This window comes from Amycolatopsis nivea (assembly GCF_004522235.1).
Lineage (GTDB): Bacteria > Actinomycetota > Actinomycetes > Mycobacteriales > Pseudonocardiaceae > Amycolatopsis > Amycolatopsis nivea.
The window spans coordinates 57,672-143,303 of record NZ_SDLT01000026.1; the positions used below are offsets into that span (position 1 = coordinate 57,672).

Here is an 85,632-nt window from a genome sequence, read left to right on the forward strand (position 1 = left end):
CCGGAGCCGTCCGAAGATTCCACTGTGGACGGCCCCGGGGGAGGAGCCGAACGACATGCTCACATTCATCGTCAAACGCCTGGTGTCCGGGATCCTGCTGCTCGTGCTGGTCACGAGCGGCACGTTCTTCCTGGCGCACACGGCGGTGGGGGACCCGACCGCCGGGCTGCTCGGCAACAGCGCGACCCCCGCGCAGCAGGCGGCGCTGCGCGCCCAGATCGGGTACGACCGGCCGCTGCTCGTCCAGTTCTGGGATTGGCTGTCGCACGCGGCCACCGGCGATTTCGGGACTTCCTGGCGGAATTTCCAGCCGGTCGGCGAACAGATCGCGCTGCGCGTGCCGGTGACGCTGTCGGTCGTCGTCGCCGCGACGCTGCTCGCGGCGATCCTCGGCGTGCTCGTGGGGGTCATCTGCGGCCTGCGTCCCGGCGGAGTGGTCGACCGCGTGCTGAAGCTCGCGTCGGTGGTGCTGTTCGCGCTGCCCGGGTTCTGGGTCAGCCTCGTGCTCGTCACCTGGTTCGCGATCCAGCTCCAGTGGTTCCCCGCGGTCGGCTACGTGTCGCCGGACCAGTCGTTCGTCGGCTGGCTGCGGTCGATCGCGCTGCCGTCGATCTCGCTGTCGCTCGGGGCGATCGTGATGATCGCCGAACAGCTGCGCAACGGCTTCCTCCAGGTCGCCAACCAGGATTTCGTCCGCACGCTGCGGGCGCGCGGCCTGTCGTCGCGGCGGGTCACGACGCATGTGCTGCGCAACGCCTCGCCGTCCGCGCTGACCGTGCTGGCGCTGATGTTCGTCGGGCTGCTCGGCGGCGCGGTGGTCGTGGAGATCGTGTTCAACCTGCCGGGGATCGGCAGCCTGACGCAGTCGGCGTCGCAGATCGGGGACATCCCGGTGCTGCTCGGCCTGACCGCGGTGACCGTCGTGTTCGTCGTGATCGTCAACTTCCTGCTCGACCTCGTGCTCGGGTGGGTCAACCCGAAGGTGCGCGACCGATGACCGCTGCCCCGTTCCCCGCCACGCTCGCCCCGGTGAAGCGGATTTCCCTGCTGCGCCGGTACTTCCGCCGTCCGGTCGGCGTCGTCGCGCTGGTCGTGTTCGCGCTCGTCGTGCTCGCCGCGGTGTTCGCGCCGTGGCTGGCCCCCTACGACCCGAACCACGTCGACTTCGCGCTCACCCACGCCGAACCCGGCAACGGGCACCTGCTCGGCGGCGACTCCGCCGGACGCGACCTCTTCAGCCGGCTGCTCTACGGCGCGCGGACCACGCTGTACGGCGGCGTGATCACCTGCGTCACCGGCGTCGTGCTCGGCGTCCCGACCGGGGTGGTCGCCGGGTCCTTCGGCGGCGCGACCGACCGGATCTGCTCGTGGATCAGCGACGCGCTGCAGTCGGTGCCCGGGATGATCGTGCTGCTGGTCGTCGCGGCGGGCACCGGCCAGGACTTCACCGTGCTGATGATCGCGCTCGGCGTGTTCCTCTCGCCCGGTTACTACCGGATCACCCGCGCCCGCGCTCTCACCGTGCGCCGGGAGCCGTACATCGACGCCGCCCGTGTGGCCGGCGTCGGCACGCTGCGCATCCTGCGCACGCACCTGCTGCGCGCGGTGTACGCGCCGATCATCGTGCAGACCGCGCTCACCGCCGGGCTCGCCATCGGCATGCAGGCCGGTCTGCAGTTCCTCGGCATCGGCTCGGCGTCGACGCCCAGCTGGGGCCAGACGATGAACGACGGCTTCCTGAACATGCTGACGTACCCGCTGATCCTGCTGTGGCCGTCGATCGCGCTGGGCGTGACGATCGCCGCGCTGGCGTTCATGGGCTCGACGCTCGCCGACCTGGTCAGCGTCCGCGGGGAACAGCCGACCCGCCGGGGCCGGGCGCGGGTGCGGGAAGCCCTCGCGGCGCCGGCTCCGGACGCGCTGGGCGAGGTCGCGGCTTCCGGCGCTCACGAACACGCGGCCGCGGATTGCGCGTTGCGGATCGAGAACCTGCGGGTCGGGTACGCGACCGACAAGGGCGTCAAGGAGGTCGTGCGCGGGGTGTCGCTGGACGCGGCGCCCGGCGAGGTGCTGGGGATCGTCGGCGAATCCGGGTCCGGCAAGACGCAGACGGTGTTCTCCGTGCTCGACCTCCTGCCGCCCGGCGGGACCGCGGTCGCCGACGGGATCTGGGTCGGCGGGCGCGAGGTCGGGAACGCGGCCGAACGGGCGAAACTGCTCGGCCGCGAGATCGGGTACGTGCCGCAGGAACCGATGACGAACCTCGACCCGTGCTATCGGATCGGGCACCAGCTCGTCGAGCCGCTGCGTCGCGTGCACGGGCTCGACAAGGCCGCGGCGAAGAAGCGGGCACGCGAGGTGCTGGAGCGGGTCGGCCTCACCGACCCGGATCGCGTCATGGCGAGCTATCCGCACCAGATCTCCGGCGGCATGGCGCAGCGCGTGCTGATCGCCGGCGCGGTGGCCGGGCGGCCGTCGCTGCTGGTGGCGGACGAGCCGACGACCGCGCTGGACGTGACGGTGCAGGCCGAGGTGCTGGAGCTGCTGCGCGAACTGCAGGCCGAGACAGGGATGGCGCTGGTGATCGTCACGCACAACTTCGGCGTCGTCGCGGACATCTGCGACCGCGTCGTGGTGATGAAGGACGGCCGGATCGTGGAAACCGGGCCGGTGGAACGGATCTTCCGCGCGCCGGAGGACCCCTACACCGCCGAGCTGATCAGCGCGTCGCTGGACGACACCGAAGGACGGGACGAGTTGGACGAAGCCTGGGAACGGCGCGGTCTTGCCCACGCGGCCGGAGAGGAGGCCGGGCGATGACCGCTCCGCTGCTCGCGATCGAGGACCTCGTCGTCGACTACCGGCTCAGCCGCCGGGTCCGATTCCGGGCGCTCAAAGGGATTTCGCTGGACGTGCGGCCGGGCGAATGCGTCGGGCTGGTCGGCGAAAGCGGGTCGGGAAAGTCCACTTTGGGCAAAGCCGTGCTGGGCCTCGCCGCGCCGGAGTCCGGCCGGATCACCTTCGACGGCGAGGACATCACCCACGCCCGGGGCGCGACGCGACGCCGGCTGGCCAGCGACATCCAGGTGGTGTTCCAGGACCCGTACGGCTCGCTGGACCCCACCATGACCGTCGGCGAAGTGCTTGCCGAACCGCTAGTGGTGGCCGGGACTTCGCGTGCGGACGCCCGGACGGTGGTCGCGGACATGCTCGACCGCGTGCGCCTGCCCGCCGACGCGGTGCACCGGTATCCGGGCGAGTTCTCCGGCGGCCAGCGGCAGCGCATCGCGATCGCGCGGGCACTGGTCCGCCGGCCGCGGCTGATCGTGTGCGACGAGCCGGTGAGCGCGCTCGACCTGACCACCCAGGCGACGATCCTCGACCTGTTCCTGGAACTGCAGCGCGAGACCGGCGTGTCGTACCTGTTCGTGTCGCACGACCTGGGCGTGGTGCACCGGATCTGTCACCGGGTTTCGGTGCTGTACCAGGGAGAGATCGTGGAATCGGGCCCGACGGCGACGGTGACGCGGGCTCCCGAGCATCCCTACACCCAGCGGCTGCTGCTGGCCGCTCCGGTGGCGGACCCGGCACGGCAGGCGCAGAGACGAGCGGCCCGGCTGGGACTCGGGTGAACGATTTTCGGGCCATGGCTTGTGCGTCCGCATTCCCGGGCTCGCCGCTCCCGCGGACGGTCGAGCAGGGTCACATCCGTCGCGGGAGAATACGGGTTAGAGTCTGTAACCATGCCGAAGGTCATCGATCACGATCAGCGACGACGGGAGATCGTCGAGGTCGCCAAAAAGCTGATCATCGAGGGCGGGTTCGAGGCTGCCACGATGCGCAGCATCGTGACCGCGGCCGGGTTCGCGAACGGTGCCCTCAAGCATTACTTCCCCAGCAAGGACAGCATCATCGCGGCTACGTTCGAGAGCGTGCTGCAGGAGACTTCGCAGCGGATGTCCGAACTGGATCCTTCGCTCGGGCCCATGGAGTCGCTGCGGGGGTTTGTCGAGGCGGCGATTCCGTTCGACGAGCATCAGATCGCGTCGGCTCGGGTTTTGCTGGTGTTGTGGGAGCATTCCGTGGCTAATCCGGAGCTTGCTCGGCAGTATCGGGATTTGCTCAATAGCTGGCGGGGGGAGTTGACGGTTCGGATCGCTGCTGCTCGGGGGAAGGGGGAGGCTTCGGAGGCTCCGGTTATCGGGGTGCTGGCGGATGAGATTATCGCGGTTTCCATCGGGGCTAATGTGACTAGTTTGATGCATCCGGTGGGGGAGGTTGCGGAGCGGTATCGGGGGTATGTGGACGGGTTGATGGCTCGGATTGGGGATTGAGTTCTCCTTTTCTTTGGCTCGTCGCCTGGCGGTGACATTGCGTGCTTTGGTTGCGTGGGGCACCCCGAAGCTTGATTGTGATGACGGTCCGGGGGTGCTTGTCAAGGCTGGAAAGATGCCTTGACAAGCACCCCCGGACCGCATTGTGGCTTCGTATCGGGGTGCGGGGGAGGTGTGGGTGCCTCGATTGTTGGGTGTATTGGCTGCGGTTTTCGAGGGCTGGGTGCCTCGATGCGTTGGGTGCATTGGCTGCGGTTTCGGGCGCGCGGGGTGGGTGCGTGGCTGGGTTGGATTCGGCGGGCGGCGGTTGGGGTGGGGTTAGCGCCCCAATGTGGCATTGGGTGCGTCAGATGCACCCAATGTGGCGTTCGGTGCGTCGCATGCAACCAATGCCGCATTGGGGGCGCATCCTGGCGGGCGGTGCGGGGCGGGCCGTGAAGGGCTCCTTGAGGGAATCTAGGTCCGTGAAGGGGTCCCTCACGTACGGCGGCGGGCGGGTCGTGAGGGGAACCCTGAGGGAATCAGAGTCAATGAGGGTGGCCCTCACGCAAAGCTGGACCAGCTGACGGGTTTTGTCTACGATTGTAGAATGACTTCCGCGTTTCCGGTCACCCGTACGCTTTCCCGTCGTCCTGTCACCGGGCCTCCGGTTGTGTTGATTCATGGGTTCGCATCTTCGGCCGCGTGTGATTGGCCTGCGGAGTACTGGGCCGATCCGCTGGCGGCTGCCGGGCGGGAGACGGTTGTGGTGCATTTGCCGGGGCATCCTGGCGGGCCCAAGGTCGCGGAGGCCGAGGAGGTGACCTCGAGCCGGGTGGTCGACGCGTTGGCGGAATGTGCTGGTGCGGAAGAGGTCGACGTCGTCGGGTATTCGCTCGGGGCGCGGCTTGCGTGGGATCTCGCGGCGCATCCCAAGGTGTCCGTGCGGCGGTTGGTGCTGGGCGGGTTGAGTCCGCAGGAACCGTTCGCAGCGGTTGATCTCGGGGCGGCGCGGCTGGCCGTCCAGGGCGGGCCAGTGCCGGACGATCCGCTTACTGGGGCGATCACGGCGATGGCGGCGGCGGGGGACGCGGAGTCGCTGCTGAATCTCGTCGAGGGGTTGGCGAGCGAACCGTTCGATCCGGGGGCGGGGGTTCCGCAGGTGCCGACGTTGTTCCTCGCCGGGTGGCAGGACTTCATGGCGCACGGGATCGAGCAGCTCGTGGCGCGGGTGCCGGGTGCGCGGCTGCGGCAGGTCGCGGGGGATCACCGCGGTGCGTTGGTGGGGGTCGAGCTGCGGGAGGCGGTGTTCGACTTCCTCGGGGCCGAGGCCGGCTGAGGCGCCGAAATGGCCTGAGCGGCCCAGTCGTGCCAGCCTGGGGCCATGACGACACCGGCGCAGCTCCGCAGAACCGCCCTGTCCTACCCGGAAACGGCCGAGCTGGCCGTTGACGGCACGGTCGCGTTCACGGTGCAGGGCAAGGAATTCGCCGCCCTGCGACCGGATCGGCAGGTCGTGCTCCGGATGACCCCGTCCGATGTGGACGAACTGCGCGCCGCCCACCCGACCGCCCGCCGCGTCGCCAGGGCGGGGGCCCGGTTGCCGATCGCGGACCTCAACGGGCAGCAGCTCAACCACTGGGTCCGCCGCGCGTGGCTGGCCCGGGCGCCGAAGCGCCTGGCGGCCCCGGTGGCTGCGGCCGGGACGGCCGTGGCGGGGCAGGTGGGGGACTTGCCGAAGGCGATCGGCAGCCCGGCCACCCGGGCACTGCACGGTGCGGGGATCACGACGCTGGCACAGACCGCCGAGTGGACCGACGCGGAGTTGCTCGCCCTGCACGGCGTGGGTCCGAAGGCGGTGCGGCTCCTTCGCGAGGAGGCGCAACACTAGAACTGGGCGCTCGCGGATGCGGTCAGCGGCGCAGTCGGACGGCCGCGGCCATAAGCGGTGTCAGAACGGCGGTTGCTGCGGCCCCGAGCGGGGTGTTCGTGGCGAGGATCCCTTTGACCGTCTTCATCGCCAGGGTCAGCACCTCGCTGCCGCGTTGGCGCATCTCGGCTTCGAACCGTTCGACGGCGGTGCTGCAGTCGGTCTCGGACAGGTGCTTCACTAGGCTCGCGGCGTCGCGAATCGCCGCGCCCGCGCCCATTCCCGCGGTGGGCGGGGTGGCGTGGACGGCGTCGCCAAGGGCGGTGATCCGGCCTGCGGGCCAGGGCGCGAGATCGGCGGCCCGGGTGGAGGCGGCGTTGAACCGGAAGGCGGCGACGCTGTCCGGGCCGGCCTTGGCGATGACCTCCAGGCTCCGCTCGGCCCAGCGTCGCTCGCGGAAGGTATCCAGGAGTGCGGTCTGCAGTTCGCGGCCGCGCAGGGTGCGCAGGGAGTCGGCGGGGTCGGGGAGCATCGCGCCCCAGATGTAGGTCGGTCCGGTGGTGACGGACATCCGGAGTTCGGGAGCGTCAAGCGCGGCATTGCCTACTGGGTCGAGGAAACCGACGTAGAGAGCAGCCCCGTGCGGTGCGATGGCGGTGCCGGAACGCGAGCGCAAGCGTTGCTGTTCGGCAGGGCTCAGGTCGGCGCGGCGGGTGCGGCCGGAGAATCCGATGATGCCTGCCGGACTGTTCGTCGGGCCGCCCGCCAAGTGCCGGGCGACCACCGAATGGGCGCCGTCCGCGCCTACCACCAGGTCTGCTGAGACGGGTGCGGCATCGGCGAACAACACTCGGGGACCTTCCTGGCTGACGCCGGACACCGTGCGGCCCAAGTGCAAGTCGTCGCCGACGGCTTCGGCCAGCAGCGCGCGCAAGGTGATCCGGTCGATGTCCACGCCGCCGCTGTCGCTCAGATCCGGACCCTGCCAGAGAAGCCGGCCGCGGCGGTCCCAGAACGCGTCGCGCTCGCGCAGCCGCAGCGCCGAGCCGGACGCGAGCAACCGCTGCATGATCTTCGGTTCCACCAATTCCGTCAGCGCGGATTGCGCCCGGTCGTCCAGCGTGAGGTGGTAACCGCCGGTCGCGGTCACGTCGGTGTGGCGGTCGAACACCGTCACCTCGAATCCCCGGCGGCGCAAGCCCGCGCCCAATGCCAGTCCGCCGATTCCGCCGCCGACTACCGCTACTCGCATGTCTGTCCTTCCGCTCTTCCTGGAACGGAACCGACCTTGCCCGGGGTACTGGACACCGAGTGGCCAGTACATGATGAGGCGATGGCGAACACCTCGCACCGCGCGCTCCGGTTGCTGTCCCTGCTCGGCTCCGGACGGGTGTGGCCGCTGCGCGAACTCGCAGCGCGGCTCGAGGCGAGCGAACGCACCGTCCGCCGTGACATCGAAACCCTGCGCGGACTTGACTACTCGATCGCGACCGTGCACGGTCCCGACGGCGGCTACCGTCTCGGCAGCGGAAACACGTTGCCGCCGTTGCTGTTCGACCACGACCAGGCCCTCGCGGTGGCGGTAGCGCTGCAGACCGCGCCCAGCACGATGTTCGGGCTGGGCGACGACGCTTCCCGCGCCCTTTCGACGCTGCACCAGGTCATGCCGCCTGCGCTCCGGGCCTCGATGGAATCCCTGCGCCTGACCCGGCTGCGCAACTACTGGGAGTTTCCCGGACCGCCGATCGATCCGGAGGCGCTCACCGCCGTCGGAACCGCGGTGCGCCGCCGTCGCGTGCTCACCGCCGAAATCCTGCGCCCGGACGGCAGCCGACCCCATCCCGGCGACGCCGACTTCCAGCCTGCCCACCGGATCGAGCCGCACCACTTGGTCGTCTGGGCCGCGCGGTGGTACCTGGTCGCGTACGACCGCACCGACAGCCAATGGCGAGTGCACCGGGTCGACCGGCTGCGTCCCCGGCCGACCACGGCGCGGTTCGCCGCCCGCGAGTTCCCGGTCGACGATCTGGCCCAGTTCGTGATGGGCACGCACGACCGCGGCGACAGCCCGGAGGAGTGGCCGTGCACCGGCTCCGCCCGGCTCAACCTCCCGGCGGAGGTGGTGGCCCGCTGGGCGCCGGGCGGGTCGGTCGTCGAACACCTCGACGGCCAGCATTCGCGGCTCACGCTCGGCGCTTGGTCGTGGGCCGGGATCGCCGGGATTCTGGCCACTTTCGATGCCGAAATGACGGACGTCCGGCCGGTGGAACTCGGGGAAGCTTGCCGTCGGCTTGCCCAACGGTGGGTCAAAATCGAGGCCGAGTAAGCGTTAGTGCTCCGCTGAATCCGCCCCCGTAGGCGCGGGATCCGGCGGGTCTCCCTCAAAGCCGTTCGCCCAGTAACGGCCGCGCAGCGAAAGGTTCTGCAGCATCCCGGTGGCCTCTTCCGCCGACATCGGCGCCGGGTCCGTTTCCAGCCACCAACGCAGGACGGCCAGCTGTTCCCCGACCCACGCCCTGGCCAGCACGCCGAGGTCGATGCGGGGCTTGACATCGTGGTGGTCGGCCCGGGACTTGAATACCGAGCACACCGCGTCGATGCGCGCGTCGGTGAACTGCCGCAGTGCCCGGCCGTCGCCCTCGCCGCGCAGGATGAGCAGGTACAGGTCCCGGTTCTCGCGGGCGTGGCGGAACAGTTCCAGCGCCGGTTTGCCGGTGAAGCCCACTGAGGACGCCGGGACCAGCGGGCGCAGCCGTTCGTCCAGTTCCTCCTGGAGTTCGGTGACGACGTGCCGCAGCAGGGCGTCCTTGTCCGGGTAGTGGCTGTAGAACGTCGCGCGGCCCAGGTCGGCCCGTTCGGTGATGTCCTCCACCGTCACGTTGGCGTATCCGCGTTCGAGCACCAGCGACACCAGCGCGTCGCGGAGCAGCCCGCGGGTGCGGCGGGTCCGTCGGTCAGTCGTCGGCAAGGGGCCCCCTTCGGTCGTTGCCGGCCCGAGTGTAGCGAACTGTTGACACCGCGACTGTTAATAGACACAGTGTTCAGCATTGGTCAATCTGACGGAAAACAGGGAGTCGGCGTGAACCTGGGCAGCTATGTCACCCGTGCCAGCACGTTCTGGCCCGATCAGCAGGCGCTGGTGTGCGGGGAGCGGCGGTGGTCCTACCGCGAGCTGGAGGAGCGGACGAACCGGCTGGCGTCCGCGCTGCTCGCGTCCGGCGTCGAGCCCGGGCAGGCGGTCGCCACCTTCTCCGGCAACAGCGCGGAGCTGGTCGAGACCGAGATCGCTTGCTACAAGGGCGGTTTCCTGCGCGTGCCGATCAGCGCGCGGCTGTCCGCGGGCGAGGTCGAGCACATCCTGGCGGACGCGGACGTGCGGGTGCTGCTGGTCGACGCCGAGCACGCCGAAGCGGCGCAGAAGGCGGCTGCCGGGACGGCGTGCGCGCTGATCGACTACGACGGCCGCACGCCGGATGCCCGCTCCTATGCCGACGTGCTGGCGGCGGGGTCGCCGGAGCCGGTCGCGGTCGAGGTGAGCGCGGACGACCCGTCGGTTCTGCACTTCACTTCCGGGTCCACCGGGAAGCTCAAGGCCGCCGTGCAGACGAACGGGAACCGGCTGGCGAACATGCGCAAGCGGCTGATGAGCCCGGAAGGCGCGCCGTCCGCGGCGGAGCGGTATCTCGCGGCCGGTCCGATCACGCACGCCACCGGAATGGGCTTGCTGGCCGCTTTCTCCCGCGGGGCGACCGCGGTGGTGCTGCCGCGGTTCGGTGCGGTGGAGTTTCTGGAAGCGGTCGAGAAGGAGCGGATCACCTCGACGTTCCTGGTGCCGGTGATGCTGAACATGGTGCTGTCGCATCCCGGCCTGGGCGACTTCGACCTCTCCTCGCTCCGCTGCCTGCGAGTGGGCGGCGCGCCGGTGTCGCCGCAGCGGTTGCGCGACGCGGTCGCGGCGTTCGGCCCGGTCGTGATGCAGGGGTACGGCCAGGGCGAGACCACCAGCGGCGTCACGGTGCTGACCTGCGCCGACGTGATGCGCGGGATCGAGGAGGACCCGGAGCTGCTGTCCTCGGCCGGGCGGCCGTTGTTCGACTCCGAGGTCCGGGTAGTCGACGACGAGGGCAGTCCGGTGCCCGCCGGCGAGCTCGGCGAGGTGGTGGTGCGCGGGCCGGACTGCGTGACCGAGTACTGGCACGAACCGGACCTGTCCGCGGAGACGTTCCGCGACGGCTGGGTCTACACCGGCGATATCGGCTACCTGCGTGCCGACGGATATCTGTTCATTGTGGACCGCAAGAAGGACATGATCATTTCCGGCGGCTACAACATCTTCTGCACCGAAGTGGAATCCGTGCTCTACGAACATCCTGCGGTTTCCGAGGCGTGCGTGGTGGGCGTGCCCGACGAGAAGTGGGGCGAAGCGGTGAAGGCGGTTGTCGTCCGCCGTTCCGACGCGACCGCCGAGGAACTGATCGAGTTCTGCGCGGAACGGTTGGCACGCATCAAAAAACCCCGCTCGGTGGATTTCGCCGACGAACTCCCGGTGAACCGCAACGGCAAGATCGACCGGCGCGCGGTGCGGGACCGGTATTGGGCGGGCGAAGCCCGGAAAGTCCACTGAGGAGGCCCCGCATGTCCTTCACCCTCACCCCGGCCTACGACGACAACCCGCGGCTCGCGGAACTCGTCGGCCGGCTGCGCGAATACCTGGCGGGCGAACTCGCCGACTACGAGGCCACGCTCGGGCTGACCCCGGAGACCCCGCTGACCCGGGCCATGATCGAACCGGTGTGGAAACGCTGTCGCGAACTGGGTTTCTACGGCGTCCACCTGCCCAGCGAGTACGGCGGCCTCGACCTGAGCTACACCGAACTCGCTGCGCTCAAGGAGGAGGTCGGCGCGTCCGGCCGGATCCTCTACCACTGCGTCCTCGGCGACTTCGGCGGCCCGCTGCGCGCCGGCGCGATCTTCACGACGGCCACCGAGGAACAGCGCGAGCGGTATCTGCTGCCGGTGGTCCGCGGGGAACGCGCGTGCTGTTTCTCGCTCACCGAAACCAATGCCGGGTCGGACGTGCGGGCCATGCGCACCGCGGCGACCCCGGACGGCGACGGCTGGCGGATCAGCGGCCACAAGGTGTTCTCCTCGGCGGGACCGATCGCGGACTTCTCCGTGCTGGTCGCCCGGATGGCGGGGGAGGACGAGAGCTACTCGGCCTTCCTGGTCGACCTGGATTCGCCGGGCTGCACGGTCGCCGACGGCGAGGTTCCGATGTCCGGCCAGCACGTCGAGTCCGACATCATCCTCGACAACTGCTACGTCGGCCCGCAGCAGCTGCTCGGCCGCGTGGGGGACGGGCTGCGCATCGGGCTCGGCCGGGTCACCACCAACCGGCTGCTGCACTGCCCGACGGTGCTCGGCCACGCCCGTCGCGCGCTGGAACTCACCATCGAATTCGCCCGCACCCGCCAGGTGTTCGGCGGCCCGCTGGCGGCGCTGCAGTCGATCCAGCACAAGATCGCCGACATGGCCACCGCGTACTACGCGGCCCGCGCGATGACGTACGACGCACTGTCCGAATTGGACTCCGGGAGCAAGCCGAGCACGGAGGCGTTCATGTGCAAACTGTTCGTGGCGGAGAACGCCTTCCGCATCGCGGACGAAGCGGTGCAGATCCACGGCAAGGCCGGGCTCGTGCGCGGGGCCGAGGTGGAGTGGCTGTTCCGGCGGCTGCGGATGTTCCGCGTGCTGACCGGATCGTCGGAGATCCAGAAGAACGGCATCGCCAAAGCCCTGCTCCAGCCGTCCGGGACGCAGCGGTGAAGCCCGCCGGGACCAGGCCGCGTCCGGCCGCGCCGGCGGACGGGGCCGCGGGGAGCACTTGGCTGCGCCGCTGGTCGGTGGTGGGCATGCTGCTGCTGTTCATGCTGATCAACTACGGCGACAAGACCGTCCTCGGGCTGGCCGCGCGTCCGATCATGCACGAGTTCGGGCTGAGCCCGTCGCAGTACGGGTTGCTGTCCAGTTCGTTCTTCTTCTTGTTCAGCGTGTGCGCGCTGGCGGTCGGCCTCGCGTCGAGCCGGATTTCGACCCGGTGGATCCTGCTGGTGCTCGCGCTGGTCTGGGCGGTCACGCAGGTTTCGGTTGTCGCCGCGAGCGGGATCGGGCTGTTGCTGGTGAGCCGGATCGCGCTCGGCGCCGCCGAAGGACCGGCGCAGCCGATGGCGCTGCACGCCGCGCACAGCTGGTTCCCCAACGCCAAACGCAACATCCCGAGCGCGCTGATCGTCGGCGGCGGCGCGCTGGGCGGGGCGATCGCGACCCCGCTGCTCACCGTGGTGATCGTGCACTTCGGCTGGCGGGCCGCGTTCCTGGCGATGTTCCTGGTCGGCTGCGTGTGGTGCGTGCTGTGGCTGGTGATCGGCCGCGACGGCCCGGTCGACCGCGCCCCGGCCGGCGCGGCACCGGTCCCGGCCGCCCGCGTCCCGTACCGGCGGATCCTGCTCTCCGGGACGTGGCTCGGCGGGTTCACCGGAGCGTTCGGCGCGTACTGGACCTCCACGCTGATGGTCGCCTGGCTGCCCACCTACCTGGAAACCGCGCTCGGCTACAGCACCGGCGAGGCGGCCGCGATCGCGACGATTCCGTGGCTGGCCGGGCTGATCCTGACCTTCGCGCACGGCGCGATCACCCAGTGGCTGCTGCACCTCGGCGTGCCCAGCCGGATCGCCCGCGGCATTCTCGGCGGGTGCGTGCTGATCCTGGCGGGCTTGGCGATGGTGCTGCTGCCGACGGTCACGCAGCCCGCGCTGCGGATCGTCCTCATCGCGGTCGCGTTCAGCTTCCACGGCGTCACCTTCGCCAACGGCCAGACGGTCAACAGCGAAATCAGCCCGCCGGCCCAGCGCGGCGCGGTGCTGTCGGTCAGCGTCGCGCTGGTCACCATCGCCGGACTGCTCGCGCCCTACGTCACCGGCCGGCTGGTCGAGGCCGCAAACGGGCCGGCTGCCGGATTCGCGACCGCCTTCGCCATTCCCGGAGTCCTGATGATGGCGGGCGGGCTGGCCGCCCTGTTCTTCGTCCGTCCGGAACGCGACGCCCGGCGCATCGCGGCACTCGCCGTAGCCAAGGAGAAACCGTGACCAACCCGTACACAGTGGACAACGCGTACTGGAGCCGCGGTTACGTCGACCCGGCGTTCGTCCGCCTCGGCATGACCCGCGCCAGGGAAACCGGCCCGACCCGGCGGGTGTGGCGCGGCGCGGGCCCGCGCTGGGACCTGCGCGAGGACCACGAAGACCTGGACAACCTGCTAGTCACCCCGCGGACCGGGGACCCGGCCGTCAAGCTCACCGAATTCCTCGCCGCCGCGGAGACCGACGCGATCCTGGTGGCGCACCGGGGAAAGATCGTCTATGAGCGGTACTTCCACGGCATGCGGCCCCACGACGTGCACCTGTCCGCGTCGGTGGCGAAGTCGTGGACCGGGCTGCTCGCCGCGCTGCTCATCGACGAAGGCGTGCTTGACGCCGATCAGCCGTTGTCCCACTACGCGCCCGAGCTCGGCGGCACGGCGTTCGGCGACGCCACGATCCACCACCTGCTGCACATGGGCACCGTGATGGACTATGGCGGTCGGCCATTCTGCAAACCCCTTGAAGCGCAACGGTATTTCGCCGCGGTCGGCATCGTGCCTCGTCCGGCCGGGTTCACCGGACCCACGAGCGTCAAGGAACATCTCGCTACCGCGCGGGCCGTCGCACCGCCGGGAACCGAATTCCGCTACGACAACGGCAACACCGAGGCCGTCGCCGAAGCCCTTCGCCGCGTCACCGGGGTCAGCCTCGCCGATCTCTGGAGCGAACGGGTCTGGGCCCGGCTGGGCGCGGACGAGGACGGCGCGTACTGCCTGGACTCCACCGGGACGGAGATCGCTTGCGGCCGCTACAGCGCTACCTTGCGCGATCTGGCCCGGCTAGGGGAGATGCTGCGCCGCGGCGGGACGGTCGGTGATCGGCAGCTCGTGCCGGAACACATCGTCGCCGACCTGACCAACGTGCCGCCGGGCCCCGCTCAGCGCGCTCTGCCGACCGGTGGCGCGCGGCCGATCGGGTACCACAATTTCTGGTGGGTCCCCGGCGACGGCCACGGCACGTTCGGCGCGCGCGGCATCCACGGGCAGCGGCTGCAGGTCAGCCCGGGGCGGGAACTGGTGATCGCCCACTACGGATCGCACGTGATGTCGCCGTCCGTTCCGGTGCCGGCGCTGGAAGCGGTGTTCGCCCAGATCGGCGACCATCTGACCGGATAAGATAGACCGTTCTCTCTGCTAGCGTGGGTTTGTGGTGCAGAAGATCCGGGTGTCCGAAGCGAGGTCGAGGCTGCTCGCGACGGCCACCCGGATCTTTTACGCCGAGGGCCTCCACTCGGTGGGCGTCGACCGGATCGTGGCGGAGGCGAAGGTCACCCGGGCCACGATGTACCGGCATTTCCCGGGAAAAGAAGACCTCGTCGTCGCGTATCTCCAGGGCGTGTCCGAGATGGAGCGCGAGGGGATCGGCAAGATCCTCGCGGGCAATCCGCCACCGGCCGACGCCCTGCGCGCCGTCGCCGAGTGGATCGCCGAGAGCATCCAGTCGGCGCACTTCCGGGGCTGCGCGTTCCTCAACGCCGCGGCGGAGTATCCGGACCCCGAACATGCCGTGCACCAGGCTGTCCTGGCGCACCGAGAGTGGTTCCTCCGCACAGTCACGGACCTGCTCGCGGAGATCGGCACGTCCGCGCCGGAGCCCGCGGCACGGCATTTCGTGATGCTGCGCGACGGTGCGATGGCCTCGGGCTGCCTGACGGACTCGGCCGAGGTCGGCGACACATTCCTCCAGGGCGTCGACGGCATCCTGCGACATCGCCTCGGCGCCGCGAAGCGCCCGTAACACTTCTGAAAGACCGGTGGGCGTTGACGCCGCCACTCGGTTGCCGACAAGCTCAGAGAGAACGAACGTTCTATCTCTCTGGGCTCTCGGAAGGATCATCGTGACCATCGTTGACTCGCCCGCCGGAACCGCTCCGGCGTTGCGCCGCCTGTACTTCGTGCGGTTCGCCTTCGCCGTCGTCTGGGCCGCGCTCCTGTTCCTCACGTCCAAGACGGCTGTCGGCCCGATTGGGGTGGTCCTGGTCGTCGCGTATCCGCTGTTCGACGTCGCCGCCGCGGTCGTGGACGCACGCTCGTCCCGTGCCGCCGGGCTGTACGTGAACATCGCGATCAGCCTGCTGGCGGGGATCGGCCTCGCGATCGCCAGCGCGTCCGGCGTCCCGGCGGTGCTGCGGGTCTGGGGCGCCTGGGCGGTGGTGGCCGGTCTTGTCCAGCTGATCGTGGCCGTCGGCAGGCGCGGGATGGGCGGTCAGTGGCCGATGATCCTCAGCGGCGGCATCTCGGTGCTGGCCGGGGCGAACTTCATCCTCAGCGCGGGCGCGCCGAACCCGTCGCTGGCCACCGTGGCCGGGTACGCGGTGCTGGGCGGGATCTTCTTCCTGGTCTCGGCGATCCGGATCAGGCGAGCGTGAGGAAGAGCTTCTCCAGCTGTTCCTCGGTCATGGCGGCCTCGTTGCCTTCGCTGTCGGCGGAGACGCAGTCGCGCAGGCCGCTCGCGATGATCTTGAACCCGGCCCGGTCGAGCGCGCGGGAAACCGCGGCGAGCTGGGTGACCACGTCCTTGCAGTCACGGCCCTCGTCGATCATCGCGATGACCCCGGCGAGCTGGCCCTGCGCGCGGCGGAGCCGGTTGCGGACCTGGGTGACGGTGTCCTGGTCGCCGATCATGGCTGGTCTCTCCCTGGTTGGCCGGTGGAAGTCACGAGTGGTCAGGAACGGTTCTTGCGCCATGGCCACGACCGGCGCGGACGCGGTTCGGCGGGATGCCCCGGGCACCACTGTCCGGCCGGGACGGTCGCCTTGACCTGGTCGACGTGCTGGCCGCATCCGGCCCACGTGGTTTTGCCGCAGGTGAGGCACGCGACGGGACGGCACATGGTCATCCTTCCGGGATCGTCGGGGCGCCGGTGCGCGGACGGCGGAATTCGGCGAACGCCGGGACCGCGGCGGTCGTGCGCAGGGCGTCGAGCAAGCTGCGCCCCTCGGCCGGGGCGGGCAGTTCGGTGAGCACCGGGCCGAAGAACGCCCGGCCGTCGATCGCGGTGATCGGGCTTCCGCCGGTTTCGCCGAGCGCGTCCTGGCTCTCCTGGTGCGCACGGCGGACGGACGGGTCCGCGTCGGTGGAATTCGCTTGCTGGGCAAGGTCTTCCGGCAATTCCGCGTCGCGCAAGGCCGCGCGAAGCAGCGCGTTGTCCAGCGGCTGCCGCTGCTCGTGAATCCGGCGGCCGAGCGCGACGTGGAACCGGGCGGCGGCGGCCGGGTCCGCGATCGCGGCGCGGACCCGGCCCGCGTGCAGCGAGTCCTCGACCCGCTGACGGTGGCCTTCCTCGACGGTGTTGCCCTCGTTGAGCACGGCGAGGCTCATCGGCCGCACGGAGAATTCCGCGCCCGTGTCGGCGAGCCAGCGGTAGGCGAGCCAGGCGAACGGGCAGACCGGGTCGCCGTAGAGCACCACGTCGGTCATGTCAGCTCCCGATCGAGCGCGTCGAGTGCGGATTCGAGCCGCGCGGCAGCCTCCGCGGCAACGTCGGCGACGCCTGCCTCCGGCGCGACCTCGGCCATGACAGCGGGGTTGATCGCCTCGACGACCGTGCCCTCGGCCCCGTTCTCGCGGACCACCACGTTGCAGGGCAACAGCAATCCGATCTCGCGGGTCGCGGTCAGCGCGCGGTGGGCGAGCGGGGGATTGCACGCGCCGAGGATGGTGTAGCGCTCCATCCGCTCGTCCAGCTTCTCGCGCATCGTCGCCTGCACGTCGATCTCGGTCAGCACGCCGAAACCGGCGTCCGCGAGCGCGGTTCGCGTCTTGGTCATCACGTCGTCGAAACCCGCGTCTCGGTAGGTACGGGACAAACCCAGCTCCATGGCGGCTCCTTTCCTCGGTCCCCACCATACCCCCGGGGGCATTGGCTATGCCCCCGGGGGTATCGGTCGCTGGGGCGCTGTCCGATGTGCGGCAGCTTGTAGCCGCTTGCCCGGCCCGCACTGTGACCGCCTCGCCCACGCGGGGACAAGCCGGGATTCTTGGCTTAGCCTCACCGTCGTGCCGCTGGGTGTTCAGCGCGCACTCTCGAACCCGCACCACGTTAAGGACGCCATGACGACCGTCAACGGCCTGCCGGCCCACATCCTGCTCGTGCACGCGATCGTCGTGCTGCTGCCGTTGAGCGCACTGCTGCTGGTGCTGAGCAGCGTCTGGCCGAAAGCACGCGGCAAGCTCGCCGGTCCGAACGCCGTGCTGGCCGTGGTCGTGGTGATTCTGGTCCCGATCACCACGAACGCCGGGGAATGGCTCGAACGCCGGGTTGCGCAGACACCGTTGCTGCGCGACCACACCGAACTGGGCGACACGGCGCTCTGGGTCGCGATCCCGGTCGCTGTGCTCGCGCTTGTGGTGTGGTGGCGGGAGCGGGAAAACACCCGTTTGTCGGCGGATACCGACGATTCGCCCGTCGCGGGTCGCCGGACTTATCTCGCACCCGCGTCGACGAAAGTCACGGCAGCCGTCGCGGTGGTCGCGGTCTTGGCGGCCGGTGCGGCCGTCTACGACATGTACCGCATCGGCGATTCCGGTGCGCGGGCCAGCTGGCAAGGGAACTTCAGCGAGAACGCCGCTCCGCGCCACGCGCGTTAGCGGGCCGGGTTTTCCTGCCGGTAGCCGAGAAGAAGGGCGATCAAGTCGGCCCGCCCTTGGCTGAGGTCTGGCGGCGCGGGCGGCGGCGTGTGCTGAGTCCGGGCGCGGACCGCGCGGACGAATTCCCGGACTCGGGCCGGAGAGGGGACTAGCTCCCCGCCGAGGCAAGCCACGAGGATCAGGTCCTCGCCGGAATGGGTTTCGATGGCGAACGACCAGCCGTGCCGTTCGTCCCACAGCAGCGCGGTGTCGCGTCCGGGATGGACGGAGAGGTGACCGTCGAGCGCGAGATAGGCCGACATCGGCGAATCGAGATCGATGGTGCAGGATTCCGGGCCGACGCCCGCCGCGGCGCTCACCGCGTCGAGATAGGCGGTCAGTCCGCAGATCAGACGGTATTCGTGGTCGGTGGTCAAGGGCTGGACGGTCATCGGTGCTCGTTTCCGCCGCCGCGTCGAACGGCGGTCCGCTTCAGGCTGCGCGCCGGGCGAATGGCGGACTAGGGCCGAAGGTCACCTGGCCAGGCGCCGCCGGAAGCAACCGGTGACGTTGGTCCCTGCGCTCGGTGGCTTGCGGCCGGTGCGCGAAGAGCGGCAGCCGGGGTTGGCTCGGGTCGTTCGCCATGACAGGAGTGGCCGCCATGGAAAAGACAGCGACCGGGGAGTGGACGCTCGCCGAGGCGGAGGTGCTGGGCCGTTCTGTCTTGCGTTTCCCCTCGGCGCACGACACGCAGCCCTGGCGAGTCGAGCTGATCGACGGTGCGGTGCTGCTGCGTGAGCGCGTCGACGTCACGCTGCCCCGGCGCGATCAGGCGATGTCCTGCGGGACGGCGCTCGCGAACTTGGAGCTGGCGGTCCGGGTGCTCGGCAGGCGCGCGGAAATCACCGTGCTGCCGGACCCGGAGCAGACCGACATCGTCGCGCGGGTCGAGGCGGCGGAGCCATTGCCGCCGACGGACCAGGAACTTCGGCGGTACGGCGCGATCATGGTGCGGCGGAGTCACCGCGGGGCGTTCACCGGGCTGCCGGTCAGGGCGGAGCAGACCGCCCGAGTCGCGGCGGCCGCGGCGACGACCGGGGCGGAGGCGATCCGGCTCGACGGGGTGGAGCGGCTCGCGAGGTTCTTCGGCCACGCCGCCCGGGCGCTCCGGGGCGATGCGGCGGGAACGTGGTTTGCCGCGCTGCCGCCCGTCGCCCCGGAGCTGTTCCTGCTGCGGGAACGGCTCGAGGCCGAAACGGTGCTGCTTTTCACGACGCCCGGCGACGCGCGCATCGACCACATCCGGGCCGGTTACGCACTGGAGCGCTGCTGGCTCGAAGGGGTGACCCTCGGCCTCGCTGGCGCGGTTCTGACCCAGCCGCTGCGGGTGCCGGGGGTCCGGTCAGCGCTGTGCGAGGACTATCGGCTCGCTGGGTTTCCGCAGGCTCTGCTGCGGTTGGGCCGTTCGACGCGGGTGGCTCCGGCGAGTCTGCGGCGCGGGGTCGCTGAGGTGTTGGGCGAGCGGTGGGTGCGTCAAAGCCGCAGGCCGGTTCCGTGAACGCCGATGGTCCCTCGAATTCGGGACGACCCGACGAGCTGCCGACCCGCGCGACGGTGGTCGCCGTGTTGTCAGGCGCCAGGCGAGGGCGATGATGTTGCCGGGTGCCCGCGCTGGACGGGCACCCGGCAGGCTCAGTCGAAGTCGGCGTACCGGCGGTCCCGCCACGCGAGGGCCGCGCCGAGTCCGCGGGTCGCGACGAGTTCGGTGAACTCTGCCCGCTCCGGTGTCGAGGCCGAGTTCAGCACCGCCGCGATGTCGTGGTTCGCGGCGACGGCGTCGCGCAGTCCCATCGCCTCGTACGCTCGGGTCAGCGCGCGTTTGGTGTAGCGCAGAATGGACAGCGGGGTCAGGGCGATCTTCCGCGCTAGCTTGTCCACAGTGGACTCCAGCTCGGCGGCGGGTACGACGCGGTTCACCATGCCGAGTTCGAGCGCGCGCCGGGCGTCCACCACATCGCCGGTGTACAGCAGTTCGTTGGTCGCCTTCTGGCCGAGCAGGAACGGCATCAGCAACGTCACCGGGCCGGACCCGAAGCGGATCTCGGGCTCGCCGAAGTGCGCGTCCTCGGCGGCGACGAGCAGGTCGCACGCCATCGCGAGCTCGCAGCCGCCGGCGAGGCACCAGCCCGACACCGCGCCGACGACCGGCTTTCCGAGCCCCCACACCTTCATGGTCAGCCCGATGTTGTTCTCCAGGCCAGCGTGCCATTGCTCGGCCGTCGAGATCCCCGCTTCGACCTCCTGCGAGATGTCGTAGCCGACGCTGAACGCCCGCTCGCCGCCGCGCAGGACGACGACCTTCACCGTGTCGTCCTGTTCGGCCTCGTCCAGCGCCTCGGTCAGTTCCTGCATGAGCTCGACGGACAGGGCGTTGAGCTTTTTCGGCCGGTCGATGGAGATCCAGGCGGTTTCGCCGCGGAGTTCGGTTCGGATGAAGCTGGTCATCGGGCGCCTCCAGGGGTGTCGGGGGAGAGGACAGTTCCGTCGGCGTGGCGGGCGCGCAGGGCGCGTTTGTCCACTTTGCCCACGGGAGTCAGCGGCAGGCGCTCGACGCAGGTGAACGCGTCGGGCACCCAGAACGCCGGGAATCGTTCGGCGACATGGGCTCGCAGCTCGGTTTCGTCGACCAGGCGGCCTTGCCGGGGCACCAGCACGGCTACCGGGCGCTCCGTCCACTTGGGATCGGCGCGCGCCACGACGGCCGCGGCGGACACCGAAGGGTGGGTGCAGAGGTGTTGTTCGAGCTGCGCGGACACGATCCATTCGCCGCCGGACTTGATGAGGTCCTTGGCGCGGTCGTGCACCGCCAGCCGCCCTTCTTCGTCGAGCGACGCGACATCGCCGGTGTCGAACCAGCCGTCCCGGTCGCCGACGACGAACGGTCCGCGTACCTGGAGCGCCCCTTGTTCGCCAGGCGACCCGGAAACTCCGTCGATCCGTGCCTCCAGCAGCGGGACGAACCTTCCGGCGCGGACGCTCGGGTCGGTGCGTTCGTAGGTGCTGACCGCGAGCGTCTCGGTCATGCCCCAGGCGGTCGCGACTCCGGCGCCGAGGACGTTCCGGACCAGGTCGACGACCGAACGCGGGACCGCGCTGCCGCCGGTGAGGACTTCGCGCAGCGCGGCCGGCGGCGCGGTGCCCAGTTCGGCGAGGTGGCGGCAGACGTCGAACCACACGGCCGGCACCGCCGCGGCCACCGTGACTCGTTCGGCACTCAGCATCGCGGCGATTCGCGCCGGTGCGAGGTCGTGGCCGGGGAGCACCAGCGACGCCCCGGTGAGCGCGGCGACGAACGGCAGGCCCCACCCGTTGACGTGGCAGAACGGCACCAGCGGCAGCACCCGGTCCCCGGCCCGCAGCCCGGAGGCGTCGGCCGCGCTCTGGCTGAGCGCGTGCAGTACGACGTCCCGGTGCGTCACCTCGTAGCTCTTGGCCGGACCGGTCGTCCCGCTGGTGTGGAAGCGGAACGCGGTGGCGTCCTCGCGCAGACGCGGCAGTTCGGTTTCGACATCCGCGGCGAGTTCTGCTGCGGCGGCGACCGTGATCCCGTGCTCGGCGAGCTCGGCGGCTGCTGCCCGGACCGCCGGTCCGACCGAGCGGTGGTCGAGCGCTTCCTGGCCGACCACCAGCAGATCGGTCCGCGAACGATCGGCCCGCGCGACCATCGCCGCGCTGTCGAGCCGGAGGTTCAGGCTGGTGAGCGTCGCGCCGAGGAGCGGGACCGCGTACATCAGCTGGAGGTGTTCGAGGGTGTTGAACGCCAGCACCGCGACGCGGTCGCCCTCGCGGATTCCGTACCGCCGGTGCAGGCCCGCCGCCGTCCGGGCAATCGCGTCGGCGAGCTCGGCGAACCGGAGCCGGGTGCCGTCGGCGACGACCTCGGATCCGGGGTGGATGTGCTTCATCCGCCAGACGAGATGGGCGAGGGTGAGCGGGACGCTCATGATTCCGCCAGCGTCGTGGTGACCTCCACCGGGCCGGCGAGGGTGTCGCGGATCGGCGACCGGCGCTGTACCGCGGCGGTCAATTCGGCGAGTTCCTCCCGGGTCGCGGTGGGCGAGGCGGCGTGCACGGTCACGCGGATCTGGCGTGCACCCGGCCGGGCGTCGTCGTCGAGGCCGAGGAACGCCTGGAGGTCGAAGTCCGCCTCCAGTTCCAGACGCAGCGAGGACAGCTCGATGCCGCGGGCGGTCGCGTTGGCGGCGAAGGTGACCGAGTAACACCCGGCCAGCGCCTGGAGGATGTACTCGGCGGGGCTGGCCGCGCGGTCGGTGCCGAGCAGCGCGGCGGGCTCGTCGGATTCCAGGACGTAGCGGGCGGTCCGGCCCGGAACCGCGGCTCCGGCCTGGCGGAGGTCGCCGGTGGTGGCGCGCTGGTGGCAGCCGTGCTGCCAGTCCGCGTCGAGGGTGAAGGTGACCTGGGCGAGTTCGGGCTGCTGCCGGACGGCCTCGATGGTGGCGGCGAGCGCGTCGCGGTCGATTCCGTTGGGGGCGGGGGCGGTCTGAGTCATCGGAGTTCTCCCATTTCGCTCGTGCGGTCGCGGGGTCCAGCAGCGACAGCCGGGTGTTCCGTGCTGGTGCGGAAGGTTTCGGGGGCGAGGTAGGCGCAGACGCCGGTGATGACGCTGAGCACCAGGCAGTAGCCGACGACGAGCCACGGCCTGCCGTTGTTCGCGACGAGCAGGCTGCTGGCGATTAGCGGGGCGAGGCCGCCGGACAGCACGGAGCCGAACTGGTAGCCCATCGACGCGCCGCTGTAGCGCACGCCCGCCGGGAACATCTCGGCGAAGAACGCGGCCTGCGGCCCGTACATGGCGTCGTGGAACAGATTGATCCCGACGACCATGCCGACGGTGACCAACAGCGGATTCCCGGTGTCCGCCAAGAGAAAGAACGGTGCGATGAACACCGCGCTCGTGACGGTGCCGAAGAGGTACAGCGGGCGGCGGCCGTAGCGGTCGGACAGCCACGCCCAGGCCGGGACGGTGACGAGGCTGAGCGCCGACGCCACCAGCACCGCCCGAAGGCCGACCTCGTCGTCGGCGGAGCGGGCGATGTAGGCGATGCCGAAGGTCGTGTACAGGTAATAGAGCGCGTTCTGGGACAGCCGCATGCCCGCGGTGAGCCAAACCGGACGACGCTGCGTCCGCATCAGCTCGGCGAGCGGGCGCTCGGGAAGCCGGTTTTCCTGTTTCATCCGGACGAACGACTCGGGTTCGGCGAGTTTCGCGCGGATCAGCAGGCCGACCGCGACGAGCGCGCCGCTGGCGAGGAACGGGACGCGCCAGCCCCACGAGAGGAACTGCTCGGCGGTGAGCAGCGTCCGGCCGAGGGTGAACGCGCCGGCCGCCATGAGCATGCCCGCGGAGACGCCGATCTGGGTGAAGCTGCCGTAGAACCCGCGCCGTCCGGAGGGCGCGCTTTCGACCGAGACCAGCGCCGCGCCACCCCATTCGCCGCCGACGCCGAAGCCCTGGGCGAGCCGCAGGAACACGAGCAGCACCGGCGCGGCGACGCCGATCGAGGCGTACGTCGGAAGCAGCCCGACCAGCGCGGTGGCGCAGCCCATGATCAGCAGCGAGGCGACGAGCATCGCCTTGCGCCCGATCCGGTCGCCGACGTGCCCGCCCACGAGCGCGCCGAGCGGCCGGGCCAGGAACCCGACCGCGTAGGTGCCGAACGCGGCGATCAGCCCGAGCGAAGGGTCGGCGCCGGGGTAGAAGAGCGGGCCGAATACGAGCGCCGCGGCGCTGCCGTAGAGGAAGAAGTCGTACCACTCGATGGTGGTTCCGATGAAACTGCCGAGCGCGACCATGCGTGCCGAGGGGGTGCGCCGCGTCGTTGCCTGCGCCATGGTTCTCACCGTTCTGTGGTCGGTGGAAGTGCGGTGACACCAGGAAAACAGCGGGTCCGGCGGCGATCAACGACCAGTTTTCCGCAGTGCTGTGCAGATTCGCACAGGGTTGGTCGTCGGTCCATTGTGGACGGTGGAGGAGGGCGCGTTGGCGGGGGAGGAGGAGCGAGCAGCTGTTACCCCCCGCCGGTTCATCATGGACAGTCGAGAAGGGCGCGTTCCCGGACCAGCCCGTCGATGGCCGCCGCCATGGCGCGCACGCGGGCCAGCCGGGCGAGCGCGTGCGGAACAAGCAGCCAATAGCTGTGCGGCACCGCATGCGGAAAGGTCTCGACCGGCCGCAGCCCGGCGGTGCGGTCGCCGATCCACGACGGCAGAAAAGCGAATCCCAGCCCCTGGCGGGCGGCGCAGATCTGGCCGGAGATGGTGTCGGCCCGGTATTTCGGGCGGGCCGAGGGCACGGCCCGGAACAGCGTTTCGAGCGTTGGGGCGCAGAGCGCGTCCTCGGTGTACCAAAGGAAAGGCGCGTCGGCGAGGTCGTCGGCGGACGCGATCGGCGCGTAGTTTTCCAGCAACGCCGGAGCGGCGTACAGGCGCAGTTCGTAGTTCGCCAGCAGCCGCGCGTCGACGGCGCGGGTGCTGGGGCGTTCGATGGCGATCGCGAGGTCGAACTCCCGCGTGCTGAGCGACGCGTGGACGTTCGCGATCACGAATTCCAGCGACAGCGACGGAAACTCGCGCGCCAGCCGGTGCAGGCCGGGGATCAGCAGGAAGGTGCCGAAGCCGTCGGGGGCGGTCACGCGGACGGTTCCGGTCAGGTGGTGGCCGGTTTGCAGGCAGTCCTCGCGCGCGGCGAGCACCGCGGCTTCGACCGCTTCGGCGTGCTCGAGCAGTCGCGTGCCTGCCGTCGTGAGCACCCAGCCGCCGGGTTCGCGGTGGAACAGCCGTTGTTCCGCCGTGCGTTCGAGGTGCGCGATGTGCCTGCCCACCGTCGTGTGGTTGAGGCCGAGGTGTTTCGCCGCTTCGGTGAGCCGGCCGCGGCGGGCTACCTCGAGGAAGATGCCCAGGTCGTCGGCGGAGATCATCGGAGTCCTCCCGGCGCGCGGGCCCGGGGGCGGGCGGGCCGCCCCCGGGCGCTGGGTTCAGGCGCGGCCCTGTCCCGGCGCGGCGGCGCCGATCAGCACCGAGACGTTGCCGAACACGTCCTCGCCGCGGCCCATCGCGGCGTGCGCGACCGGCACTTCGGCGAACGGGACCGTCCGGCCGAGCACCGGGTCGATCGTGCCCGCGCGGACCAGGTCGTTGTACGCGACGGCCTGCTCGTCGTTCGTGCCGTGCGAACCTTGCAGCCGCTTCTGCCGCGTCCAGTGGTAGCGCAGGTCCACCATCGCGTCGAAGCCGGTCGTGCCCGCGCAGATCACCACCATCCCGCCGGGGCGGCACAGGAAGATGCTGGTCGGGATCGTCGCCCCGCCGGGGTGCTCGAACACGATCGCCGGGTCCTCGCGGGAACCGGCGATCTCCCACAGCTTCTTCCCGAACGCCCGCGCGCCCTTCGTCCATTCCTTCTGGCCGGCGGCGTCGTCGACCAGCGGCGGCACGCCCCAGTGGCCGAACTCGCGGCGGTTGAGGTAGCCGATCGCGCCGTGCTTCATCGCGAACGCGCCGCGCTCGTCGTCGGAGACGACCGCCACGGCGCGGCCGCCGGCGGCGCGCACCATCTGGCAGGCCTGCGTGCCGAGCCCGCCGGAACCGCCCCAGACCAGCACGAGATCCCCGTCCTGCAGGGTGTTTCCGGCCCAGCCGTAGAGCATCCGGTACGCCGTCGTCCCGACCAGCGTCGGCGCCGCCGCCTCCTCCCACGACAGGTGCTCGGCCTTCGGCAGCACCTGGTGCGCCTGCACCCGGGCGAACTGACCGAACGCGCCGTAGTTCGTGTCGTAGCCCCAGATTTTCGCGCTGGGCGCGATCATCGGGTCCCGGCCCGCCGCGATCCACGGGTCCTGCTCGTCCCACACCCCGGGGTGCACGATGACGTGCTGCCCGATCTCGACGCCGGTCACCCCGGCGCCGACCGCGTAGACGATGCCCGAGGCGTCCGACCCGCCGATGTGGAAGTCTTCCGGCTCCCCGCGCTTCTGCCGCGTCGCGATCTGGTCGACCGGATAGCCGCGCGCGGCCCACACGTTGTTGTAGTTGATCCCGGCTGCCATCACGCCGATCAGCACCTCGCCCGGTCCGAGCCGCGGGGTGTCGACCAGTTCGGGACGGAACGCGTCGGCCGGGTCGCCGAAGCGGTCCTGGCGCACGACCTGCGCGTGCATCCGGGCCGGCACCACGCCCAGCGGCGGCAGCTGGCCGATCGGGACCGGCTCCGCTCCCGGGGTCGCGACGCTCGTGCGTTCTTCGTCGTTCATCAGTGCACTCCTTCGTGAACGGACCGGCGCGCCGCTCGGTCCCGGCCGCGGGTGGTGCGCCGAGGCAAAGGGGATCCGGGGAATTCGCGCCGGTGCGGCTGTCTGCGCGCCGGGGATGACGCAGGCGACGCTAGAGGGGCCGGGCGGCGCGAGTCATGAGAAGAAACGATAAGTTTGACGGCGAAGCCTCGGAAAAACTGCGAACGGCGGTGCGGAATGGCGACGGACGCTTCGCGGCGGCAGGCAGTGCTGGACAAGGTTTTCGCGCGCCGCCACGAGCTGGCCGAGCAGCTGGTGGCCGAGTACCGCCGCGAGATCCCCGAGTACGGCGAGCTGCCCGAACCGGTGCTCGTGCGCGACGTCACCGAGGCGGCCGTCCTCAACATCGAATTCCTCGTGCGCAGCCTCGCCGACGACGATGCCGACCGGAGTCTCAGCGACTCGCACGAATGGCTCCGGCGCAGTGCCGCGCGCCGGGTGCACCAGCGGGTCAGCCTGCCGTCCCTGCTGCGCAGCTTCCGGCTGTGGGGCATCCGGCTGTGGCAGGCCATGGACGAGCTGGCCGGGGCGGGCAAGGCGGGCAGGCTGCTGTCGATCGAGCTGGCCGAGGCGACGATGGTGCACGTCGACCGGGTCTCGACCGCGGTCACCTCGGCGTACGTGCGGGAATCCGCCACGATCTCCGCCGACCGCACCGCGCTGCGCACCGACGTCCTGGAAACCCTCCTGACTGGCGAAGCGGTGAGCGAGCAGGCCCGCAGGCAGAGCGCGGTGCTGCGGATGACGCTGCGCGGGCCGGTGCTGGTCGCGGTCGTGCAGCTGCCCGCCGGGGTCGACTCGACGATCGGCGTGCAGTCGGCGATCCGCGCGGTGCGCAACCAGCTCGCTCCGCTGGCGAAGGAATTCCTGGTGGGCGCGCGGGAGTCCGAGGTCGTCGGCATCTGCTGCCTGGACGCGGCCGAGGACGCCCGCGAGATCGAGCCCGCGTGCGACCGGCTCGCCGACCCGGAACGCGGCTGGGCTGTTGGCGTCGGCCGCGTCGCCGAGGGCCTGCCGGGCGTGCGCCGGTCCTACGGCGAGGCGCGCGAAGCGGCCGACCTCGGCGGTCCGGCCGGCGGGCGGACCCGGGCCGTCCGGTTCGGCGACGTGCTGCTCGACCGGCTCCTGCGCGCGCCGGGGCACACCGACGCCCTGCTGGAGGAGACCGTGCAGCCGCTGCTGGACTACGACGCCCGCAAGGGCGCGCCGCTCCTGCCGACGCTGCGCGCGTACGTGGGCGCGAACTTCAGCCTGACCAAGGCCGCGGCGGAACTGTCGGTCAACCCGAACACCGTGGTCTACCGGCTGCGGCGCATCCACACGCTCACCCGGCGCGACCCGCTGCAGGTGGACGACCTGCTGCTGTTGTCGCTGGGGCTGCGGCTGTACGACTCGGGTGCCGCCGGGCTGCCGGACCTCTCGTAAAAACCGAGACGAATACCCGCGGAACTTCTCTGTTCCTCTCATGACGTGGGTTACTCGCGCCGCTTAGCGTCTGTCCCCGACGGCACCGGTCAGGTCCCCACCCCAGCTGCGCGCCGTCAGCCCACCCGCCTCGGCTCAAAGGAGAGTCCAAGATGGGCGATACCGTCGCGCCGTCCTCACGGCGTCCGCTGCGCGTTGTCCTCTCCGCCTTCCTGATCCTCGCCCCGGTCACCGCGGGCCTCGCCGTGCCGCTCTACCAGCGGACCGGCCCCGCACTGGGCGGGATCCCGTTCTTCTACTGGTTCCAGATGGCCGCGGCCGTGCTCACCGCCTTGTGCACGAGCGCCGTCTACCGGCTGCTGTTCGCCGGCGAGAAAGACGCGGAGGGCGAGGAATGACCTTCAACCCCGTCACCTTCACCGTTTTCCTCGTCCTGATCGGCGTCGTCACCGTCATGGGCTTCGCCGCCAGCCGCTGGCGGCGCGCCAAACAGGCCGAGCAGCTCGACGAATGGGCGCTCGGCGGCCGCACGTTCGGGCCGTTCGTCACGTGGTTCCTGCTCGGCGGCGACCTGTACAGCGCCTACACCCTGATCGCCGTCCCGGCCGCGATCTTCAGCATGGGCGCCTTCGGCTTCTACGCCGTGCCGAACGCGATCGTGTTGTACGCGCTGGGTTTCCTGTTCCTGCCCAAGCTCGTTTCGCTGGCGCACAAGAAGGGCTACGTCACCCTCACCGACTTCGTCAACGACCGGTTCGGGTCGAAGGCGCTGGGGCTCGCCGTCACGATCACCGGGCTGCTCGCGACCCTGCCGTACCTGGCGTTGCAGCTGGTCGGGCTCGAGGTCGTGTTCGGCGCGCTCGGGCTCGGCGGCTCGGGCTCGTGGTTCGTTCGCGACCTGCCGCTGCTGATCGCCTTCGGCGTGCTCGCCACCTACACCTACTCCGCCGGGCTGCGCGCGCCCGCACTGATCGCCTTCGTCAAGGACGGCCTCACCTACCTCGTGGTCATCGCGGCGGTGATCTGGGCCCCGATCAAGCTCGGCGGATTCGGCGAGATCTTCCGCAAGGGCGGGGAGGCGCTCGCGGGCAAGGCCCCGGCCGGCCCCGATCCCACGATCGCGGTGAACCCGAGCGTCTACCTGACTCTCGCGCTCGGGTCCGGGATGGCCTTCTTCCTGTACCCGCACGCGATCACCGGCGTGTTCGCGTCGCGAGGCGCGAAGACCGTGCGGCGCAACATGTCCGTGCTGCCGGTCTACACCGTGCTGCTCGGGTTCGTCGCGCTGCTGGGCATGATGGCGCTCGCGATGGGCGTCAAGCCGCACGACGGCAACCCGCAGTACGCGGTCCCGCAGCTGCTGTCGGCGCTCTTCCCGCCGTGGTTCACCGGGATCGCCTACGCCGCGATCGCGATGAGCGCGCTGGTCCCGGCGGCGATCATGGCGATCGCCGCGGGCAACCTGGTGAGCCGCAACCTTTACCGCCAGTTCCGCACGCGGCCGGTCAGCGCGAAATCGGAGACGCTGGTGTCGAAGGTCGTGTCGGTGCTGGTGAAGGTCGGCGCGCTGGTGTTCGTGCTGACTCTCGACGCGAAGTTCGCGCTGAACTTCCAGCTGCTGGGCGGGATCTGGATCCTGCAGACCCTTCCCACCGTCCTTTTCGGACTGTTCACGAAGCGGTTCGCCGACCGGCGGGCGCTGCTCGCCGGACTGCTGGTGTCGGTCGCCTACGGCACCTGGGCCGCTTACGAGGTCAAATCCGCGACCGGCGGCCCGTTCGGCGGGTCGACCGCGAAGCCGTTCTTCTTCGACAGCCCGATCTACATCGCGATCTCCGCGCTGGCGCTGAACTTCGCGGTGGTCGTGCTGGGCAGCGTCCTCGTCCGTGCGCTCGGCGCGAGCCCGCGCGGCGCGGTCGCGGCCGAAGAGCCGGTCCCGGCCCCGAACTGATCCCGTTCCCGTTCTCCCGGAGGAGGAGTTTTCCCGATGACACCCGGCATTCGCGTGTCCGACCGGGGCGCCGTGCGCGTCCTGACCATTCACAACCCCGCCAAGCGCGGAGCGTTCTCCGGCGACATGGCGCCGGCCCTGCTGAGCGAACTGGACCGGGCGGACGCCGACCCGGCGGTGCGAGCCGTCGTCGTCACCGGCGCGGGCGGATGCTTCTCCTCCGGGCACGACCTGCAGGAGGTGCTGGAGAAGCCGGAAACCGCGGGCGATCCGGCGGCGAACGCTGCTTTCGGCAGGCCCGCCGAAATCCTTACGCCGGTCATCGCCGCGGTCGACGGCCCGGCGTACGCGGCCGGGTTCATCCTGGCGCTCAACTGCGACCTGCGGGTCGCGAGCCGGGACGCCCGGTTCTGCGCGGTGGGCGCGGCGATCGGCCTGGTGCCGGTCGGCGGTCAGCTGAGCAGGCTGCTCGACCTGGTCGGTTACCCGGTCGCCTACCGCTGGCTCGCCACCGCCGCGCCGTTCGGCGCCGACGAAGCGCTTCGGCACGGCTTCGTCACCCACGTTCACGACGGCCCGGAAGCCCTCGAAGGAGCACTGGAACTGGCCGACACCATCGCCGCCGTCTCGCCCGCCGTGGTCGCCGCGGTGAAGGCCGGGCTCCGGCACAGCCTGCGTCACGGCACGGACGCCGGGCTGGCGGCGGAACCCGCTCTCGCGGCGCTGGTCCGGGAGTTGCCCGACGGCGGCGAGGGCGTCTCCGCGTTCCTGGAACGCCGTCCGCCCGCTTACCCGGACCACCCCGGCGACCACCACGACCGCATTGCCGAGGTGCTGTCGTGACGACGGTTTCGCTGTCCGGCGAGCGGCTGCGCGAGGACGAGATCCGCGACCTGGCGATCCGGTACGGCGTGCCGGCCAACCCGGTGACGTTCGCCGCGACAGCCATGGAAGCCGGAGCCGCCGCCGCGCGGATCGCTCGCTCGGTCGCGGTCAAACTCGTCGCCGACGGCGTGGTGCACAAGAGCAAGGCGGGCGGCGTGCTGCTCGGTGTCGACCCGCTCGACGTCGTCGACGCGGTCGAGAAATTGTTCGCCGCTCAGACGGGACAGGGCGTCGCGGTGCGCGGCGTGACGGTCGAGCCGATGGTCGAACCCGGCCTGGAGGCGGTGGTCGGCGCGTTGCACGACCCGGGGTTCGGCCCGGTGGTGATGGTCGGGTCCGGGGGAGTGGACGTCGAGACGCTCGGGGACGTCGCGTTCGCGCTCGCTCCGCTCGATCTCACCGGAGCGGTCGCGCTGATCGACCGGACCCGTCTCGGCGCGGTGCTGCGCCGCCGGTTCCCGGACGCGCACGCGGCGCTGGCGGACCTGCTCGTGCGGGTCGGCGGCGCGGACGGGCTGCTGCTGTCCGAGCCGGTAGACCAGGTCGATTTCAACCCGGTCGTCGTCGGGCCGGACGGGATCGTCGCCGTCGACGCCCGCGCGGTGACCAGGTCCCCGGCACCTCCCTCGGCACCGCCGGTCCCTGCAGAGGCTTACGCGCAACTCCGGCCCGCCATCTATCCGGACAGCATCGCAGTGCTGGGAGCCTCGGCCGACCCGGCGAAGATGGGGCACCGAGCTGTGCGCACCCTCGTCGACCAGGGCTTCGCCGGAGCGGTGCACCCGGTGAGCCGGTCGGCGACCGAGATCCTCGGCCACCCTGCTGTGCGGGAAGTCGGTCAGTTGCCCGACGGCCTGGACCGGGCCGTGGTCGCGCTACCCGCCGCCGCGGTGCCGGACGCGTTGCGCGCACTCGCCGCGAAGGGCACGAAAACCGCGCACGTCTACACCGCCGACACCGCCGATCTCGCCGCGGCAGTCGCCGGAACCCAGCTCCGCGTGCTGGGACCCAACTGCATCGGCCACTACACGCCCTACTCGCGGATCACGATGATCGACCGGTCGGCTTCCTCGGACGAAACGGGCGGCATCGCGTTCGTGTCGCAGTCGGGCACCTACGCCGGCGATGTCGTGCGCCGCGGCAAGGAATTGGGGCTGCGGTTCAGTTTCGTCAGCTCGGTCGGCAACTGCGACGACGTTTCCCCGTCGGAGTTCCTGGCGTTCTGCGAGGCGGATCCGCGTACGTCGCTGGCCGCGTTCTATCTGGAAGACGACAGCGACGCGGAGCGGTTCTTCACGCTCGCCGCGCAGGTGTCGATCCCGGTGGTGCTGTTCAAGGGCGGCCGGAGCGCGGCGGGCGGCGCGGCGGCCGCTTCGCACACCGGCGCGCTGGCTAGCGATCCCCGGCTGTTGCGCGACGCGGCGTCGGCCGCCGGGGTCGTCCTCGCCGGGAATCTGGACGAACTCCTCGACACCCTGCTGGTCGCGCAGTACGCGCCCGGCCTGACCGGCATCGGCCTCGGCCTGGTCGGCAGCGGCGGCGGGGTCGCGGTCGTCGGTTCGGACATCGCCCACGACCACGGCCTCGTCCTGCCCTCGGTTTCGGCCGAGACAGCGGAATCCCTCGCCCCGTACGACGCTCCCGGCAGCAGTCTGCACAACCCGGTCGACATCCCGATCTGGTCGCTGTTCGACGGTGACCGCTGCTTCACCGGCGCGCTGGCCGCCGCGCTCGCGCGAGATCCGGGCGTTGACAGCCTGTGCGCGTACCTCGATCTCGGGACCGTCTACGACCTGAAGGAGAGCGCGGAAGCCGCCGACCTCGTCACCGCGCTCACCCGCGATCTGCTGACCGCCGATCGCGGCGACGTCCCGCTCGTTTTGGTGCTGCGGAACAGTTTCAGCGCGGAGCAGGACGCGCTGGCCCGCCGCTTGCGCACGATGGCGAGCGAGCACGGCGTAGCCATGCTGGACTCGGTCGAACGCGCGGTGGCCGCGCTGGGGCGGGTCCGCGCGGCCACCGCGTTCCGGAGGAGGTGACCGCATGGCAAGGTTGACCGCGGACCGGCGGGCGCTGGCGTTGATCGCCGTCGCGACGTTCGCTTCGATGAGCGTCTGGTTCTCGGCGTCGTTCGTGGTGCCGCAGCTGCAGCAGCTGTGGCACCTGACGAGCGGAGAATCCTCGCTGCTGACCATCGCGGTGCAGCTCGGGTTCGTGGCGGGAGCGCTCGCGTCCGCCGCGAGCGGCCTCGCCGACGCGGTCGCGCCCCGGAAGCTGATGTGCGCCGGGGCGCTCTGCGCGGCGGTGACGAACCTGCTTCTGTTGTGGGCCCCCGGTTTCGGCACCGCCTTGGTGCTGCGGGCGCTCACCGGAGCGTGCCTCGCCGCGGTCTATCCGCCCGCGCTGAAAGAAGTTTCGTCCTGGTTCCGCAAGGGCCGCGGCACCGCGCTCGGCGTCATCATCGGCGCGCTGACGCTCGGTTCGGCCGCGCCGCAGCTGGTGAAGGCGTCGGGCGGGCTCGGCTGGCAGTCGGTGATCGCGGCGACGTCGGCGCTCACCGCGTGCGGCGGGCTGCTGGTGCTGACCGTGCGCGGCACCGGGCCGTACCCGTTCCCGCGCTCGACGTTCCGGCTCCGGTCCGCGCTCCGGGCAGTCCGCAGCCGCCCGGTGATGCTGGCCAACCTCGGCTACGCCGGGCACATGTGGGAGCTGTACGCGATGTGGGCCTGGATCGGCACATTTCTGGCCGGGCTGCAGGGCTTCTCCGGCGGACCGGACGGCGCCCGGCACGCCGCGCTCGCGGCCTTCGTCTGCATCGGAGCCGGCGCGATCGGATGCCTCGTCGGCGGCTGGATCGGCGACCGGGCGGGGCGCGCGCCGTCGGCGTTGATCAGCCTCGTGCTGTCCGGATCCACCGCGGTGGCGCTCGCCCTGCTGCGTGACATGCCGACGCCGGTCGTGGTGGTGCTGAGCGCGTTCTGGGGATTCTGGGTGATCGCCGACTCCGCCCAGTTTTCCGCGCTGGTCACCGAAACCGCCGACCCGCGTTACGTCGGCAGCGCGGTGTCGCTGCAACTGGCGCTGGGCTACGTCACCACCGCGGTGACGATCTACCTGGTGCCGGTGCTGGCCGAATCCGCGTCCTGGAGCGTTGCGCTGCTGGTGCTCGCGGCCGGACCACTGGTGGGTGTGGTGGCGTTGCTGGCCTTCCGGCGCACCGCTGTTTCGTGAGGACTTGGCGGGAGAGACCACGCGGCAGACAGCAGTGCGGGATCCGCGCTGCGGGCGCGAGCCGCACGGAGCCGAGCTCACCGGCCCCAGCCGTTCCGGAGCACCTGCGCGAGTGCGTCCGGTGCTTCCAGCGGCAGCAGGTGGCCGCTGCGGGGAAGGACAGTCATGCTCGCGCGTGCCAGGTAGGGCAGCAGGTTGTCGCGCAGCACCCCGGCCGGTTCCACCCGATCGTGCTCGCCCGCGACGATCAGTACGGGAACGTCGATGGCGCGGGCCGCGCTCGTGATGTCCTCGGCGATCCCGTGCAGGGGCCATTCGAGGCGCGCTTCCTCGGCGCAGGCACGGGAATCCGCCACGATCCGGGCTTTGGTCTCGTCGTCCAGCGCCGTCGCGGTGAGAACGGTGTCGCGTGCGGCCGCTGTCGACTCGTCGGAGGCGTAGGCGTGCGACAGTCCTTTCTGGTACTCGGGCGTGACCGTCGCGGCGGGCTTGGCCGGTCCGGGCGCGACGAGGACGAGCCCGGCGAGCCCGGCCGGACGCGCGGAAGCCGCCAGCTGCGCGACTTTGCCGCCCATCGAATGCCCGACCAGGACGTAGTCGGTCACCCCCGCGTCGGCGATCACGGCCTCGGTGTCGTGCGCGAACTGCTCCAGCGTGTACGGGCCGGGCAGTTCGCGCGAGCGTCCCCAGCCGCGGAAATCGAGGTTTAGTGCGGCGCGGTCCGGCAACCGGTCGAGCACTGGCTGCCAGGTGCGTGCCGAGCCGCCCCAGTAGTGCAGAAATACCAGCACAGGTCCGTCGCCCGGCCGGTAGTCGTAGACCGGAAGCTGGGTCGATGCGGTCGTCACCATGAGAGTTTGTCCTTTGTTGCCAGTCGAGTTGCTTGCCCTTGAGTCAACCGCCCGGTCCGCCTGGGCGCATCGTCGACGCCGGACCTGGCATGGTGAAAAATGGACTGCATGACCGGGATTCGTCAGCTCTCCTACCAGCCGCCGCAGGAGTCCGGCGCGCCGGTGGAGACGATGTCGTTCGCGCAGCTGCGGCGGCTGGACCGCAGCATGACCGAACGCGGCGACTTTCATGTGCTCGCGGTGGTGAGGCGCGGCCACGGCCGGGTTTCGGTCGACTTCGTGAGCTGCCCGCTCGCGGCCCGGAGCGTGGTGTGGATCCGGCCGGGCGTCGTGCACCGCTGGGACGACCTCGGCGACCTGGCCGGAGACCTGGTGCTGTTCGTGCCCACCGCACCGGCCACTCCCGGCAGCCGTGAACTGGCTGCGGACCCGTGGGCGGCGGCGTGCTGGACTGCCTCCGCCGCGCAGTGGCCGCTGATCAACGCCGCGCTCGCGCATCTGCGCAGCGAGGCCGGCGCTGCCCCGCAGGAACGGACCGGCGAACTGCTCGTCGTGGTGTTGTCCGCGCTGCTGCTGCGACTCGCGCCGCCCGCAGCGGACGGCGACTCCGGAGCCGGCCTCTTCCAGCAATTCCGCGTTGCGGTGGAAGAGGATTTCCGGGTCTGCCACGACGTCGCCAGCTATGCCCGCAAGCTCGGGTACGCCCCGAGAACGCTCACGCGCGCCGTCCGAGCGGCGACCGGCCGCAGTGCCAAGGACTACCTGTGCGCACGCTTGGTCCTGGAGGCCAAGCGGCTGCTCGCGCACGACCGGCTCAGCGCGGCGCGGTGCGGGCAACGCCTGGGATTCCCTGACGCCGCGAACTTCTCGGCGTTCTTCCTGCGCCAGACCGGCGTCCGCCCCGGGCAATGGCAGGCAGCGAACCTGGCCCGACGCGAATAGCGTCGCGACGGGTGAGCAAGCGGGCGCTCCGCTGGCCAGAACCCGGCGAAAAGTGTCGTCGTAGCCAGTTATGCGCAGGCGCCCGCGACCTTAGCGTGAAAAGGTGATCATCGTTTCCGCCGTGCTCATCGGCATTGCTTACACTCTGCTCAATTCCTTTCTCGCCGAGCCGTACCGCCGCCGTTTCAACGCGATCATGGTCGCTGGCGCGGGTGCCGCCTACCTGAGCAGCGGCGCGTTCGGCCCGTGGGAGCTGGCGTTCGCCGCCGCGGTGACCTACTGCGCCTATCGCGGTCTGGAATCCTGGGCTTTCATCGGGGTCGCCTGGCTGCTGCACACGACGCTGGACGTGCTGCACCACCTCAAAGGCGCGCCGATCCTGCCGTTCGCGCACACGTCGTCGCTGGGCTGCGCCATCTGCGACCCGGTGATCGCGATCTGGTGCTTCACCGGCGGCCCGTCCGTGAAGGAAGCTCGCGCGAAACTCGTGTCCGTGCGGGCCTGATCCCGCGGCACTCCCCAGACCGGCCCGGTTTGCTCCGGGCCGGTCTTTGCGGCATCTTTACGCGTGGTGTGCCGGGAAGTCTGGTCGGCCTGCCCGTGCCCAGCCGGGCGACGGGCGGTCCGGTCGACCCCGAGGAGCCCCATGGCGTCAGGCGTGCGGAAAGAAATCGCGAGTTCCGGCGGAGCGGCCCGGTCCGCCGTAGCCTGGGGGCATGCGCGCAGCGGAGCTGGCCGAGGAGTTCCCGGTCGTCGATCTCGATGCGGACGCGCTGGCGGCCGCGCGGCTGCTGGCGGAGCACCGGTTGCCGGGGCTGGTGGTGACGGAAGCTTCCGGCTGCCCGCACACGGTGCTGCCCGCGTCCGACGTCGTGCAGTTCCTCGTGCCGCCTTACGTGCGCGACGATCCGTCGCTGGCGGGGGTGCTCAGCGAGTCGATGGCGGACCGCGTCGCGGACAAGCTGGGCGGGCGGACGGTGCGCGAGTTGCTGCCGGACGAACCGCGCGAGCTGCCGAGGGTGGACGCCGACGACACGATCGTGGAGGTCGCCGCGACGATGGCCCGGCTGCGCTGCCCGCTCGTGGCGGTGATGCAGGACCGGACGCTGCTCGGCGTGGTGTCCGCGTCGCGGCTTCTGGAGCACGCGCTGACGCCTCGCTGACCCTGGCGCGGCTGAGCCGGGCGGTCCGCCGGTGAGCACGGTCATCGCGGTTGTCGTGTTCGTGGTGGCCTATGTGTTCATCGCGACCGAGAAGATCCCGAAGATGACCGCCGCGCTGGCCGGGGCGGGGGTGGTGCTCGCGACCGGGGTTTCCGGGTCGGCCGACGCGTTCTTCTCCGAGGACACCGGCGTCGACTGGAACGTGCTGTTCCTGCTGCTCGGCATGATGATCATCGTCGGGATCCTGCGCCGGACCGGGGTGTTCGAGTTCGTCGCGATCTGGGCGGCCAAGCGCGCCAAGGGTTCGCCGCTGCGGATCATGCTGCTTTTGGTGCTGATCACCGCGGTCGCCTCTGCGTTCCTGGACAACGTGACGACGGTGCTGCTGATCGCTCCGGTGACGCTGCTGGTGTGCGACCGGCTCGACATCAGTCCCGTCCCGTTCCTGATCGCCGAGGTGCTGGCGTCCAACATCGGCGGCACCGCGACCCTGATCGGCGACCCGCCGAACATCATCATCGGCAGCCGCGCGGGCTTGGCGTTCAACGACTTCCTGCTCAACCTCACGCCGATCGTCGCGATCGAACTCGTCGTGCTGGGACTGGTGCTGCCGTGGCTGTTCCGCGGTTCGTTCTCGGTGGACCCGCAACGGGTCGCCGACGTCATGGCGCTCAAGGAACGCGAGGCCATCCGGGACCCGAAGCTGCTGCTCAAGTCCGGTGTCGTGCTGCTGCTGGTGTTCGCGGGGTTCGTGCTGCATTCGGTGGTGCACCTGGACCCGTCGGTGGTCGCGCTGCTCGGTGCGGGCCTGCTCGTGCTGGTGTCCGGGACGGCGCCCAAGCAGTATCTGGCCGGGGTGGAGTGGGAGACCCTGCTGTTCTTCGCGGGGCTGTTCATCATGATCGGAGCGCTGGTCAAGACCGGGGTGATCGACTGGCTGGCCAAGCTCGCCGCCGGAGCCACCGGCGGGAACGCGCTGCTGGCGGTCTTCCTGATCCTCGGCGTGTCCGCGCTGCTGTCCGGCGTGATCGACAACATTCCTTACGTGGCAACGATGTCGCCGCTCGTGCTGGCGCTGACCCACGACATCCCGGATCCGGCGCACTCCGAAGCGCTGTGGTGGTCGCTGGCCCTCGGCGCGGACTTCGGCGGCAACATGACGGCGGTCGGCGCGAGCGCGAACGTCGTGGTGCTGGGCCTCGCCGCCCGGGCGGGGGCACCGATTTCGTTCTGGGAATTCACGAAGAAAGGCGCGATCGTCACGGTGCTCACCGTGCTCGTCGCCGCGCCCTATCTGTGGTTGCGCTACTTCGTGTTCTGACCTGCTCGTCGGAGAAACCTCCGACGGCGGGCAAAGCGGACGAAAACCCTTAGCGCGCTTGGTGTGAGCGATCCCGCAACCATGTCCGTGCGCAATTGTTGCATACTGCATCAATGTCGTCGGGTGAGAGTGCGGGGAAACGCGGGCTGGTCGTGCCGGTGCGCCAGCCGGTAGGCCGGTGGGTGCGGGAGAGCCGGGCGGGTCTGGTCGGGCTGGCGGTGCTGATCGGTGCGGGCGCGGGTTTGGGTGCGGTCGTGTTCCGGTGGTTGATCACCACGTTCACGCACGTGTTTTCCGGGCACGCGGATTACTCGGCGGCCGGGCGTGAAGCGCATTCGTGGTTCCCCGCGCTGGGACCGTGGTTCTTGTTGCTGGCCCCGGTGTTGGCGGGGTTGGTGTACGGGCCGTTGGTGTACCGGTTCGCCCCGGAGGCGCGGGGGCACGGGGTGCCGGAGGTGATGTACGCGGTCGCGGAGCGGGGCGGGCGGATTCCGGTGCAGGTGAGCGTGGTGAAGGCGCTGGCCTCGGCGTTGACGATCGGCTCCGGTGGTTCGGTGGGCCGGGAAGGCCCGATCGTGCAGATCGGATCCGCGCTGGGTTCGGCGCTGGGGCGGGCGGCGCGGCTGCCGGAGTCGCGGCTGCGGGTGCTGGTGGCGTGCGGCGCGGCGGGCGGGATCGCGGCAACCTTCAACGCGCCGCTGGCCGGTCCGTTTTTCGCGATGGAACTGATCCTGCGGGATTTCGCGGCGGAGTCGTTCGGGGCGGTGGTGCTGGCGAGCGTGACGGCGAGCGTGGTGGGGCGGGCGGTGCTGGGGAACGCGCCGTTCCTGGACCTGCCGCCGTTCACGCTGCGGAGTCCGGTGGAGTATCTGCTGTTCGTGGTGCTGGGTTTGGTGGTCGGCGCGTGCGGGGTGCTGTTCACGCGGGTGCTGTACTGGATCGAGGATGTGTGCGACCGGTTGTGGCGGGGTCCGGAGTGGCTGCGCCCGGCGGTCGGCGGGGTGTTCCTGGGCGGGCTGCTGCTGGCGTTGCCGCAGATGTACGGGGTGGGTTATCCCGTGCTGCAGAATGCGGTGGAGGGCAAGTACCTGTTCGGTTTCCTGCTGGTGCTGATGCTGGGGAAGATCGTGGCGACCAGTCTGACGATCGGGATCGGCGGGTCGGGCGGGGTGTTCGCGCCGTCGCTGTTCATCGGGGCGATGGCGGGCACGGCGTTCGGGATCGCGGTGCACGCGTTGTTCCCGTCGGTGACCGCGTCGCCGGGGGTGTACGGGCTGATCGGCATGGGGGCGGCGTTCGCCGGTTCGGCGCGCGCCCCGATCACGGCGGTGATCGTGCTGTTCGAGCTGACCGGGCAGTACACGGTGATTCTGCCGATGCTGACCGCGATCGTGATCGCGACCGCCGTGAGCAAGACTTTGAGCCGGGACACGATCTATACGCTCAAACTGCGCCGTCGCGGCATCGACCTGGACAAACACCCCTCCGCGCAACGACTGGCGGGCACCAAGGTCTCCGCGGTCACCGAGCCGCTTCCCGAGCCGCTGCGGGAGAACCTGCCGCTGGAACTGGCCGCGCACGCGCTCGCCTTGTCCGGCCACGGAATCCTGCCGGTGATCGACGAAGACGGCCGCTACCAGGGCTGCGCCACCGCCCGTGCGGTCGCCGAAGCGGTGGCCGAGGACCAGGAGGGCCAGGTGGGCGACCTCGCCGAGCTGCCGCCGCTGGTGACGAGCGATTCGACGCTTGCCGATGCGCTCGACGCGCTCGCCCAGGCGCCGGGGACCGGGCTTCCGGTGCTGACCGGGGCTGATGAGCTGACCGGCTGGATCACGCACCAGTCGGTGTTGAGTGCGCTGGAGCCCGCGACGGCTAGGAAGTAGCCCGGAGCCCGTCCAGCAGCCGATCTGCCATCGCCTTGTGCTCGGCGGAACCGGTCACGGTGAAGATGCCGGTGATCGACGAGGACGGCCGCTACCCGAAGCGGTGGCCGAGGACCAGGCCGGTCAAGTGGGCGACCTCGCCGAGTTGCCGCCGCTGACCGGGTGGATCACGCACCAGTCGGTGTTGAGCGCACTGGAGCCCCCGACGGCTAGGCGGTAGCCCGGAGCCCGTCCAGCAACAGGTCCAGCAGCCGACCCGCCATCGCCTTGTGCTCGGCGGAACCGGCCACGGTGAAGATGCCGATGAGCGCGGCAGCGATGTCTTCGGCGGGGACGTCGGCGCGGAGTTCGCCGCTGGCCCGCCCGGCTTCGAGGAGGCCGTCGATGGCCGCGAGAAGTTCGGTTCTCGTGTGGGCGTGGGCGATCTCGCCGGATTCGACCATCGCGAGGAGCGTGTCCAGCATGCCGTTCTTGGTGGCGATCCAGTCCCCGAACAGGTCCATCCAGCGGCGCAGCGCGGCTGCCGGGCCGAGGCGGGCGAGCAGGTCCTCGGCGCCGGCGGTGAGCCGCGAGACCTGGTCCTGGTAGACCGCGTCGACCAGCGACTCGCGGGTGGGGAAGTGCCGGTAGAGGGTGGCGATGCCGACTCCGGCCTCGGCGGCGATCGCGCGCATCGACGGCTCGGTCCCGGCCGCGGCGAACAGCCGGGTCGCGACGTCCAGCAGTTGCCGGCGGTTGCGGGTCGCGTCTGCCCGGGGGGACTTCGCGGCAGCCAAAACGGATCACGCTCCACTTGTGCTAGATTCGAGGACGTAAACGGAGCATAGTCCGTTTCCTGGAATCGGAGGAGCCACGTGAGCGGGAAAGAAGCGAGCCGGGCGGTGCAGTTCGAGGCGTTCGGCGGGCCGGAGGCCCTGAGGGTGCGCGAAGCGCCGGTGCCGCAAGCCGGTCCGGGGCAGCTTCGCGTGCGCGTCGCCGCGGCGGGGCTGAACCCGATGGACTGGTTCATGACCTCGGACGCCGAGACCGCCGCGCGGTTCGGGCTGAGCCTGCCGTGCGGGTTCGGCACCGATTACGCCGGGACCGTGGACCAGATCGGCGACGGCGTGACCGAGTTCGCGGTCGGCGACCGGGTGTTCGGCGGCGCGCTGTCCCGCGCGGTCGCCGACTACGTCGTCGTGGACGTCGCGGGAACCATCGCGGTGGGCGGCGATGCGCACCGCACCCCGGACGGCGTCGACGACCGCACCGCGGGCGCGCTTGCGATCGCGGGCTGCACGGCGGCCGCGGCGCTGGCGGTGGTCAACGCAGGCCCGGGCGACACGGTGCTGGTCGGCGGCGCGGGAGGCGGGGTCGGCGTGTTCGCTGTCCAGCTCGCCCGCCTTGCCGGTGCGCGAGTGATCGGGACGGGGTCGGCGTCCTCTGCCGACGCCCTGCGCGCGCTGGGGGCCGAGCCGGTCGCTTATGGCGACGGCTTGGTCGACCGGGTCCGCGCGCTGGCGCCCGCCGGCGTCACCGCGACCATGGATCTGCATGGGGCGGAAACGGCGCGGGCGGCCCGCGAACTCGGTGTGCCGGACGAACGCATCACCACCATCGCCGGTCAGATCGACGGGATCACACCGGCGAACGGGGCCAATGCCGCGCCCGGTGCCATCGAGGAGATCGCCGAGCTGGTGGCGGCGGGACGGCTCCGGGTGCCGATCGCGGCGAGCTTCCCGGTCGAGGAGATCCGGGCCGCGGTCGAGCTTCAGTCGGGGCGGCACGTGCACGGGAAGGTCGTCATCGACCTCTGAACGGGGAACAGCTCACGCGCCGGCGTCCCGCAGCCAGGGGTAACGACCCGAATCCGCGTCGCCGTAGTCCGGGTCGAGATAAATGTGCAGGCGCTGGATGCGGCCGTCGCGGATTTCGAACACATTGCAGAAGCGGCCGCCCAGTCCCTCGGTCGCCCGCCACGAGGTGCCGTCGGCGAGCACGCCGTGGGTGATGCCTTCGACGACCACGTAATCGCCCTGCTGAATGTAGTTGAAGTAGGGGACCTCGTGGACGATCGAGGAGAACAGCACGAACACATCCGCGAACAGCTGCTTGATCTCGGCGATGCCGCGCGCGGGCGCGTGCTTCGGGAAGTAGACGTAGGCGTTGTCGGCGAAAAGGCCGAGGAAGTCCTCGCCGGCGTCCATCTGCTTGAAATACGTTTCGGCGATCGCCTTGCGGTCGACGGTGACTTCGTTGTGCACCATGGCATTTCCTTTCGCGGTTATCGAGCCAGTACCTGGCGGAGCACGCCGCGCAGCGTCCCGACGGGATCGTCGGCGAGGTCGGCGCCGCGCCAAGCGACGTGGTGGTCCGGGCGGACGAGGAGACAGCCGCGTTCGCTGATCTCGCGCACGCGCTCCCAGTCGCCGAGCGGATCGGCGTACTCGCAGCCGAGGCCGATCTGCCGGACGGCCAGTTCGATCCCGAACTCGGTGGCGAGCTTGTCCGCCGCGTCCAGCCAGTCCTGTCCGCCGATGCCGGTCAGCACGGTGAACCGGCCGTGGCCGGAGATGTCCACAGTGGACACGGGAGTTCCGGCGTGTTCGAGCCACGCGTGCGGCAAGCGGGCACCGGGATGGGTGGTGGCCTGGTAGTACAGCTCCGGGTCGCGGGCGGGGGACGGCCAGGGCGTGCCATCGGAGGCGACCGCGGCCGAGGCGTAGCGCTGGCCGAGTTCGACCCCGTGTGCGTTGAACTGGTAGTTCTGCAGTTCGACCGCCTCGCGCAGTTCGGCGCGGCGGGCCCGGCCTTCCGGGGTGTCGGCGGCGAGGCCGTCGAGACTGCGCCAGCCCTCCTCGGCGCTCTGGCCGGGACGGAAGCCGAACGCCTGCGAAATCGGCCGCATGTCCTCGACGCTGCGCATCGCGCGGTCGACCACCTGCTTGCCGACCGGCTGCCGTTCCGCGTCATAGGTGTCCAGCAGCGCTTCCCCGGCCTCGCCACGAACTACCGAACCGAGTTTCCACGCCAGGTTGAACGCGTCCTGCACCGAGGTGTTGGTGCCGAGCCCGTTCGCGGGCGGATGCCGGTGCGCGGCGTCCCCGGCGAGGAACACCCGGCCGCTCCGGTACGAACGCGCGACCAGGTGGTTGATCTGCCATTCGCTGACGGCCTTGATCCGGATCTCGACGTCCGGGTCGCCGATGATGGCCGACGCTCGCGCGCGGACGCCGTCGGGGGACAGGTCGGGCTCGCCTTCGGCCGGGTCGTACATGAAGAGCATGACCCATTCGGTCCACGGTTTCACGCAGATGAACGTGCCCGAGCCGACCCAATAGTCGTTGCCCGGCTGGCACATCCAGTACAGCGTCCCGGGCCGGTGCGCGGTGTAGCGGGTGAGATCGGCTTCCAGCCACACATTCGCGGCGCGGCCGAGGCCGGATTCGCCGTCGAACTCGAAGCCGAGTTGTTCGGCCACGGTGCTGCGGCCGCCGTCCGCGCCGATCACGTAGCGCGCGACGATTTCTTGCTCGGCACCCGTTTCCCGGTCGGCGACCACCGCGTGGACGGCGTCCGGCGTCTGCGAAATCCGCACCAGTTCGGTCGAGAACCGAAGGTCGGCGCCGTGCCGCTCGGCTCCGGCGCGGAGCACGGGCTCGAGAACGTGCTGCGGGATGTTGCACATCGCGCTGGGACTGGCGGCGGCGTAGTCGGCGTGCCGCGCGGTGCCGCTGCCCCAGGTTTTGAGCCGGGCCAGTTCCTGTCCGGCGAAACTGGTCGCCCAGACGTTGTCGCCCATCAATTCGTTGGGCACCGCGACTTCCCGCACGGCGTCTTCGATGCCGAGGTCACGGAAGACTTCCATGGTGCGCTGGTTGGTGATGTGGGCCCGCGGCGAATGCGCGGTGCCCGGGTATTTGGTGATCGTGACGGCACGCACGCCCTGTGCGGCGAGCAGGGCGGACGCGGTCAGGCCGGCGGGGCCGGCGCCGACCACCAGGACATCGGTTTCGAAAGAAGGCATGACGGATCGACCTCCTGGGCGGTGCCCAGTCAGCGGGAATTAACGGGAGACGGCCGGGTCAGCCGGCCTGGTGCGCGCCGGTCATGAGCGCGGCGAGATCGTCGGGGCGCAGGAACGACGGCGGGGGCGGCGGGCCCCAGTTGAACAGGCCCTTGGCGCCTTCCAGCGTCTCCGGCGTCCAGAGCTGGTCGTCGAGGATGCTGTCCATGTCGGAGTAGTACTCGGAGAAGTTGCCCGCGGGATCCTTGAGGTACCAGAAGAAATTCGACCCGGCGTGGTGCCGGCCGAGGCCCCACACGTGCCGTTCCGGATGGTCCTCCAGCATCGCGGTCGCGCCGCGGCCGACCTCGTCGACGTCCTCGACCTGCCACGACGTGTGGTGCAGGAAGGCGACCGGCGCGGCGAGCGCGAGCACGTTGTGGTGGTCGGTGGAGCAGCGCATGAACGCGCCGTGCCCCTTGATCGCGTCGCTGGTCTTGAACCCGAGCCCGGCGGTGAAGAACTGGATTGTGCGCTCGTGGTCGGGGGAGCCGACGACGACGTGGCCGAGCTTGCGCGGACGCACCGGTCCGGTGCGCAGCACGCCGGGCGCGCGCGTGCTCGAGCGCTCCGTCCGTCCGGGCCCGTTGTACGGCGTGGGCGGTTCGGGATCCTGGTGCAGTCGTTCGGCGACCCGCACGACCACCTGGAAGCCGGTGACCGGCTCACGGGTCAGCAGGGCGTCGCCGGCGATGTCCGCCGGAATGTCCAAAGAGGACAGCTGGCGGCGGATGCGGGCGAGGTCGTCCGGGTCGTCCGCGCCGATGCTCAGCTCCATCAGCTGCCGCCTCGGCGAGTGGACGATCTTCAGCTGGCGGCCGCCGTCGCGGGTGCTGAACCAGCCGTCGGCGTCCTCGGCGAGCCCGAAGTCCCGGTAGTAGCGGGCGGTCGCCGCGACGTCGGGCACGCCGACGACGAGCGAGTTCAACCGGTGCAATCCCATTGTCCAGCCCTTTCGCTAAGCGGCGACCATCCGCTGCCGCAGTTCGCCGATGCCGTGGACGTAGCTGACGAGCCGGTCGCCCGCCTGGAGGTAGCGCTGCGGCGTGCGGCCCATGCCGACGCCGGAGGGGGTGCCGGTGAAGATGACGTCGCCGGGCAGCAGCGGGGTCACCGCGGACAGCCGGGCGATCAGTGCCGGCACCGAGAAGACCATCTGCGAGGTGCGGCCCTTCTGCACCTGCTCGCCGTTGACGAGCGCGCCGAGTTCGAGGTCGTCGCGATCCGGCAGTTCGTCCGGCGACACGACCACCGGGCCGAGCGGCCCGAAACCGGGATGGGACTTGGCGAGGCTGAACTGCGGGGCCGGACCGGCCAGCTGCAGCAGCCGTTCGGAGATGTCCTGCCCGACGGTCAGCCCGGCGACATAGTCCCAAGCCCGCTCTTCGGCGACCCGTTCCGCGCGCTTGCCGACGACGGCGACGAGTTCGACTTCCCAGTCGACGTGCCCGCCGTCCGGGATGACGACGTCGCCGAACGGGCCGGTGAGGCAGGTCGGGAACTTGGTGAACACCGGCGGCGTCTCGGGCACCGCGAAGGAGGATTCGGCCGCGTGGTCGGCGTAGTTGAGGCCGATCGCGAACACCTGGCGCGGTGCCGGGACCGGATTGCCCAGCTGCTCGTCGCTGACCGGCCGTTCGAGCGCGTGGCCCTCTCCGATCGTCGCGGCGAATTCGGTCAGTTCCGCCCAGCGCTCGTAGGCCTGCTGAATGTCCGGGCCGAACCGCCCGCCGCTGGCCTCGGCCGCGTCCACCGCCTTTCCCGGTGCGGTGACCAGTGCCAGTCGTCCGTCCACAGTGGCGACTTTCATGCGGGGCTCCTTCGCGTCCGGCTTCGGTGTCCTCCAGTTGTACTCGCCGAGATTCGATGAGGCAACAAACTTTCGAAAGTTGCTGTGAGATTCGTATCCGCTACAGTGGACGGCATGGCAGCGGACACGACGCGCGCCGAGGGCGTCTACCAGCAGCTTCGGGCGGACATCCTGGGCGGCCGGATGGTTCCCGGGCAGCGGCTGAAGTTCCCCGAACTCTGCGAGCGGTACGCGACGAGCGTCGGCGCGGCCCGCGAGGCGCTCACCCGATTGACCGCCGAGGGGCTGGTGAAGACCCGGCCGCACCTCGGCTACACCGTCACGCCGTTGTCGCACGAGGATCTCGCGGACCTGACGAAGGCGCGCCTGGAGATCGAATCACTGGTGCTGCGGCTGTCGATCCTCGAAGGCGACGTGCAGTGGGAAGCCCGCGCGGTTGCCGCGCACCACCTGCTGGAGCGGACCCCGTTCACCGACCCCGCCGACCCGGCCCGCCCGGCCGACGCCTGGGTCGCGGCGCACTCCGGCTTCCACCTGTCCCTGTTCGAGGGCTGCCGCAACCGCAGGCTGGTCGCCACGGCGCGCGGCCTGCGCGAGGAGGCCGAGCTGTACCGGCACTGGTCGGTCTCCTTGGGACAGGAACCCGACCGGGACCTGGCGGGCGAGCACAAGGCGATCCTCGAGGCTGCTCTGGCGCGGGACGCGGATCTGGCCGCTGAACGGCTCCGGGACCACATCGCGCACACGGCGCAGCTGCTGATCAGCTGCGCCGAGGACGAGCCGAACCGGCCTTGACCCGGGCTCAACGCGGTCCGCCCACGCCGACATCGCGCCGATCGAGATCGCCGAAGGCAAAACCCGCAACGAAGCCAACGCCGCTTCGCTGACCACGTCTGGCGAGTCATGACCGCCGACGGAAGACGCCAGACCCCCGCGGCGAGCCCGGGAGGACACGCGGGGGCGACTCTGACATCCAGCGCGACCAGCCCTGCCCCGACGGCTGGTTCTTCGGACAAGTCACTTCCCGGACCCGCCAACCACGACCCTACCCCGCCACTTGACGAGCACCGAGGAACCCAAGGAGCCCTTCGCGGACCTGAGGAAGCGGCAGCGGCCGAGGCGGCCCAGGCCAAGTTCCCCGGCCACGGTCAGGCCACGGCCGGAGTGAAGTTCTCCCGGTGGATCATCCGCGGCGCCATGCGGCGGCGTTTGAACGCCTTCACCCCGGCGTCGACCATCGGCGGCGGCCCGCAGAGCCAGCCTGACCAGCCGCGGGCGCTGGGGACGTCCTCGAGGAACTGGTCGGTCGGGAACCCGGTGCGATACGTGCTGTTCCCGGGTTCGTGCGACAGCACTGGAAGGAACGAGAAACCCGGGTAGCTGTCGGCGAGTTCGGCCATCAGGTCGAGGTCGTAGAGATCGGCCGCACCGCGAACTCCGTGGTACAGCACCACTTTCCGGCTCGGGTCCCGGGACAGCGCGGTGCGGGCCAGTCCGATCAGCGGGGCGAGGCCGGTGCCGCCGCCGATGAGCGCCATCGGGCCGCCGTCGTCCTCGTCCTCGGGCGGCAGGAAGAAATCGCCGAGCGGGCCGGTGACCTGGACCTGTTCTCCGACGGAGAGCCCCGCGAAGATCCACTGTTCGGTGGCCGCTCCGCCGGGCACCAGACGGACGTGCAGTTCGAGGACTTTGTCCTCGTCGGCGGTGTTGACCAGCGAGTACTGACGGCGCACGCCGGTGCCGGGCACGGTCAGCTCGACGTACTGGCCCGCGTTGAACGCCAGCGGTTCGGGCAGGCCGAGCCGCAGCCGTCGGGTGTCACGGGCGATGTCCTGGATTTCGCGGACAGTCGCGGTGAGGTCGCGCAGCGGGTGCGTGGCCCGGGCGGCGCCGCCCGCGGTTTCGACGACGACGTTCGAGCGGAGCCGGGCCTGGCAGGCCAGCGCCAGGCCCGCCGCCCGCTCGTCCTCGGTCAGGGTGTCGGCGGGGGAGTCGCGGTGGTCGACGGTGCCGTCGACCACGCGCAGCTTGCAGGTGCCGCAGGTGCCCTGGTTGCAGGAGTTCGGCATCCAGACGCCGGCGCGGAGGAAGGCGTCGAGCATCGGCTGGTCCGGCCCGCAGGCCACTCCCCGGCCGCCGACGGTCGCGGTGAAGGACATGTCAGGCCTCCCAGGCGACGTGCAGCGACGTCGGCCCGCGGAAGCCCCAGCCCCAGAACTCGACGTCCGAGGAGGTGTCGCGCTCGAGGTTCGGGATCGACTCGAACAGTTCCTCCAGCGCGATCCGCATGACGTGGTTGGCGAAGTAGATCCCGGCGCAGGCGTGGTTCCCGGCGCCGAACGCCAGGTGCGGCAGCGGGGGACGGTGCAGGTCGTAACGGGTCGGGGCCTCGTAGACGCCGGTGTCGTGGTTGGCCGAGCCGTAGGAGAGGATCACCGGCGTGCCCGCGGGCAGCTCGACCCCGGCGACGGTGACCGCCTTGGTCGAGATCCGCGCGGTGGCCGACCAGATCGGCGAGGTCCAGCGCATCCCCTCGGAGATCGCGCGGGGGATCAGCGCCGGGTCGTCCACGACCTGCTCGAGCTGGTCGGGTTCGCTGAACAGGCCGGTCAGCGTCGAGGCCACGCCGTGGCCCGGTTCCTGCATCGCGCCGAGCAGGTACACGTAGATCGTCGGGTAGATGTATTCGCGGTCGCGGGTCTTGCCCGGCGGCATCCCGTCGTGCAGCCAGTGCGAGATCGCGGTGTCGGCGGGTTCGGCGATCCACCGGTCGATCAGCGGGTCGACCGTCGCCTGGATCTCGGCCTTCGCCTCGTCGCCTTGGACGAACCCCTCCGGGTTGGCGAATTCGCCGTCCTCGGTCATCGCGGCGTTGGTGAAGGACCGGCTCAGTTTCGCGAACCATTCGCGCAGTTTGTCCGAGCTGACGCTCTGCAGCCCGAGCAGGTCGCCGAGGGATCGGACGCTGACCGGCTCGCAGTACTGGGAGACGAGTTCCGCGCGGCCGTCGTTCTCGAACTTCTCCAGGTAGCCGCGGGCGATGGGGCGGACGAGGTCGTCGATCCACCGGTCGACCTCGACGGGCTGGAGCGCGGGCTCGACCATCGAGCGCAGGTCGGCGTGGATGTCGCCGTTGACCCCGATGATCGCCGGATGACCGAAGGTGCGGCCGCCGGCCGGGGTGATGACGGCTTCGAAATCGGGGCTGGTGGCGATCTCGCGGCAGATCTCCGCGGTCGTCGCCACGTATGAGCCGAGCACCGGCACGTACGCCAGCGGGGCCTCGCGGCGCAGCCGTTCGTAAGGCTCGTACGGGTTGCGCTCCAGCTGGGCCATGGTGATGTCGTCGATCCAGGACAGGTCCGGGGCGGTGGTGCTGTTCGTCGTCATTGACGCGGCCTCCTTCGTGCGTGGTGGGGCGAAGGTAGGTCCGCGCGGGCAGCGCCCACGACACGCGAAGCGCGGATCCGGTACGGATCGCGCGACGAATCCGGCGCTCCGCCGCTGATCAGCTAGCATGCGTCCATGTCCGCACGCCGTGGTGCGGCGCCGCGGGACTGGGAGCGAGTCTCGAAGTCGGTGGCCGACGCCTACTTTCCGCACCAGCTGACGCCGCTCGGCGGCGGCCGCGAACCGCGGCTGACCCTGCGGACGCTGGACCTCGGCCCGGTGCTGATCGGGTACGTCGGATGGGGAGCCGACGTCGAGATCGCCTGCGACTACCCGTCCGCGTACGAGGTCAACCTGCCGCTGACCGGCCACCTCGCCAGCCGTGGCAGGCACGGTTCGGTGACGTCGGTGCCGGGACAGGCGACCGTCTTCCGCGCCGACACGCCGTCGCTGATCACCCACTGGGACGCGACCTGCACCGTGCTGGGCGTCAAATTCGACGGGGACTGGCTGGATCGCGAGGCCGAACGGGTCGTCGGCGCCGGGACCGTCCGCGTCGCCGGTGCGCTCCCGGACCAGTTGCCGCTGGAGCACGGACCCGCGCGCGACTGGCGGCATCTCGTCGCCGGTCTGTCGTCGCAGATGCGCGACGGCTCGTTGTTCAGCGACCAGCCGATCGTCCGGGAACAACTGGCCGGAGCGGTCGCGGCCGGATTCCTCCTGGCGGGCTGCCCTGATACCGGTCGCGTCCCGCCGCCGCGGCCGCGCGCGATCACGCGAGTGGTCGATGCGGTGCGCGCCGACCCGGCCCGGGCGTGGACGGCGGCGGACATGGCTGCTGTCGCGGGGACTACGGTTCGCCGGTTGCAGGAGAGCTTCCGGGAATGGGTCGGCTGCACGCCGACGGAGCATCTCGTCGGCGTGCGGTTGCAGCATGCTCGGGCGGATCTCGAAGAGCACCCGGAATTCTCGGTCAGCGAGATCGCGGCGAGGTGGGGATTTTCCAGCGCCAGCCGGTTCGCGGCGGCGTTTCGGCGGCGTTATGGGGAGTCTCCTTCGCGGGCTCGTTGAGTCTTGCCGCCAAGAACAGTACGTGAGGGGAACCCTGGGGGAATCTGATTCCCTCAGGGTTCCCCTCACGTACCTTACGAAACGGTCACATGGTCGCCAAGCGGCGATTGCGGCGGGTTTCGCGGGGTAACCGCGCCTCACCCGCGACGTCGCCTCAAAGTCCTGGCGTTGTCGTCGATTCCTTCTGCCGGACCTCGGGCAAACACCAGTGCTTTCCCGTAGTCCACCCGAGAAAACGCCGTCCGACCCCGCCGCCGATGCGGCCCTCCGGGGTGAACCGGCCGCCCTCCACCACGTGTGCCAAGCCGGTCACGGCCGGGGTGAAGCGTTCGGCCAGGCCCGCTCGGGTCACCTGCTCGGCGAGCTCGCGGACGGTCGCGCGCTGAGTTTCGAGGTTGCACAAACTCAGGAAGAACAGCGCCTGCCGCCAGGCGTAGGCCGCGTTCTTGACCGCTTGCAGGGCCGCGTGGTGGTGGTCGGTGCGCGTCGCGAGCCGGATCACCGTCCACGTCAGGGACTCGGCGGCCAGTTCAGGTGCCGACGCCTGGAGCCGCTTCCGCAGATCGAGCGTGTGCACCAGGACCGCCAGGTTCTGCGTCGTGAGAATCTGGCTCTGCTCCAGCACCGTGCCGTTCATCGCGACCGAACGGAGCCGCCACGACGTGCGGGTTCCGCCGGCTCGGGCGAAGCACAGGTCGGCGAAGTCGTTGGCGGTGCCCTTGGCGAGCGCGCGGAACCGGCGCGGGCGGGGCTCCGACGTCCAGGACTCCGGCAGGTCGTAGTAGCGCGCGTAGAGCGTGCCCGCCATCGTGCGGCTCGTGAGTTCCGCTGCCGTCCGCCACTTCTCGGTGAACATGCCCGTGAAGATGTCGGCGGCGACCTCCTCGACCAGCGGCATCGGCAGCCCGGCCTGTTTCGCCAGCGCGCCCAGTTCGCGCACCAGCGTGTTCGGCAGGATCGCCTGCGGGAACGCGCTGATCGCCAGCAGCACCGTCTGGGAGAGCGTCTGGCGGGCGGCCCGGGTGGCGTCCGGACGCCGCGTTCGCAGCCGGTCGAGCGCGTGGACCCAGGGGAGTTCCTCGATCCGGACCTGGTGTTCCAGGTCGAGCAGCAGCAGACTGCGGCGACGGCGGAAGGCCGCGTAGGTCTGCGCGTACAGCGTCGAAAGCTGCTCGTTGTCGAAGTTCGCGGCCAGCAGTTGCGCGGTGATCTGCGGCAGGACCGTCGCGAGGACGTCCGCCGACGTGATCACCTTCCGTGCGACCAGTTCCTCGATCGGCGCCTCCAGCGCGCGGGCGACCTTGGCGACCAGGTGCGCCGGCGCGTCCCCGGCGACCGGCTCGATCGACGGCAGCCCGCCGTCGGCCGGGAAGCGGTCCAGTCGTTCGGCCAGCGCGGCGGCGAGTTCGGCGTGCGTGGGCCGCGACGCGACCGAGGCCTGCAGCGCTCGCAACGCCGCCCGCGGTTCCGAGCCCGGCTCGCCGTGCTTGGTGATCGTGTTCGCCAGGGCACGGCGGATCCAGCCGACGTCCCGGCCGGTCAGTTCCGAGCTGTCGCGCTCGCACGCCCGCAACGCGCGGTACAGCCGCGTGAAGTTGCTCTTCGGGTGGACGTGGACTCCCGACGCGGTGTGCCGGAAGCGCGCGCTCGCGTAGTCCGCGAGCCATTCGGCGCGACGCTGCTGCCAGTCCTCCGGCCAGGTACGGCACGGCCAGCCGCCGACGACGCCGGTTTCGTCCAGCCGCGGCAGTTCGCCTTCGACGGTGTCGCACCACAGCGCGACCAGCCGGTCGAACAGCGGGTGCCATACCGTCAGCGTTTCCAGCATCGCCTTGATCGCGGGCGGGGTGCTCGCCGACCGCAGCGAGTCCCGGACTTCGCCGACGGTGCTCAGCCGGACCAGTGCGCCCGCCGGTCGCGGCGCCGAGCCGGGCAGCGGGGCCAGGCGCAGGCGGTGTAGGTGCGGCCGCAGTTCGGCGATCAGGTCGAGCGCCGCTTCGGCGTGCCCGTGCTCCAGCAGCCACGCGACGGTCGGCAGCGCGGCGTCCTCCGGGACGTCGATCCGGTAGGACTCGGCGGCGAGCATGCCGCGCAGCGCGGCGAGCCCGGCGTCGGTGAGGTACCAGAGGTTGAGCCGTTCGCGATCGGTCCGGCCCGGTCCGTCGGGGCACAGAGCGGCCTCGGCGGGGGACAGCGGGACCTCGGCCAGGCACCGGCCGGTGGCGAACCCGCCGTGCACGACTTCGAGGGTCACCCACGCCGGAGTGCCCGCGACCGGGACCCGCGAGCCGATCCGCAGCGAACCGGTGGCCATGCCCGTGAGGACGTCCTGCCACCGGTCGGCCTTCGCCCGCGCACGACGGCGCGTCCCGCTGTCCTTCGCGGACAGGGCGGTGCGCACAGCCCGTTCGAGCTGCCCGTAGGCGTACCCCGGCGACGCGGTGTGTCCCATGTGGATTCCCCCTGTGGTCAAGACTTGGAGGCAGGATTCGAACCTGCGCCTTCCCGGGTAACAGCCGGGTGTTCTGCCTGCTGAACTACTCCAAGGAGCGGGGGATGGACATGGAGGCGGGACTCGAACCCGCGCCCTCCCGGTCACGAGCCAGGCGATCTGCCGCTGATCTACTCCATGCCGTTCCCCGCGTCCGGAATCCTATGCCGCGGCGGGACAGCGCCGCCACCGAAATTCCGGCTTACCCTGCGGTGTCGGAAAAATCCGGCAGGCCCCACCCGGCGGCCACTCGGTCCCGGGTGAGCACCGCGGACGGCAGCCCTTCGGCAAGCAACCGCCCGTCGCGCAGCAGGAGACAGTGGGCCGCGCGGCGGGCAACCGTGAGGTCGTGGGTGATGCGGACAACGGTCGTCCCGCCGCGCACCGTCGCGTCGAGCGCGTCGTCGATGAGGGTCTGCGCGTGCAGGTCCAGACCGGCCGCGGGTTCGTCGAGCAGCAGCAGATCCGACTGCTGGGCAAGAGCTTGCGCCACGAGCGTCCGTTGCCGCTGGCCGCCGGAGAGGGTGCCCAGCGGCTGGTCGGCGATCGACGCGATGTCCAGTTGCTCCAGGCAATCCTCGACGACCGTCCGGTCCCGGGCGGTGAGCCTGCGCCACGGGCCGCGGTGCGCCCAGCGGGCCATGGTCACCGTGGCGCGGACGGTGATCGGGAGTTCGCCGGACACCTCGCTGTACTGGGTCGCGTAGGCGGCGCGGAACCGGCTGGTGCGGTGCAGCGTGCCGGAGCTGATCGGCTGGATGCCGGCGATCACGTTGAGCAGGGTCGACTTCCCGGCCCCGTTCGCCCCGACGACGGCGGTGCTCCGCGCCGCGGGCAGCTCGGCGGTGATCCCGCCGAGCACCTCGTGCGACCCGTAGCCCGCGCGGACGTTCCGCAAGGTGACAGCCGGTTCGGCAAGGTTCACCAAAGCCCCCTTAAAGAGAATGAAAACCATTTCCACTATAGTGGCGCCGTGACCTGGTTGCTGACCCCCTTCGACGTGTCGTTCGTGCAGCGCGCGCTCGTCGCCGGGGTCCTCGTGTCGGTGATGTGCGCGCTGGCGGGCACCTGGGTGGTGTTGCGCGGGATGGCTTTCCTGGGGGAGGCGCTGTCGCACGGCATGCTGCCCGGGGTGGCGATCGCGTCGCTGGCGGGAGTGAACCCGCTGCTCGGCGCGGTGCTGAGCGCCGCGGTGATGGCCGGGGGAGTGACCGTGCTGGGCCGGTCGCGGCGGTTGTCGCAGGACACGCTGATCGGGCTGCTGTTCGTGGGGATGCTCGCCGCCGGCGTGATCATCGTGTCGCATTCGCAGTCGTTCGCGGTCGACCTCACCGGGTTCCTCTTCGGCGACGTGCTCGCCGTCGGCACGGGCGATCTGCTGGTCCTGGCGATCGCGCTGGGGCTGGTCGCCGCGGTGTCGCTTCTCGGGTACCGCCCGTTCGCCGCCGTCGCCTTCGATGTCCGCAAGGCCCAGACGCTGGGGTTGCGGCCAGGCCTCGCGAACGCGCTGGTGCTGGCGCTGGTGACCGTGACCGTGGTCGCGTCGTTCCGGGTCGTCGGCACCTTGCTGGCGTTCGGGTTGCTGATCGGCCCGGCGGCCGCGGCGACGTTCTGGGCGCGCCGCATCACGACGGTCATGGTGCTCGCCGCGCTGCTGGGAATCCTGTCGACGGTCGCGGGATTGCTCGCGTCCTGGTACTGGGGCACCGCCGCGGGAGCCAGCATCGCCGCCGCCGCGATCGCGCTGTTCTTCCTCTCCGCTCTGCTGTCCGCCGTCCGCGGCCGCCGTCGCTGAACGAATCCGTTGTCCGACAACAGAAATCGAGGACGCATGACGACATCTCCTGTCCGCCGGGCGGCGGGCGTGCTGGCCGTGGCGGCGCTGCTGGCCGCCTGCGGGCACGATCCGGCGGAGCAACCCGCTACCACGCCGCACGGCTACGTCGAGGGAGCGGAGGAAACCGCCGAGGCACAGTCGAGACTGGTCGTCGCCGACGCCTCGACCGGTGCGGCGCACGTGCTCGACCTGATCACCGAGCAAGTCACGCCGGTGGGAACGGTTGAGGGCGCGCATGCGATCACCGGGGACGGACGGTTCGGCTACCTCACCGGCCGCGCCGACGGGGTCCGCGTCATCGACAGCGGCGCGTGGATGGTCGACCACGGCGACCACGTGCACTACTACCGCGCCGCGGTGCGCGAGGCCGGAACCGCTCCGGGACAGCGGCTGCTGGCCGCCTACAGCGATCCCGCGGTCACCGCACTGTCCTTTCCGGACGGAACTGCCAAGTTGCTGGACCGGGCGAAGCTGGACCGCGGCTCGATCGCCGAACTCGGCACGATCGCGCGGAGTCCGCACCCAGGGGTAGCGGTGCCCTATCGCGAACGCGTGCTGGCCTCGGTTGCCGATGGCGTGCGAGTGCACGATCGGCAGGGCAAGCAGGTCGCGGAGATCGGCCAGCCGTGCCCGGAACTGAGCGGTGCGGCCGTCACGCGGCGGGGCGTCGTCTTCGGGTGCGCGGACGGCGCGTTGCTGGTCACCGAGAAGGACGGGACGTTCGCCGGGGAGAAGATCACCTACCCGCGACCGGTCGGCAAGGAGGAACGCGCCTCCAGGTTCGCGCACCGGCCCGGCAGCACGACTCTCGCCGCCGCGGCCGGGACTGACGCGGTGTGGGCACTGGACGTCCGGGCCCGGAAGTGGTCCCGGATCGAGACCGGTCCGGTCGCCGCACTGAACGCTGTCGGCGAGGACGCTCCGGTCTTGGTGCTGACCCGGGACGGCGTGCTGCGGGCCTTCGACCCAGGCAGCGGGGCGCAACAGGCGCAAGTCCCGCTGCTGCCCGCGGTCAGCGGCCCGGTCGCCCCGGCGATCCAGGTCGACGCGACCCGCGCCTACGTCAACAACCCGTCCTCCGGCGAGATCTACGAGATCGACTACAACGATCACCTCCGCCGAGCCCGGACGCTTACCGTTCCCGGCAAGGCCAGCTACGTCGTGGAGACCGGCCGATGAGCAGAATCCGGGCCCTGCTGGTCGCCGCGCTCCTGGTGGTGTCCGGCTGTTCCGCCGCGGGCGCGAGCGGCGGTTCGGTGGTGGTGACCACGAACATCCTCGGCGACATCACCCGCCGCATCGTCGGCGACCAGGCCGACGTGACGGTGCTGATGAAACCGAACGCCGACCCGCATTCCTTCGGTATTTCCGCCCAGCAGGCGGCGGAGGTCGAACACGCGGGGCTGATCGTCTACAACGGACTCGGGCTCGAGGAAGGCATGCTGCGCACGGTCCAGGCGGCCGAGCGCAACGGGGTCCCGGCGCTGGCAGTGGGCGAGCGGGTCGACCCGATCAGCTACGCCGCCCACGGCGGTCCGGATCCGCATTTCTGGACTGATCCCGGCCGTGTCCGCGCCGCCGTGCCGGTGATCGCCGACCAGATCGTCGCGCGAGTGTCCGGAGTGGACGGGAACGTGATCCGAGCCAACGCCGAACGGTACCGGCAGAAACTCGGCACGCTCGACGACACGATGCGCCGCCGGTTCGCGGAAATCCCGCCGCAGCGCCGGAAACTTGTCACCAACCACCACGTGTTCGGCTACCTGGCCCAGCGGTTCGGCTTCCAGGTCGTCGGCGCGGTGATCCCGAGCGGCACCACGCTCGCCTCGCCCAGCGCGTCCGACCTGAAGTCGCTGGCCGACGCGGTGCGCGCGGCCGGGGTCCCGGCGGTCTTCGCCGATTCCTCCCAGCCGGACCGCCTCGCGCGGGTGCTCGCCGACCAGGCGGGCGTGCGGGTGCGGGTGAAGTCGCTGTTCTCGGAATCCCTCAGCGAACCCGGCCAAGGCGCGGCGACCTACCTGGAGATGATGCGCGCCAATACCGACGCGATCGTCGACGGCCTGGCCGCGCCCTGATCTTCGACACCGAGAAAACCCATCCCCACCAAGGAGAACGAAATGCCAGTGCCGCCCTACCGAACCGCCTGCGCCGCTCTCGCCGCGGCCGGGCTGCTGACGGCGACCGCCTGCGGATCCCCGGAGCCGCCCCCGGCAGCCGCGCCCCAGACGGTCGCCGACCCGGTCGCGATCACCTACGACGGCGGGATCTCCCTGCTGGACGGGAAGACCCTGAAGGTCGTCAATGACCTCCCGCTGCCCGGCTTCAACCGCCTCAACCCGGCGGGGAACGACCGACACCTGATCGTGTCCACGGCCACCGGATTCCGGCTCCTCGACGCGGCGGGCGCGACGCTGACCGACACCGAGATCCGCGCCCCGAAGCCAGGACACGTGGTGCGGCACGCGGGCAAAACGGTCCTCTTCTCCGACGGCACCGGCGAGATTACCGTGCTCGACCCGGCGACGCTCGGGACCGGGAAACCGCCCGCGCCGCAGCACAAAACCCCGGAACCGCATCACGGCGTCGCGGTCGAACTGGCCAACGGCGAGCTGGTCGCCACGATCGGCAACGAGGACGCCCGGAACGGCATCGCGGTGCGGGACAAGGACGGCAAGGAGATCGCGCGCAACGACCAATGCCCGGGCGTGCACGGCGAAGCGACCGCGCGGGGCGAGACTGTCGTCGTCGGGTGCGAGACCGGCGCGCTGATCTACCGCGCGGGCAAGATCACCAAGGTGACCAGCCCGGACGCCTACGGGCGCATCGGCAATCAGGCAGGCTCCCCGCAGTCGTCGATCACGCTGGGAGACTACAAAACCGACAAGGAAGCGGAACTGGAGCGGCCGACGCGGGTCTCGCTGATCGACACCGAGAAGGCCAGCCTGCGGCACGTGGACCTCGGCACCAGCTACACCTTCCGCTCCCTGGCCCGCGGCCCGCAGGGCGAGGGCCTGGTGCTGGGCACCGACGGCAAGATCCACGTGATCGACCCGGCCGCGGCCCGCGTGACCCGGACGATCCCGGTCATCGGCTCGTGGCAGGAGCCGCTCGAATGGCAGCAGCCGCGTCCGGCGCTGTTCGTCCGGGGCGGGACAGCGTACGTGACGGACCCGGGCAAGAAGGAGGTCCACGCNAGCGTACGTGACGGACCCGGGCAAGAAGGAGGTCCACGCGATCGATCTCGGGACCGGGGAGAAGACCGCGACCGGCACCCTCCCTGGGGTGCCGAACGAACTCAGCGGAGTTGTCGCGGAACGCTGAGCAAGTGGCTGGTGGGCGGCGAAACATCGCCCACCAGCCACGCGTCAGCGAGCCGCGGCGCTTCACCCAGTTCGTGGCAGCAGCCGCGTCCGGCGCTGTTCGTCCGGGGCGGGACGGCGTATGTGACGGATCCAGGTAAGAAGGAGGTTCACGCGGTCGATCTCGGGACGGGGGCGAAGACCGCGACCGGCACGCTCCCCGGCGTGCCGAACGAACTCAGCGGGGTTGTCGCGGAAAGCTGAGCAAGTGGCTGGTGGGCGGCGAAACGTCGCCCACCAGCCACGAGTCAGCGGGCAGCGGCGCGACGCTTCGTCCAGATGTCGTAAGCGACCGCCGCGAGCAGGACCGCGCCTTTGACGAGCATGACGCGTTCGCTGGGCGCCCCGATCAGGGACATCCCGTTGTTGATCACCGCCATGATCAGGCCGCCGGTGATGGCTCCGACGACCTTGCCGACCCCGCCCTGGACCGCGGCGCCGCCGATGAACGCGGCGGCGATGGCGTCGAGTTCGAAGTTGACGCCCGCGGTGGGCCCGGCCTGGTTGAGCCGTCCGGCGAAGATGATGCCGGCGAGCGCGGCGAGCACGCCCATGTTGACGAACACCCAGAACGTCACGGATTTGACCTTGACCCCGGACAGCGTCGCGGCCTGGAGGTTCCCGCCGATGGCGTAGATGTGCCTGCCGAACACGGATTTCCCGGCGACGAGCGAGTAGCCGAGCACGAGCACCGCGAGCAGGACGAGCACCCACGGCAGATTGCGGAACCGGGCCAGCTGCACGACCACCGCCAGCACCAGCGCGGCGGCGACGGCGATCTTCAGCACGAACAGCGGGAACGGGTCGACTTCCTGGCCGTAGCCGAGCCGGGCGGCGCGTTTGCGCCATTGCGTGAGCACGATTCCGGCCACCACGACGACCCCGGCGAGCAGGCTGACCAGGTCCGCGCCGCCGAGCGGGCCGAGGCCGATGTTGCCGAGGTATCCGCCGGTGAAGCCGTTGGACAGGGTGCGGATCGCGTCGGGGAAGGGGCCGATGCCCTGGTTGCCGAGCACCGTGAGGGTGAGCGCGCGGAAAGCGAGCATCCCGGCCAGGGTCACGATGAACGCGGGGATGCCGAAGTACGCGACCCAGTATCCCTGCCAGGCGCCGATGACCGCGCCGACGACGAGGGTCAGCACGACCGCGAGCGGCCAGGGCAGCCCGAGATTCACGGTGAGGACCGCGGCGACCGCGCCGGTCATCGCCACCACCGAGCCCGCGGACAGGTCGATGTGACCGGAGATGATCACCAGGATCATCCCGATGGCGAGGATCAGCACGTAGGAGTTCTGGACGATGATGTTCGAGATGTTCTGCGGTTCGAGCAGCGCGCCGCCGGTGATCACCTCGAACAGCACGACGATCAGCGCGAACGCGACGTAGATGCCGCTCTGGCGGAGGTTGATCGAGATCCGCCGGGGGCTGCGCCCGGCGGGCGGGGCGGCCGGATCGGCTGGCCGCACGGGGTTGGCGGTGGTCATGGCCGTTCCTTCGTCATGTGTCGCATGAGCAGTTCCTGGGTGGCGTCGGCGCGGGCGACCTCGCCGGTGATCCGGCCCGCGGAGAGCGTGTAGATGCGGTCGCAGAGGCCGAGCAGTTCGGGGAGTTCCGAGGAGATGACGAGGACCGCTTTCCCCTGCGCGGCCATCTCGTTGACGATCGTGTAGATCTCGTACTTCGCGCCGACGTCGATGCCGCGGGTGGGCTCGTCGAGGATGAGCACGTCCGGGTCGGTGAAGATCCACTTGGCCAGCACGACCTTCTGCTGGTTGCCGCCGGACAGCTTCCCGGTGACGCTGCGCACCGACGGCGCCTTGATCCGGAGATCGCGGTGGAACCGGAGCGCGACGTCGTGTTCGGTGTGCTCGTTGACCCAGCCGCGGCGGGAGAGCGAGGGCAGTCCCGCCGCGGAGGTGTTGCGCTGGATGTCGTCGATCAGGTTGAGCCCGTAGAGCTTCCGGTCTTCGGTGGCGTAGGCGATGCCGTTGCGGATGGCGTCGCGGACCGACCGCAGCGAGATCTCCTTGCCGTCCTTGACCAGTCGCCCCGAGATGTTCGTGCCGTACGAGCGGCCGAAGACGCTCATCGCGAGTTCGGTGCGGCCCGCGCCCATCAGCCCGGCGAGCCCGACGATCTCGCCGCGGCGCAGGGTCAGGTTCGCCCCGTCCACGACGACCCGCCCGGGCTGGTTCGGGCTGTGCACCGTCCAGTCCTCGATCCGGAGCACCTCCTCGCCGATGTCCGGTTCCCTCGGCGGGAAGCGGTGTTCGAGGTCCCGTCCGACCATGCCGGTGATGATGCGTTCCTCGCTCAGCCCGGCGGCGCCCAGCGTTTCGATCGTCTTGCCGTCGCGCAGGATCGTGACGGTGTCGGCGATCGCGGTGACCTCGCCGAGCTTGTGCGAGATGATCACGCACGTGACGCCGTCGTCCCGCAGTTCGCGCAGCAACCCGAGCAGATGCGCCGAATCGTCGTCGTTGAGCGCGGCCGTCGGCTCGTCGAGGATGAGCAGTTTGACGCGCTTGGACAGGGCTTTGGCGATCTCGACCAGCTGCTGTTTGCCCACGCCGAGTTCGCTGACCGGCGTGACGGCGTTCTCGCGCAGCCCGACCCGGCGCAGCAGGTCGGCGGCCTCGTGGTTGGTCCGGTTCCAGTCGACCCAGCCGCGCCGGGCCCGTTCGTTGCCGAGGAAGATGTTCTCGGCGATCGAAAGCTGCCCGCACAGCGCGAGTTCCTGGTGGATGATCACGATGCCGCGGCGTTCGCTGTCGCGGATGGACCCGAACGCGCAGGCCTGGCCGTCGAAGGTGATCTCGCCGTCGTAGCTGCCGTGCGGGTGGACGCCGGACAGGATCTTCATCAGGGTGGACTTCCCGGCGCCGTTCTCTCCGCAGACGGCGTGGATCTCCCCGCGCCGCACCGACAGCGTGACGTCGGACAGCGCGGTGACGCCGGGGAACGTCTTGGTGATCCCGCGCATGCCGAGCAGTTCGGTCATTTCAGCTGGCCCGCCGTGTAGTAGCCGGAGTCGAGCAGTTCCTTCTGGTAGTTGGACTTGTCCACCACGACCGGCTGCAGCAGCTGGGACGGGACGACCTTCTTGCCGTTGTCGTAGTCGGTGGTGTTGTTGACCGCGGGCTTCTGTCCCTTGAGGACGGAGTCGGCCATCTTCACCGTGACGTCGGCGAGTTTGCGGGTGTCCTTGAAGACGGTGGAGTACTGCTCGCCCGCGATGATGGACTTGACCGAGGCGACTTCGGCGTCCTGTCCGGTGACGACCGGGTAGGGCTGGCCGGCGGTGCCGTAGCCGTTGCTCTTGAGCGCCGACAGGATCCCGATCGAAAGGCCGTCATAGGGGGAGAGCACGCCCTGGACCTTCGCGCCGCCGGTGTAGGTTTTGGTGAGCAGGTCTTCCATCCGGCGCTGCGCGGTGGCCGGGTCCCAGCGCAGGATCGCGGTCGGCGCGAAGTCGACCTGACCGCTCTTGACCACCAGCTTCTTGCTCGCGATCAGCGGTTTGAGCACCGACATCGCACCGTTGTAGAAGAAGGTCGCGTTGTTGTCGTCCGGCGAGCCGCCGAACAGTTCGATGTTGAACGGGCCCGGCCCGTCGCCGAGGCCCTTGAGCAGCGAGTTCGCCTGCTCGACGCCGACCTTGAAGTTGTCGAAGGTGGCGTAGTAATCCACGGCGGTCGAGTTGCGGATGAGCCGGTCGTAGGCGATCACCGGGACCTTGCGGTCGGCGGCCTCCTGCAGCTGGGTGGTGAGCGCGGTGCCGTCGATCGAGGCGACGACGAGCAGTTTCGCGCCCTTCGTCAGCTGGTTCTCGATCTGGTTGACCTGGGTGGGGATGTCGTTCTCGGCGTACTGCAGGTCGACCTGGTAGCCGAGCTTCTCCAGCGCGGCCTTGATGTTGTCCCCGTCGTGGATCCAGCGCTCCGACGATTTGGTCGGCATCGTCACCCCGACCAGCGCGCCGGCGGATCCGCCCGCCTGCTGGTCGACGGTCTTCGCGCTGGACCCGCAGGCGGCGGCGCCGAACGCGAGCACCGCGACCCCGGCCGTCGCCGCGACGGTGCGGATTCCTCGAATGAACCTCATTGTTCGTTCTCCTTCTTTCAGAAACCCTGGGCGAGCCGGTGATAGGCCTGGTTCCAGCGGATGCGGTCGGCGAAGTCCGCGGTGGTGGTGTGTCCGTCGATGACGAGCAGTTCGACGTCGAGCATCCGGGCGAAGTCCCGCACGGTCTCGGTGCCGACCGCCTGGGTGAGCACGGTGTGGTGCGGTCCGCCCGCGGTGATCCACGCTTCCGCGGACGTGGCGAGCGACGGCGCGGGCTTCCACACCGCGCGGGCCACCGGCAGGTTCGGCAGCGGTTCGTCGGGCGGGACCACGTCGATCTCGTTGGCCACCAGGCGGAACCGGTCGCCGAGGTCGATCAGGCCCAGCACCGTGCCCTGACCGGCCGCGGCGTCGAAGACCAGCCGCACCGGGTCCTCGCGGCCGCCGATGCCGAGCGGGTGGATCTCGCACGACGGCTTGCCCGCGGCGATGCTGGGGCACACCTCGAGCATGTGCGCGCCGAGGATCTTCGGCTCGCCGGGCCCGAAATGGTAGGTGTAATCCTCCATAAAGGACGTTCCGCGGTCCGCGCCGCGGCCCATCGCTTTCACCGACGCCAGCAGCGCGGAGGTCTTCCAGTCGCCCTCGCCGCCGAAGCCGTAGCCGTCGGCCATCAGCCGCTGCACTGCTAGTCCCGGCAGCTGGCGGAGTCCGCCGAGATCCTCGAAGTTCGTGGTGAACGCGCCGAACCCGCCTTCGGAGAGGAAGGACCGCAAGCCGAGTTCGATCCGCGCGGCGTAGCGCAGCGACTCGTGCCGCTCACCGGCGCGCGCCAGCTCCGGGGCGAGCGCGTACTCGTCGGCGTACTGCGCGACCAGGCTGTCGACGTCCGAGGCGGAGGCCGCGTCGACCCGTTCGGCGAGCTCGGTGACGCCGTAGGTGTTCACCGAGACCCCGAACCGCAGCTCTGCCTCGACCTTGTCGCCTTCGGTGACCGCGACGTCGCGCATGTTGTCGCCGAACCGGGCCAGTTTCAGGGTCCGCAGGTGAGCCGCGCCGATCGCCGCGCGCGCCCACGCGTCGATCCGGGCGACCACCGCCGGATCGGCCGCGTGCCCGGCGACGGTCTTGCGCGGGATGCCGAGCCGGGTCTGGACGAACCCGAACTCCCGGTCGCCGTGCGCGGCCTGGTTGAGGTTCATGTAGTCCATGTCGAGCGTGGCCCACGGCAGCGCCGCGTCGAGCTGGGTGTGCAAGTGCAGCAACGGTTTGCGCAGCGCGTCGAGTCCGCTGATCCACATCTTCGCCGGGCTGAAGGTGTGCATCCACGCGATCACGCCGACGCACGCGGGGTCGGCGTTGGCCTCCTGCAGCACCTGCCGGATCCCGGCGGACTCGGTCAGCACCGGTTTCCCGACCAGTTCGCACGGGAGCCCGCCGGAATCGGCCAGCAGCTGCCGGATCCGCAGCGACTGCCCGGCGACCTGGTCGAGGGTCTCCTCGCCGTAGAGCGCCTGGCTGCCGGTGAGGAACCACACCTGCGGCTTGGTCGCGGAAATCATCTGTTCTCCTTGCTGGATCAGGGTTTTCAGCGCTGCCCGTAGACGTTCTGGTAGCGCGCGTGCAGCCGGTCGACGTCGGTTCCCGAGAGCGGGACGGGCGTGCCGAGCTGGTGTGCGATGTGGACGGTGCGGGCCACGTCCTCGACCATCACCGCGGCCTTCACCGCGTCCCGCGCGGTCGCGCCGACGGTGAACGGGCCGTGGTTGCGCATCAGGACCGCGGGGGAGCGGGTCGCGCGCAGCGTTTCCACGATGCCGCGGCCGATCGAGTCGTCGCCGATCAACGCGAACGGGCCGACCGGGATCTCGCCGCCGAACTCGTCGGCGATCATCGTGAGCACGCACGGGATCGGCTCGCCGCGCGCGGCCCAGGCCGTCGCGTAGGTCGAATGCGTGTGCACGACCCCGCCGACCTCGGGCAGATGCCGGTACACGTAGGCGTGCGCGGCGGTGTCCGACGACGGGGCGAGTTCGCCGTGCACGAGCTCGCCGTGCAGGTCGGTGACGACCATGGTGTCGGCGCTCAGGTCGTCGTAGGACACTCCGGACGGCTTGATCACCATCAGGTCCTCGCCGGGCACCCGCGCCGACACGTTGCCCGAGGTCCAGACGACCAGCTCGTTGCGCGTCAGCTCGCTGTGCAGCCGCGCGACGGATTCCCGCAGCTCCGCGATCGTCCCGCGCGCCTGGGCGGTCAGCGTCATCAGTTCTGTCCTTTCGCGACAGTGGCCAGTTCGCGGCGGCGCGCAGCGAGACGGTGCAGCACGTCGTTGCCGCCGCGGCCGAAGTAGTCGTGCAGCGCGGTGTACTCCGCGTACAGCTCGTCGTAGGCCGACACGTTCGCCAGCACGGGTTGGTGCGCCATCCGCTGGACCGAACCCATCGCCGCCGCGGCCGCGCGCACGTCGGGGTAGGCGCCGGCGGCGACCGCGGCGTGGATCGCGGAGCCGAGCGCGGGTCCCTGCGCCGAGCCGATCACCGAGAGCGGGAGGCCGGTGACGTCGGCGTAGATCTGCATCAGCAACGGGTTCTTGGTCAGCCCGCCCGCGACGATCAGCTCGGTGACCGGAACCCCGGCGGCCTCGAAGGTCTCGATGATCTTGCGGGTGCCGAACGCCGTGGCCTCCAGCAGCGCCCGGTACACGTGCTCGGCCCGGGTGCTCAGCGTCTGCCCGACGAGCACGCCGGACAGCTCGTGGTCGACCAGGACCGACCGGTTGCCGCTGTGCCAGTCGAGCGCGACCAGTCCGTGCTCGCCGATCTCCTGCTGCGCCGCGAGCCCGGTCAGGAACTCGTGGAGCCCTTCGGCGCGCGCGGCGTCCGAATAGGACTGGGGGACGCAGTGGTCGACGAACCAGCCGAAGATGTCGCCGACTCCGCTCTGCCCTGCCTCGTACCCCCAGAGCCCGGGGACGATGCCGCCGTCGACGACCCCGCACATGCCCGGGACCTCGCGCAGGTCGGCGCCGTTCATGACGTGGCAGGTCGACGTGCCCATGATCGCGACCATCTGGCCCGGCTCGACGGCCTGCGCGGCCGGCGCGGTGACGTGCGCGTCGACGTTCCCGACCGCCACCGCGATCCCGGCGGGCAGCCCGGTCCAGGCCGCGGCTTCCGGGCTGAGCTTCCCGGCGAGCGAGCCCAGCTGGCCGATCGGATGGTCGAGCTTGTCCTCCACAAAGGACGCGAAGCCGGGGTTGAGGCTGCCGAGGAATTCCCGGTCCGGGTAGCGGCCGTCCTGGTAGATCCCCTTGTACCCGGCTGTGCAGGCGTTGCGGACATAAGTTCCGGTGAGCTGCCAGACGATCCAGTCCGCCGCCTCGACCCAATGCCGCATGGCCCGGTAGACCTCGGGGGCTTCCTCGAACAACTGCAGCGCCTTGGCGAACTCCCATTCGGACGAGATCAATCCGCCGTACCGCGGCAGCCACGGCTCGGCGCGTTCACGGGCCACGGCGTTGATGCGATCGGCCTGCGGTTGCGCGGCGTGATGCCGCCACAGCTTCACGTACGCGTGCGGATTGCCCGTGAATTCCGGGAGCTCGGACAGGGGAGTGCCGTCCGCGGTGGTCGGGATCATCGTGCAGGCGGTGAAATCCGTGCCGATCCCGATCACGTCCTGCGGATTGGCGCCCGCTTCGGCCAGCGCGGCGGGCACGGCGGTGCGCAGGACGTCCACGTAGTCCGACGGGACCTGCAACGCCCAGCCCGGCGGCAACTCCTCGGCGGTGGCGGGAAGCCGGTCGTCGACGACCCCGTGCCGGTATTCGGTCACGGCGGTCCCCAGTTCGGCGCCGTCGCGCACCCGGACCACCACGGCGCGTCCGGAGAGCGTGCCGAAGTCGATGCCGACGACGAGGGAATCTGCTGGCACTGGAGGGATTTCCTTCCGGACTCCACGCCGCGCGACGGGCTGCCGCTCGACTGTTAGCGCTAACATTTGAAGGGTGATCGCTTGCTTGAATGCGGTCGTGCAGTGCTGCTACCGGGGCCCGGTGCTGTCCCGGACGATCAGATCGGGTGCGACGAGATGGCGGATGCCGGGATCGCCGCCTTCCATGCGTTCGACGAGCAGCCGGAACGTCCGCCGCCCGACCTCGATGAAGTCCTGCCGGACGGTGGTCAGCGGCGGGCTGAAGTACGCCGCCTCCGGCACGTCGTCGAACCCGGCCACGCGAACCTGGCCCGGCACCGAAATGCCCGCCTCGGCGAACGCGCGCAGCACGCCCAGCGCCATTTGGTCGTTCGCGACGAACACCGCGTCGGGCCGGGTTTCGGCGACCAGACGGCGTCCGGCGTCGTAGCCGGAACGCGGACTCCAATCCCCGCGCAACGGCGGCGGCACCTGCGCTCCGCGCCGCTCGAGCGCTTCCCGCCAGCCGCGCTCGCGTTCCAGCGATTCCAGCCAGTCCTCCGGCCCGGCGACGTGCCACACGGTTTCGTGCCCGAGCGACAGCAGATGCTCGGTCACCCGGCGGGCCCCGTCGTACTGGTCGACCGAAATCACCGGCACCGGAACGGATTCGCCGCCGCCGACCGCGACCATCGGAATGTCTCCGGTCACCTGCCGCAACGCCTCGCCTGCCGCGACGTGCGGCGCGATCACCACGATCCCGCCGACCGCCTGCCGCCGCAGATTGTCCACCGCCTCAGCGAAAGTCGACCGCCGCGGCCGGCTGACGCTGGAGATGGTGACCCCGTATCCCTCCTCGCGAGCGGCGTGCTCGATGCCGTACAGCGTGCTCGCCGGACCGTACAAATTGGACTCCAGCGCCACGACGCCGAGAATGCTCGACCGCCCGGTCGCCAACGTCCTGGCCGCCGAGTTCGGCCGGTACCCCAGCTCCTCCACCGCGGCGAGCACCCGGGCCCGCGTCTCCGCGCGAACCGTCCCGGTGTCGTTGACGACCCGGGAGACAGTCATGTGCGAAACACCCGCCATGGCAGCCACTTCGGCAAGCCCGGGCTGGCGTTTGGCAGTGGGACCGTCGGTGGGCATCCCCGCACCTCCTCGCTGAAGTTCGCGGCGTGAGCATGGCAATGTTAGCGATAACAGGCGGCTGGTCAAGGCTTTCTTCGCAACTTGGTGCGGGACTGGTGTCGACGGGGCGGCGTCTCACCGCCGCGGAACCGGCCGCGAAAGCCGCAGTTCGATCAACTCCGCCCCTCGCCGCAACAGATCCACCCACTGCTCCGGATCATGCTGGAACCGGGAAGCAGACCACCCAACCGACAAGCTCCCGTACGGTTCTCCGCGCAAAAACACCGGCACCGCGAGCGTCGCCACCCCGGTGTCGTACTCGCCGGTGGTGAACGCCCAACCCCGCTCGGCGACCTCGGCCAGTTGTTCGCGGAGCACGGCGAGATCGGTGACCGTATCCGGCGTGAACCGGGCCATGGGGCGGTCCGCGAACAACCGGTCGCGTTCCTCTTCGGACAGGAACGCGAAGTAAGCCTTGCTCGTCGCCCCCGCGTGCGCTGGGTACAGCTCGCCGACAAGGGAGTAGCCGCGCAGCCGTCCGTCCGCGCCTTCCGCGGCCAGCACGCATCGGGTGTGCGCACCGTCGGGCAGGGACAGCAGGGCGGCGTGTCCGGTCTGGGCGGCGAGGTCGGAGAGAACCGGGGCCACCAGCAGATCCAGTGCCCCGGCCCGGTCCCACATCCGGCCCAGGTGAAGAGCGGCCGGGCCGATCCGGTACTTGCGCGTGCTGTCGTCGCGGACGAGGAAACCGCGGTGGGCCAGCACGGCCAGGAGCCGTTGAGCGATCGACGTGTGCAGCCCGAACTCGCGGGCCACCGCGGTGACGCCCCATTCCGGGCGGGCGCGGTCGAACGCGAGCAGGACCTGCAGCGCGCGGTCCGCGGTCTGCGGCAGGCCGGGCGGGGTGGTGCGGTCGTCGGGGTCCGGCATCCAGCCATTGTGCGAATAACGGGAAATGCTGGCAATGCCGGGGCGCCCGGACGGAATCTGGTCGGACCAATCCCGGCGGCCTTGAACTCTCCAGAGGAACCACATGCTCAAACACGTCCTGGAACTGCTCGAAATCCTCGACGACCCGGCGGTGACCGGGAAAGAGGTCGTCGCCTACCTCGACGCCGTCGCCGGCGCGGACGGCAGCGGCGCGGAGATCACGACGGTGCCCGGTCCGGCCGGGAAGACCGACTTCGTCCGGGTGCGCGTGTCCGGCAGCCGGGGCCGCACCGCGGGTGGCGACGCGCCCACGCTCGGTGTCGTCGGGCGGCTCGGCGGGGTCGGCGCCCGGCCGGAAGTGACCGGGTTCGTGTCCGACGGGGACGGTGCGGCCGCCGCGCTCGCCGCCGCGGCCAAGCTGCTGTCCATGCGGGCTCGCGGGGACGTGCTGGCCGGCGACGTGCTGATCGGGACGCACGTCTGCCCGGACGCGCCGACCCTGCCGCACGATCCGGTGCCGTTCATGAACTCGCCGGTCGACATCGCCACGATGAACAGCTACGAGCTCTCCGACGAGATGGCCGCCGTGCTGTCGATCGACACCACCAAGGGCAACCGGGTGATCAACCACCGCGGGCTCGCCCTTTCCCCGACCGTGCGCAGCGGCTACATCCTGCGGGTCTCGGAGGGCTTGGGCGAACTGCTGGAGGCGGTGACCGGTGCGCCGCTGGTGACCTACCCGATCACCACGCAGGACATCACCCCGTACGGCAACGGCGTCTATCACCTGAACTCGATCCTGCAGCCGGCGACGGCCACGGACGCGCCGGTCGTCGGGCTGGCGATCACGTCGGCGGCGACGGTGGCGGGCTGCGCGACCGGCGCCAGCCACGAGACGGACATCGCGGCCGCCGCGCGCTACGCGGTCGAGGTCGCCAAGCAGTTCGGCGCGGGCGCGCTGCATTTCCACGACGAGGCAGAGTTCGCCAATCTGCAAGCCCGCTACGGCTCGATGGCGCACCTGCAGACGCTGGGCACGGAGGTGGCCGGATGAGCACCGCGACGAAAACCGCGAAACACGCCAAGAAGCGGATCGGCAACGACGACTACTCGCTGCGCCGCGTCCCCGAAGACGCCCGCTACGGCTTCGGTTCGATGCTGCTGCAGTGGCTCGCGCAGTCCGGCTCGCTGTCGCAGTTCGTGCTCGGCGCGACGCTCGGCGTGGGGATGCGCTTCTCCGACGCGTTCTGGGCGTTCACCCTCGGCGCGGTGATCCTGGAGGTGGTGATCTTCCTGATCGGCCTCGCCGGGCAGCGCGAGGGGCTCACCATGACCATGCTGACCCGCTTCACCGGCTTCGGCCGCAACGGGTCCGCGCTGGTGAGCCTGGTGATCGCGATCAGCTTGGTGGGCTGGTTCGGCGTGCAGAACGGCATCTTCGGCAAGAGCATGCACGCGCTCGTCGGCGGTCCGCCGTGGCTGTGGTGCGCGGTGTCCGGCGTCGTCTTGACGCTGCTGGTGATCTACGGCTTCAAGTACATGATGTGGCTGGCGAAGATCGCGGTGCCGCTGTTCTTCGGCCTCGTCGCGTGGAGCGTCATCTCGACCCTGTCCGACCACTCGGTGGGCGCGCTGATGTCGGCCGCGCCGACCGCGACGGCGATCTCCATCCCGGCCGCGGCGACGATCATCGCGGGCGGCTACATGACCGGCGCCGTGGTCGCCCCGGACATGACCCGGTTCAACCGCAAGGGCTGGCACGTCCTGCTGCAGAGCTCCGCGTCGATGGTCTTGTCCGAGTACATCGTCGGCATGACCGGCGTGCTGCTCGGGCACCTGGTCGGCAGTTCCGACGTCACGCACATCGTGCTGTCCACTTCGGGCTTCGTCGGGCTGATCGTGGTGGTCCTGGCGACCGCGAAGATCAACGACTGGAACCTCTACGGCTCTTCGCTGGGCGTGGTGAACTTCGTGCGGACCGTGTTCGGCCGCCCGCTGCACCGCGGTGTCGTCACCCTGGTGATCGGCATCGCCGGCACGGTGCTGTCCGCGATCGGGTTCCTCCAGCACTTCACCGCGTTCCTGTCCGTGCTGGGCGTCGCGATCCCGCCGGTGGGCGGCATCATCGTGGCCGAGTACTTCCTGGTGCGCGGCCTCTCCACGCCGCTGCGGGAGACCAGGGCCGCCGGCCGGGTCCCGGCGTCGATGCCGGTGTGGGTGCCCGCCACGCTCGCGGTGTGGGCGGCGGCGTTCTGCGTCGGCGAGTTCGTGCACTGGGGCATCCCCGCGCTCAACTCGCTGCTCACCGCCGCGATCCTGTACACGGTGCTGGGCCGCGCCGGGCTGATCCGCCCGGTGGGCTCGGCGGAACTGGAGGAGGTGGCGCGGTGACCAGCGCACAGGACGAGGTGGCAGACCTCTGCCGGGACCTGATCCGGATCGACACGTCCAACCCGGGCACGACCGAGCGGCCCGCCGCCGAGTACGTCGCGGAGAAGCTCACCGACGCCGGGCTGGAACCGACGCTGGTGGAAAGCGCGCCCGGGCGGGCCAGTGTGTTCGCCCGAGTGTCCGGTGTGGACTCGTCGCGTCCCGCGCTGCTTCTGCACGGGCACTTGGACGTGGTGCCCGCCGACGCCGACGAGTGGAGCGTCCCGCCGTTCTCCGGCGAGATCGCCGACGGCATGCTGTGGGGCCGCGGCGCGATCGACATGAAGGACTTCGACGCGGCGATCCTCGCGCTGGCGCGGCAGTTCGGCCGCACCGGCGAGAAACCGGCGCGGGACATCGTGTTCGGCTTCCTCGCCGACGAGGAGGGCGGCGGCAAGTTCGGTTCGCACTGGCTGGCCGAGCACCGCCCGGACCTGTTCGACGGCGTGGGCGAGGCGATCACCGAGGGCGGCGGGGTGTCGTTCGACCTCGGCAACGGCAGCAGGCTGTATCCGATCGAGTGCGCGCAGCGCGGGCAGGCGTGGCTGCGGCTGACCGCCACCGGCCGGGCCGGGCACGGCTCCTCGCCGAACGACGAGAACGCGGTCACCGATCTCGCCGAATCGCTCGCCCGGATCGGGCGGCACCGGTTCCCGGTCCGGCTGATCGAACCGGTGCGGGCGCTGCTGGAACGCGCCGGCGAACTGCTCGGCGTCCCGTTCGATCCGTCCGATGTGGACGGAAGCCTGGCGCGGATGGGCCCGGTGGCCGACCTGGTGAACGTGATCCTGCGCAATTCGGCGAACCCGACCATGATCTCCGGCGGGTACCAGGTGAACGTCATCCCCGGCCGGGCCACCGCCGCGGTCGACGGCCGGTTCCTGCCCGGGTACGAGAAGGAACTGCTGGACACCATCGACGAGCTGCTGCTGCCTTCGGTGCGCCGCGAGTTCATCCACCGCGACATCGCCATGGAAAGCAGTTTCGACGGCCCTCTGGTGGACGCCATGTGCGCCGCGATCACCGCGGAGGACCCAGACGGCCACCCCACGCCGTACTGCAACGCGGGCGGCACCGACAACAAGGCGCTGTCCGGCCTCGGCATCCGCGGCTTCGGGTTCAAGGCGCTGCGCGTCCCGCCGGAACTGCCCTACAACCGGCTGTTCCACGGCGTGGACGAACGCGTCCCGCTGGAGTCTCTGCGGTTCTCCGTCCGGGTCCTCGACCGGCTGCTGCGGACTTGCTGAACAATGGCGGGCGAACCAAGGAGAATCGCGTGACTGACTTGCTGTTGCTGTCCAATTCGACCAACCACGGCCACCAGCCGCTGGAACACGCGCTGGACGCGGTGGCCGAGGTGCTGGACGGGCGCACCGAGCTGCTGTTCGTGCCCTTCGCGCTGGCCGACCACGACGGCTACACCGAGCGCATCGCCGCCGCCGCGGCACCGCTCGGGGTGCGGGTGCGCGGGCTGCACACCGCCGAAGACCCGGTCGCCGCGGTGCGTTCCGCCGAGGCCGTGTTCACCGGCGGCGGCAACACGTTCCGCCTGCTGGCCGAGCTGTACCGGCGCGAGTTGCTGGAACCGTTGCGGGACCGGGTGTCCGAGGGAATGCCCTACCTCGGTGCCAGCGCGGGAACCAATATCGCCGGGCCGACGGTGCGCACCACGAACGACATGCCGATCGTGGAACCGCCGAGCCTGACTTCGCTGGGCCTGGTGCCGTTCCAGCTCAACCCGCACTACGTCGACCCCGACCCGGGCAGCACGCACATGGGCGAGACGCGGGAGAAGCGGCTCGCGGAATTCCACGAGTGCAACGACATCCCGGTGCTCGGCCTGCGCGAGGGCACCTGGCTGCGCGTGCGCGGGGATTGGGCGGAACTCGCGGGCGTGTCCACGAGCGGCGGCGCGGCCGGGCGGTTGTTCCGGAGCGGCTTGCCGGGCGAGGACCTTTCCGGCGACGTGAGCGATCTGCTCGCCCCGGCGCGCGAACCGGCGTGGGGCTGATCGCCCGGCACCCCGGCAACTGTCCGTGAAGGGCCCCTTGAAGGAATCTGATTTCCCATGCCAAGGGACTTAAGGCGACACCGCGGGGGTAGCCGGGGCTCGTGTGCCCGCGTCGAAGGGCTGGCCAGGGTCGGCGGTCGCCGGGGAGGCGGCAGGACGCTCGCGAAAGCGCTTGGCGGGACGCCGAGTCCCGTGCCGGGCGACGTCAGCCGCGATTCGGCCCGGCTGACCGTCCACAAGAGACGCAACAGCCGCCGAAATGCCCGTTTTGCGATTCCGTGACGGGTTATTCAGGTCCGTGAGGGTCGCCTTGAGGGAATCTGATTCCCTCAAGGCGACCCTCACGGACCGCAGCCACTCAGGACCTTCGGCCTGGGCAGGCTCGCCTCAGCCGCATCCACGGCGCCGCCTTGGGTCCCTGTCGCAAAATCTCATTCCCCTCAAGGGGCCCTTCACGTACGGTCACGACGCTTGTCCGGGGGAGAGGACTCTGGCGAGATAGCTTGACACAAGCATCTTAGGACAAAGATACTTCCGGGCGACCCCGCCGGCCGAGGCGGCCGGTCTGGCGGCGCGGCGGGTCCGCGCGGTCCGGGCCGCCTCGCGATGGTCCGGCCCGGAAAGGAACCGCGGTGACTCTGCCGACCGAAGACCGGCGTCCCGGCGCGCCGATGACCGCGTGGCTGGGCGTGCTGGCGTTGCTGGCGGTCGTGGCGATCTCCTACATCGACCGGGTCAACGTGTCCGTGCTGATCACCGATCCGGCCTTCACGCGGCATTTCGGGATCGCGGGCAACCGGGCGGCGCAAGGCGCCCTGATGACGCTGTTCCTGGCCGGCTACGGAATCGCGGCCATGCTGATCACGCCCTGGTACGAAGCAGTTTTCGGGGTGCGGCGCGGATTGCTCGTCAGCCTGGGGTGCTGGGCGTTGTTCACTCTCGTGTCCCCGTACGCCGGGAGCGCGATGCTGCTGCTGACCCTGCGGTTCCTGCTCGGGGCCAGCGAGGGGCCGCTGTTCTCGCTGAAAACCATGTACGTCAAGGACAATTTCGCCGAAGGCGCGTGGGGCAAGCCCAACGCGGTCAGCTCGATGGGCGTTTCGCTGGGCACGGCGCTGGGCATCCCGGTGATCACCTTCGCTCTCGTGCACTTCGGCTGGCACGGCTCGTTCCTCCTGCTCGCGGCGCTCAATCTCGTGGTCGGGCTGCCGCTGGTCGCGGTGTTCGTCCGGGCCTCGCGCCGCCGGACGGCGGTCCGCGAACCGGCGTTGCGGCGGTTCGCGGGGGCGCTGCGCACGCCCAAGCTCGGCTGGATCCTGCTGATCGAGGTGGCGACGCTCGGCTATCTGTGGGGCAGCACGTCGTGGCTCCCGTCGTATTTGCTGCAGGCACGGCATTTCTCGCTGGCGCAGATGAGCGCGCTGTCGGCGCTGCCGTTCGTGGTCAGCCTCGGGTCCGGGTTCCTCGGCGGATGGCTCATCGACCGGATGCCGGCCCGCCGGGCGCCGCTCGTGCTGGTCATCGGCAGCGTCGGCACCGCGCTGTGCGCGACGGCCGTGACCTTCGCCGATTCGCGCTGGCTCGCGGCGGCGACGCTGATCCTCGCCAACGCGTTCTGGGGCCTGCAAGGACCGGCGATCCCGACCCTGGTGCAGCAATACGCGCCGGCGGGTGCGGTGGGCAGCGCCTACGGCTTGATCAACGGGGTCGGCAATCTGGTGTCCGCGCTGCTTCCCACCTTGATGGGCGTGGCGATCGCGGCGGGCGGCGACCACGGGTTCGCCGCCGGGTACGCCCTGCTCGCCGCGACCCAGCTGCTCACGCTGGTCGGTGCGGTCGTGCTGCTCCGCGGCCGCGCTCCGGCCGGGAAAGCACCCGCCGCGGCCGGTCAGCCCGCGGCGCAGTCCCGTTAGGACGCGGATAGGCTCCGTCCGCATGCCGCGGAACGAGGAGCCGATGACGATGGACCCGGTCGACCAGGTGGTGGCGGACTGGGCGCGGCAGCGCCCGGACCTGGACGCCTCGCCGATCGCGATTTTCGGCCGGGTCCGCCGGATCGCCGACCTCGCCGCAAGCGGGCTGCGCGAGTACCTGGCCCCGCACGGCCTGACCCCGGGCGCGTTCGACATCCTGTGCAACCTCCGCCGGGCCGGCCGTCCCTACCGGAAGACGCCGTCCGAGCTGGCCGCCTCCGCGCTCGTCACGTCCGGTGCTCTCACCGGGCGGCTGGACGCGCTCGAACGCGACGGGCTGATCCGCCGCCGCGACCACCGGGGTGACCGCAGGGTTAGCTACGCCGAACTGACCGCCGCGGGCCGCAAGCTCATCGACCGGGTTCTCGAAGGACATCTCGAGCGCGAGGAATCGCTCCTCGCCAACCTGGACGAAGCGGATCGCAAGGACATCGAACGGGCGCTGGCCCTGCTGGAAAGTGCGGTCCGGCGCGATAACTGACCGCGGGCAGGCAGGCAAGCAACCCGGTGCGGTGCAAAGAATCCAGGGCCTTCGCTCAGTCGTGCGCCCGACACTGCCGTCTGACGCGCCCGAAGCTTGCCGCGCGGCTGGTCGAGTTGGCTTGACGCGTCACCCGGGTGCTTGCGGGAGTTCGACGACGAACCGCGCCCCGCCGCCCGGCCGTTCCTCCGCCCACACCCGTCCGTCGTGGCGGTAGACGTGGTCCGCGACGATCGCCAATCCCAATCCGGTCCCCGAATCGGGATCCCGCCGCCCGGCGTGCACCCCTCGGGAGAACCGCTCGAAAATGCGTTCCCGGAGTTCGGCGGGCACCCCGGCGCCGGCGTCGTCCACTTCCAGCCGGACCACGCCGTTGTCCGCGTGTGCGGCCACGCGGACCGCGCCGCCGCCGTAACGGGACGCGTTGTCGAGGAGGTTCGCCAGCACCCGGTCGAGGCGTCGCCGGTCCGCGGCTACGAGCAGCGGTTCCGGGGCGAGGTCGAGAGTCGGGGGCGGGGCCGGGCTGCTCGCGACGCCGCTGCGGACGAGCGAGCCGAGGTCGACCAGTTCGCGTTCCTCGCCGTGGTCGGCTTGGTCGACGGCCGAGATCTCCAGCAGGTCGAGCACCATGCCGCGGAACCGCCGCAGTTCGGCGAGCAGGAGCTGCAACGCCTTCTGCGCGGGCGCGGGCATTGCGTCGCGGCGGCGCTCGAGGACTTCCGCGACGGACGTCATCGTGGTGAGCGGGGAGCGCAGTTCGTGGCTGACGTCGGCGGCGAACCGGGCGTCGCGGCGGACCCGTTGTTCCAGCGCGTCGGCGGTGGAGTTGAACGTCGCGGCGAGCGGGGCGAGGTCGGGTCCGGCCTGTTCGGGCAGCCGCGCGCGGAGGTCGCCGCGGGCGATGCGGGCGGCGGTTTCGGTGAACGCGGCGAGCGGACGGAGCGCGCGCCGGGCCGCCCACGCGCCGAGTGCGACGCCGAACAGCCCGCACGCCACGGTGCCCGCCACGAGGATCATGCGCAGGTTGCGGAAGGTCCGTTCGAGCCCGAGCAGCGGATGCAGTTCGACGTAGTAGCCGTTCGACCGGGCGAGTTGTTGCGCGACCGCGAGGACCGGGATCCCGTCGGCGGTGAACCGTTCGTGCGCGGGCGCGCCGGGACGGGCGCGGGAGAGCAGGCCGGGCGGGAGGTCCGCGGGGCCGACCGGGCGTCCGGCGGTGTGCCAGCCGCCGGGCAGAGCCACGAGGATCGTCGAATTCGGCCCGGAGGTGAGGCCGGACAGCAGTTCGCCCAGACTGCCGGTCCGGTCGCGGACCTCGTTCTCGACCAGCCGCGCGTTGATCCGGGAATGCCGGTCGGCGCTCTGCTGGCGCTGATTGAGCAGGTAGTCGGTGGCGAGGTGCCAGGTCGCCGCCGACAACGCGCTGACCACCACCAGCAGCCCGAGCCCGAACGCCGCGGAAACCCGGCAGCGCAAGGAAAGCCGGGACACGGAAGCGGGGATCACGGCCGGGGCTCGGCACGGTAGCCGATTCCCCGGACAGTGAGCACGAGACGCGGACAATCGGGATTCGGCTCGACCTTGCGCCGCAATCGCCGGATGTGGACGTCGAGCAACCGCGTGCCACCGAAGTAGTCGCGCCCCCAGATCCGGTGCAGCAACTGCTCCCGCGTGACGACCTCTCCGTCGGCGGCGGCCAATTCGGCCAGCAGGCGGAATTCGGTACGGGTAAGGCGAATGGGGACGCCTTCGCGGGAGACGGTGTCGTCGTGCGTGCTCAGCAGCAGATCGCCGACCTGGAGACAACACCTGCGAACCGGCGCCGCGCGGCGCAACAACGCGCGGATGCGGGCCGCCAGCTCGCCGGCGACCAGCGGCTTGGTCACGTAGTCGTCCGCACCGGCTTCCAGCCCGGCGATGACGTCCTGGCTGTCGGCCCGGGCGGTGATGACGATGACCGGCAGATCCCCGCGCACGCGCAGTTCCTTGCAGACGGCGAGCCCGTCCATGCCCGGCAGCATCAGGTCGAGCAGGACGACGTCCACGCGCACCGATTCCAGCATCGCCAACGCGTCCTCGCCGCACGCGGCTTGGGTCACCGTGCAGCCCTGGTCCGCGAGAGCGAGTGAAAGCGCTTCGCTGATCAGGGCGTCGTCCTCGACCAGCAAGACTCGGACCGTCATCGAGCCGCCCCTCCGCCGCGGAACCTGCCCTAGAAATTGTTCCCTACCGCGGCAAGGGCAGGCGGGGTGCGGATTCCTGCGCGAATCTGGGCGGACAGTGGGGTTTTCGGTGGAGGTGTCGTGAGTGGCGATGCCGCTTAGAACCGGCGTCGCCACTCACGACCTCACGGCAGCTGCCGCACCAAGTAATCCCACACCGCCTGCACCGCACGCGGGTGATAGATGTGCTCCCGCTTCGCATGCGACTCCTCCGGCGACGACCAGCTAGGCCATCCGCCGAAGGACTGCGTCAGCAACTGCTGCTCACAAGCCCGCTCCAGCACCACCGCGGCGACGGTCGCGCTTTCCACCGAATCGCCGACCGCGACAATCCCGTGGTTCACCAGGAACACCGCCCGGGCATCGCCGAGTTCCGCGGCCAGGGACTTGCCCAATTCCGGTGTCAGGATCAGATCCGCGGTCTCGGTGTAGCGCGGTACTTCGGGCGGCACGAACAGGTTCGCGGCATGGCTCACCGGCCGCAGCTCCTGTCCCGTCGCAGCGAGGGCGACGGCGTGCGGGGCGTGCGTGTGCACGACCGCGTTGACGTCCGGTCGCGCGGCGATGACCTCGGTGTGGATCGGGTATTCGCTGTGCCGCGGCCCGGTGCCGGAGACGACCTCGCCGTCGGCGTTGACGAGCTGCACCCGCTCTGGCGTCACCTCCTCCATGCCCCATTCCGCCGACTTGATCCACACGCCGCGGCCGTCGTCGTCACGGCACGAGACGTGGCCCCAGATGAGGTCGCCCTGTCCGGCGGCGGCCAGGATCCGGGACGACAGCGCGACGAGTTCCTGTTGCGTGCTCATCGGTGCACCAGCCCGCCGTTGACGCTGAGGGTCTGGCCGGTCAGGTAGCCCGCGTCGTCGCTGAGCAGGAACGCGGCCAGCCCGGTCATGTCGTCGGCCCCGGCGGGGCGGTGCAGCGATTGGGCGCGCAGCATGGCCTCGCGTTGTTCGGGCGTCACGGTTTCCCGCGCGACTTCGGTGTAGACCGGGCCCGGCGACAGGGTGTTGACCCGGATGCCGAACTCGCCGAGTTCCCGTGCCATCGAGAAGGTCATGCCGTGCACGCCGCCCTTGCTGGCGACGTAATGCAGGTACCCGGGGCGGCCGAGTTGCACCGCGTCGGAGCCGATGTTGACGACGCTTGCCGACGGCGAAGCCTGGAGCAGCGGGAGCAGCGCCGACACGAGCAGCCACGGGCCGCGCAGGTTGACCGCCATCAGACGGTCCCATTCCTCGTCGGTGATCTCCCAGAACGGCTTCATCTTGATGGTGGAGAAGATCGCGGCGTTGTTGATCAGGCCGTCGACCCGCCCGTGCGCTTCGGTGAGCTGCGCCGCGAACTCGGTGCAGCTGGCGCGGCTGGAGACGTCGAGGGCGTACGCGCTGGCTTTGCCGGGACCGTCGAAGGAAGCGGCGGTGGCTTGGACACCCTCGAGGTTGAGGTCGGCGAGCACCACGGTCGCGCCTTCGGAGACCAGCCGGCGGGCGTAAGCCGCGCCGATGCCTTGGGCCGCGCCGGTCACGACGACGACCTTTCCGGCGAGTCCGTTGAGGGTCATGTCAGGCTCCAGCTTCGGTAGGAGGGTTCGCCGTCCGGGACGATCTCGGTGGACAGCAGCGTCAGGCAGCCGGGGCAGAACGCTTGGCGCAGCAGGACTTCCCGGTCGACGAACGCGGCGGGATCGGCGTGGACGCCCGGTCCGGCGTCGGTCGAGGGCCGTTCGTGGCGCAGCGCGTGCGCCATCGGTTCGGCGGTGGTGTCGCCGATCCGGGCCGAGCAGTGGCGGCAGACGACCGCGCCGGTCGCGTCGTCCACGCGGAGGTTCAGGTCGAGGTTCACTGGTGCGCTCCTTCCGGCGGCGTGAGCCCGGCGCGCTCGTACCGCAGCCGGTCGCGGTGCGCCGCGGTAGCCGCGAGGTCAGGCGCGCCGTTGTCCAGCACGACGCCGTAGACGTCGAGAGCGGCGATCGCGGACACCTTGCCGTCGCGGACGTCGGCGGCGACGCGTTCGGGTTCGCGGTGCAGCGGGTCGCCGATTCCGCCGCCGCCTTGCCAATGGGTGAAGTAGACGTCCGCTTCGGCGAGGTCGGTTTCCAGGTGCGGCAGGAGGGTGTCCGCGCGGCCGCGCAGGTCGTCGATCGTCTGCGGGATCCGGCCGTTCGCGAGCTGGTCGCGGACGGTGGTGTCGCGGACGAGGACGTCCCATTGCGTGGCCGCGGGATAGCCGCCGGAAATGCCGGGAGCCTGCGGGACCGCCTTGCCGTTGGCGGAGACGACGAGATGAACGCTGCGGGTGGGGGAGTCGTAGGGGATGAAGCAACTCGATGCTCCGACGCCGCCGCGCCACCGGCCCGGTCCGCCGGAATCGACCTCCTCGCGCCGCCACAGGTAGAGCATCGGGAAGCTGAACTCGTTGATCTCGATGTCGGCGATGCGGCCCATCGGAATGCAGTTCTCGCCGCCGGTGTCGACGCCGTCGCCGTCCACCTTCGCGCCGAGGCCGCCGGACATCGCGTCGCACAGCATCGTGGCGAAACCGCCGCCGCGCTGGTCGACGCCGGCCAGCAGGGTGAGATCCCAGGTGCCGCAGCAGACGCTCATCGCCGACCGGCTGAGTTCGGCGTGCGTGCTCAGCATCTGCGCGACGGTTTCGGAGACCGCGTTCTGCGTGGACCAGGCCGAGTTGACCGACGCCTTCCCGATGCCGGCCGGGAAGGTGCAGTTGTTGATCGTCCCGGGTTCGCTGACGATCTCGACGCACCGGTAGATCCCGCCCGGCGACCAGGAGATGTCCGGGCACAGCATGGTCAGCAGGATCGGCAGGATGCCGCCGCGCAGCCCGGCGAGTGTGCAGTTGATGATCCCGTCGACCTGCGGGTCGGTGCCGGTGAAATCGAAGGTCAGGGTGTCGTCCTGTTTGGACATCGCGACGACGATCTTGTGGATGTCCCGGTCGCCCGCCCGCGCGCCGTCCTGGTGCGCGACCGCCGACCACGTTCCGTCCGGCAGCGCCCGCAATTTCGTGCGCAGCTGGGCTTCCGCGTCGCCCATCATCTTCTTCATCACGGCCTTGACGGTGTCCGGGCCGTACTTGTCGATGAGCGCGGTGAGCCGGTCCTGCGCGACGTTGTTCGCGCCGATCTTCGCCCGCAGGTCCAGCCCGACCAGCCGCGGCACGCGGGACCGCCGCAGGTACATGTCCTCCATGTCCGAGCGCAGCGTGCCGCCTTCGACGATCTTCACCGGCGGGATCGGCAGCGCCTCCCAGAACACGTCGTGTCCCTCGACCGACCAGCTGCCCGGCGACACGCCGCCGAGGTCGACCTGGTGCGCGACCGCGCCGGTCCAGCAGAAGAGCTGACCGTCGTAGAACAGCGGGGCGAGGACGGTGACGTCGTTCTGGTGCAGTCCGCCGCCGATCCACGGGTCGTTCAGGAGGAACTGGTCGCCCGGCGCGATTCCCGGGTTCTCGGCGCGATGCTCGAGCGTCCAGCGCACCGCCATGTCCAAAGCGGACCCGAGCTGCATGTTGTACAGCCCGACCTGCACGGTTTCGCCGGTCTCGTCCATGATGCCCGCGCCGAAGTCGTTGCAGTCGGTCACGACGACCGAGCCGGACATGCGCTTGATCGCGTCGCCCATGTCGTCGGTGATGGCGACCAAGCGGTGCCGGACGACCTCGTAAGTGAGGGCGTCGACGTCGGTGGAGTCGACGCGGTGCAGTTTCAGGTCGCCGAACCGGGCTTCCGGGTCGAGGGGAGCGCCGGACTGGACGAATCGCTCGGATCCGGCGACGGGGATGACAGCCATCAGGAGGGTTCCTTCCGTTCGGGGAAACGGATCACGAGGTTGCCGAGACGGTCCACAGTGGCCTGAGTGCCCGGTGGCAGGGCGACGGTCGTGGTCGGCGCTTCGACGACGGCGGGGCCTTCGATCTCGTGGCCGGCGCCGAGTGCGCGGTAGTCGTAGATCGCGGCGGGCTGGCGTCCGGTGCGGACGTCGAGCAGGACCTCCCGCTCGCCGCTCGTGGCGGGCTTGCCGGGCAGGGTGCCGTGTTCGGGCAGTTCCGGCTGGATCTGCAGGATCCCGGTCGCGCGGACGCGGTAGGTGATCAGCTGCAGGCCTGCGTCGGGGAAGCCGGATCCCTTGCCGTACAACGCTTCGTAGCTCGCTTCGAAGTCGCGGCCGAGCTGCTCCACCGACTCGTCGGTCAGCTCGCCGCCGGGTACCGGGGTCGCGACCTCCGCGAGCTGCATCGTGTAGCGGATGTCGGCTTCGCGTTCGTAGCTGATCGCGGAGAAGGTGAGGCCCTGTTCGGCCAACCGGCGTTCCAGTTCCCGTTCCAGGCCGGTGAACACCTCGTTCGCGGTCTCGGCCGGCACCGGCATCGCGACCGGCTGCGACTGTTCGGCGGTCAGCACGATGTCCGAGGCGGCGAGGCCGTAGGCGGAGAAGACCGCCGCGGTGGAGCCGAGCGGGACCACGACCTCCTTGACGCCGAGGTCGGACGAGTAGCTCGCGCAGTGCATCGGGCCCGCGCCGCCGAACGCGTAGAGGGTGAAGTCGCGCGGGTCCTGGCCGGAGTTGACCACGACCTTGCGGACGAGGTCGGCGGTCTGGGCGTTCTGGATCGCGTAGATCGCCGCGGCCGCGTCCTCGACGGACATGCCGAGCGGGGTCGCGACCACCTTGTCGATGGCGTCCCGGGACAGCTGGACGTCCAGTTTCTTGCGCCCGCCCAGGAAGTTGTCCGGGTTGATGATGCCGAGGACGAGGTCGGCGTCGGTGACCGTCGGCTCCCAGCCGCCCTCGCCGTAACAGGCCGGTCCGGGACGGGCGCCCGCGCTGCGCGGCCCGACGCGGAGGTTCCCGCCCGGATCGACCCAGGCGATCGCGCCGCCGCCGGCTCCGATGGTGTGCACGTCGACCATCGGCGTGCTGATCGTGTACTGGTTGAGGATCGTGCTCGTGGTGGTCACGGGTTTGCCGTCGACGACCAGCCCGACCAGGAACGTCGTGCCGCCCATGTCGGTCGAGATCACCTTGTCGTGGCCGAGCGACGCGGCCATCCGGGTGCAGCCGACGACCCCGCCGGTGAGCACCGAACCGATGGTGGTGATCGCGTGCGCCGGCGCGTCCGCGGCGGTGACGCAGCCGCCGGAGCCCTGCATCACCAGCAGCGCGCCGGTGAGCCCGCGCTCCCGCAGTTCGGCTTCGAGCGGCCGCAGGTAGCTGCCCAGCCGAGGGCCGACCTGCGTGTTCATGATCGTGGTGACGTTGCGCGGGTACTCCCGGATGCGCGGGCTGACCTCGCTGGACAGTGCCACGTACACCTCGGGCGCTTCCTCCTGCACGATCTCGCGCACCCGCTGCTCGTGCGCGGAATTGCGGAACGACCAGAGAAACGACACCGCGATCGCCTCGGCGCCGTCGGCGAGCAGTTCGCGGACCGCGGTCCGGACGCCGTCCTCGTCGAGCGGGACGACGACGCGGCCCTGGTAGTCCACGCGCTCGTCGATCTCGCGGATCCGGTGCCGGGGCACCAGGGACGCGGGCTTCGCGGTGCGGGCCATGTGCTGGATGTCGTCGCTGCCGAGACCGGCGTAGCGGCCTTCGAGGTTCATGATGCTGATCGAGTCCGCGTGCCCGCGGGTGGTGAGGAAGCCGACCTGCGCGACGTCCCCGGTCACGAGTGCGTTCAGCGTGGAAGTGGTGCCGTGCACGACGTAATCGGTGTTGGCGAGCAGTTCGCGGACCGGGATGCCGAGTTCCGCGGCGAGCTCGTCGATCGCGGTGAGGAAGCCGGTCGCGAAATCCGGGGGAGTGGACGGGGTTTTGGCGGCGGCGAGCCGGTTGTGCTGGTCGGCGACGAAGGCGTCGGTGAACGTTCCGCCGGTGTCGATGCCGATGACGTACGCCATGAGGGCCCCTTTGCCTTCGATGGTCAGAACATGACGTTGATGGACTTGGTTTCGGTGTAGCTGAGGAGTTCTTCGAGGCTTTCCTCGCGGCCGACGCCGGATCCCTTGACGCCGCCGAACGGCACGTTGGGGAAGTGCCGGGACGAGCCGTTGATCCAGACGAACCCGGCCTCGAACGCGCGGGCGACGCGGTGCGCCCGGGTGACGTCGGAGGTCCAGACGCTCGCGGTCAGCCCGTAGTCGACGCTGTTGGCGATGCGGACCGCTTCGGCCTCGTCGGCGAACGGGATGACCGACAGCAGCGGCCCGAACACCTCCTCGCGGGCGATCCGCATGTCCGGGCGCACTCCGGTGAACACCGTCGGAGCGACGAACAAGCCCTGGTCGACGCCTGCCGGGCGACCGCCGCCGGTGGCGACCTTCGCGCCTTCGGACACCGCGATGTCGATGTAGGACAACGACTTCTCGTACTGCGCCCGGTTGATCATCGTGCCCTGTTCGGTGCGCTCGTCGAACGGATCGCCGATGCGGCGCGCTTCGATCAGCTCGACCACGCGGGCGACGAGCGCGTCGTGGACGTCCTGGTGGACCAGCAGCCGCGAGTTCGACCCGCAGGACTGCCCGGACCAGGTGAAGTTCATGCCGAACACGGCTCCGGCGGCCGCCGCTTCGAGGTCCGCGTCGGGGAACACCACCATGGCGTTCTTGCCGCCGAGTTCGAGACTGACGTCCTTGACGCCGCTCTCCGCCGCCGCGCGCTGGATGGCGCGTCCGGTCGGTTCGGACCCGATGAACCCGATCCGCCGCACGTGCCGGTGCCGCACCAGCGCGTCCGGTACCGCCGGCCCGTCGCCGACGAGCACCGAGAGCACGCCGGGCGGGAAGATGTCCTTCGCCAGCTCGGCCAGCCGCAGCGCGGACAGCGGCGCGGCCTCCGGCGGCTTGAGGATCGTCGGATTGCCCGCGACCAGCGGCGCGGCGATCTTGCCCGCGAACATCAGCGGATGGTTGTAGGGCACGATCCGCGCGACCACGCCGACCGGTTCGCGCGTGGTTACGTGCAGTGCCGTGCTGGCGGGCACCGTCGTGCCCTTCAGCTCCAGCGCCTGCCCGGCGAACATGCGCAGCTGCGCCACCGTCACGCCGACGTCGACGCGCGAGTTCGAGATCGGCGAACCGGCGTCCACGGTGTCGAGCAGGGCCAATTCCTCGCCGTGGCGTTCGATCGCGTCGGCCAGTTCCGCGACCAGCTTCGCCCGCTCGACCGGCAGGGTGTCCCGCCAGACCGCCCTCGCGTCGGCCGCCGCGCGCACCGCTTCGTCGACGTCGTCGGGCCCCGCGTCGGGGACCTCGGCGATCACCGTGCCCGTGTAAGGGGACACCCGGGAGAAGGTGGCGCCGGACCGCGCCGGGACGAGTTTGCCGTCGATGAGCAGGCGCCACTCGCGGTCGAGAAGTTCGGCGACCCGGGTCGGGATTTCCGGGCCGGAATGTGCTTCGAGCATCGTCGCTCCTGCGCTTCCTGAGTCCCGCGGGGACCTGGAGCCCCGCGTGCCGTCGGCTCATGCTAACCCCGCGACCCGGCCCGAAGTCTAGCCTGCGGACTCTGATTCTGCTATCCAGAAATAGTGCCAAGTTTTCTCCCCGGAAGCACCCGCAAACTCCCTGGTCCAGATACCATGTCTGCTATGCAGACATCCGCTGCCGAAGCCGGTCCCGCGCGGCCCGCGCCCCAGTACCCGATCGAATCCGTGGACCGCGCGCTGCGGCTGCTGCGGATGTTCAGCGCCACGCGGGAGCTGCGGCTGTCCGACGCGAGGGACGCGCTGGGGGTCGGGCAGTCGACCGCGCACCGGCTGATGGCGATGCTCGTCCACCACGGGTTCGTCGACCAGGACCCGGCCAGCCGCGTCTACCGCGCCGGGCCGGCCCTGGTCGAAATCGGGCTGTCCGTGGTGAACCAGATGGACCTGCGGGCGGTCGCGCGGCCGGTGCTGCAGTGGCTGTCCGAAACCACCGGCGAGACCGTGCACCTCGGTTCCCTGGAGGGCAATCAGGTCCGCTTCCTCGACGTGATCGAGAGCGACCGGGCGCTGCGGGTGTCCGGCCGCGTCGGCCGCACGCTCCCGGCGCACGCGACCAGCCTCGGGAAAGCGATGCTCGCGCACCTGCCCGACGACCAGATCGCCCAGCGCTACCCGGACGACGTCCTGGGCCAGGTCACCACGAAGACCATGACGAGCCGCAGCGCGCTGCTGGCCGAGATCGAGCGGATCCGGCGGCGCGGTTACGCGCTCAACGCCGGCGAGAGCGAGGACGGTGTCAGCTCGATCGGCTGCGCGGTGGCCCGTCCGGACGGTCCGCTGCTGGGCGGATTGAGCGTCGCGGCGCCGACCGGGCGGATGACGAAGGCACAGCGAGACGAGCACGCGGTCGCGTTGGTGGAGGGGTGCCGACGGCTGGCGGAGAAGCTGGTCTGACACCTAAGGCGCGCCGATCCGACCCGCTGACCGGCCAAGGTACGTGAGGGGAACCCTGAGAGGGTGTTGTGAAACCTGGTTTTGGTGCGGTGT

The 85,632-nt window shown here is 70.4% G+C and carries 78 protein-coding genes, 2 tRNA genes and 1 pseudogene; 40 read left to right on the forward strand and 41 right to left on the reverse strand.

Annotated features, from left to right (window positions below; translation table 11 throughout):
• Window positions 1-55: 55 nt before the first annotated feature.
• The 6 genes from EIZ44_RS27365 (at window position 56) to EIZ44_RS27390 (ending at window position 6,204) form a co-directional block, all read left to right on the forward strand.
• Complete coding sequence (locus tag EIZ44_RS27365) at window positions 56-997, forward strand: ABC transporter permease (protein WP_134732043.1); 942 nt, start codon at window positions 56-58, stop codon at window positions 995-997.
• Window positions 994-2,820: a dipeptide/oligopeptide/nickel ABC transporter permease/ATP-binding protein gene (locus EIZ44_RS27370; protein ID WP_134732045.1), complete on the forward strand. Its 1,827-nt coding sequence runs from the start codon at window positions 994-996 to the stop codon at window positions 2,818-2,820. Before EIZ44_RS27365 ends, EIZ44_RS27370 begins: the two co-directional genes overlap by 4 nt.
• On the forward strand, window positions 2,817-3,632 hold the full coding sequence (locus EIZ44_RS27375; RefSeq protein ID WP_134662929.1) for an ABC transporter ATP-binding protein: 816 nt from the start codon (window positions 2,817-2,819) through the stop codon (window positions 3,630-3,632). The genes EIZ44_RS27370 and EIZ44_RS27375 overlap by 4 nt, the downstream gene beginning before the upstream one ends.
• A gap of 111 nt (window positions 3,633-3,743) precedes the next feature.
• Window positions 3,744-4,334: a TetR/AcrR family transcriptional regulator gene (locus EIZ44_RS27380; RefSeq protein ID WP_134732047.1), complete on the forward strand. Its 591-nt coding sequence runs from the start codon at window positions 3,744-3,746 to the stop codon at window positions 4,332-4,334.
• A 589-nt stretch (window positions 4,335-4,923) separates the two neighbouring features.
• Window positions 4,924-5,652: an alpha/beta fold hydrolase gene (locus tag EIZ44_RS27385; RefSeq protein ID WP_134732049.1), complete on the forward strand. Its 729-nt coding sequence runs from the start codon at window positions 4,924-4,926 to the stop codon at window positions 5,650-5,652.
• Between the two features lie 45 nt (window positions 5,653-5,697).
• Complete coding sequence (locus EIZ44_RS27390; RefSeq protein ID WP_134732051.1) at window positions 5,698-6,204, forward strand: helix-hairpin-helix domain-containing protein; 507 nt, start codon at window positions 5,698-5,700, stop codon at window positions 6,202-6,204.
• 22 nt (window positions 6,205-6,226) lie between these two features.
• Here the strand turns inward: EIZ44_RS27390 and EIZ44_RS27395 are convergent, their stop codons facing one another.
• Window positions 6,227-7,435, reverse strand: a complete 1,209-nt coding sequence (locus EIZ44_RS27395; RefSeq protein ID WP_134732053.1) for an FAD-dependent oxidoreductase — start codon at window positions 7,433-7,435, stop codon at window positions 6,227-6,229.
• Between the two features lie 81 nt (window positions 7,436-7,516).
• On the opposite strand from EIZ44_RS27395, the gene EIZ44_RS27400 reads away from it, so the two are divergent.
• Window positions 7,517-8,509 carry a helix-turn-helix transcriptional regulator gene (locus EIZ44_RS27400; RefSeq protein WP_134732055.1) on the forward strand — a complete coding sequence of 331 codons (993 nt, stop codon included), beginning with the start codon at window positions 7,517-7,519 and terminating at the stop codon, window positions 8,507-8,509.
• A 3-nt stretch (window positions 8,510-8,512) separates the two neighbouring features.
• On the opposite strand, the gene EIZ44_RS27405 is transcribed toward EIZ44_RS27400, so the two are convergent.
• Complete coding sequence (locus EIZ44_RS27405; RefSeq protein ID WP_037806403.1) at window positions 8,513-9,151, reverse strand: TetR/AcrR family transcriptional regulator; 639 nt, start codon at window positions 9,149-9,151, stop codon at window positions 8,513-8,515.
• 111 nt (window positions 9,152-9,262) lie between these two features.
• On the opposite strand from EIZ44_RS27405, the gene EIZ44_RS27410 reads away from it, so the two are divergent.
• The 6 genes from EIZ44_RS27410 to EIZ44_RS27435 all read left to right on the forward strand — a co-directional run bounded on the left by EIZ44_RS27410 (window position 9,263) and on the right by EIZ44_RS27435 (window position 15,750).
• Window positions 9,263-10,807, forward strand: a complete 1,545-nt coding sequence (locus EIZ44_RS27410; RefSeq protein WP_134732057.1) for an acyl-CoA synthetase — start codon at window positions 9,263-9,265, stop codon at window positions 10,805-10,807.
• A gap of 11 nt (window positions 10,808-10,818) precedes the next feature.
• Window positions 10,819-12,009: an acyl-CoA dehydrogenase family protein gene (locus EIZ44_RS27415; RefSeq protein ID WP_134732059.1), complete on the forward strand. Its 1,191-nt coding sequence runs from the start codon at window positions 10,819-10,821 to the stop codon at window positions 12,007-12,009.
• Window positions 12,006-13,328 (forward strand): MFS transporter, encoded by a 1,323-nt coding sequence (locus tag EIZ44_RS27420; protein WP_134732061.1) that lies wholly within the window; start codon window positions 12,006-12,008, stop codon window positions 13,326-13,328. The genes EIZ44_RS27415 and EIZ44_RS27420 overlap by 4 nt, the downstream gene beginning before the upstream one ends.
• Window positions 13,325-14,497, forward strand: a complete 1,173-nt coding sequence (locus EIZ44_RS27425; RefSeq protein ID WP_134732064.1) for a serine hydrolase domain-containing protein — start codon at window positions 13,325-13,327, stop codon at window positions 14,495-14,497. Before EIZ44_RS27420 ends, EIZ44_RS27425 begins: the two co-directional genes overlap by 4 nt.
• A 49-nt stretch (window positions 14,498-14,546) precedes the next feature.
• Window positions 14,547-15,119 (forward strand): TetR/AcrR family transcriptional regulator, encoded by a 573-nt coding sequence (locus tag EIZ44_RS27430; protein WP_134732147.1) that lies wholly within the window; start codon window positions 14,547-14,549, stop codon window positions 15,117-15,119.
• A 97-nt stretch (window positions 15,120-15,216) separates the two neighbouring features.
• Window positions 15,217-15,750: a hypothetical protein gene (locus EIZ44_RS27435; RefSeq protein ID WP_205673331.1), complete on the forward strand. Its 534-nt coding sequence runs from the start codon at window positions 15,217-15,219 to the stop codon at window positions 15,748-15,750.
• On the opposite strand, the gene EIZ44_RS27440 is transcribed toward EIZ44_RS27435, so the two are convergent.
• The 4 genes from EIZ44_RS27440 to EIZ44_RS27450 are packed head-to-tail and all read right to left on the reverse strand — an operon-like array spanning window position 15,737 to window position 17,203.
• A complete protein-coding gene (locus EIZ44_RS27440) occupies window positions 15,737-16,006 on the reverse strand; it encodes a metal-sensitive transcriptional regulator (protein WP_134732068.1) in 270 nt (89 codons plus the stop codon). The two genes, EIZ44_RS27435 and EIZ44_RS27440, sit on opposite strands and share 14 nt — an antisense overlap.
• Before the next feature lie 41 nt (window positions 16,007-16,047).
• Window positions 16,048-16,215, reverse strand: coding sequence for a DUF8730 family Cys-rich protein (locus EIZ44_RS44870; RefSeq protein WP_167754294.1), 168 nt, complete (start codon window positions 16,213-16,215; stop codon window positions 16,048-16,050).
• A 2-nt stretch (window positions 16,216-16,217) separates the two neighbouring features.
• A complete protein-coding gene (locus tag EIZ44_RS27445) occupies window positions 16,218-16,802 on the reverse strand; it encodes a mycothiol-dependent nitroreductase Rv2466c family protein (protein ID WP_134732070.1) in 585 nt (194 codons plus the stop codon).
• Window positions 16,799-17,203: a DUF302 domain-containing protein gene (locus EIZ44_RS27450; RefSeq protein WP_134732072.1), complete on the reverse strand. Its 405-nt coding sequence runs from the start codon at window positions 17,201-17,203 to the stop codon at window positions 16,799-16,801. Before EIZ44_RS27450 ends, EIZ44_RS27445 begins: the two co-directional genes overlap by 4 nt.
• Before the next feature lie 232 nt (window positions 17,204-17,435).
• Here EIZ44_RS27450 and EIZ44_RS27455 point away from each other — a divergent pair, with 232 nt between their 5' ends.
• On the forward strand, window positions 17,436-17,972 hold the full coding sequence (locus EIZ44_RS27455) for a DUF2231 domain-containing protein (RefSeq protein ID WP_134662976.1): 537 nt from the start codon (window positions 17,436-17,438) through the stop codon (window positions 17,970-17,972).
• On the opposite strand, the gene EIZ44_RS27460 is transcribed toward EIZ44_RS27455, so the two are convergent.
• Entirely contained in the window at window positions 17,969-18,403 is a 435-nt protein-coding gene (locus tag EIZ44_RS27460) for a DUF6292 family protein (protein ID WP_134662874.1), read from the reverse strand. The two genes, EIZ44_RS27455 and EIZ44_RS27460, sit on opposite strands and share 4 nt — an antisense overlap.
• A 209-nt stretch (window positions 18,404-18,612) precedes the next feature.
• Here EIZ44_RS27460 and EIZ44_RS27465 point away from each other — a divergent pair, with 209 nt between their 5' ends.
• Window positions 18,613-19,509, forward strand: coding sequence for a nitroreductase family protein (locus tag EIZ44_RS27465; RefSeq protein ID WP_134732074.1), 897 nt, complete (start codon window positions 18,613-18,615; stop codon window positions 19,507-19,509).
• A 134-nt stretch (window positions 19,510-19,643) separates the two neighbouring features.
• Here EIZ44_RS27465 and EIZ44_RS27470 read toward each other — a convergent pair whose 3' ends face one another.
• From EIZ44_RS27470 to ccrA, 6 genes are all read right to left on the reverse strand, one after another.
• Window positions 19,644-20,456: an enoyl-CoA hydratase/isomerase family protein gene (locus EIZ44_RS27470; RefSeq protein ID WP_134732076.1), complete on the reverse strand. Its 813-nt coding sequence runs from the start codon at window positions 20,454-20,456 to the stop codon at window positions 19,644-19,646.
• On the reverse strand, window positions 20,453-21,955 hold the full coding sequence (locus EIZ44_RS27475) for an AMP-binding protein (protein ID WP_134732078.1): 1,503 nt from the start codon (window positions 21,953-21,955) through the stop codon (window positions 20,453-20,455). Before EIZ44_RS27475 ends, EIZ44_RS27470 begins: the two co-directional genes overlap by 4 nt.
• A complete protein-coding gene (locus EIZ44_RS27480; protein WP_134732080.1) occupies window positions 21,952-22,521 on the reverse strand; it encodes an OsmC family protein in 570 nt (189 codons plus the stop codon). Before EIZ44_RS27480 ends, EIZ44_RS27475 begins: the two co-directional genes overlap by 4 nt.
• Window positions 22,518-23,864, reverse strand: coding sequence for an MFS transporter (locus EIZ44_RS27485; protein WP_200864364.1), 1,347 nt, complete (start codon window positions 23,862-23,864; stop codon window positions 22,518-22,520). Before EIZ44_RS27485 ends, EIZ44_RS27480 begins: the two co-directional genes overlap by 4 nt.
• A gap of 194 nt (window positions 23,865-24,058) precedes the next feature.
• Complete coding sequence (locus EIZ44_RS27490; RefSeq protein WP_134732082.1) at window positions 24,059-24,949, reverse strand: LysR family transcriptional regulator; 891 nt, start codon at window positions 24,947-24,949, stop codon at window positions 24,059-24,061.
• A 57-nt stretch (window positions 24,950-25,006) separates the two neighbouring features.
• Window positions 25,007-26,281 (reverse strand): crotonyl-CoA carboxylase/reductase, encoded by a 1,275-nt coding sequence (gene ccrA / locus EIZ44_RS27495; protein WP_134732084.1) that lies wholly within the window; start codon window positions 26,279-26,281, stop codon window positions 25,007-25,009.
• A 216-nt stretch (window positions 26,282-26,497) separates the two neighbouring features.
• Here ccrA and EIZ44_RS27500 point away from each other — a divergent pair, with 216 nt between their 5' ends.
• From EIZ44_RS27500 to EIZ44_RS27525, 6 genes are all read left to right on the forward strand, one after another.
• Window positions 26,498-27,745: a PucR family transcriptional regulator gene (locus tag EIZ44_RS27500; RefSeq protein WP_037806378.1), complete on the forward strand. Its 1,248-nt coding sequence runs from the start codon at window positions 26,498-26,500 to the stop codon at window positions 27,743-27,745.
• 152 nt (window positions 27,746-27,897) lie between these two features.
• A complete protein-coding gene (locus tag EIZ44_RS27505) occupies window positions 27,898-28,143 on the forward strand; it encodes a DUF3311 domain-containing protein (RefSeq protein WP_037806376.1) in 246 nt (81 codons plus the stop codon).
• Window positions 28,140-29,696, forward strand: a complete 1,557-nt coding sequence (gene mctP / locus EIZ44_RS27510; RefSeq protein ID WP_037806375.1) for a monocarboxylate uptake permease MctP — start codon at window positions 28,140-28,142, stop codon at window positions 29,694-29,696. The genes EIZ44_RS27505 and mctP overlap by 4 nt, the downstream gene beginning before the upstream one ends.
• Window positions 29,697-29,732: 36 nt before the next feature.
• A complete protein-coding gene (locus EIZ44_RS27515; protein ID WP_037806373.1) occupies window positions 29,733-30,539 on the forward strand; it encodes an enoyl-CoA hydratase/isomerase family protein in 807 nt (268 codons plus the stop codon).
• Window positions 30,536-32,620, forward strand: a complete 2,085-nt coding sequence (locus tag EIZ44_RS27520) for an acetate--CoA ligase family protein (RefSeq protein ID WP_037806372.1) — start codon at window positions 30,536-30,538, stop codon at window positions 32,618-32,620. The genes EIZ44_RS27515 and EIZ44_RS27520 overlap by 4 nt, the downstream gene beginning before the upstream one ends.
• 4 nt (window positions 32,621-32,624) lie before the next feature.
• Window positions 32,625-33,812 carry an MFS transporter gene (locus tag EIZ44_RS27525; RefSeq protein WP_037806370.1) on the forward strand — a complete coding sequence of 396 codons (1,188 nt, stop codon included), beginning with the start codon at window positions 32,625-32,627 and terminating at the stop codon, window positions 33,810-33,812.
• 77 nt (window positions 33,813-33,889) lie between these two features.
• Here EIZ44_RS27525 and EIZ44_RS27530 read toward each other — a convergent pair whose 3' ends face one another.
• Window positions 33,890-34,663: an alpha/beta fold hydrolase gene (locus EIZ44_RS27530; RefSeq protein ID WP_134732086.1), complete on the reverse strand. Its 774-nt coding sequence runs from the start codon at window positions 34,661-34,663 to the stop codon at window positions 33,890-33,892.
• A 108-nt stretch (window positions 34,664-34,771) separates the two neighbouring features.
• On the opposite strand from EIZ44_RS27530, the gene EIZ44_RS27535 reads away from it, so the two are divergent.
• From EIZ44_RS27535 to EIZ44_RS27555, 5 genes are all read left to right on the forward strand, one after another.
• Window positions 34,772-35,605, forward strand: a complete 834-nt coding sequence (locus EIZ44_RS27535) for a helix-turn-helix domain-containing protein (RefSeq protein WP_037806770.1) — start codon at window positions 34,772-34,774, stop codon at window positions 35,603-35,605.
• 106 nt (window positions 35,606-35,711) lie between these two features.
• Window positions 35,712-36,110: a DUF6010 family protein gene (locus EIZ44_RS27540; protein ID WP_370318142.1), complete on the forward strand. Its 399-nt coding sequence runs from the start codon at window positions 35,712-35,714 to the stop codon at window positions 36,108-36,110.
• Window positions 36,111-36,321: 211 nt separating this feature from the next.
• On the forward strand, window positions 36,322-36,768 hold the full coding sequence (locus tag EIZ44_RS27545; RefSeq protein ID WP_037806367.1) for a CBS domain-containing protein: 447 nt from the start codon (window positions 36,322-36,324) through the stop codon (window positions 36,766-36,768).
• Window positions 36,769-36,799: 31 nt separating this feature from the next.
• Entirely contained in the window at window positions 36,800-38,089 is a 1,290-nt protein-coding gene (locus EIZ44_RS27550) for an ArsB/NhaD family transporter (RefSeq protein WP_134662860.1), read from the forward strand.
• A 113-nt stretch (window positions 38,090-38,202) separates the two neighbouring features.
• Window positions 38,203-39,972, forward strand: coding sequence for a chloride channel protein (locus tag EIZ44_RS27555; RefSeq protein WP_134732088.1), 1,770 nt, complete (start codon window positions 38,203-38,205; stop codon window positions 39,970-39,972).
• 209 nt (window positions 39,973-40,181) lie between these two features.
• Here the strand turns inward: EIZ44_RS27555 and EIZ44_RS27565 are convergent, their stop codons facing one another.
• A complete protein-coding gene (locus EIZ44_RS27565; protein ID WP_134662858.1) occupies window positions 40,182-40,748 on the reverse strand; it encodes a TetR/AcrR family transcriptional regulator in 567 nt (188 codons plus the stop codon).
• A gap of 78 nt (window positions 40,749-40,826) precedes the next feature.
• On the opposite strand from EIZ44_RS27565, the gene EIZ44_RS27570 reads away from it, so the two are divergent.
• Window positions 40,827-41,768: an NADP-dependent oxidoreductase gene (locus EIZ44_RS27570; RefSeq protein ID WP_134732092.1), complete on the forward strand. Its 942-nt coding sequence runs from the start codon at window positions 40,827-40,829 to the stop codon at window positions 41,766-41,768.
• Window positions 41,769-41,780: 12 nt separating this feature from the next.
• On the opposite strand, the gene EIZ44_RS27575 is transcribed toward EIZ44_RS27570, so the two are convergent.
• From EIZ44_RS27575 to EIZ44_RS27590, 4 genes are read right to left on the reverse strand one after another with little or no spacing between them, the layout of a single operon-like run.
• Window positions 41,781-42,218 carry a nuclear transport factor 2 family protein gene (locus tag EIZ44_RS27575; RefSeq protein WP_134732094.1) on the reverse strand — a complete coding sequence of 146 codons (438 nt, stop codon included), beginning with the start codon at window positions 42,216-42,218 and terminating at the stop codon, window positions 41,781-41,783.
• 17 nt (window positions 42,219-42,235) lie between these two features.
• Window positions 42,236-43,978, reverse strand: a complete 1,743-nt coding sequence (locus tag EIZ44_RS27580; protein ID WP_167754295.1) for an FAD-dependent monooxygenase — start codon at window positions 43,976-43,978, stop codon at window positions 42,236-42,238.
• Between the two features lie 58 nt (window positions 43,979-44,036).
• Entirely contained in the window at window positions 44,037-44,960 is a 924-nt protein-coding gene (locus tag EIZ44_RS27585) for a VOC family protein (RefSeq protein WP_134732098.1), read from the reverse strand.
• A 15-nt stretch (window positions 44,961-44,975) separates the two neighbouring features.
• Complete coding sequence (locus EIZ44_RS27590; RefSeq protein ID WP_134732100.1) at window positions 44,976-45,827, reverse strand: fumarylacetoacetate hydrolase family protein; 852 nt, start codon at window positions 45,825-45,827, stop codon at window positions 44,976-44,978.
• A gap of 114 nt (window positions 45,828-45,941) precedes the next feature.
• On the opposite strand from EIZ44_RS27590, the gene EIZ44_RS27595 reads away from it, so the two are divergent.
• On the forward strand, window positions 45,942-46,622 hold the full coding sequence (locus EIZ44_RS27595; protein ID WP_134732102.1) for a GntR family transcriptional regulator: 681 nt from the start codon (window positions 45,942-45,944) through the stop codon (window positions 46,620-46,622).
• Window positions 46,623-46,975: 353 nt separating this feature from the next.
• Here the strand turns inward: EIZ44_RS27595 and EIZ44_RS27600 are convergent, their stop codons facing one another.
• Together EIZ44_RS27600 and EIZ44_RS27605 are read right to left on the reverse strand one after the other, a co-directional pair.
• On the reverse strand, window positions 46,976-47,986 hold the full coding sequence (locus EIZ44_RS27600) for an FAD-binding oxidoreductase (RefSeq protein WP_134732104.1): 1,011 nt from the start codon (window positions 47,984-47,986) through the stop codon (window positions 46,976-46,978).
• 1 nt (window position 47,987) lies between these two features.
• On the reverse strand, window positions 47,988-49,217 hold the full coding sequence (locus EIZ44_RS27605; protein ID WP_134732106.1) for a cytochrome P450: 1,230 nt from the start codon (window positions 49,215-49,217) through the stop codon (window positions 47,988-47,990).
• Window positions 49,218-49,352: 135 nt separating this feature from the next.
• Between EIZ44_RS27605 and EIZ44_RS27610 the strand changes: the two genes are divergently transcribed.
• The gene (locus EIZ44_RS27610) at window positions 49,353-50,288 is read left to right on the forward strand and encodes an AraC family transcriptional regulator (RefSeq protein ID WP_134732108.1); all 936 of its coding nucleotides are present in this window, start codon (window positions 49,353-49,355) and stop codon (window positions 50,286-50,288) included.
• A gap of 154 nt (window positions 50,289-50,442) precedes the next feature.
• Here the strand turns inward: EIZ44_RS27610 and EIZ44_RS27615 are convergent, their stop codons facing one another.
• The 4 genes from EIZ44_RS27615 to aztA form a co-directional block, all read right to left on the reverse strand.
• Window positions 50,443-52,740, reverse strand: coding sequence for a hypothetical protein (locus tag EIZ44_RS27615; protein WP_134732110.1), 2,298 nt, complete (start codon window positions 52,738-52,740; stop codon window positions 50,443-50,445).
• 22 nt (window positions 52,741-52,762) lie between these two features.
• Window positions 52,763-52,835: transfer RNA gene (locus tag EIZ44_RS27620), tRNA-Asn, on the reverse strand.
• Window positions 52,836-52,845: 10 nt separating this feature from the next.
• Window positions 52,846-52,920 (reverse strand) — tRNA-Thr (locus tag EIZ44_RS27625).
• A gap of 61 nt (window positions 52,921-52,981) precedes the next feature.
• Window positions 52,982-53,734, reverse strand: a complete 753-nt coding sequence (aztA, locus tag EIZ44_RS27630) for a zinc ABC transporter ATP-binding protein AztA (protein WP_134732112.1) — start codon at window positions 53,732-53,734, stop codon at window positions 52,982-52,984.
• Between the two features lie 18 nt (window positions 53,735-53,752).
• Here aztA and aztB point away from each other — a divergent pair, with 18 nt between their 5' ends.
• The 4 genes and pseudogenes from aztB (at window position 53,753) to aztD (ending at window position 57,937) form a co-directional block, all read left to right on the forward strand.
• Window positions 53,753-54,574, forward strand: coding sequence for a zinc ABC transporter permease AztB (aztB, locus tag EIZ44_RS27635; protein ID WP_134732114.1), 822 nt, complete (start codon window positions 53,753-53,755; stop codon window positions 54,572-54,574).
• A gap of 36 nt (window positions 54,575-54,610) precedes the next feature.
• Entirely contained in the window at window positions 54,611-55,795 is a 1,185-nt protein-coding gene (locus EIZ44_RS27640) for a hypothetical protein (protein WP_134732116.1), read from the forward strand.
• A complete protein-coding gene (aztC, locus tag EIZ44_RS27645) occupies window positions 55,792-56,691 on the forward strand; it encodes a zinc ABC transporter substrate-binding protein AztC (RefSeq protein WP_134732118.1) in 900 nt (299 codons plus the stop codon). The genes EIZ44_RS27640 and aztC overlap by 4 nt, the downstream gene beginning before the upstream one ends.
• A 42-nt stretch (window positions 56,692-56,733) precedes the next feature.
• Window positions 56,734-57,937, forward strand: a pseudogene (aztD, locus tag EIZ44_RS27650) (zinc metallochaperone AztD).
• A gap of 286 nt (window positions 57,938-58,223) precedes the next feature.
• Here aztD and mmsB read toward each other — a convergent pair.
• From mmsB to EIZ44_RS27695, 8 genes are all read right to left on the reverse strand, one after another.
• On the reverse strand, window positions 58,224-59,459 hold the full coding sequence (gene mmsB / locus EIZ44_RS27660) for a multiple monosaccharide ABC transporter permease (protein WP_037806337.1): 1,236 nt from the start codon (window positions 59,457-59,459) through the stop codon (window positions 58,224-58,226).
• Window positions 59,456-60,976, reverse strand: a complete 1,521-nt coding sequence (gene mmsA / locus EIZ44_RS27665; protein ID WP_134732122.1) for a multiple monosaccharide ABC transporter ATP-binding protein — start codon at window positions 60,974-60,976, stop codon at window positions 59,456-59,458. Before mmsA ends, mmsB begins: the two co-directional genes overlap by 4 nt.
• Window positions 60,973-62,079 (reverse strand): multiple monosaccharide ABC transporter substrate-binding protein, encoded by a 1,107-nt coding sequence (chvE, locus tag EIZ44_RS27670; RefSeq protein ID WP_037806333.1) that lies wholly within the window; start codon window positions 62,077-62,079, stop codon window positions 60,973-60,975. Before chvE ends, mmsA begins: the two co-directional genes overlap by 4 nt.
• A 17-nt stretch (window positions 62,080-62,096) precedes the next feature.
• Window positions 62,097-63,602 carry an L-arabinose isomerase gene (gene araA, locus EIZ44_RS27675; protein WP_134732124.1) on the reverse strand — a complete coding sequence of 502 codons (1,506 nt, stop codon included), beginning with the start codon at window positions 63,600-63,602 and terminating at the stop codon, window positions 62,097-62,099.
• A gap of 26 nt (window positions 63,603-63,628) precedes the next feature.
• On the reverse strand, window positions 63,629-64,306 hold the full coding sequence (locus EIZ44_RS27680) for an L-ribulose-5-phosphate 4-epimerase (RefSeq protein ID WP_037806329.1): 678 nt from the start codon (window positions 64,304-64,306) through the stop codon (window positions 63,629-63,631).
• Entirely contained in the window at window positions 64,306-65,976 is a 1,671-nt protein-coding gene (gene araB, locus EIZ44_RS27685) for a ribulokinase (RefSeq protein ID WP_134732126.1), read from the reverse strand. The genes EIZ44_RS27680 and araB overlap by 1 nt, the downstream gene beginning before the upstream one ends.
• 108 nt (window positions 65,977-66,084) lie before the next feature.
• On the reverse strand, window positions 66,085-67,101 hold the full coding sequence (locus EIZ44_RS27690) for a LacI family DNA-binding transcriptional regulator (RefSeq protein ID WP_134662844.1): 1,017 nt from the start codon (window positions 67,099-67,101) through the stop codon (window positions 66,085-66,087).
• Window positions 67,102-67,218: 117 nt separating this feature from the next.
• Window positions 67,219-68,013, reverse strand: a complete 795-nt coding sequence (locus EIZ44_RS27695) for an IclR family transcriptional regulator (protein ID WP_134732129.1) — start codon at window positions 68,011-68,013, stop codon at window positions 67,219-67,221.
• A 103-nt stretch (window positions 68,014-68,116) separates the two neighbouring features.
• Between EIZ44_RS27695 and EIZ44_RS27700 the strand changes: the two genes are divergently transcribed.
• From EIZ44_RS27700 to EIZ44_RS27725, 6 genes are all read left to right on the forward strand, one after another.
• Window positions 68,117-69,067, forward strand: a complete 951-nt coding sequence (locus tag EIZ44_RS27700) for a DUF1177 domain-containing protein (RefSeq protein ID WP_134662842.1) — start codon at window positions 68,117-68,119, stop codon at window positions 69,065-69,067.
• Window positions 69,064-70,404: a cytosine permease gene (locus EIZ44_RS27705; protein WP_134662841.1), complete on the forward strand. Its 1,341-nt coding sequence runs from the start codon at window positions 69,064-69,066 to the stop codon at window positions 70,402-70,404. Before EIZ44_RS27700 ends, EIZ44_RS27705 begins: the two co-directional genes overlap by 4 nt.
• On the forward strand, window positions 70,401-71,690 hold the full coding sequence (locus EIZ44_RS27710; RefSeq protein ID WP_134732131.1) for a M20/M25/M40 family metallo-hydrolase: 1,290 nt from the start codon (window positions 70,401-70,403) through the stop codon (window positions 71,688-71,690). The genes EIZ44_RS27705 and EIZ44_RS27710 overlap by 4 nt, the downstream gene beginning before the upstream one ends.
• Before the next feature lie 29 nt (window positions 71,691-71,719).
• Window positions 71,720-72,454 carry a dipeptidase PepE gene (pepE, locus tag EIZ44_RS27715; RefSeq protein WP_134732133.1) on the forward strand — a complete coding sequence of 245 codons (735 nt, stop codon included), beginning with the start codon at window positions 71,720-71,722 and terminating at the stop codon, window positions 72,452-72,454.
• Between the two features lie 632 nt (window positions 72,455-73,086).
• Window positions 73,087-74,367 (forward strand): MFS transporter, encoded by a 1,281-nt coding sequence (locus EIZ44_RS27720; RefSeq protein ID WP_205669897.1) that lies wholly within the window; start codon window positions 73,087-73,089, stop codon window positions 74,365-74,367.
• A 22-nt stretch (window positions 74,368-74,389) separates the two neighbouring features.
• On the forward strand, window positions 74,390-74,908 hold the full coding sequence (locus EIZ44_RS27725; protein ID WP_240691432.1) for a MarR family winged helix-turn-helix transcriptional regulator: 519 nt from the start codon (window positions 74,390-74,392) through the stop codon (window positions 74,906-74,908).
• Window positions 74,909-75,037: 129 nt separating this feature from the next.
• Here EIZ44_RS27725 and EIZ44_RS27730 read toward each other — a convergent pair whose 3' ends face one another.
• The 8 genes from EIZ44_RS27730 to EIZ44_RS27765 all read right to left on the reverse strand — a co-directional run bounded on the left by EIZ44_RS27730 (window position 75,038) and on the right by EIZ44_RS27765 (window position 84,564).
• Window positions 75,038-76,399, reverse strand: a complete 1,362-nt coding sequence (locus EIZ44_RS27730) for a sensor histidine kinase (protein ID WP_205673328.1) — start codon at window positions 76,397-76,399, stop codon at window positions 75,038-75,040.
• An 11-nt stretch (window positions 76,400-76,410) separates the two neighbouring features.
• Window positions 76,411-77,091 carry a response regulator transcription factor gene (locus tag EIZ44_RS27735; protein ID WP_043838595.1) on the reverse strand — a complete coding sequence of 227 codons (681 nt, stop codon included), beginning with the start codon at window positions 77,089-77,091 and terminating at the stop codon, window positions 76,411-76,413.
• Window positions 77,092-77,255: 164 nt separating this feature from the next.
• On the reverse strand, window positions 77,256-77,939 hold the full coding sequence (locus EIZ44_RS27740; protein WP_037806312.1) for a class II aldolase/adducin family protein: 684 nt from the start codon (window positions 77,937-77,939) through the stop codon (window positions 77,256-77,258).
• Window positions 77,936-78,697: an SDR family NAD(P)-dependent oxidoreductase gene (locus EIZ44_RS27745; protein ID WP_037806310.1), complete on the reverse strand. Its 762-nt coding sequence runs from the start codon at window positions 78,695-78,697 to the stop codon at window positions 77,936-77,938. Before EIZ44_RS27745 ends, EIZ44_RS27740 begins: the two co-directional genes overlap by 4 nt.
• Window positions 78,694-78,978, reverse strand: coding sequence for an acetone carboxylase subunit gamma (locus EIZ44_RS45690; protein WP_134662835.1), 285 nt, complete (start codon window positions 78,976-78,978; stop codon window positions 78,694-78,696). The genes EIZ44_RS27745 and EIZ44_RS45690 overlap by 4 nt, the downstream gene beginning before the upstream one ends.
• On the reverse strand, window positions 78,975-80,948 hold the full coding sequence (locus EIZ44_RS27755) for a hydantoinase B/oxoprolinase family protein (RefSeq protein ID WP_134732137.1): 1,974 nt from the start codon (window positions 80,946-80,948) through the stop codon (window positions 78,975-78,977). The genes EIZ44_RS45690 and EIZ44_RS27755 overlap by 4 nt, the downstream gene beginning before the upstream one ends.
• On the reverse strand, window positions 80,948-83,059 hold the full coding sequence (locus EIZ44_RS27760) for a hydantoinase/oxoprolinase family protein (RefSeq protein WP_134732139.1): 2,112 nt from the start codon (window positions 83,057-83,059) through the stop codon (window positions 80,948-80,950). Before EIZ44_RS27760 ends, EIZ44_RS27755 begins: the two co-directional genes overlap by 1 nt.
• A gap of 23 nt (window positions 83,060-83,082) precedes the next feature.
• Window positions 83,083-84,564: an aldehyde dehydrogenase family protein gene (locus EIZ44_RS27765; protein ID WP_134732141.1), complete on the reverse strand. Its 1,482-nt coding sequence runs from the start codon at window positions 84,562-84,564 to the stop codon at window positions 83,083-83,085.
• Between the two features lie 183 nt (window positions 84,565-84,747).
• On the opposite strand from EIZ44_RS27765, the gene EIZ44_RS27770 reads away from it, so the two are divergent.
• Entirely contained in the window at window positions 84,748-85,539 is a 792-nt protein-coding gene (locus tag EIZ44_RS27770; RefSeq protein ID WP_063697846.1) for an IclR family transcriptional regulator, read from the forward strand.
• The last annotated feature ends 93 nt before the right edge of the window (window positions 85,540-85,632 follow it).

Coding starts and splice junctions, on each gene's coding strand:
- EIZ44_RS27365 (WP_134732043.1), top strand. CDS start 56: ATGCTCACATTCATCGTCAAACGCCTGGTGTCCGGGATCCTGCTGCTC.
- EIZ44_RS27370 (WP_134732045.1), top strand. CDS start 994: ATGACCGCTGCCCCGTTCCCCGCCACGCTCGCCCCGGTGAAGCGGATT.
- EIZ44_RS27375 (WP_134662929.1), top strand. CDS start 2,817: ATGACCGCTCCGCTGCTCGCGATCGAGGACCTCGTCGTCGACTACCGG.
- EIZ44_RS27380 (WP_134732047.1), top strand. CDS start 3,744: ATGCCGAAGGTCATCGATCACGATCAGCGACGACGGGAGATCGTCGAG.
- EIZ44_RS27385 (WP_134732049.1), top strand. CDS start 4,924: ATGACTTCCGCGTTTCCGGTCACCCGTACGCTTTCCCGTCGTCCTGTC.
- EIZ44_RS27390 (WP_134732051.1), top strand. CDS start 5,698: ATGACGACACCGGCGCAGCTCCGCAGAACCGCCCTGTCCTACCCGGAA.
- EIZ44_RS27395 (WP_134732053.1), bottom strand. CDS start 7,435: ATGCGAGTAGCGGTAGTCGGCGGCGGAATCGGCGGACTGGCATTGGGC.
- EIZ44_RS27400 (WP_134732055.1), top strand. CDS start 7,517: ATGGCGAACACCTCGCACCGCGCGCTCCGGTTGCTGTCCCTGCTCGGC.
- EIZ44_RS27415 (WP_134732059.1), top strand. CDS start 10,819: ATGTCCTTCACCCTCACCCCGGCCTACGACGACAACCCGCGGCTCGCG.
- EIZ44_RS27440 (WP_134732068.1), bottom strand. CDS start 16,006: ATGATCGGCGACCAGGACACCGTCACCCAGGTCCGCAACCGGCTCCGC.
- EIZ44_RS44870 (WP_167754294.1), bottom strand. CDS start 16,215: ATGTGCCGTCCCGTCGCGTGCCTCACCTGCGGCAAAACCACGTGGGCC.
- EIZ44_RS27445 (WP_134732070.1), bottom strand. CDS start 16,802: ATGACCGACGTGGTGCTCTACGGCGACCCGGTCTGCCCGTTCGCCTGG.
- EIZ44_RS27450 (WP_134732072.1), bottom strand. CDS start 17,203: ATGGAGCTGGGTTTGTCCCGTACCTACCGAGACGCGGGTTTCGACGAC.
- EIZ44_RS27455 (WP_134662976.1), top strand. CDS start 17,436: ATGACGACCGTCAACGGCCTGCCGGCCCACATCCTGCTCGTGCACGCG.
- EIZ44_RS27460 (WP_134662874.1), bottom strand. CDS start 18,403: ATGACCGTCCAGCCCTTGACCACCGACCACGAATACCGTCTGATCTGC.
- EIZ44_RS27465 (WP_134732074.1), top strand. CDS start 18,613: ATGGAAAAGACAGCGACCGGGGAGTGGACGCTCGCCGAGGCGGAGGTG.
- EIZ44_RS27470 (WP_134732076.1), bottom strand. CDS start 20,456: ATGACCAGCTTCATCCGAACCGAACTCCGCGGCGAAACCGCCTGGATC.
- EIZ44_RS27475 (WP_134732078.1), bottom strand. CDS start 21,955: ATGAGCGTCCCGCTCACCCTCGCCCATCTCGTCTGGCGGATGAAGCAC.
- EIZ44_RS27480 (WP_134732080.1), bottom strand. CDS start 22,521: ATGACTCAGACCGCCCCCGCCCCCAACGGAATCGACCGCGACGCGCTC.
- EIZ44_RS27485 (WP_200864364.1), bottom strand. CDS start 23,864: ATGGCGCAGGCAACGACGCGGCGCACCCCCTCGGCACGCATGGTCGCG.
- EIZ44_RS27490 (WP_134732082.1), bottom strand. CDS start 24,949: ATGATCTCCGCCGACGACCTGGGCATCTTCCTCGAGGTAGCCCGCCGC.
- ccrA (WP_134732084.1), bottom strand. CDS start 26,281: ATGAACGACGAAGAACGCACGAGCGTCGCGACCCCGGGAGCGGAGCCG.
- EIZ44_RS27500 (WP_037806378.1), top strand. CDS start 26,498: ATGGCGACGGACGCTTCGCGGCGGCAGGCAGTGCTGGACAAGGTTTTC.
- EIZ44_RS27505 (WP_037806376.1), top strand. CDS start 27,898: ATGGGCGATACCGTCGCGCCGTCCTCACGGCGTCCGCTGCGCGTTGTC.
- mctP (WP_037806375.1), top strand. CDS start 28,140: ATGACCTTCAACCCCGTCACCTTCACCGTTTTCCTCGTCCTGATCGGC.
- EIZ44_RS27515 (WP_037806373.1), top strand. CDS start 29,733: ATGACACCCGGCATTCGCGTGTCCGACCGGGGCGCCGTGCGCGTCCTG.
- EIZ44_RS27525 (WP_037806370.1), top strand. CDS start 32,625: ATGGCAAGGTTGACCGCGGACCGGCGGGCGCTGGCGTTGATCGCCGTC.
- EIZ44_RS27530 (WP_134732086.1), bottom strand. CDS start 34,663: ATGGTGACGACCGCATCGACCCAGCTTCCGGTCTACGACTACCGGCCG.
- EIZ44_RS27535 (WP_037806770.1), top strand. CDS start 34,772: ATGACCGGGATTCGTCAGCTCTCCTACCAGCCGCCGCAGGAGTCCGGC.
- EIZ44_RS27545 (WP_037806367.1), top strand. CDS start 36,322: ATGCGCGCAGCGGAGCTGGCCGAGGAGTTCCCGGTCGTCGATCTCGAT.
- EIZ44_RS27555 (WP_134732088.1), top strand. CDS start 38,203: ATGTCGTCGGGTGAGAGTGCGGGGAAACGCGGGCTGGTCGTGCCGGTG.
- EIZ44_RS27575 (WP_134732094.1), bottom strand. CDS start 42,218: ATGGTGCACAACGAAGTCACCGTCGACCGCAAGGCGATCGCCGAAACG.
- EIZ44_RS27580 (WP_167754295.1), bottom strand. CDS start 43,978: ATGCCTTCTTTCGAAACCGATGTCCTGGTGGTCGGCGCCGGCCCCGCC.
- EIZ44_RS27585 (WP_134732098.1), bottom strand. CDS start 44,960: ATGGGATTGCACCGGTTGAACTCGCTCGTCGTCGGCGTGCCCGACGTC.
- EIZ44_RS27590 (WP_134732100.1), bottom strand. CDS start 45,827: ATGAAAGTCGCCACTGTGGACGGACGACTGGCACTGGTCACCGCACCG.
- EIZ44_RS27595 (WP_134732102.1), top strand. CDS start 45,942: ATGGCAGCGGACACGACGCGCGCCGAGGGCGTCTACCAGCAGCTTCGG.
- EIZ44_RS27600 (WP_134732104.1), bottom strand. CDS start 47,986: ATGTCCTTCACCGCGACCGTCGGCGGCCGGGGAGTGGCCTGCGGGCCG.
- EIZ44_RS27605 (WP_134732106.1), bottom strand. CDS start 49,217: ATGACGACGAACAGCACCACCGCCCCGGACCTGTCCTGGATCGACGAC.
- EIZ44_RS27610 (WP_134732108.1), top strand. CDS start 49,353: ATGTCCGCACGCCGTGGTGCGGCGCCGCGGGACTGGGAGCGAGTCTCG.
- EIZ44_RS27615 (WP_134732110.1), bottom strand. CDS start 52,740: ATGGGACACACCGCGTCGCCGGGGTACGCCTACGGGCAGCTCGAACGG.
- aztA (WP_134732112.1), bottom strand. CDS start 53,734: ATGGTTTTCATTCTCTTTAAGGGGGCTTTGGTGAACCTTGCCGAACCG.
- EIZ44_RS27640 (WP_134732116.1), top strand. CDS start 54,611: ATGACGACATCTCCTGTCCGCCGGGCGGCGGGCGTGCTGGCCGTGGCG.
- aztC (WP_134732118.1), top strand. CDS start 55,792: ATGAGCAGAATCCGGGCCCTGCTGGTCGCCGCGCTCCTGGTGGTGTCC.
- mmsB (WP_037806337.1), bottom strand. CDS start 59,459: ATGACCACCGCCAACCCCGTGCGGCCAGCCGATCCGGCCGCCCCGCCC.
- mmsA (WP_134732122.1), bottom strand. CDS start 60,976: ATGACCGAACTGCTCGGCATGCGCGGGATCACCAAGACGTTCCCCGGC.
- chvE (WP_037806333.1), bottom strand. CDS start 62,079: ATGAGGTTCATTCGAGGAATCCGCACCGTCGCGGCGACGGCCGGGGTC.
- araA (WP_134732124.1), bottom strand. CDS start 63,602: ATGATTTCCGCGACCAAGCCGCAGGTGTGGTTCCTCACCGGCAGCCAG.
- EIZ44_RS27680 (WP_037806329.1), bottom strand. CDS start 64,306: ATGACGCTGACCGCCCAGGCGCGCGGGACGATCGCGGAGCTGCGGGAA.
- EIZ44_RS27690 (WP_134662844.1), bottom strand. CDS start 67,101: ATGCCCACCGACGGTCCCACTGCCAAACGCCAGCCCGGGCTTGCCGAA.
- EIZ44_RS27695 (WP_134732129.1), bottom strand. CDS start 68,013: ATGCCGGACCCCGACGACCGCACCACCCCGCCCGGCCTGCCGCAGACC.
- EIZ44_RS27700 (WP_134662842.1), top strand. CDS start 68,117: ATGCTCAAACACGTCCTGGAACTGCTCGAAATCCTCGACGACCCGGCG.
- EIZ44_RS27705 (WP_134662841.1), top strand. CDS start 69,064: ATGAGCACCGCGACGAAAACCGCGAAACACGCCAAGAAGCGGATCGGC.
- EIZ44_RS27725 (WP_240691432.1), top strand. CDS start 74,390: ATGCCGCGGAACGAGGAGCCGATGACGATGGACCCGGTCGACCAGGTG.
- EIZ44_RS27735 (WP_043838595.1), bottom strand. CDS start 77,091: ATGACGGTCCGAGTCTTGCTGGTCGAGGACGACGCCCTGATCAGCGAA.
- EIZ44_RS27740 (WP_037806312.1), bottom strand. CDS start 77,939: ATGAGCACGCAACAGGAACTCGTCGCGCTGTCGTCCCGGATCCTGGCC.
- EIZ44_RS27745 (WP_037806310.1), bottom strand. CDS start 78,697: ATGACCCTCAACGGACTCGCCGGAAAGGTCGTCGTCGTGACCGGCGCG.
- EIZ44_RS27755 (WP_134732137.1), bottom strand. CDS start 80,948: ATGGCTGTCATCCCCGTCGCCGGATCCGAGCGATTCGTCCAGTCCGGC.
- EIZ44_RS27760 (WP_134732139.1), bottom strand. CDS start 83,059: ATGGCGTACGTCATCGGCATCGACACCGGCGGAACGTTCACCGACGCC.
- EIZ44_RS27765 (WP_134732141.1), bottom strand. CDS start 84,564: ATGCTCGAAGCACATTCCGGCCCGGAAATCCCGACCCGGGTCGCCGAA.
- EIZ44_RS27770 (WP_063697846.1), top strand. CDS start 84,748: ATGCAGACATCCGCTGCCGAAGCCGGTCCCGCGCGGCCCGCGCCCCAG.